85 protein-coding genes (1 of these 85 only partly in view) are annotated in these 115,343 nt (G+C 42.2%); 55 read left to right on the top strand and 30 right to left on the bottom strand.

What is annotated here, in order from left to right; genetic code table 11:
* Positions 1-205 precede the first annotated feature (205 nt).
* Positions 206-1,492, top strand: coding sequence for a radical SAM protein (locus tag JWR61_RS11560; protein ID WP_301927964.1), 1,287 nt, complete (start codon positions 206-208; stop codon positions 1,490-1,492).
* 233 nt (positions 1,493-1,725) lie between these two features.
* Here the strand turns inward: JWR61_RS11560 and JWR61_RS11555 are convergent, their stop codons facing one another.
* Positions 1,726-1,914 carry a hypothetical protein gene (locus JWR61_RS11555; RefSeq protein ID WP_290336400.1) on the bottom strand — a complete coding sequence of 63 codons (189 nt, stop codon included), beginning with the start codon at positions 1,912-1,914 and terminating at the stop codon, positions 1,726-1,728.
* Between the two features lie 158 nt (positions 1,915-2,072).
* On the opposite strand from JWR61_RS11555, the gene JWR61_RS11550 reads away from it, so the two are divergent.
* From JWR61_RS11550 to JWR61_RS11525, 6 genes are all read left to right on the top strand, one after another.
* Positions 2,073-2,519, top strand: coding sequence for a GNAT family N-acetyltransferase (locus JWR61_RS11550; protein ID WP_301927963.1), 447 nt, complete (start codon positions 2,073-2,075; stop codon positions 2,517-2,519).
* Between the two features lie 92 nt (positions 2,520-2,611).
* Positions 2,612-3,625 carry a DUF3500 domain-containing protein gene (locus JWR61_RS11545; RefSeq protein ID WP_301927962.1) on the top strand — a complete coding sequence of 338 codons (1,014 nt, stop codon included), beginning with the start codon at positions 2,612-2,614 and terminating at the stop codon, positions 3,623-3,625.
* 60 nt (positions 3,626-3,685) lie between these two features.
* The gene (locus JWR61_RS11540) at positions 3,686-4,264 is read left to right on the top strand and encodes an O-methyltransferase (RefSeq protein ID WP_301927961.1); all 579 of its coding nucleotides are present in this window, start codon (positions 3,686-3,688) and stop codon (positions 4,262-4,264) included.
* Between the two features lie 3 nt (positions 4,265-4,267).
* Positions 4,268-4,672: a VOC family protein gene (locus JWR61_RS11535; RefSeq protein WP_301927960.1), complete on the top strand. Its 405-nt coding sequence runs from the start codon at positions 4,268-4,270 to the stop codon at positions 4,670-4,672.
* A gap of 63 nt (positions 4,673-4,735) precedes the next feature.
* Complete coding sequence (locus JWR61_RS11530; protein WP_301927959.1) at positions 4,736-5,782, top strand: hypothetical protein; 1,047 nt, start codon at positions 4,736-4,738, stop codon at positions 5,780-5,782.
* Positions 5,783-5,995: 213 nt separating this feature from the next.
* Complete coding sequence (locus JWR61_RS11525) at positions 5,996-6,298, top strand: hypothetical protein (RefSeq protein WP_301927958.1); 303 nt, start codon at positions 5,996-5,998, stop codon at positions 6,296-6,298.
* A 233-nt stretch (positions 6,299-6,531) separates the two neighbouring features.
* Here JWR61_RS11525 and JWR61_RS11520 read toward each other — a convergent pair whose 3' ends face one another.
* Entirely contained in the window at positions 6,532-6,810 is a 279-nt protein-coding gene (locus tag JWR61_RS11520; RefSeq protein WP_301927957.1) for a hypothetical protein, read from the bottom strand.
* On the bottom strand, positions 6,811-7,197 hold the full coding sequence (locus tag JWR61_RS11515; RefSeq protein WP_301927956.1) for a hypothetical protein: 387 nt from the start codon (positions 7,195-7,197) through the stop codon (positions 6,811-6,813).
* A gap of 223 nt (positions 7,198-7,420) precedes the next feature.
* On the opposite strand from JWR61_RS11515, the gene JWR61_RS11510 reads away from it, so the two are divergent.
* Positions 7,421-8,707, top strand: coding sequence for a M20/M25/M40 family metallo-hydrolase (locus tag JWR61_RS11510; RefSeq protein WP_301927955.1), 1,287 nt, complete (start codon positions 7,421-7,423; stop codon positions 8,705-8,707).
* A 136-nt stretch (positions 8,708-8,843) separates the two neighbouring features.
* Here the strand turns inward: JWR61_RS11510 and JWR61_RS11505 are convergent, their stop codons facing one another.
* Genes JWR61_RS11505 through JWR61_RS11490 form a run of 4 tightly spaced genes read right to left on the bottom strand, consistent with a single transcriptional unit; the run spans position 8,844 to position 11,202 of the window.
* Complete coding sequence (locus JWR61_RS11505) at positions 8,844-9,404, bottom strand: YceI family protein (RefSeq protein WP_301927954.1); 561 nt, start codon at positions 9,402-9,404, stop codon at positions 8,844-8,846.
* Between the two features lie 7 nt (positions 9,405-9,411).
* Positions 9,412-10,356, bottom strand: a complete 945-nt coding sequence (locus tag JWR61_RS11500; RefSeq protein ID WP_301927953.1) for a DUF5777 family beta-barrel protein — start codon at positions 10,354-10,356, stop codon at positions 9,412-9,414.
* Positions 10,357-10,391: 35 nt separating this feature from the next.
* A complete protein-coding gene (locus JWR61_RS11495) occupies positions 10,392-10,772 on the bottom strand; it encodes a cytochrome c (protein WP_301927952.1) in 381 nt (126 codons plus the stop codon).
* Between the two features lie 22 nt (positions 10,773-10,794).
* Positions 10,795-11,202: a hypothetical protein gene (locus tag JWR61_RS11490; protein WP_301927951.1), complete on the bottom strand. Its 408-nt coding sequence runs from the start codon at positions 11,200-11,202 to the stop codon at positions 10,795-10,797.
* Between the two features lie 481 nt (positions 11,203-11,683).
* Between JWR61_RS11490 and JWR61_RS11485 the strand changes: the two genes are divergently transcribed.
* The 4 genes from JWR61_RS11485 (at position 11,684) to JWR61_RS11470 (ending at position 14,163) form a co-directional block, all read left to right on the top strand.
* Positions 11,684-12,484, top strand: a complete 801-nt coding sequence (locus JWR61_RS11485) for a HipA family kinase (protein WP_301927950.1) — start codon at positions 11,684-11,686, stop codon at positions 12,482-12,484.
* Entirely contained in the window at positions 12,465-12,845 is a 381-nt protein-coding gene (locus JWR61_RS11480; protein ID WP_301927949.1) for a DUF3037 domain-containing protein, read from the top strand. Before JWR61_RS11485 ends, JWR61_RS11480 begins: the two co-directional genes overlap by 20 nt.
* Positions 12,846-12,904: 59 nt before the next feature.
* Positions 12,905-13,699: an RMD1 family protein gene (locus JWR61_RS11475; RefSeq protein WP_301927948.1), complete on the top strand. Its 795-nt coding sequence runs from the start codon at positions 12,905-12,907 to the stop codon at positions 13,697-13,699.
* A 146-nt stretch (positions 13,700-13,845) separates the two neighbouring features.
* Positions 13,846-14,163, top strand: coding sequence for a hypothetical protein (locus JWR61_RS11470; protein WP_301927947.1), 318 nt, complete (start codon positions 13,846-13,848; stop codon positions 14,161-14,163).
* Between the two features lie 56 nt (positions 14,164-14,219).
* Here JWR61_RS11470 and JWR61_RS11465 read toward each other — a convergent pair whose 3' ends face one another.
* Positions 14,220-15,089: a DUF4382 domain-containing protein gene (locus JWR61_RS11465; protein ID WP_301927946.1), complete on the bottom strand. Its 870-nt coding sequence runs from the start codon at positions 15,087-15,089 to the stop codon at positions 14,220-14,222.
* A gap of 208 nt (positions 15,090-15,297) precedes the next feature.
* On the opposite strand from JWR61_RS11465, the gene JWR61_RS11460 reads away from it, so the two are divergent.
* Positions 15,298-15,879 (top strand): RNA polymerase sigma factor, encoded by a 582-nt coding sequence (locus JWR61_RS11460; RefSeq protein ID WP_290336381.1) that lies wholly within the window; start codon positions 15,298-15,300, stop codon positions 15,877-15,879.
* The gene (locus JWR61_RS11455) at positions 15,876-17,519 is read left to right on the top strand and encodes an outer membrane beta-barrel protein (RefSeq protein WP_301927945.1); all 1,644 of its coding nucleotides are present in this window, start codon (positions 15,876-15,878) and stop codon (positions 17,517-17,519) included. Before JWR61_RS11460 ends, JWR61_RS11455 begins: the two co-directional genes overlap by 4 nt.
* 219 nt (positions 17,520-17,738) lie before the next feature.
* Here JWR61_RS11455 and JWR61_RS11450 read toward each other — a convergent pair whose 3' ends face one another.
* Both JWR61_RS11450 and JWR61_RS11445 read right to left on the bottom strand, forming a co-directional pair.
* Positions 17,739-18,947, bottom strand: coding sequence for a ScyD/ScyE family protein (locus tag JWR61_RS11450; RefSeq protein WP_301927944.1), 1,209 nt, complete (start codon positions 18,945-18,947; stop codon positions 17,739-17,741).
* A gap of 424 nt (positions 18,948-19,371) precedes the next feature.
* Positions 19,372-20,490 carry a family 20 glycosylhydrolase gene (locus JWR61_RS11445; RefSeq protein WP_301927943.1) on the bottom strand — a complete coding sequence of 373 codons (1,119 nt, stop codon included), beginning with the start codon at positions 20,488-20,490 and terminating at the stop codon, positions 19,372-19,374.
* A gap of 254 nt (positions 20,491-20,744) precedes the next feature.
* Between JWR61_RS11445 and JWR61_RS11440 the strand changes: the two genes are divergently transcribed.
* The 4 genes from JWR61_RS11440 to JWR61_RS11425 all read left to right on the top strand — a co-directional run bounded on the left by JWR61_RS11440 (position 20,745) and on the right by JWR61_RS11425 (position 27,951).
* On the top strand, positions 20,745-21,494 hold the full coding sequence (locus JWR61_RS11440) for a hypothetical protein (RefSeq protein WP_301927942.1): 750 nt from the start codon (positions 20,745-20,747) through the stop codon (positions 21,492-21,494).
* 1 nt (position 21,495) lies between these two features.
* The gene (locus tag JWR61_RS11435; RefSeq protein ID WP_301927941.1) at positions 21,496-24,258 is read left to right on the top strand and encodes a TonB-dependent receptor; all 2,763 of its coding nucleotides are present in this window, start codon (positions 21,496-21,498) and stop codon (positions 24,256-24,258) included.
* Between the two features lie 110 nt (positions 24,259-24,368).
* Positions 24,369-25,514: a DUF4249 domain-containing protein gene (locus JWR61_RS11430; protein ID WP_301927940.1), complete on the top strand. Its 1,146-nt coding sequence runs from the start codon at positions 24,369-24,371 to the stop codon at positions 25,512-25,514.
* Positions 25,515-25,581: 67 nt separating this feature from the next.
* Positions 25,582-27,951, top strand: a complete 2,370-nt coding sequence (locus JWR61_RS11425; protein ID WP_301927939.1) for a hypothetical protein — start codon at positions 25,582-25,584, stop codon at positions 27,949-27,951.
* A 122-nt stretch (positions 27,952-28,073) separates the two neighbouring features.
* Here the strand turns inward: JWR61_RS11425 and JWR61_RS11420 are convergent, their stop codons facing one another.
* Complete coding sequence (locus JWR61_RS11420; RefSeq protein ID WP_301927938.1) at positions 28,074-28,898, bottom strand: phosphatidylinositol-specific phospholipase C/glycerophosphodiester phosphodiesterase family protein; 825 nt, start codon at positions 28,896-28,898, stop codon at positions 28,074-28,076.
* Between the two features lie 574 nt (positions 28,899-29,472).
* On the opposite strand from JWR61_RS11420, the gene JWR61_RS11415 reads away from it, so the two are divergent.
* The 5 genes from JWR61_RS11415 (at position 29,473) to JWR61_RS11395 (ending at position 34,223) form a co-directional block, all read left to right on the top strand.
* Positions 29,473-29,916, top strand: a complete 444-nt coding sequence (locus JWR61_RS11415; protein WP_301927937.1) for a thioredoxin family protein — start codon at positions 29,473-29,475, stop codon at positions 29,914-29,916.
* Between the two features lie 4 nt (positions 29,917-29,920).
* The gene (locus tag JWR61_RS11410) at positions 29,921-30,853 is read left to right on the top strand and encodes an FAD:protein FMN transferase (protein WP_301927936.1); all 933 of its coding nucleotides are present in this window, start codon (positions 29,921-29,923) and stop codon (positions 30,851-30,853) included.
* A 9-nt stretch (positions 30,854-30,862) separates the two neighbouring features.
* Positions 30,863-31,087, top strand: coding sequence for a DUF4266 domain-containing protein (locus JWR61_RS11405; RefSeq protein WP_301927935.1), 225 nt, complete (start codon positions 30,863-30,865; stop codon positions 31,085-31,087).
* A gap of 27 nt (positions 31,088-31,114) precedes the next feature.
* The gene (locus tag JWR61_RS11400; protein ID WP_301927934.1) at positions 31,115-32,386 is read left to right on the top strand and encodes a DUF3570 domain-containing protein; all 1,272 of its coding nucleotides are present in this window, start codon (positions 31,115-31,117) and stop codon (positions 32,384-32,386) included.
* Positions 32,387-32,609: 223 nt separating this feature from the next.
* Positions 32,610-34,223: an OmpA family protein gene (locus JWR61_RS11395; protein ID WP_301927933.1), complete on the top strand. Its 1,614-nt coding sequence runs from the start codon at positions 32,610-32,612 to the stop codon at positions 34,221-34,223.
* 99 nt (positions 34,224-34,322) lie between these two features.
* Here JWR61_RS11395 and xerD read toward each other — a convergent pair whose 3' ends face one another.
* Positions 34,323-35,243, bottom strand: coding sequence for a site-specific tyrosine recombinase XerD (gene xerD, locus JWR61_RS11390; protein ID WP_301927932.1), 921 nt, complete (start codon positions 35,241-35,243; stop codon positions 34,323-34,325).
* 75 nt (positions 35,244-35,318) lie between these two features.
* On the opposite strand from xerD, the gene JWR61_RS11385 reads away from it, so the two are divergent.
* A complete protein-coding gene (locus JWR61_RS11385; protein WP_290336365.1) occupies positions 35,319-35,846 on the top strand; it encodes a YkgJ family cysteine cluster protein in 528 nt (175 codons plus the stop codon).
* On the opposite strand, the gene JWR61_RS11380 is transcribed toward JWR61_RS11385, so the two are convergent.
* Positions 35,824-36,180: a YraN family protein gene (locus JWR61_RS11380; RefSeq protein ID WP_301927931.1), complete on the bottom strand. Its 357-nt coding sequence runs from the start codon at positions 36,178-36,180 to the stop codon at positions 35,824-35,826. The two genes, JWR61_RS11385 and JWR61_RS11380, sit on opposite strands and share 23 nt — an antisense overlap.
* A 96-nt stretch (positions 36,181-36,276) precedes the next feature.
* Between JWR61_RS11380 and JWR61_RS11375 the strand changes: the two genes are divergently transcribed.
* Entirely contained in the window at positions 36,277-36,858 is a 582-nt protein-coding gene (locus JWR61_RS11375; protein WP_301927930.1) for a DUF6580 family putative transport protein, read from the top strand.
* 137 nt (positions 36,859-36,995) lie between these two features.
* Here JWR61_RS11375 and JWR61_RS11370 read toward each other — a convergent pair whose 3' ends face one another.
* Complete coding sequence (locus JWR61_RS11370; RefSeq protein WP_301927929.1) at positions 36,996-37,682, bottom strand: NUDIX domain-containing protein; 687 nt, start codon at positions 37,680-37,682, stop codon at positions 36,996-36,998.
* A gap of 493 nt (positions 37,683-38,175) precedes the next feature.
* Between JWR61_RS11370 and JWR61_RS11365 the strand changes: the two genes are divergently transcribed.
* From JWR61_RS11365 to JWR61_RS11325, 9 genes are all read left to right on the top strand, one after another.
* Positions 38,176-40,635: a glycoside hydrolase family 95 protein gene (locus tag JWR61_RS11365; RefSeq protein WP_301927928.1), complete on the top strand. Its 2,460-nt coding sequence runs from the start codon at positions 38,176-38,178 to the stop codon at positions 40,633-40,635.
* A 95-nt stretch (positions 40,636-40,730) separates the two neighbouring features.
* Positions 40,731-41,921, top strand: coding sequence for an esterase family protein (locus JWR61_RS11360; protein ID WP_301927927.1), 1,191 nt, complete (start codon positions 40,731-40,733; stop codon positions 41,919-41,921).
* 40 nt (positions 41,922-41,961) lie between these two features.
* A complete protein-coding gene (locus JWR61_RS11355; RefSeq protein ID WP_301927926.1) occupies positions 41,962-43,137 on the top strand; it encodes an alpha/beta hydrolase-fold protein in 1,176 nt (391 codons plus the stop codon).
* Position 43,138: 1 nt separating this feature from the next.
* Positions 43,139-44,440, top strand: coding sequence for a glycosyl hydrolase family 8 (locus JWR61_RS11350; protein ID WP_301927925.1), 1,302 nt, complete (start codon positions 43,139-43,141; stop codon positions 44,438-44,440).
* Between the two features lie 24 nt (positions 44,441-44,464).
* Positions 44,465-46,396 (top strand): alpha/beta hydrolase-fold protein, encoded by a 1,932-nt coding sequence (locus JWR61_RS11345; RefSeq protein WP_301927924.1) that lies wholly within the window; start codon positions 44,465-44,467, stop codon positions 46,394-46,396.
* Positions 46,397-46,437: 41 nt separating this feature from the next.
* Entirely contained in the window at positions 46,438-48,561 is a 2,124-nt protein-coding gene (locus JWR61_RS11340; RefSeq protein ID WP_301927923.1) for an alpha-L-arabinofuranosidase C-terminal domain-containing protein, read from the top strand.
* 37 nt (positions 48,562-48,598) lie between these two features.
* The gene (locus JWR61_RS11335; RefSeq protein WP_301927922.1) at positions 48,599-49,426 is read left to right on the top strand and encodes a sialate O-acetylesterase; all 828 of its coding nucleotides are present in this window, start codon (positions 48,599-48,601) and stop codon (positions 49,424-49,426) included.
* A 5-nt stretch (positions 49,427-49,431) separates the two neighbouring features.
* Positions 49,432-51,195 (top strand): alpha-L-fucosidase, encoded by a 1,764-nt coding sequence (locus JWR61_RS11330; RefSeq protein ID WP_301927921.1) that lies wholly within the window; start codon positions 49,432-49,434, stop codon positions 51,193-51,195.
* Between the two features lie 178 nt (positions 51,196-51,373).
* Positions 51,374-52,900, top strand: a complete 1,527-nt coding sequence (locus JWR61_RS11325) for an alpha-L-arabinofuranosidase C-terminal domain-containing protein (RefSeq protein ID WP_301927920.1) — start codon at positions 51,374-51,376, stop codon at positions 52,898-52,900.
* Between the two features lie 232 nt (positions 52,901-53,132).
* Here the strand turns inward: JWR61_RS11325 and JWR61_RS11320 are convergent, their stop codons facing one another.
* Both JWR61_RS11320 and JWR61_RS11315 read right to left on the bottom strand, forming a co-directional pair.
* Positions 53,133-54,644, bottom strand: a complete 1,512-nt coding sequence (locus JWR61_RS11320) for a gluconokinase (protein ID WP_290336351.1) — start codon at positions 54,642-54,644, stop codon at positions 53,133-53,135.
* A 9-nt stretch (positions 54,645-54,653) separates the two neighbouring features.
* Positions 54,654-55,541, bottom strand: coding sequence for an AraC family transcriptional regulator (locus JWR61_RS11315; protein WP_301927919.1), 888 nt, complete (start codon positions 55,539-55,541; stop codon positions 54,654-54,656).
* 169 nt (positions 55,542-55,710) lie between these two features.
* On the opposite strand from JWR61_RS11315, the gene JWR61_RS11310 reads away from it, so the two are divergent.
* The 5 genes from JWR61_RS11310 to JWR61_RS11290 all read left to right on the top strand — a co-directional run bounded on the left by JWR61_RS11310 (position 55,711) and on the right by JWR61_RS11290 (position 65,025).
* A complete protein-coding gene (locus JWR61_RS11310; protein ID WP_301927918.1) occupies positions 55,711-58,884 on the top strand; it encodes a SusC/RagA family TonB-linked outer membrane protein in 3,174 nt (1,057 codons plus the stop codon).
* A 12-nt stretch (positions 58,885-58,896) separates the two neighbouring features.
* The gene (locus tag JWR61_RS11305) at positions 58,897-60,438 is read left to right on the top strand and encodes a SusD/RagB family nutrient-binding outer membrane lipoprotein (RefSeq protein ID WP_301927917.1); all 1,542 of its coding nucleotides are present in this window, start codon (positions 58,897-58,899) and stop codon (positions 60,436-60,438) included.
* 249 nt (positions 60,439-60,687) lie between these two features.
* A complete protein-coding gene (locus JWR61_RS11300) occupies positions 60,688-62,406 on the top strand; it encodes an IlvD/Edd family dehydratase (protein ID WP_301927916.1) in 1,719 nt (572 codons plus the stop codon).
* 118 nt (positions 62,407-62,524) lie between these two features.
* On the top strand, positions 62,525-63,691 hold the full coding sequence (locus tag JWR61_RS11295; RefSeq protein WP_301927915.1) for an endo-1,4-beta-xylanase: 1,167 nt from the start codon (positions 62,525-62,527) through the stop codon (positions 63,689-63,691).
* Between the two features lie 26 nt (positions 63,692-63,717).
* On the top strand, positions 63,718-65,025 hold the full coding sequence (locus JWR61_RS11290; RefSeq protein ID WP_301927914.1) for a gluconate:H+ symporter: 1,308 nt from the start codon (positions 63,718-63,720) through the stop codon (positions 65,023-65,025).
* 194 nt (positions 65,026-65,219) lie between these two features.
* Here the strand turns inward: JWR61_RS11290 and JWR61_RS11285 are convergent, their stop codons facing one another.
* A complete protein-coding gene (locus JWR61_RS11285) occupies positions 65,220-66,257 on the bottom strand; it encodes a LacI family DNA-binding transcriptional regulator (RefSeq protein ID WP_301927913.1) in 1,038 nt (345 codons plus the stop codon).
* Between the two features lie 471 nt (positions 66,258-66,728).
* On the opposite strand from JWR61_RS11285, the gene JWR61_RS11280 reads away from it, so the two are divergent.
* The 12 genes from JWR61_RS11280 to JWR61_RS11225 all read left to right on the top strand — a co-directional run bounded on the left by JWR61_RS11280 (position 66,729) and on the right by JWR61_RS11225 (position 89,280).
* Complete coding sequence (locus JWR61_RS11280) at positions 66,729-67,319, top strand: RNA polymerase sigma factor (RefSeq protein ID WP_301927912.1); 591 nt, start codon at positions 66,729-66,731, stop codon at positions 67,317-67,319.
* Positions 67,320-67,391: 72 nt separating this feature from the next.
* Complete coding sequence (locus JWR61_RS11275; protein ID WP_301927911.1) at positions 67,392-68,501, top strand: FecR family protein; 1,110 nt, start codon at positions 67,392-67,394, stop codon at positions 68,499-68,501.
* Positions 68,502-68,667: 166 nt separating this feature from the next.
* Positions 68,668-72,030 (top strand): TonB-dependent receptor, encoded by a 3,363-nt coding sequence (locus JWR61_RS11270; RefSeq protein ID WP_301927910.1) that lies wholly within the window; start codon positions 68,668-68,670, stop codon positions 72,028-72,030.
* 39 nt (positions 72,031-72,069) lie between these two features.
* Positions 72,070-73,596, top strand: a complete 1,527-nt coding sequence (locus JWR61_RS11265) for a RagB/SusD family nutrient uptake outer membrane protein (RefSeq protein ID WP_301927909.1) — start codon at positions 72,070-72,072, stop codon at positions 73,594-73,596.
* Positions 73,597-73,722: 126 nt separating this feature from the next.
* Positions 73,723-77,112 carry a VCBS repeat-containing protein gene (locus JWR61_RS11260; protein ID WP_301927908.1) on the top strand — a complete coding sequence of 1,130 codons (3,390 nt, stop codon included), beginning with the start codon at positions 73,723-73,725 and terminating at the stop codon, positions 77,110-77,112.
* Positions 77,113-77,332: 220 nt separating this feature from the next.
* Positions 77,333-77,929, top strand: a complete 597-nt coding sequence (locus JWR61_RS11255) for an RNA polymerase sigma-70 factor (protein WP_301927907.1) — start codon at positions 77,333-77,335, stop codon at positions 77,927-77,929.
* Between the two features lie 100 nt (positions 77,930-78,029).
* Entirely contained in the window at positions 78,030-79,220 is a 1,191-nt protein-coding gene (locus tag JWR61_RS11250; RefSeq protein ID WP_301927906.1) for a FecR family protein, read from the top strand.
* Positions 79,221-79,467: 247 nt separating this feature from the next.
* Positions 79,468-82,872 (top strand): SusC/RagA family TonB-linked outer membrane protein, encoded by a 3,405-nt coding sequence (locus tag JWR61_RS11245; protein WP_301927905.1) that lies wholly within the window; start codon positions 79,468-79,470, stop codon positions 82,870-82,872.
* A gap of 11 nt (positions 82,873-82,883) precedes the next feature.
* Positions 82,884-84,593: a RagB/SusD family nutrient uptake outer membrane protein gene (locus tag JWR61_RS11240; protein WP_301927904.1), complete on the top strand. Its 1,710-nt coding sequence runs from the start codon at positions 82,884-82,886 to the stop codon at positions 84,591-84,593.
* A 38-nt stretch (positions 84,594-84,631) separates the two neighbouring features.
* Entirely contained in the window at positions 84,632-85,783 is a 1,152-nt protein-coding gene (locus tag JWR61_RS11235; RefSeq protein WP_301927903.1) for a glycan-binding surface protein, read from the top strand.
* A gap of 39 nt (positions 85,784-85,822) precedes the next feature.
* Positions 85,823-87,370, top strand: coding sequence for an IPT/TIG domain-containing protein (locus tag JWR61_RS11230; RefSeq protein WP_301927902.1), 1,548 nt, complete (start codon positions 85,823-85,825; stop codon positions 87,368-87,370).
* Positions 87,371-87,528: 158 nt separating this feature from the next.
* On the top strand, positions 87,529-89,280 hold the full coding sequence (locus JWR61_RS11225; protein ID WP_301927901.1) for an alpha-L-arabinofuranosidase: 1,752 nt from the start codon (positions 87,529-87,531) through the stop codon (positions 89,278-89,280).
* A 231-nt stretch (positions 89,281-89,511) separates the two neighbouring features.
* Here JWR61_RS11225 and JWR61_RS11220 read toward each other — a convergent pair whose 3' ends face one another.
* The 9 genes from JWR61_RS11220 to JWR61_RS11180 all read right to left on the bottom strand — a co-directional run bounded on the left by JWR61_RS11220 (position 89,512) and on the right by JWR61_RS11180 (position 102,653).
* Positions 89,512-91,053, bottom strand: a complete 1,542-nt coding sequence (locus tag JWR61_RS11220) for a hypothetical protein (RefSeq protein ID WP_301927900.1) — start codon at positions 91,051-91,053, stop codon at positions 89,512-89,514.
* A gap of 38 nt (positions 91,054-91,091) precedes the next feature.
* A complete protein-coding gene (locus tag JWR61_RS11215; RefSeq protein ID WP_301927899.1) occupies positions 91,092-93,035 on the bottom strand; it encodes a sialate O-acetylesterase in 1,944 nt (647 codons plus the stop codon).
* Positions 93,036-93,411: 376 nt separating this feature from the next.
* On the bottom strand, positions 93,412-94,497 hold the full coding sequence (locus tag JWR61_RS11210) for an alpha/beta hydrolase (protein ID WP_301927898.1): 1,086 nt from the start codon (positions 94,495-94,497) through the stop codon (positions 93,412-93,414).
* 62 nt (positions 94,498-94,559) lie between these two features.
* Positions 94,560-95,597, bottom strand: coding sequence for a glycoside hydrolase family 43 protein (locus JWR61_RS11205; RefSeq protein WP_301927897.1), 1,038 nt, complete (start codon positions 95,595-95,597; stop codon positions 94,560-94,562).
* Positions 95,598-95,631: 34 nt separating this feature from the next.
* Positions 95,632-97,065 carry an MFS transporter gene (locus JWR61_RS11200; protein WP_301927896.1) on the bottom strand — a complete coding sequence of 478 codons (1,434 nt, stop codon included), beginning with the start codon at positions 97,063-97,065 and terminating at the stop codon, positions 95,632-95,634.
* Positions 97,066-97,085: 20 nt separating this feature from the next.
* A complete protein-coding gene (locus JWR61_RS11195) occupies positions 97,086-98,189 on the bottom strand; it encodes an endo-1,4-beta-xylanase (RefSeq protein WP_301927895.1) in 1,104 nt (367 codons plus the stop codon).
* Positions 98,190-98,277: 88 nt separating this feature from the next.
* Positions 98,278-99,045, bottom strand: coding sequence for an SDR family NAD(P)-dependent oxidoreductase (locus JWR61_RS11190; protein WP_301927894.1), 768 nt, complete (start codon positions 99,043-99,045; stop codon positions 98,278-98,280).
* Between the two features lie 283 nt (positions 99,046-99,328).
* Positions 99,329-101,461 carry an alpha-glucuronidase family glycosyl hydrolase gene (locus tag JWR61_RS11185; protein WP_301927893.1) on the bottom strand — a complete coding sequence of 711 codons (2,133 nt, stop codon included), beginning with the start codon at positions 101,459-101,461 and terminating at the stop codon, positions 99,329-99,331.
* 148 nt (positions 101,462-101,609) lie between these two features.
* On the bottom strand, positions 101,610-102,653 hold the full coding sequence (locus JWR61_RS11180) for a LacI family DNA-binding transcriptional regulator (protein WP_301927892.1): 1,044 nt from the start codon (positions 102,651-102,653) through the stop codon (positions 101,610-101,612).
* Positions 102,654-102,799: 146 nt separating this feature from the next.
* Between JWR61_RS11180 and JWR61_RS11175 the strand changes: the two genes are divergently transcribed.
* Both JWR61_RS11175 and uxuA read left to right on the top strand, forming a co-directional pair.
* Complete coding sequence (locus JWR61_RS11175) at positions 102,800-104,434, top strand: DUF5597 domain-containing protein (protein WP_301927891.1); 1,635 nt, start codon at positions 102,800-102,802, stop codon at positions 104,432-104,434.
* Positions 104,435-104,489: 55 nt separating this feature from the next.
* A complete protein-coding gene (gene uxuA, locus JWR61_RS11170) occupies positions 104,490-105,662 on the top strand; it encodes a mannonate dehydratase (RefSeq protein WP_301927890.1) in 1,173 nt (390 codons plus the stop codon).
* Positions 105,663-105,845: 183 nt separating this feature from the next.
* Here the strand turns inward: uxuA and JWR61_RS11165 are convergent, their stop codons facing one another.
* Positions 105,846-106,001, bottom strand: coding sequence for a lmo0937 family membrane protein (locus JWR61_RS11165; RefSeq protein WP_290336320.1), 156 nt, complete (start codon positions 105,999-106,001; stop codon positions 105,846-105,848).
* A gap of 633 nt (positions 106,002-106,634) precedes the next feature.
* On the opposite strand from JWR61_RS11165, the gene JWR61_RS11160 reads away from it, so the two are divergent.
* On the top strand, positions 106,635-107,642 hold the full coding sequence (locus tag JWR61_RS11160) for a polysaccharide deacetylase family protein (RefSeq protein WP_301927889.1): 1,008 nt from the start codon (positions 106,635-106,637) through the stop codon (positions 107,640-107,642).
* Between the two features lie 56 nt (positions 107,643-107,698).
* Here the strand turns inward: JWR61_RS11160 and JWR61_RS11155 are convergent, their stop codons facing one another.
* The 3 genes from JWR61_RS11155 to JWR61_RS11145 form a co-directional block, all read right to left on the bottom strand.
* Positions 107,699-108,124 (bottom strand): hypothetical protein, encoded by a 426-nt coding sequence (locus JWR61_RS11155; RefSeq protein WP_301927888.1) that lies wholly within the window; start codon positions 108,122-108,124, stop codon positions 107,699-107,701.
* Between the two features lie 519 nt (positions 108,125-108,643).
* Complete coding sequence (locus JWR61_RS11150; protein WP_290336317.1) at positions 108,644-108,877, bottom strand: hypothetical protein; 234 nt, start codon at positions 108,875-108,877, stop codon at positions 108,644-108,646.
* Positions 108,878-109,259: 382 nt separating this feature from the next.
* Positions 109,260-114,188, bottom strand: coding sequence for a PAS domain S-box protein (locus JWR61_RS11145; protein WP_301927887.1), 4,929 nt, complete (start codon positions 114,186-114,188; stop codon positions 109,260-109,262).
* A gap of 634 nt (positions 114,189-114,822) precedes the next feature.
* Between JWR61_RS11145 and JWR61_RS11140 the strand changes: the two genes are divergently transcribed.
* A protein-coding gene (locus tag JWR61_RS11140) for a site-specific integrase (RefSeq protein WP_301927886.1) crosses the window boundary here: on the top strand, positions 114,823-115,343 show its beginning. It continues 811 nt past the right edge of the window; only the first 521 of its 1,332 coding nucleotides appear in the window; it begins with the start codon at positions 114,823-114,825; the stop codon falls past the right edge of the window.

Genomic DNA, 115,343 nt, shown 5'->3' with positions numbered 1-115,343 from the left:
CAGCGGATTAAAATGCTGAAAGGTCGCCATCTCTATTTCTTCAGAACATTTCATTCAGGCATCAACAAGCGCATGGGTAATTTAAAAGTTGAGCAACTGCCATAAATTGACGAATTTTGCCGTCAGTTAAAAAAGGTGGATGATTCAGTCAGCACTTCGTGCAGCAGAAATTATCCATTAAAAAATTATCAGTTATCCATTAATTATGACCCCTTACATTTTATACTCCGATGGAGAAGGCAATATTTTTGAAGACACATCCCTGTACACAACAGGCCGTAGCGGGTGGGATGCATTACCAATAGAAGAAGCAGACTGGATTGAATTGCCTGACGGCGGCAATTTATATGAGTTGCCCGGCAGGAAAGGAATTGGCATCGACGTAAAAACAGGCGAAATGCGGTTGTGCGAAAAAGGGTGGGCTGTTGCCGCATTTATTCCTCCTGCCCATACCGGGTTATACATGGCCGCTTATGAGACAGAAAAAGATGCACCAACACTGCCGCTATTTTGTTACACCGCCGCAGGCTGGTGGGATGACAAATTTTATGTGCCAGCGGTAAGAATTGAAAATGATATTCGGCAGGAATGTGAAGGCTATGATGATAAACAGATTGAAACAGGAACGGAATATTTATTAAAAACCTATCCGCACAACAGGCTGGTAAAACACCTGATGGAAAATTGTTGTCTTACTTACAACTGCCCTGCTGCCAGGAACCTGGCGATGGGCCGTTGGGAATGCCCGGTTCCATCTTCCCCCGCCTGTAATGCCAACTGTATCGGCTGCATCAGTTTTCAGCCCATAGAAGAAACGATTGTAAGTACACAGGACAGGTTGACCTTTCGCCCGACACCTGAAGAAATTGTAGAGTTTACTGTACCGCATTTGGAAACAGCGCCTTTTCCGCTGATCAGTTTTGGACAGGGTTGCGAAGGCGAACCCTTACTGATGTGGGAAACCATCCGCGACAGCATTATCGAGATACGTAAGCACACTCAAAAAGGAAGCATCAATATCAATACCAACGGTAGTAAACCAGACGCAGTGAAAGCGTTGTGTGAAGCGGGTTTAAACAGCATGCGGGTAAGTACCAACTCAGCCCGGGAGAGTGTATATACACCTTACTATCGCCCCAATAATTATGTGTTTGCCGATTTGATTGAAAGCCTGAAAATAGTTCGCAGTTACGGTGGTTGGACTAGTATTAACTACTTTGTTTTTCCAGGTATGACGGATAGCATTGAAGAATATGAAGCGCTCAGAAAACTGATCAGGGAAACAGACTTGTGTATGATACAATGGCGCAATTTTAATATTGATCCAGACTGGTATCTTGGTAAAATCGGCGTTACTGAAACAGGAGAGTGTATGGGGGTAAAACAATTGATGGAGCTCATAAGAGAAGAATTTCCTGACCTTAAGTTCGGTTATTTTAACCCGGCAATAGAAAGAATCAAAGGCAATTTTGAAGTAGATTTTGCGCATTGATTTTGAGACGTAAATAAAAAGCCACCAGCATAACTGGTGGCCCTCCCGCTGCACTGCGGGACAGATTATTTGTTGAGCATCCGGTTAACGCAAGGTTACCGAAGGTGCCCATGATTGATCTGTAGATTGCATGAATACCTCCTTTTTATTTGGTGAATATTAAAGTTAAGCAATTCTCACCTGAAAGCGTCAATCGAAAAACGAGTTAACAACTCTTTTTTTCACCCCAAACGTCAAATTTCCAATCGTTCCAATACCAGCAGGGTTTCCAGGAATTCGTTCCAGGCTGTCTGCCATTTTTCTTTCGCTGTGTTGATTGTATCATGATGCTCAGTGCCTGCAGCGCCTTTTGCCTGCATATATTCCTCCAGCTTCTTAAGTGTTTCTGCATTCAATTCTTCCAGTTTTTTCGTATGTTCCATGTTATTTGTTTTAACCTGTTTTTTATACTATAAAGTTACTTCGTTTAAAAGAGATTGCTTCAGTTATTTAGTGCAATTGACAGCGCAATTTTTGTTGCATAAGGGTGATACTTTAATTTAGTCGCCTTATTAAAGGAAACGTATAAAATAACGACATCATGAAAATTATCATCAGGAAAGCAGCTGAACCGGATTTTGAAGCCATTTTATTACTGATAAAAGAATTTGCCATTTTTCAGAAAACACCTGACAAAGTAAGCATTACTCTGGACGAGATGATTGAAAATGGAAGCCTGTTTCAATGCTTTGTAGCAGAGACTGCTGACAAAAATATTGTTGGTTTTGCGAGCTTTTTTTTCGCTTATTATTCATGGAGCGGCAAGGCGATCTATCTGGACGATTTGTATGTTATCCATTCCTTTAGAAAACACGGTATCGGTAAAATGTTATTGCAGCAAATCATTGAACTGGCAAAAAACAATGCCTGCAAAAAAGTACGCTGGCAGGTCTCTAAATGGAATAGCAATGCCATTGAGTTTTATCAGAAAATGTCAGCTGCGATAGATGAAACAGAAATCAATTGTGATTTGGCTTTAGCTGATTAAATATCCTGAACCCGGCCTGAAGAAGAATTTGCTGTTAACGAAATAAATGAAGTGTATTCAGTTATCTTTGATACAACTAATTTACTTGCTGCATGAAACATTCATTATTACTCCTCACTGTCTTATTTATTTTTATCACAACCACAAGTGCCCAGGATCTTGCCGGTAAAGCCAATGCATTTATCAACATGCTGGAGGCTGCACAACGTACCAAAGCGCTGTATCCTTTTGATACAACCGAACGGTACCGCTTTCATTATGTGCCTCAGGACGACCGGAAAGGCATTTCATTTAATGAATTAACACCTGCGCAAAGAGAAGCGGCCATCGCATTACTAAAAACCTGTCTTACGGATGAAACCGTAAAGAAGGTGAGAGAAATTATGCTGCTGGATAATGTGCTGAAAGAACTGGAAAACCGTAAACCGGAAGATCATTTCCGTGATCCGTTGAAATATTTCGTCACCATTTTTGGTGTTCCTGCAGCCGGCAATATCTGGGGCTGGCGTTTGGAAGGCCATCATGTTTCTTTTCACTTTTCTGCCAGTAACAATAAACTGGTTGCAGCCACACCCACCTTTATGGGTGATAATCCCGCCATCGTGCTAAGCGGCGATCAAAAAGGCAAAGAAGTGTTGAAAGAAGAAACGGATAAAGGATTTGCACTCGTACAAAATCTTTCGCAGGAAGAATTAAAAAAAGCAATTATAGATACCATCGTACCGGCTGATATAGTAACCGCCAACAATCGCCAGGCAATGATCAAAAATCCTGCAGGCATAAGGTATTCAGAATTGTCTGCCGCCAGTAAACAGCGTATGCTGCAGTTACTTAATTTATACGTGCACCGGTACACCACTTTGTTTGCAGATGCTATGCTGAAAGAAATACAAACAGCCGGGCTGGACAATCTTTGGTTTACCTGGGTGGGTTATACAGATCATGCTTTTGGCAAGCCTTGCTACTACCGCATCCAGGGGCCTACCATTATTATTGAATACGATAATACGCAAAACAATGCCAACCACATTCACACTGTAGTGAGAGATTTGAAAACTGATTTTGGCGGCGATCCTTTACTGGAACATTACAGGCAAAGTCATTAACACTTGGCATTGATGCACCGTTTGCATCAATAGCAAAATGTATTTTTACTCAATTAAATTATGACAGAAGAAATAAACCAGGCACTCCCAAAGGCCTATAATGAAATTATGGAAGCGACGGCCGCTTCGGGATTTACAATGGCGTCCGACGTACTTACTTGCTCATTGCTGCGCACGTTAGCGGCTTTAAAACCCGGAGGTAAATTTTTGGAATTGGGTACCGGAACAGGCCTCTCTGCTTCCTGGATTTTGGATGGCATGGATGCGCAATCATCGCTGGTTTCTGTTGACAACGATCCTGCGTTTTTACAAATCGCTGAACAATTTTTACGTGGCGATCAACGATTGCAACTGGTTACGTCTGACGGGGGGGAATGGGTAACAACCAATAGTGGTCAAAAATTTGATTATATTTTTGCAGATACCTGGCATGGCAAATATTTGATGCTGGATGAAGTATTGAATATGCTGAGCCCCGGTGCTTTGTACATAATTGACGACATGCTGCCGCAACCCAACTGGCCGGAAGGACACGCCGAAAAAGCTACCCTGCTTATAAAACAATTAGATGATAGAAAAGACCTTACGCTTACAAAACAAGTTTGGGCAACAGGCATCATTATCGCAGTAAAAAAATAAAGGATGAAAGCAGTTACAACTACGATTGAGCCGTGGCTGTCCGTAATTAACAGCGGAAAAGCCGTGGCTTTTTATAAGCTTGCATTTGAGGCAGCAGAACTTTTTAAAATGGAAGCACCGGATGGTTCGCTGGTAGCGCAGCTTGCCATTGGCGGGGCAAGTTTTTGGGTAAGCGATGAATCGCAGGAGCATGGTAATTTCAGTCCGCAAACACTGGGTGGCAAAGGCACGGTAAGAATCATTTTAACCGTTACCGATCCGGACGCATTGTTTGCGCAAGCACTTGCTGCCGGCGCAACACAGGTTTCTACAATAGCTGAAGAATATGGATGGCGGGTCGGCAGGGTGGTGGATCCGTTCGGGCATCACTGGGAGATTGGCCGCCCGGTGGACAGTACTGATAATTGACCGCGGATAATTAAGTATTTACCTTAAGGACTGATCGTCTTTCATTCAACAAAAGATAACGTGATGAAGCTTTTTATTGTAACCCTGCTAATGATAGTCAGCTACGGCTGTACCAATGTATGTAGTGCTCAGGAAAATAAATGGAGACCCGGATTGCAGCCGCAGCTAAGTAAAGATAATCGTGGCGTAATAAGAATGGTATACGGAGCAGGTGATACAATATTTTGCGCCACTTCCTCCAATAACGGCCAAACTTTTTCTAATCCAAAATTGGTGGCAGTTGTAAAAGACATGCATCTCGGCATGTCGCGAGGCCCGCAGCTGGCCAGTTCCGCCAATTACTCTATGGTGGCTGCCGTTGATAAAAACGGATCCGTACATACTTTTTGCCAGTCTCATTCAACTGGTAAATGGACGCGATGCAAGAATGCAAATGATGTTGCCAACAGTGCACCGGAAGGCCTGATGAATATTGCAGCTGATGAGCATGACAATTTTTACGCAGTGTGGCTGGACATTCGCAATGATAAAACCAACAATATATGCTTCGCAAAAACAACCACCCGGGGAAGAAGCTGGTCTCCCAATAAACTTGTCTACATTTCACCAGACAAACACGTATGCGAATGTTGTAAGCCAACCATCAACGTAAGAAAATCGGATGTGTACATTCAATTCAGAAACTGGCTGAATGGTTCAAGAGATCTTTACCTGCTGTCGTCTATTAATGGCGGTAAGGATTTTAATCAACCTGTAAAATTAGGCGATGGTACCTGGAAATTAAATGCCTGCCCGATGGATGGCGGTGGCCTGGTTGTTAATGATCAGCAGCAGGTGACTTCCGTATGGCGAAGGGAAAATAAAATATACCTTTCAAAGCCCGGTGAGACAGAAACAGAGATTGCATCAGGCCGCAATTGCAGCATCACCAACCCACAACATCCCATCATTACCTGGCAGGAAGGTGATCGGCTGAAAGTGAAGGATCTCAATAAAAATACCACACTAAATGCCGGAAAAGGGGGCTTTATAAAAGCAGTGAAAACCAACGATGATAAAATTTTCTGTGCCTGGGAAGCAGACGGCCAGATAATTTTTGCCCGCCTGTAATATGTATTTCCCATTAATTTTTCAAAATCAATACCTGTTTATCATTCGCAGTCAGTTGCTGCTTCGTTTATTCAAAGGCTGCTTTGTTCCTTTTTTAACGAATAGTATAATTTCTACTTATATCCCAGCATAATTTTACAGCATAATAGACGTTACTCTATTTGTAGACCTAAAAAATTGTGGTTATTTTATCCTGTTAAATCCAATAACAACATGAAACAAAAAATCAGCATCACAGCTAACCTGAACGACCCTGCTAATTTAAAAGATCTTGTCGAAAACCTCGCTTCCTGTCATACTGATAGAGGCTATTGTAAAGTACCGGTTCCTGAAAAATGGAAAGCACTTGAAATGTCAAGCACCCAGGTTTATGTGCTGGGATCTCTGGACGTACATGCCAAAACAAATGACTGCGTAAAAAGAGTGAATATGCCGTTTACCAGCAGCTTTTTATTTACCTGCATCAAGGAAAAATGTGGTTTGTTTAACCTGGAGTGGAGTGTATCCTTGTCCTGATCAGTAATACTCCTCTCTTTTTTTAATGTTTATGTTTGCATGGGCAAGGTTTAAGTTTTTGCTTTATGAAACTCATACATCTCAGCAAGCGGCGGACATGCGGGACTATACCTTAATTTTTTTGTTAACAGGAAACTAAAAATAGGTGTAAGTTTTTATTATGATGCTGCCATCGCTGGCAACAGTTTTTTTGGATGCTATCCTGTCGTATAAATCAAAAGTGTAGGTGTAATCTATCGTGCCGGAGAATGAGCCAACCTCGAACCTGAGTTTTTTAACCAGGTGATTTTTTTTGCTGCATTTGGATCAGGCAACCCGCTAACGCTGGGTGTTGAGTAAGTGATATCCGGGTAATATTCAAAATGCTGTTCATTGCCAAATAAGTCTGAAGAGCTTATTTTATCTCCATCCGGATTATATATATAAATCGTTCTATCCGACGGCACCGGTATAGTTCCTGCCTGGTAGTCATACTCTTTTAATTCCACCAACTGATTAGCTGCATTGTACACCTATTTTTCCGAGCTGAAATCCCTTGAGTTGTTGTATTGAAAAGTACTGTCAATAAAGCCGGCTATGTTTGTATAGGCATCTGAATGAATAGAAAGTACATTACCATTGTATATATCTACTGAATACTTGCCCGCAGATGGATAAGAAAATAGAAATTTATCTCCCGCAGATGTTGCTGAGGTAACACTGATAATCCTGTCACTGTCGTCGTATCCTAAATTATAAGTACTAATCAAATTTCCCAAGCTGGAAGAAACAATATTTTCTGTATAAGTCTTTACTTTAAGCCCGCCTGTTGATTGAGACTTTGTACTATTTTCTTTTTTACAACTACCCAGCAATCCAACACCGGTAACCATCAGCAAAATGAATAAATTCTTTTTCATAAGCAATTTATAACTCCTCTTAAGAATGAGTCAGTTGGGAAAAACGGGTTTTAACAGGTAACAGTTTACAAGGCACAACTTGCCACCAAAAACGGCTAATAAGCAAATATATTTTATTTCAGTATTTGCTTTTGTGATACAAAAGGTTATGAAGGCTGTATGGAGTAAATATTTTACAGCTAACAACATGAATTATTTATCTTCCTGTTTATAAAAAATACAGATGAGAAAAATATTTTGTTGCCCTGCATTTTTGCTGACGGTATTTACAGCTTCAGCTCAGTCCCTTACCAAAATAGAAAAGCAGGTTGTTACCAATATAGAAACATCCATGCCTGCTACATTGCAGCTGTTAAAAGAATCTGTCGATATCAACAGCGGCACTTTTAATATTGCCGGCGTAAAAAAAACAGGCGAACTGTACGCTAAAGAATTAACTGCCCTTGGCTTTACCGTTTCCTGGATTTCGTTGCCTGATTCTTTGAAAAGGGCAGGGCACCTGGTAGCCCGCCACAAAGGGAAAAAAGGAAAAAAACTTTTCCTGATTGGTCACCTGGATACTGTGTTTGAACCTGATATGCCGGCTAACCCGTTTACGATGCTGAATGACAGTACTGCAACAGGGCAAGGCGTGAATGATATGAAAGGAGGCGATGTGATGGTGATAGCGGCTTTAAAAGCTTTACAGAAGCAGGGCTTACTGAACGATGCGAACATCACCATTTATTTTACCGGCGATGAAGAGAACGCCGGAAGCCCGGTTTCTGTTAGCAGGGCTGATTTTATTGAAAGTGCAAAGCAGCATGAGATAGCATTGGCTTTTGAAGGTGCGGTTGGCCTGGATAAAGTAGCCACCGCCCGTCGCGGAGCCAGTGAATGGAAGCTGGAAGTAGAAGCAAAGCAGGCACATTCATCCAATATATTTGGCGGCGCCGGTTATGGCAGTGTGTACGAAGCTGCAAGAATCGTAGATCAGTTCAGGGAGCAGTTGAGCAAGGAGCAGTACCTAACCTTTAACCCTGCGCTGTTTATCGGAGGCTCCGATGTAGCGTATAATGATGCAAGCCAAAAAGGAACTGTATCAGCCAAGACCAATATCATTGCACCGCACACAGTTGTTCTCGGGGATTTACGTTTTCTTTCCGAAACGCAAAAAGAAAATGCCCGGGTTGTCATGCGCAAAATTGTCAATGAGCATTTGCCCGGCACTAATGCAACTATTAGTTTCAAGGATGGTATACCAGCTATGCCACCAACCTCCGGCAACGAAGCCCTTGTAAAAGTGGTGAATGATATCAGCCTTAATTTAAATTTTGGTGAAGTGAAAGCAGGTGATCCCGGGGCGAGGGGAGCTGGTGACATTTCTTATGTTGCCAATTACCTGGATTGTCTTGATGGTCTGGGTGCGTCGGGTAAAGGAGCCCATGCACCGGGAGAAATTATCAATCTCAATGAATACCCCAAACTCATCAAAAGAACAGCCCTATTGATTTACAGGCTGACAAGGTAGGTAAGTATGCAGTGGTGATGTGTGCTGCATCATCCCAATGGCCGACGGAGAATAAACCGCAACGTACTTTCTTTCAGTAAGTTGCGGTATCAGTAAAACATATTGCGGCTGGTTGCGATTGAAAAGTATTGTTTAATTACCTGTTATAAGGTTCATACTGGCAGCCAACTGTAATGGTGACTGTTTCTGAAACCTGGTTTGCAACCAGTGCCGGAATTTTGATATTGTAATCAGCCAGCTTTACCATAAACTTCGAATCGGCGCTGATTTTTTTTCCCACTACGCGAATTGTGGCCGGGACTTCTACCTTATTACTTACACCATGCATGGTAAGTGTTCCGGCAATAGTAACCGGGTAGGCGCCATCCTGGTTAAAATTCACCTTGGAAGGATCTGTAATAACACCCTTGAAAGTGGCTTTTGCGAATTTTGAACTTTCCATATAATCTTCATTAAAGTGGTCCTGCATCAGCGCCTTCTTAAATTTAAAGCCTGTTACAAGTACCTGGAAAGCCAATTCATTTTTTAATGGATCAAGCATACTAAAAACTTCATTGTTATTGGCATCAATGTTTTCCGCTGTTGTTGCAGAAAATATGGCAATGGTACCGTTACGTGTAATATATTTTTCCTGTGCGTTGCTATGCAAAGCTGATACCAGAAACAAGGTTGCCACTATTACTTTTAATTGATTCATACAATAGTTATTTATTTTTTTTAAGTGAGAAAATACGTGAAAGGTTAAAGCCCCACCTGAAGCGCCATTGCGCCCAGCTGGTAGTGGTATATGGAATAAATTGATTTTCGAGTATGGCTGTACTGTTCGTAAAGGTGAAATCAAATACATGTCCGCCTGTTTCAAACTCCAGACCCGCCCCAAACGGATTGTAAAACGTAAGTCCGTTTGCCTTTAAAGCAGCTGTGCTTGCTTTATTTCTGAATACTTTAAAGTAATCTGCTACCAGCGCCACCCTTTTCGAAATCTTTAACCTGCCCCCGATGCCTGCAGCATAAATATCATTCTGATCGTTGTGGATAACGTAATTCGTGTGCACATAGGTTGGCATTACCATTAGCGAAAAACGATCGGAGAATTTTCTTGCCAGCAGCAGTTGCGAGGTGTAGGATAGGCGGTCGCTGAAATTGTTAAAGTGATCAGGTGTATTGGCTTTGGCATTGGAGGCCATTGAGCTGGCCACGAGGTTACCAAAGGCTGTTACTGTAACGGGCATACTACCGTCTTCGGTTTGCCGCAGCAGTTTATATTTCAGGGACGTTTCGTACAACTGCCTTACAGCAGCGGCGCCTTTTGCCCTGCCAATACCCACGGTAAGCCGGTCCGTTATACCATAGTCAAAACCTATTTTTACGTCGGTGGAATTTTCCAGTCCGTAAAAACTTTTTTCCCCGCCATATTCTCCCCCGATATCGCCAAACCTGTGTGCTACCCTAAAGTCAAGTTCATGCTTGCCCAGCGTTTCAATGGTGCGGCTGTTTACCAGTTGTGTGCCTTTAAAAGTGGCATAGGTATATTGTTTTTTTGTAGCGGTTGATGTGGCCATTTCCTTGTCAAGCATATTGGAAAGACTGTCCTGTGCAATTACCCGTCCGGCACAGAAAAATAATACTGTTAAAAGTAGTGTTCGCATTAGTGTTATTTAAATAAATGATGGTGTTTTACAATTTACTCCGGGGAACCTCTTTTAATCCATGCTTTTAACAGCTGTTTATCAGCATCCGAAAATGGTTTTCTTGGCGCCGGTGGCATGGAATTTTCAACAATGGTCTCCATAATCCTTGTTCCGTATTCCACCGCATTTTCATAGGTGTTTGTATTGTACCAGAACTGCACGGCGGAGCCACCTTTACCATGGCAGGTGCTGCAATTGTTCTTGATAACATTATGCACATAATTGGTATAGGTAACCGAGGTATCCGTAACACCATCCGGAACAAAATTCGCAGGGCTAACCGTTACATCTCCTTTCTTGGAACAGCCAGCCAGCAGCAGCAAAAAGCAAATCACATAGTAGTGGCTATAGCGCATGCAGATTACACTTTTCATAATAAAAAATATTTTTTTTGATTTAATTCAGGAGCAGACTTTTAATTAAAATCACGTCATTGAGATAGCCGGTACAAATGCCTTTAATGGTAACTTTATCGCCGGGTTTTAAGTTGAGTGCAGGCTGATCCAACGTACACGCAATGCCGAACATAGGATCGCCCGAATCTAATATAACCTGTTGTTGTGCCTGTTGCGTTTGCTTTACTTCAAGTACTTTTCCACTTACTTCCAGTGCCTTGTTCAGGTAGGTTTTATTGGCCGCTGGTTCATTGGAACTGTATTCTTTAAACAAGTTTTCGGCGGTAACTGCCTGGGCTGAAAGGCTGGCAACATCCTGCTGTGGTTTGTTATATTGATACCAGCCAATTGCTGCGCTGATAATAATAATAGCGGGCACGGCGAAAAGAAAAATTTTCTTTACGTTCATAAAAAAATATTTTTTACTAATTAAAAATTGCAGCGTTGTAATGGGAAATACCGGACAGGAGTTCAATTTAAAGTGCCGGCGTACGGCGCATAAAAAGGCATTCCATAGGTCCTGTTTTGTACAAAATATTCTAAATGGATTTTTTCTTCAGAATGTTTTCACCTTGCCAAAAGTCATGCCAACAGTGACATTATCGGGGGGATAATTGTCCTCAACTCTCTGCGAGACTTGTTAAAGTTATTTAAACAAGTGAAAATTTTAATTTGTGAATTTTTGTATTTTTTTAATTTTTATAATGTTTTACTGATGCTGTAATTTTCTTTTCAAATCAAAATATGTATTATAATCAAAAGAGCACACTACATATACAGTTGTTCACCAAATAAAAGAATGTATAGTAAATATCATTTTTAATAAAATTGAACTACATTTCATGCCTGTAGATAATTGTAGCTTATCAGGCGGTTTTTAATTTAATAAGATGGATCAGGATAAACCAGTGCTTCCGTTAAGATCGGTTGATATTACCAGGTATATAACTCCGCTTCGCGAAGGCGGTTCGCTTCCTGCTATTGTGGAAGCCAGTGATGAGTTTTTGTATGTACTTAAATTCAGGGGCGCCGGTCAGGGAGTAAAAGCATTGATCGCAGAATTAATTGGTGGCGAAGTAGCCAGGGAGCTGGGTTTCAGGGTGCCGGAAATTGTTTTTGCAAATATTGACATCGCCTTCGGCAGAACGGAGCCCGATGAGGAAATTCAGGATTTATTAAAAGCCAGTACTGGTCTTAACCTGGCATTGCATTACTTATCAGGTTCGGTTACTTTCGACCCGGCCGTGACAACAATCGATCCGTTGCTTGCATCACAGATTGTATGGCTGGATTGCCTGCTTACAAATATGGACCGTACCGTACGTAATACAAATATGTTATGGTGGCATAAGGAGTTGTGGCTGATAGACCATGGAGCTTGTTTGTATTTTCATCACAATTTGCAAAACTGGCAGGAGCAGGCTATACGGCCTTTTACTTTGGTGAAAGATCATGTATTGCTGCCGCAGGCTACGCAATTGAATGAGGTGGATCAAACTTTTCGTTCAATACTTACAAACGACCGCATACAGGCTATTGTAAACTCAATCCCGGACGATTGGCTGGTTCCCGATACTTCCTTTTCTTCACCTGAAGAACATCGCCTTGTTTACAGTCAGTTTTTAACTATCCGCATTGCCAATTCTGCCGTTTTTATAAAAGAAGCACAACATGCCAGATCATTTATTTGAATACGCGGTAATCCGCATTGTGCCCCGGGTTGAGCGGGAGGAATTCCTGAATGTTGGGGTGATACTGTATTGTGCAAAGGAACATTTTTTACAAGCAAAAGTTTGTCTGATTGAAGAACGCCTGGCTGCTTTTTGTATGGAAACTGATAAAGCAGAATTGAAACAACACCTGGATGCAATACAACGTATATGCGTTGGCGATAGTGGTGCAGGCCCGATAGCAAAACTGGATATTGCCGCACGCTTCCGGTGGCTCACTGCTACAAGGAGTACCGTAGTGCAAACATCCAAAGTGCATCCGGGGTTTTGTAAAAATCCTGGACAGACTCTGGCAAAATTGTACACCCGCCTTGTACTGTAAAAAATACACCCGCTTTCAAATGCAACGCCATAAGTAACAAAATCTGCAGCAGCTGAAATATGGAACAAGCAATCAAAAAGACAATTACCGGATATCACCTGGGCGACAGGCTTGATTTGAAGGAGTTGAAAAATAACCTGGCTTTTAATTGCATCTACGCAGACCCTACGGAATTAATGTATGATGCGGAGAACTCATCCTATATTGGTATTTTCGACTATGGAAGCATTGTTTTTTTTGGAGTGGATTACAGTACGCAAACCAATATCATCAATGCAGTTCGTACCATTCTAAACATCGGGAGTGCCGAACTGAAAAGGGAAAACTTTGATGTGGAGATTAATCCTGATGCATCTTACAAAGTTATTTTCGACCGGCTCATTATTAAAACGCTCACCATCGATATTGCCAAAATCATCATGCTTAATATAGCGCAATCTGTGGCGCTCGATTATTACATTGAGCAATCGAATATCTTATTACAGCAGACTTTTCAATTTACGATGGAGCTGGAAGAGAAAGGTAGATTTTCTATCAAGGGAAACGCATTGCTGAAATACATCGGCCGGCTGCTGAATCTTAAAAATAAAATTACTCAAAATATCTACATATTTGACAGTCCTAACTTAACCTGGAATGACGAATACCTGAACCAGATCAATAGCGATCTGAGCCGGGAACTGGACATCAAACTGAGGCACAGTAGTCTGCAGGATAGCCTGAATACGGTGAAGGATAATCTCGATATACTGAAAGACATTAACCAGCACTCTTACAGCAGCAAGCTGGAGCTGATTGTAATTGTGCTGATTGCAATTGAAATTATTAACCTTATCATTTCAAAAATTCTCTGATTAACTGCTCGGTAATGTGGATAAAATGCCTTCTCAGGATAAAAATTACCGACATCGTCCGCTGAAACATAAGCCAGTAGCGGCAATAGCAATTTTAACATTTTTTGGTAAAATTGTTGAAGGGGAGAGTAAAAAAACAAATGAATTTGAAACATGCTGTTCTTATCTTTTTTCTAGTTGCAGGATCACTGATCAGTTGCAGTAAAAAGGTCCATCCGGTAGCAACCGAATCTGAAACCGTAAAAAAAGATTCCATTGCAGAGAAAAAAGTAGTTGTAAAAAAGAAAGCCAGGGAACCTTTGCCAAAAGTAATTTCAGTAAATGATTTAAGTGCTAAAAAGACAATTGATGGCCGGTATTATTACGATTTGCAGGGGCATCGTTACTGGCGAAATAATAAGGATGGAAAATACTATTTGTTTAATAAAGCGATGTATGCCGATGATGCTTATAAACCTAATTAGAAACAAAAAGAAAAACAGGCTGTAGCCTGTGTTTCTTTTTGTTGTACACTCACTTTTTATTTAGTCAAAGTAATTGCAGGTAATGCGGTTTCTTCACCATTTTTTAGCTGGATATTATTGATGGTGGTATCATGATAGCCATTAAAGCCTTTATATAAAACAGTATAACTGCCTTCTTTTATTCCCCTTATTTTAAAATCGCCATCTGCACGCGGAATGCCATTGGCACTATCTGTAGCATTATACACAGTTACAAGCGGGGCAGCTTCAGCCGGTAATACCGAGCCCTTTAATCGTGCGAAATTGTGATCATTAAAGGGCCTTAAAACAGGTCTGAGATAATATTGACCGTTAATGAATACGATAGATCTGCTGATATCAAAGTCAATCCAAAGTGCGGTTTGACCAGTAGCCACTTCATGATGGTGTTTATTGTTGATTTTGACGTATAAATAGTTATTGATACCTGGCAGCAGATTCAACGGATAGTTAACACCGCCAACAGTAAGGGCATTACCGGCACCAAGTGTAATCCGGATTTTCCTGATGGCCCCATTGATATTTGCACTACCCAGCAAAGTGTCGATGCCGTTTCTCAATTTTGACACATCATACATGCCGGGGACAATATTTAAAGTATCCCATTTTCCAAAATCATCTTTGCCCTTGTGGTCGTCATCTTTGTCATTATCATTGTCGCCAAAAAGGTCGTCATTTTTGTGAGCTTCGCTGGTATCTGTTTTTACTTCCACGTATTTGATGTCGATCAAAACGGAATCATACAAAGCCGGATCATCGGTCAAATACACCGATAATTTCTGACTGGAAGTGGAGGCCGGGCCGGGGGCCGAATCTTTTTTACAGGCAGAGAATACCAGGGCCGAAGCAAATGCGAGGCAAAGCCCGCCAAATAATTTCTTGTACATTTTCATACTGTGGTTTTTTAAGTGATTAAAATTTTCAAAGGGCTGGCAACAACCGTGCTTTATTTGATTACCAGTTTAGTATAAACTATTCTTTAACAAATAGCATAGTATTTTTATTACAGAAAACACGTTACCAGTCTAAGTAACTGCTGCAATAATTTAATTTATTTTTGCAGCACCCAACTATTACAGGCGTAGCTGCATCTGTATGTCAAACAATCAATCATTAGTGCCGCAAACCGAACAGCTGATACAAGGTTGTATTAAAGGAAATCGTTATGACCAGAACAGGTTGTACCAGCTGTATGCGCCCGCAATGTTTTCAGTCTGCCTCAGATACTCAAAAAACAAAGAAGAAGCCGAAGAGATTTTGCAGGAAGGTTTTATGAAGGTTTTCACCCATTTACACCAGTTTAATTTTGAAGGCTCATTTGAAGGGTGGATAAGAAAGATAATGGTGAATTGTGCCCTTCAGAAATACCGCAGTAATGCACGTTTGCATGCAGTGGTAGATATTGAAACCAATCAGCATGAGATTGCGGAAACTGAAAATATCATGGCGCAGATTGGCACCAAAGAATTATTGAACATGGTACAGCAGTTGCCACCGGGGTACCGGCTTGTTTTTAATATGTATGTTTTTGAGGGGATGAAGCACCGTGAGATTGCAGAGCAACTGGGTATATCTGAAGGTACTTCGAAATCGAATTTGTATGATGCGAGAGTTATTTTACAGAAATCAGTCGCCGGCAGTTTACAGGTTGCAAAAAAAAACATTAATTGTTTATGAAAAAAGATTTACACAACATTGACAAGTTATTCAAAGCTGCCCTGGATGACCAAACAGAAAACCCGCCCGAAAGTGTTTGGGACGCTATAGATAAACGTCTTGATAAAAATAAGGTTGTAGATATCAACAAAAAATACATTCAGCTTAAAAGAATTGCCGTTGCTCTGTTGGTTCTTTTATTAGGTTTTGGTGCCTATACTTTAAACCATTGGACTAAAATTAACAATCCATCACAGGCAGATAGTACAAAACACAATAAAACAAACAATGATAGTAAAATAAATTCCGTACCAACATCAGTTGATGCAAAAAATAAAAACACAGCTGAAATAGAAACCGCTACTGTTGTTAAACCTGCTGAAAAAGGACTACATGCACCGGTAGACAGTAATAAAACGCTCAATAATAACATAGTAAAGTCTGCTGATGACAATGAAAAGCAGGTTACACAGGATTTGGCAAGCTCACAAAAGAAAGACATCAATGAAGCAAAAAGTAAACCACGGTTAAATGAAGACAATCAATCAATAAATAAAAAAGAAGTTAAAGCACTGGACAATACAGTAACAGCGGAGCAAATGCAGCTCAACAAACGAAAGGCAAAAGCAACGATAACAAATGGAGGTATTGATGAAGTTGCTGATGAAAGAACTGTTGTTGCAACTATCCCAACAGCATCAATAACAAATAAAAAAACTGCTCAGGATTTCGCAATCAAAAATGAAAATTTTACCAGTCAGCAATTGACACATTTATCTCCCATTGCCCCACAACTGATTTCAGCTCCCAAATTAAATGCAGCAGATAATCGCATTGGTTCAGACATAAGATTGTTGCCTGATGGATTGGGCCTGACCCAACGGCCTGTAAAAAGGCATGCAATAAAGAGCGGGGGAGCTTTGTCTGCAACATTATTTTTCGCCCCCAATATTTCATCCAATCTTTTAAAAGAAGAGCCGCATGAAAGAATGCCCGGCGGCATGCCCCCGCCCAGGGATCATGATGACAGGGACAAGATCAGGGATGGAGAACAACGACAGTCATCGTACAGCCTGGGGATTTTACTTGATTACAATTTAAGTAAGCATTGGAGTGTACAGACAGGTACGGAACTTACTTCTAAAACCATCACAATAAGTCCTAAAACTATTTACGCCGATAAAGATGACCGGGGAGAGATAAAATACCGGTTTAACTGTTCATCAGGCTATACTTATCTGTCTTCCAAAACCGTTGCAAACCCTGTAGTAGGCGACAGTCTGCAGGCTTTTGGCGCAACCAATACATTAAAATATATGTCAGTTCCGCTCGCCTTAAAATACCATTATTACTCTAATAAAATAGATTTGTTTGCTTTGGCAGGGACCACTTTTAATGTATTAACCAAAGGTAAAATTGCCACCGAAATTGGCAACGCAACCACTAAAGAGGTAACTACCAGCACTGCAATAAATGGTTTAAAATCCAACTATTTCAGCGGCAATATCGGGCTCGGGTTATCATATACTATTACGCGAAGTATTGCGTTAAGTTTTATGCCATCCTATAATTTTGCGCTGAATTCCAGCACGAGGGATGCGACTGTAAAAACTTATCCTAATAACATCAGCCTGGCTGCGGGTATCAGGTATAAATTATAAAGGATAAAAATAAAGCCAAAATAAAAAAACTATGAAATCATTCAAATCAACTACCAGTTTCTCCCTTGCAATACTTGTGTGTTTGTTTACCAATAAATATATAATTATGGGCAATGTGCTATAAACAATTATACCCTGCATAACAGGGTATAATTGTTTGACGCGTTACTATCTATCTCCTGAAAACAATATCAATGAGTTGTTTTGGCTGATGTGATGTCAGTCATCATCTCCATGTTTTTTAACACTCACCTGCAATATTTGTCCGCCACCAATCGCTGCCGGCCCGAAGCCGACATTTGACACATATAATTTTCCATCCGGGCCAAAAGTCATGGCGGTTGGCAAATTAAGGCCGGTAGCAATTTCCTCACGGTTGCCGGAGTGATCTACCCTGATAATTTTTCCTGTATTGGGAGTTGGTCCCATACCGCTGACAGTCGTATTTTCCAGCACATACAGGTTGCCATTTTTATCAATCGCTACACCCAGCACGGTAGTAAATCCGGTTGCAAATACAGATACATTTCCGGCGGGAGTAATTTTATAAATGCTGGAACTTCCAGGTACAACAGGAAACGGATGAAGGTTGCCGGAATAAAAATTACCATGATACCAGGTAAGCGCTGTGGGCACAATGTGGCCCTGGCTTGCAGAAATGTCTGCTACGCGACTTATTGCACCAGCGGTGGTTACTTTTATAAAGTCGCCATGGTTGGGTTCCATAATATACAAATTGTTGTTTACATCAATCATGCTGTATGGCGTACCGTCTGGTTCAAAATCATCCTCTTCCGGATTTTGAACAGGATGGGCTTTTAACCAGTCGCTTAAATTAGCCACCGTTGTCCACTGGCCATTCCATCCTACTTTTATAACCTGGTTTGGAATGGAGGGAACACCATGCGAACAACCGGCACCTGCCAGCACTGCATACAATGTGTTGCCAATAAAGGTCACATCGCCTACGCCTTCCACATCACCGCCAATTATTTCATTGGCATGGCTGGAGGGTAACTGATCGGTAACTGTTGTTCGTTCGCCTTTCCAGTTGATTTTTGAAATGCGGCCGCCTGTTGTACCGCCCAGGTAAGGGCCAACGGGAAATGGCACCTGGTCGCACTGGCCAATGGAAGAATAAGTCCCTGCGCCAGTGCCGCCTTCAGCAACATAGAGCCGGCCATTGGGGCTAAATTTTAACCCCCTGGGATTGTTTAAACCGGTGGCAAAAATGCGTACTGTTTCGTGGTTTTTCTTTTCCGTTGCTGTTGCGTTGTCAATCCACAAAGCAGTTTCATCTTTTTCCTGTAGCTGGTATGCGTTATCAGCGTTTGCAGTAACTACATCCGTAGTTGTTTTTTTGCAGGATGTAAGGAACAGAGCGATAGCAATGACTGCCGCCATTTGTCCCAAAAAAAATCTTTTCATAATTCGCCTTTTAAATTGTTGAAAATTTTGTTATATGCCACTATGCGGCATGTTGATTACATAATCAATGGTAACGCTAATTTTCTGCGGTATCCAGCGGTTAGCCGGTAGTAAAAACAGGAAGGAGAATCAGCAAGCTGATCTTCAAAAAATATGGACGAACAGGACGTTACGAGTATCTGCAACTGACAAACGGGTTTATAGAAAAATATTTTGTGGTGCCGGATGGGCTTCGGCAGTGGTTAAGTGAGTGTTGAGGAGAAAAATAATAATGGAAAGCTAAATTATAGTTTCAAAAACACAGATGCAAGAAACGTGCTCTTTTTTATTTTTAGAAAGTCATTGTATAAATGAACAACTGCCGCCAGCGTGTACCCACTTTAATAAATTTCAGAAAGCTTATATGTCATCTGGTACAAATTAATCATGGTGTTTCACTGATAACTTTTATCTCGTTCAGCATAGTTTTAAAGCAGTTGGCTTGCGTTGTATCAGTTTGTATACCGGATAATTTTACCGATTCATAATCATCAATAAACGAATTGGAATTTGACCAGATAGTCTGCATTACGCCCTGGTATAATTTTTTTACTGCAGGTTTTGCCGTACGCCTGTAACGTACCATGTCCCGTACCTGGGTGGCAGCAACAGCAGGGTTGCGCCAGGTGGAGGTAACCACAGCTAACTTATTATTGGCGAAATAAACAGCCGTCTGTTCCGCTTTGTCGTAATGCCAGTCGCAAATAACTATGTCTTTGCTGATGAGGCGTACAGCGCTTTGTGTATTGTTAAAGCTTCCTTCCCACTCGCCAATACCCGTGCTTTTTCCATCAATGAGCCGGTCGCCCCAAATCCATAGTTTTCTTTTTTTCTCAGCCAGGTGATTGCGGATGGTATTCACCTCCCCGGCAAATAAAACAGCTTTGTCTTTTCCGGCGCAGCGGGGACAGCGGTAATCACCCAGGTAAAAAACTTCATCCATCCCCGCATGAAATGCTGTCGCTTCAAATACTGTACAGATTTCGTCTACAAGATCAAATACAATTTTATGAACTGATGGATGCAAAGGGCAATAGCTTTTACAGTACAGGCTATCAGGGTTAGGCCAGCCGTATACCACCGGCATTTGCACAGTGGGTGTTTCATCGAATTCAGGATACACTCTCAGTAGTTTATTTACGGCTCCTGCCCATGATTGATGCCCCAGCAAATTGATCTGGGGAATTAAATGGATGTGGTTGTTTTTACAAGCCGTTACCAGCTGTCTTACATCTTCTTCAGACAATGCACTTGAATCCTGCAGTTCGGGATGGCTTTTGAACTGGTAATTAAAATCAACCCTTAAAACAAGTGTATTTATTTTATTAACAGCAAGGTCTTCGTTGATGAATTGTACAAACCTTTCAACATTGACAGGCTTGGGTGCTGAAATGCAAAAGGCCCTTACCGGTAGAAGGTCATCGATATTTTTTTGTGCCTGCAGTGCAATTGAACACATCAGAAAGATAAAACCGAAAAAAATGTCTTTTATGCGATTTGACATGGTATAGGTACTATGATTTTATTAGATGCTGATGAATTTTCCGGCAACAAAATTATTTGTGCAGCCGTTCGGAAAGTTATTGAATTATAGTTATAGCTGCAGACAATGAAAATAAAAATATTGAAAGATAAAGTCGGTAAACCGGATGATGACTGGTGCAAATTTATTTGCTTGCCGGACGCATTTACAATTTAAACCCTTAATTTTAAAGACATTTCTAACGATACCTAACTTCCATTACCAAGCCTGACTGTATGACTTCAAAAAAATTGTTGATTGCATTGCTTTCGGGCATTTGTTTTTTCTTTTCCTCCCTACAAAAAATTACTGCACAACATTCGGATTCCGTTAATACATTTTACACAGCTGCGCTGCATAACGCCAGGGAAGTTTATCACCAGGCTTTTGGAGATCAGCGGGCCTTAACTAACGGTAGCCTCTATACAGAATATCCATATAAATTCAATGAAGGTGATCCGTATTTCGGCACACCTGCTCCTGCCTCCGGATCAGTATTTTATGATGGTGTACAATTCGACAATGTATTGATGCGGTATAATGAAATCACCGATGAACTGGTGATAAACTATTATGCAGACAAAATACAGTTGTTAAAACCGAAAATTGATTGGTTTCACTTTTACGGTTCTGATTTTATAAAAATAACAAAAGACAGTCTCAGTATGAATCTTGTCAGCAGCGGTTTCTACAATCGTTTATACAATGGAAAAATTGGTTTATTTAAAAAGGAAATCAAAACCATCCAGCAAAACTCCTCTGCAATAACTGAGTTGCTCACTTATATTGAAGAATCAGATTATTACTATCTGAAAAGGGCAGACCGTTATTTTATAATAAAAAGTAAAAGTGATTTATATAAATTGTTGAGTGACCGGAAAAAAGAAGTGAAAAGTTTTATAAAACAGCACGGTCTGAACTTTAAAAAAGATAAGCAAAATACGCTTACCCAATCAATAGCCTTTTACGATAGCTTAATAAAATAAGATGAAAAAAAAGGGATCAATTATTTTAACACTACTGTTCGTTTTTTTTAGCTGCGTGCAAACCCTCGCTCAAAAAAAAACATATCCTGATGTAACGGTAAACCTGGATAGCGCATCATTGGAGCAATTCGTGCTTGCAATTGAAACTCAAACGCCATTGCATTTTTATTATGATACAACCCAGGCAGACAGCATTACAATCACATTGCACGTTCAACAGCAGCCATTGTTCAAAGTGCTGGACCAGGCTTTGTCTAATACAGGTCTTCGCTATACAATTACTGAAGAAGGGTATGCTTTTCTGTTAAAAGATAAAAATATCGAAACTGCATTTGCACCTTTCAATACAGATGAAAAAAATGGCAGAGGAGTGGACTTGAATGGTTTGCAAAAAAGGGATAAGGATAACATTAAAACAACGCTGGAAAATAAAGTGTACGATATAGGTGACAAGCTTGCACCTACAGCTGCACCTAATGCAATCATTGCTGGTACTATAACCGATGCAAAAACAGGCGAACCGGTGGTGGGAGCATATTTACAGGCAGATCAAACCGGTCCGTCACTTGTAACGGATCAGTACGGTTACTTTTCGTTTTCATTACCCAGGGGCAGGCATGTTATCAATATACAAAGTCTTGGGATGAAGGATACCAGGCGCCAGGTACATTTATACAACGATGGCAAACTGAATATTGACATGCAGAGTACCATCTTAACCATTAAAAATGTTGTTATCTCTTCTCAAAAATTAAACAATGTAAGAAGCGTTCAGATGGGCTTACAGAAAATTGATATAAAAACTATCAAGCAGGTTCCTGTAATTTTTGGAGAAGCGGATATACTAAGGGTGGTAACAACATTACCCGGCGTTAAAACTGTGGGGGAAGCCAGTACAGGTTTAAATGTAAGAGGAGGTTCAACAGACCAGAATCTTATATTATTCAATGATGCTACCATTTACAATCCGTCCCATTTTTTTGGTATGTTTTCGGCCTTCAATCCTGAAGTGGTAAAGGATGTGGAGCTGTACAAAAGCAGTATTCCCGCCAGGTACGGAGGAAGGTTATCCTCTGTATTAAATATAAACGGAAGGGAAGGGAATAAAAAACAATTAACCGGAAGCGCAGGTATTGGCTTGCTCACCAGCCGGTTTAATTTAGAAGGCCCGTTGATAAAAGATAAGACCTCGTTTATCCTCGGAGCCAGGTCCACCTACGCCAACTGGTTATTAAACCTGTTACCCGATCAGTATAAAAACAGTAAAGCGGGTTTTTATGATTTGAATCTTTCGATAACGCATGAACTTGATAAAAAAAATACACTTTATTTTACCGGCTACTACAGCAAAGACCGTTTTAACTTAAACAGCGATACAACTTACGGCTATAAAAACCAAAATTTTTCCGTGAAGTGGAAACACGTGTTTAACAACAAATTGAATAGTGTTGTAACCGGCGGAACTGATGAATATACCTATAATATCGGCAGCAGTATATTGCCCTTAAGCGCTTATAAAATGGGCTTTGATATTCATCAAACGTACTTTAAAACACATTTTAACTATTACCTTGATAACCGCCATACCATTGACTTTGGATTCAATTCAATTTATTACAAATTGAACCCGGGATACTTTAACCCCGATGGAAAAAATTCTCTTGTATCACCTGACCAGGTAGAAAGGGAAAAAGCATTGGAGAGTGCAATTTATCTGAATGATAAATACAATATCACCAGTGCATTTACACTTGAAGGCGGAATAAGATTTTCTTTTTACCAGTTTTTAGGACCTAAAACAGTTAACACTTATGCTGAAGGGCTGCCAGTAACAACAGACAACCAAACAGGCAGTAAGTTTTATGATAAAGGCAAGATCATTAAAACTTATGCAGCCCCTGAATACCGTTTGTCTGCACGATATGCTTTTACACCTAGCTTTTCTTTAAAGGCTGCATTCAATACCCAGCGGCAATATATTCATATGCTGTCAAACACGGCATCGATGGCGCCAACCGATATCTGGAAATTGAGTGACGTCTCTATCAGGCCGCAGCAGGGAGGCCAGCTTTCTTTTGGCCTGTATAAAAACTCAAAAGCCAATACCATCGAAACTTCGCTGGAAGTTTACTATAAAAAAATAAGCAACTACCTGGATTATAAAAGCGGGGGTAACCTGGTGATGAATCATCACCTGGAAACAGATGTAATTGGTACAAAGGGAAAGGCCTACGGCGTGGAATTTTTGGTTAAAAAATTAACCGGTAAAATAAACGGCTGGTTCAGTTACACCTGGTCGAGGGTATTATTAAAACAAGATGACCTTGCGGCCGGTGAATTAATTAATAAGGGCAACTTTTACCCGGCCAATTATGATAAGCCGCATGATGTTACTTTAATTGGCAATTACCGTGTCAATCATCGTTTCAGCCTTTCGCTGAATGCAACTTATAGTACCGGAAGGCCTATTACATTGCCAGTAGGTGTGTTTTATTTTGCAGGCTCCAACCGCACTTTGTATGCCGACCGCAACGAGTTCAGGATACCTGATTACTTCCGTGCAGATTTTTCAATGAACATTGATGGCAACCATAAAGTTCACCAGGTAACGCACAATTCCTGGACGTTGGGTGTGTATAATTTAACCGGCAGAAAAAATCCATATTCTGTGTATTATGTATCTGAAAATGGGGCAGTCAATGGTTATAAACTTTCCATTTTTGGAAGCGCCATACCATTTATAAATTTTAATATCAGGTTTTAGTTGAAGGGATGCGCCTGCGCAGGCCTGTTAATTTTTGAAAATGAAAGTCTATAGTAATACTATAAAATTTACCGGGCTGTCAAATAATTTGTTGGAATAAACTTTTTTAAATGAATAAAATACTGCTGTTACTAATCGTTGTATTTGTTGCGGGATGTAAGGAAAAATTTGATTCACCGGCACCAAAGGTTGCTACGGGCTACCTTGTAATTGAAGGTGTTGTTGATGGAGACGGAGGACAAACTAATATTCGTTTATCCCGTACAGCTGGTTTGAAAGATACCAGCAAACTTATGGAGCAAGGAGCAGTTGTTTTGCTGGAAGATAGCGCAGGCAACAGTTATCCCCTGTATGAAAACGGTATTGGTATGTATTCCGGCAACCTCAATTTGAACACTTCAACAGGCTACCGGCTGAAAATTAATACTCAAAACAGCGAAACTTATCAGTCAGATTTTGTGAGACCAAGGTACAACCCGCTAATAGATAATATTCAGTGGGAAAGAGACGAGAATGGTGTAAAACTGTTTGTTGACACGCATGATGATAATAATAACACCCGCTACTATCAGTGGGAATTTAAAGAAACCTGGGAATTTCACTCTGCTTTTTCAGCCTCTTTAAAATGGGACCCGCCTTCCGGCCCAAATGGTAGTACGCTTGTTACGGTAGCTTACCGGGATGCCAGTGACCCCGAGATCAGTATTTGCTGGCAATCTGAGGCGTCCAGCAATATACTGCTGGGGTCTTCAGCAAAGCTGACGCAAGATGTAATTCATTTACCTTTTACGGAGGTTGTCACCGGTTCGCAGAAAATGAGCGTGCTGTACTCGGTGTTGGTAAGGCAATATGCCTGGAGCAGGGAGGGGTATCAATTCCTGGAGCGAATGAAAAAAAATACTGAATCCGTGGGTTCTGTTTTCGATGCGCAGCCTTCTGAATTAAATGGAAATATTCATTGTATAAGCAATCCATCATTACCTGCCATAGGCTTTTTCAACATTAGCAGGCCGACGGAAAAAAGAATATTTATCAAAAATGCAGAATTGCCCAACTGGAATTACAATGCAGGATGTGTTGCTGTTGAAGTAGTAAATAATCCTGATTCGATTCAAATGAACGCCAGGGGTACCTTACCCATGTATCCGACACTAATGACTCCGTTTGGCGAAATAGCGAAATTTAAAGTAGCTGCTCCGCATTGCGTTGACTGCACTTTAACCGGCACCAACATAAAACCTGATTACTGGCCTTAAACCACCGACTGTTATGATGTTACCTATTTTTTCTTCACGGGTTTTAAAATCGGGAAATTGCTATTTTATGCGACAATTATTTCTATTTATTTGCGGTGCCCTGCTATCTGCGGCAGCAAGCTCCCAGGCTCCGCCAACTCAATGGATTGAAAGCCGGTTTAATTTGTGGCAGCAAAATAATTTCCAGGAAAAAATATATGTGCATACTGACAAAGCTGCTTACCTGGCGGGTGAAATCTGCTGGTTTAAAATGTACAATGTGGATGGCTATAACCACCAGCCGGCCGGATTAAGCAAGGTGGCATACGTTGAAATGCTGGATAAAAATAACCGGCCTGTTCTCCAGGCAAAAATAGCGCTTGAAAAAGGATTTGGCGATGGCTCGCTTTATCTTCCTGCTACTATGCTGACAGGTAATTATAAAATAAGAGCTTATACCAACTGGATGAAAAATTACGGGGCTGATTGTTTCTTTGAAAAAACAGTTTCTATCATCAACCCTCAGAAGAGTGCAGAAGAAAGTAAATATTCTGGTAGGGAATTGTATGACGTTGGCTTTTTTCCGGAAGGCGGATATCTTGTTAACGGACTGGAAAGTAAGGTTGGATTTAAAGTAAACAATCGCTTTGGTAAAGGCGTACCTTTTGAAGGCTTGCTGCTTACCAACCAGGGGGATACCATTGCTCATTTTAAACCAGCCAGATTTGGTATGGGCAGTTTTATTTTTACTCCCTGGACAGGTACGCAATACAAGGCCCTGATTAAATTGCCTGATGGTCAGCAACAAATTGTTATGTTGCCTGTGGCCCAAGAAACAGGCTATAACATGCGGCTGGAAAGGGCTGCGCACGGGGAGATACAAATTAAGGTGCAAACAACTGAACCAGCCAATGGTTACCCGGTTTTTCTTTTTGTTCATACCCGCTATGCTGTAAAAAAAATGCTGAGCAGCATTCTTGAAAAAGGTGAAACCGATTTTTCTATTCCCGACTCAGTGCTGGGTGATGGCATATCTCAGCTGACTGTTTTCAATAGTGCACAGCAGCCGGTTTGTGAGCGGCTGTATTTTAAAAAACCACTTCAAAAAATACAGATTACGGCATCAACCGACCAGGCATCCGCCGGCATACGAAAAAGAATAAGGGTTGGCGTTAGCTCTGCCAAAGAAAGCGGCGAGGCTGTCTCGGCCAACATGTCAATGGCTGTATATAAAATAGATTCGCTGATAACTACCGACGAGTGCAGCATATCCAATTACCTGTTGCTCAGCGCCGATGTTGCAGGTACGATAGAGTCGCCCGGGTATTATTTTTCTGACAATGAAGATATTGTGGCAGCAGATAATTTAATGCTAACCCAGGGCTGGAGAAAATTTAAATGGAATCAACTGGCAGAGAATAAAAAACAGTTATTTCAATTTTTACCGGAAGTGTATGGACACATTGTTACCGGCAAAATTGTACCCTCACGTGCCGGCTTGCCGGTAAAAGAAATTGCAGCCTATTTAACGGTGCCTGGTTTGATAACACAATTTCAAACGGCGATAACGGATTCAATTGGCAACATCAAATTCGACATGAAAAATTTGTATAGTGATGGCGACATTATTGTTCAGACCAATAATGAAAAAGACAGTGGCTACCGCTTTGAAATAGATACGCCATTTATAAATACGTATTCCGGAAAAAAACTTGCTGACTTGTCACATATGGACCGCAACGACGCTGTTTTAAAAAGATATATTTCGACACAGGTTCAAAATGCGTATGTGTATAATCAGTTAAATCGTTCTTCAGCAAAACTGCCGGATACAACTGCTTTTTACTCCAGGCCGAACGCATCTTACCTGTTGGATAATTATGTGCGTTTTACCACACTGGAAGAGGTTTTCAGGGAATATGTTTTAGAAGTGAATGTTAGAAAACCTGGCGGTAAATTTAGTCTGCCGGTTATGAATACAGGAGGCCAGGCATATTTTTTAACCCAGCCACTTGTGCTGCTGGATGGGTTACCGGTGTTCAATATTGATAAAATAATGAGTTATGATCCCCTTAAAATAAGGAAGCTGGATGTGTTGACCAGTAAATATTTCTTGAGAGATAATTCTTTTACCGGCATCATCAATCTTACCACTTACAAGGGTGATCTGGATGGATTCGAAATTGATCCAAGGGCTACCATCATCAATTATGAAGGACTGCAACTGCAACGCGAATTTTATTCTCCGGTCTATGCAACTTCTGCGCAGCAGCAAAGCCGGATGCCGGATTTCAGAAGCCTGTTGCTTTGGAGCCCGGAACTAAAGACAGACTCGAAAGGAAAATTGCAAACAACTTTTTACACTTCCGATGTGAAGGGAAAATACGCCATCGTGATAGAAGGGTTAAGCAACGATGGAAGGCCGGGAGAGCAAATTATTTATTTTGACGTAAACTAGTAGGAGGGTTTAGGTTACAACAAATCCAACACAAAATGAAAGGTCCATTTTTAATAGCCGTATAACAAAATAATTAGCTGGCTTTGGAATATACTATTGTTATAAAAAAAGGAAATTATTAGCTATGATTTTTTTGCTACCGCCGACATTTCACCGGTTAAAAAAGCACGCAGTGCATTTATCCGGTCGGTATTAATAAGGTCCACATTGCATTTCAGCAATTCGCTCCACACTTTTACTTTATCAGGCGAACCCCATAAACGAACCTTTCTGCCATTTTTATGCGCCTGCAAAACAAAGTATTCCAGACGCTGTATATCGTTTTCGGAAATCTTGCCTTTGCCTTTCCATTTTACAAGGCTTGAGTATTTGCAACTGGCGACTGTATACATATTGTTTGTAGAATCTTGTCCGGCACGTGTAAGATCTTCATCTAAAAAAGCCAGTCGTTCTTCTTCGCCCGAAAGCAAATTATATGGTTTATGCCCTGTCAATACAACAGATACATTCCGCATGATAAGTTCGCCGTTTTTGTAACCAGATAAAATGGACCTGTATTTTTGCAACAGTTGGGCAAGTACTTTATAAGTCTTATCGGCGTCCGTTTTGATGTCAATCATTAACGTAAGCGGACAATTGACAGGGTTCGCATTTTGGGCATTTGTATTTACATAGTTTAACAGCGGTTTAAAGTACAATTCTTCCAGCGTTCTTTTATTTTTAAAATAGGGCAGAATATGGGTCACTATTAATTTGCCATTCTTTAAATACACATCCGCTTCCACATAGGTGAAACCATTGTCCAGCGCATCCAGCAGCGGCCTTCTATGCCAATAGTCATTGTGCGCATAAGCGTTGGGAAGAATCATATTTTGAGAACGGACATCGGCTGCTGATAATAAAAAAAAGAGGATAACCAGCAATGGGCAAAACTTTCGGTTGATCATGTAAGGGACATATTTTTTAGCAAACATAAATTTATCACAGAATACCTGCACCAGTTAATTGACTGATAACAATCAAATAACTTAAACCGGGCATTTAAATAATGGCGGATATACCTGCCGTTAATTAATTGTTGATACGAAAAAAATTTAAAGAAACTTTTACACAAGTACAATCGTTACTGCACGTGGGCTGCGAGTAAAATGATAACGGCCTGTGAAGCGTTTTTATTGCAGCCAACTTGTTCACATTTATTTAACAACTTCTTTTAGCCGGGCAGCATTGCCGCTTTGTTGTAGCTGTTTTTATTGCAAAAGATGAAGACTAAAATTTTATCCGGTTAGTGTGTCCGCAAAATATAGTGATTTGACTACCATGTAAACCGCCAGGCATAAAAATAAATGCACCTTTACCCAACCATCTCCTTAGCCTTGTCATCATACCTAATAAAATTGGATTAACCTGTTCTTAACAGGTATTAAAATTAAATTTACTTTTTAAAATGACTTTTCTCTGGAAAGCGAGTAAAAAATTTGAGCGCTTGTTTTTCGACACTTTTAGTACAAATAATTATTTATGAAAAAAGCAATCTTGTTGCTGGCAGTAGCAATTACCTCCATGTCATTCATCAATTGGCATTACAATTTGGATGAAGCAAAGACAACTGCAAAAAAAGAACACAAACATATTCTACTTAATTTCTCGGGATCAGACTGGTGCGGTCCCTGTATAAGACTGCACAAAGAAATTTTAGGGAGTGATGCCTTTCAGAAATTCGCAACAGGCAATCTCGTATTAGTGAATGCAGATTTCCCCAGGATGAAAAAAAATCAATTATCGAAAGAGCAGCAAAAAATAAATGATGCATTGGCCGATCAATATAATTCCAAAGGAAATTTTCCGCTCACCTTATTGTTAAATGAAAACGGAAAAATTGTAAAACAATGGGAAGGCTTGCCCAGTTCTACACCGGAAGAATTTACAGAAGAAGTGCAGTTTGCAATAGACCAGGACAAATAATTTCATGCATCCAAAACAGGTTTTTAAAGTTCGTGCCAAATTAATGGGCAACCAGTTTGAGCTAAGCGTGGTAGCGGTTAACGAAGACTGGGCCATTCAAAGAATTGATGCCGGCATTGCTGAAATAAAGAGGATAGAGAAATTATTAACCACTTTTGATGAGGGCAGTGAAACCAATTTGATTAACCGTAACGCAGGCCTGGAACCGGTTAAGGTTAGCGAAGAAACTTTTCAGTTAATTGAAAGATCGTTGAAAATATCCGGCCTGACACAGGGTGCATTTGACATTACCTATGGATCTATAGATAAGAGTTTGTGGAATTTCGATACCACAATGAACGCCTTGCCTGATAAAGAAACAGCAAGGCAAATGGTAAAGCTGATCAACTACAGAAATATCATGTTAGATAAAGAAGCAGGAACAGTTTTTTTAAAAGAGAAGGGAACAAGAATTGGTTTTGGAGGTATAGGAAAAGGGTATGCGGCGGAAATGGCAAAAAAGGTGATGGTGGAACAAGGTGTGGAAAGCGGTATTGTAAATGCTTCGGGAGACCTTACCGCATGGGGATTACAGCCGGATGGGGAAGAATGGACGATTGGTATTGCAGATCCCAATAATTCAGGCCAGGTATTTTCATTTATAAAAATAACGGGTCTTGCAGTAGCTACTTCCGGCAATTATGAAAAGTACATTGTGGTGGATGGTAAAAAATATTCACACACCATCAATCCAAGAACCGGTCTGCCTGTTACGGGAATAAAAAGTGTAACGATTATTACAAAAAACGCAGAGATAGCAGATGCCATGGCGACACCCGTGACCATTATGGGCATTAAAGCAGGCCTGGGAATGATCAACCAGATAAAAGATATAGAAGCAATTATTGTAGACGATCACGATAAAGTATATACTTCAGCAAACATTCATATTCATTAACAAATCACCATGAAAAAAAAGTCCATAACCTGTATTGTGCTGGCAGTCTTATTTATAGCAGGAGCAACTTCCTGTACGACTGTAAAGGAATACCAGAAAAATAAATTAAATGACGCCGAAATGGGATTGTCCGCCAGGAAGATTGAAAAAACAGAACAGAACTTTCAATCCTACCGCGAAGCAGCATCCGGAGCCAATGGTGGTAAAACCGGCGGCGGATGCGGATGCAATTAATTTAATCAAAGAACCAACAGACAATTCATGAAAAAAGTATGCTTAACTGTAATAGGTCTCTACCTGCTATTACTAAATGCGTTTAGCCAGGCGGTAACAAAAGATACGGCTGCTCACGCGGCTAAAGAAGAAACAGTGGAATATGTAGATAAACCGCTTCACCTGGAAGAAACAAACATAGTTTCCAGTTATTATAATCAGAATGGAAATCACAGTGCGGTAACTGGCGGCATCGGTACGGAAAAGGTAACCGATCTTTCCAACGGTCTTGAGTTAAAGTTTACAGGCGCTGATGTGAAAGGACATAAATATACACTTACAACCGGTTTGGGATTTGATCATCATAGTTCTGCCTCATCTGCTTACGTAAATAAAACCGGTGCATCAAAAACCGGCGGATCAAGAGTGTATCCTTCAATTGATTTTTCAGTAGAAAATAAAAAGGGTAGCACATTTGGTTTTGGCGCTTATTACTCTGCTGAATATAATTATCATTCTTTTGCACTGGATGCAAGTTACTCCCGCAAAATTGGCAAAGGAGGCGAACTGAGCGGAAAGGCAAGTGCTTATTTTGACAAGGTTAAACTGATCTATCCTTCTGAATTAATTCCTGCAACTACAACTGTGGTAACAACTGTTACATCGGCGAGCGGTGGCGGTGGCGGCTCTTATGACGAAGAAGGTGGCAGGGCAGCGATTCCTTCATCACCAAGGTATACCTACACGGGGTCGCTGGCCTATACACAGGTGATCAATAAAAATATGCAGGCGGCATTGCTGATGGATGTAGTAGGACAGAACGGTTATTTGTCGCTGCCATTCCACAGGGTATATCTGTCTGACGGAACAGTGCATGTTGAAAATTTACCTGTTCAACGGTACAAGTTGCCTATTGGTTTCAGGTTAAATTATTTTGCCGGTGATAAAGTAATCATCAGATCTTACTATCGTTATTTTACAGACGACTGGGGCATTAAAGCACATACCGCAAGCCTTGAAATACCGGTTAAAATATCGCCTTTCTTTTCTGTGTCGCCGTTTTACAGGTATTATACGCAAACCGCTTCAACATACTTTGCTCCCTATCAAAAGCATGCAACAAGTGATACTTACTACACCAGTAACTATGCTTATTCTGCCTTTAACAGTGCCTATTACGGTGTAGGATTACACATTGCGCCACCGGGTGGTTTATGGAAATCGGCATTGAGTTCACTGGAAATAAGATACGGACACTATACTCAAACAACGGATTTAAATTCAAATATTATTTCATTTAATTTTCAATTTAAACACTGATTCTGAACGTTTAACCAAGCACATTTTTAAAAGATAAAACAGCAAAGAGCCATCGCAACAGGTGGCTCTTTGTTGTTTATACATGTATTACACATAAGACATAATTGATTAATTTTTTGTATGAAACTTTGAATTTTTACACAGTGCCAGTAAAGGCTTTGTAAAAATCCGGGCTGTTCAAAATATAAACCCGGATTTTTCGTTCTCAAACAAATCCGGTACCGTGAAAAAATTGATACTCTCATTAATGGTGATGTATTGTATGCTCTCTGTTGCAGCTCAGCCTGCGGTATACAGTGATTCACTGGGCGTGCTGAAAGAGCAGAAAGACCTTGTGATAACCCCCGAAACAGTCATTAAAATTGAAAACCTTGGTACCAATATCAATACCGACTTACCAGAGTTAAGGCCCACGATTTCTGCTGATGGTAACCTGCTTTTTTTTATCTGCCAGAATCATCCGCAAAATACCAAGTTCAATGAAGTCCGCAATTCCCAGGATATATGGTTTTCTGAAAAGGATAGCATGGGCAAATGGAGCCCGGCAGTACACCTGGGTTATCCGCTGAACAGCTATTATTACAATGCGGTTTTTTGGATTTCTCCCGACAACAACCAGATTTTGATACGCAACGCTTTTATCAACGGCGACTATTTTGGCAATGGCGTAAGCATGTGTTATTTAACAAAAGAGGGATACTGGAGCAAGCCGGAAATGCTGCGTATCAGGAACTATGCAAAATACGACCGCGGCCGGCAAAACGGTGCGGTAATGGGTAACAACGGTCGCACCTTGCTGTTTTACATGACGGAAGAAAGTGGCGGATTAAATAATGAGATCTATGTAAGTTTTTTACTAAAAGACAGCACCTGGTCGGAACCCAAAAACCTGGGCAGGAAGATCAACATGAAAAAGTTTAATCAAACCACTCCCTACCTGGCACCGGATGGCGTAACGTTATATTTCAGCAGCAACCGTCCGGGCGGATTGGGGTATATGGATATCTGGATGAGTAAACGGCTGGATGACAGCTGGCAAAAATGGAGCGAACCTGTAAACCTTGGCAGCCCGATTAATACCGATGATATGGATACCTTTTTTACCATGGATGCCGGTGGAGAATATGCCTACATGAGTACCGATTTGCACAGCTATGGTGAAAGCGATATTGTGCGAATTAAATTATTGGAAAGAGAAAAGCCGGACCCGGTTATTTTGGTCAGCGGCAATGTATACAACAAAAAAACAGGCAAACCGTTGAGTGCTTCGCTGGTATATGAAACATTGCCAGATGGTACTGTAGCAGGCAATGGTATCAGCAATGCGGCCGATGGCGCTTTCAAGATGGTATTGCCTTACGATAAAAATTATTTAATCAGGGCACAGGCTGATCACTTTTTTGCTATCTCAGAAAATTTTAACCTGGATTCGCTCGTAAAACAAGGCTACAAAGAAATTCATAAAGATTTGTACCTGGTACCAATTGAAGTGGGTGCTGTTGTAAGACTGAACAACGTTTATTTTGATTTTGATAAATGGTTTTTACGGCCTGAATCTTTTGTTGAACTGGACAGGGTAGTAAAAATGATGGAAGACAACCCGGCTCTTGAAATAGAAATGAGCGCACATACGGACAGTCGTGGCAGTGATGAATATAATTTTAAACTGAGTGATAACAGGGCGAAATCTGCAATGGATTATATTTTATCCAAAGGCATTTCTCCAACAAGGATTGTGTCGCATGGTTACGGTGAATCGAAACCAGTGGTACCAAATGATACAGACGAAAACAGGCAGCTGAACAGGAGAGTAGAGTTTACGATTTTGAAGAATTAAGCTGAAGGCAGAAAGCCGAAGGCGTAAAACAAAAAGCAAAAAGCAGACACCTGGAATCAGTGAACTTGAACTTATAACCTACAACTTAAAACTTATAACTTATTTAAACGCCGGATGAAACTGTTGCAATGTGGTCCGTAAAAATTCCCTGTCGAGATGCGTATAAATTTCTGTGGTGGTGATGCTTTCATGACCCAGCATTTCCTGTACGGCGCGAAGGTCGGCACCGCCTTCTACAAGATGCGTGGCAAATGAATGGCGGAAGGTATGTGGTGAAATTGTTTTTGTAATACCCGCCAGTTTGGTCAGTTCTTTTATAATCAAAAAAATCATTACCCTGCTGAGCTTCGAGCCTCGTCGGTTTAAAAATAAAATGTCATCATTACCCGGTTTAACAGCAATATGCACCCTGATATCATTGCGGTAAATATTGATGTATTTTATGGCATCACTTCCTATTGGTACCAATCGTTCTTTGTCTCCTTTTCCAATCACCCGTATAAAACCCACATCCAGGTAAAGGCAGCTGATGCGTAAGTTAACCAGTTCACTAACACGCAATCCGCAGCTGTAAAGGGTTTCAAGTATTGCCTTGTTACGGCCACCTTCGGGTTTGCTCAAATCCAGCTGACCAATAATGTTTTCAATCTCTTCAAAACTCAATATATCCGGCAGGGTTCTTTTTAGCTTAGGTGACTCCAGTAAATAGGATGGATCAACGGTAATGATCTGTTCCATCAGGCAATATTTAAAAAAACTTTTCAGTCCGGAAACGATCCTGGCTTGCGAACCCGCCGTCATACCCAGTTCACTGATCCAGCGGACGAATTGTTCAAGGTCTTTCAATGTGACCTGATCGGGAGACAGCAAATGCCCGGTAACAGATAACCAGGTAGTGAGTTTTTCAATATCGTGCAGGTAGGCCTCCACCGAGTGATCGCTCAGCGATTTTTCTAATTGCAGGTACGCTTTAAAGCCTCTTTTATACGGCTGCCACATCGTGGTTTTGTTGTCAGACAATGTTGATTTTTTGGAAGGTGGATTTTTAAATTGTTTCCCTAATTTCGTTTTTACTACAGCAATATTAAATCAATAATGACAGTAAATCTTCGCAGCTTCCGCAAAAAGGTATTGGCCTATAAAAAATCAATGCGTTCGTTTTTAACCAGGCTTGAAAACAAGCCGCCCAAAAGTTTGCATGCAATGGCAGATTACGCGGATAAGGAAGTATGGCAGCAGATAGACTGCCTGAGTTGCGGCAACTGCTGTAAAAAAATGACACCTACTTTTACGCCTTCAGATGTTAAAAGAATATCGGCCCACCTGGAAATGACACCTGCCGCCTTTAAAGAAAAATGGCTGTTGTTTGATAAGAAAGACAAGGACTGGCAGAATAAGAAGCAACCCTGCCAGTTTTTTAATATGAGCGATTATAAATGTTCCATCTACCCGGTGCGCCCCGCCGATTGTGCAGGCTTTCCACATCTTACCAAAAAAAGAGTGACCAGTTATTTACATGTGCACCGGCAAAATATACAGTATTGTCCGGCTACTTTTAAATGGGTAGAAACGATGCAGGCGCTTGCGAAGAACGGCTTTCCTACAGGTAAACATCCTCAATAAAAAAATACTCTGCTGGCTCATTGTTTAATATCAGGATGGATAGGATGTCGAATTGAATGCGTTTCCATTGAGGCTGCAGGTAAAGGTATTGTTCCGCCGCGTTGATCAGGTTTTCTATTTTCTTTCTGCCTACTCTTTCTTCGGGCAACCCGAATTTTTTTGTGCGTCGCGTTTTAATTTCAATAAAATGAAGGGTATCCGTTTTGGAAGCTATTATATCAACCTCCCAGTGGCTATGACGCCAGTTTTTTTCCAGTACAAGGTAACCTGCGTTCTGTAAATAAGCGGCGCCCAGCGTTTCGCCCGCAAGCCCGGTATGGTTATGCTTTGCCATATTCAAATATAATTTATCTGTCGCAGGCAAAAGGTTTTTTCAAAATATTGCCTTGCTGATATTATTACTTATTTTTGTGGCTGTTAAAAAATGTACATGAAAAAAGACCCGTCAATTGTAATCAGTTTTGTGTTGCTGGTATTAATGGCTTCCTTATACAGGATTTTGCCTGGAAGACCACTTGGTTTTGCACCGCAAATAGCCATGGCATTGTTTGCTGGCAGTATTGTGAAGGATAAAAAGTATTCATTTCTGTTGCCACTTTTTTCCATGCTGGTGTCAGATATTCTGTATGAAGTGTTGTTTAAATTCCGCATTTCGGCTACGCCTGGTTTTTACAGCGGGCAGGCAGTCAATTATATTTTGTTTATTGGATTAACTGTTATTGGATTTGCCATTCAGCAAACAAAACCGGTTCAAATTTTAACTGGTGCTTTTGCTGGTACTACCATGTATTTCATCTTAAGCAACTTTGCAGTTTGGATCGGTGGCGGTCTTGATATTGCCAATCAGCCTTATCCCAAAACAATGGCAGGGTTGCTGCATTGTTATGCAGAAGCAACTCCGTTTTACCGCGGCAGTTTGTATGCTACAATAATATTTAGCGCCCTGCTGTTTGGCGGTTATTTTTTGATTAACAAATATGTTGTACAAAAGCCGGTACCGGTCAGTTCGTAAACTGTTGTTGTAAAATCATTGCATGCTGCCATCACATGAAGTGATGGCAGCATTTTTTTGCGGGGATCAGCTTAATGAAAATGGCGGAACCGTTTAAACTTCGCAATTGTATGGATTAAACTCAAATACAAGGCAGGTTAAATTTCAAATGAAAAGCCCTTTTCAATCAGCCGGTCATATACCTTCTTATCAAACCTGAATAATTTTGCAGCTCTGTGCGAAACATCCTTTTGTTTTTCACTTGAAGAAACCAGCAGGTTCATCTTAATCATTTTTCTTCTGAAATTGGGCTTATCCAGTTTTTTTTCCAGTATGGCTTCATATAATTCCTGCAATTGCAGCAGCGTGAATTTTTTGGGCAGCAGGTTAAATCCTATTGGTTCATGTTGCACTTTGTGTTGCAGATGAGAAAAGCACTTTGTAAAAATTGTATTGTGATCAAAACTCATTTTTGGCACTTTGTTTACATTAAACCAAACTACATCCGATACAGTTGGGCCCGCATGCAATTCAAATTTTTCAATGTTTACCAAAGCATAATAGCAAACTGTAATCACGCGTTTAACCGGAAAACGATTGACTTCGCCAAAAACATGGAATTGTTCCAGGTAGATATTTTGAACAGCTGTTTGTGAAGTTAATATTCTGTAAGCTGCCTTATCAAGGCTTTCGTTGTATTTTATCCACCCGCCAGGCAAGGCCCATTGACCTTTAGTGATGCCCTCTCCATGCTTTACCAATAGGACTGAAAGTGATGAGTCTTTAAATCCGAAGACAACGCAATCGATAGACAGTGCATCAATAATTTCATCAGATAATTTCAACTTGTCAATTTTAATTGGTAAAAAAAGCTCTTGCAAAGTACAATTTTTATAAACCTCTTCCTCCCTGCGAAGAGGATTTGTATGCAACACGCAAACCACACCCACCCGTTATTTGACAGGATTGCTCTGCATTTCAACAACCGGTGTGGAAAAAATAAATTTTAGCAGATTAAAAATTTAAAATAACTTGTAGTCTAAATTACTATAAGTAAATAAAACTGTAGTAACCTTTTGCCATAAAAATTAAAAAGACGATTGCCAATAATAACATGGCGGCTGTGTTGATACCGTTAATTCAAGCACTGATACATGATAAACAATTGCCCCGCCGGCACATGATTTTCATATTTTTTGTTGTACGTGTTTCCTAAGCAGCACCAGTAAAATTTATAATCAGGTGACTTAGGCATCCTGTCAAAAAGAGGAAAAAAATTTGACTTTTAAAATAAATGTCAAACATACTTTTAATAACACTGTTTCAAATAGTATATGAATGAATAAAAGTCTGTTTCTGTTAATACTCTGTGCCGGCAGTTTTTGTTCTGCCCAGCAAAAGCCTGCATTGAAATTGTGGTATAATACTCCTTCGGGTAAAACCTGGGAAAACGCTCTACCCATCGGCAATGGCAGGTTGGGCGCTATGGTTTATGGAAATGTGGATACTGAAACAGTGCAGTTAAACGAACACACCTTGTGGAGTGGAAGCCCGAACCGGAATGACAATCCGTTAGCGCTGGATTCGTTAGCCGAAATCCGGCAACTGATATTTGCAGGTAAGCAAAAAGATGCGGAACAATTGGCTAACCGGGTTATCATCAGTAAAAAATCCCAGGGGCAAATGTATTTACCTGCTGGTGAATTACACCTGGTATTTGATGGGGTTGACAATTATACAAATTATACCAGGGAACTGGATATTGAGAAAGCTGTTGCTACCACCACGTATAAGGCCGGAGGGGTTACCTATATAAGGAAAGCAGTTGCGTCTTTTGCTGACCAGGTAATTGCAATAGAATTAACGGCAGATAAGCCTCACAGTATTTCATTTACTTCTTTTTATTCTACACCGCTGCCAAATACTATTACTAAAACCGCCGGTCAATCACTGTTAACTTTTTCAGGTACCGGTATCGATCATGAAGGGGTGAAGGGTAGTATACATTATAAAGGCCTGGTACAGTTTAAAACGAAAGGAGGAAGCATCACTGCTACGGATACTGCTGTGATTATAAAAAATGCGGATGCTGTAACAGTGTATATTTCAATTGCGACCAATTTTGTCGATTATCATACGCTGAATGGTGACGAAGACACCAGGGCCCGGAGATATCTTGTAAAAGCAGTTACCAAATCATTCGCTCAAATTTTACAACAACACATTGCTGCCTACCAAAACTATTTTAACCGGGTAAAACTGAATTTAGGAAACACGGAGGCCGCAAAGCTTCCAACAAATGAGCGGTTAAAAAATTTCAATACAACCAATGATCCAGAGTTGGTAACACTCTACTATCAATATGGCCGGTACCTGTTGATTTCTTCTTCGCAACCCGGCGGCCAGCCTGCCAACCTGCAGGGCATTTGGAATAATAAAGTTTATCCGCCGTGGGATAGCAAATACACCATCAACATCAATGCAGAAATGAATTACTGGCCTGCAGAAAAAACAAATCTTTCAGCATTGCACGGGCCATTTATGCAGATGGTAAAGGAAATGGCTGTTACAGGAAAACAAACTGCCCGGGATATGTACGGGACAAGAGGCTGGATGGCGCACCACAACACAGACATATGGCGGGCCACAGGAGCTGTGGATGGCGCTTTTTGGGGTGCATGGATCAATGGCGGCGGATGGGGTGTTATGCATTTATGGGATCATTATCTGTACACCGGTGATAAAAAATTTTTAGTTGATGTTTATCCCGTAATGAAAGAGGCTGCACTTTTTTACGCTGATTTTTTAATAGAACATCCCCGGTATCACTGGCTGGTAATTTGCCCCGACATGTCGCCGGAAAATGCGCCGGCCGCCCACCAGGGTTCATCGCTGGACGCCGGCGTTACCATGACCAATCAACTCATTTTTGATGTTTTTAGTAACACCATTAAAGCCGCCGGTATCTTAAAGAAAGACAAAGCTTTGATGGATACGCTCGCCCAAAAAAGAAGTCGTTTATCGCCGATGCACATAGGTCAGTTTGGGCAGCTGCAGGAATGGTTAGACGATATTGATGATCCAAAAGATCATCACCGGCATATTTCACACTTATACGGCTTGTTTCCATCTAACCAAATTTCACCTTACCGCACACCATCACTATACAGCGCCGCAAAAAATACCTTGCTGCAGCGTGGAGATGTCTCTACCGGCTGGAGCATGGGTTGGAAAGTAAACTGGTGGGCAAAAATGCTCGACGGCAATCATGCCTATAAACTGATACAAAGCCAACTTACACCAGTGGGTACCAATGAAGGTGGTGGTGGCACTTACAATAATTTATTTGATGCTCATCCGCCTTTTCAAATTGATGGGAATTTTGGATGCACGTCGGGGATCACAGAAATGCTGATGCAAAGTGATGATGGACTGTTAAGTCTTCTGCCCGCATTACCGGATGTTTGGCTGGCAGGTGGAAGTATTAGTGGCTTGAAGGCAAGAGGAGGATTTGAATTGGTTGACATGAAATGGAAAGATGGCAAATTAGTAAAAGCAATCATCAAATCAACGCTGGGAGGTAATCTTCGTTTGCGCTTGCCAAACACAATGACAGCGCATGGAGTAGTATTGAAGAAAGCCATTGGTGAAAATCCAAATACTTTCTACCAAACAGAAAAAATACCTGATCCGGTGGTCGCGGGAAAAGCAATTATTACGCCGCCAGCTTTAGCCATAACTTTTGAGTATGATTTACCAACCACCGCCGGACAGGTGTACACCTTGCTGGCAAAATAAAATTTGAAACAGATTCTCAGTGTTTAAAAACGCTGAAAATATAAATAATAGCTTCTTAAAAAACATACCTGATTACATAAAAACGAATGCCAAATATGAAAAGAATTATCTCCACCGGTTTTTTACCGCACGCAATCAGCAGGCTTGCATCTGCTACAGTTAGGGAAGTAGCTAAAGCGAATCGCAAAACATTGGTCATAGTTGTTGCAACTGCATTGCTTGGGGGAAGTTGTGCAGCCCAGTCAACAGTAACAGAAGATTTTAAGCCTTCCACCCTCAACCAGCCGGGACAGGAATATCCGCAGGTAAATTCACAAGGGTATGCAAGATTCAAAATAATAGCACCCTCCGCAGACAGCCTGAAAGTAAGTCTTGGGCTCGGTGGAAGAGGGGGTACAAAACTTATGAGAGCGGCAGATAGTTCCTGGATGGGTACAACTGAGGGACCAATGGATGAAGGCTTTCATTACTACAACGTGAACATTGATGGAGGAAAGTTTAATGATCCCGGCGCATTGAATTTTTATGGTTCCGTTCGTTGGGAAAGCGGCATAGAAATTCCGGCACATGACCAGGATTTTTATGCATTGAAAGATGTTCCGCATGGTAATGTTCAGCAGGTATTGTTTCCTTCTGCAAGTACCAAAACATCACGGCGTGCATTTGTATACACGCCACCAGGTTATGAGAAAGACAAAGGAAAAAAATACCCTGTTTTATACCTGCAGCATGGCTGGGGAGAAGACGAAACGGCATGGAGCAACCAGGGGCATGCGAATTTAATTATGGATAACCTTATCGCCGAAGGCAAAATAAAACCTTTCATTATTGTAATGACTTATGGCATGACCAATGAAGTGAAATGGGGGCATATGAAAGAGTTCAGTATTGTACCGTTTCAAACAGTATTGCTGGATGAACTCGTTCCTTACGTGGATGCAAACTTCCGCACAATGGCTAACCGGGAAAACCGTGCAATGGCAGGCTTGTCAATGGGTGGCATGGAAACCCATACCATTACTTTAAATAAGCCGGATGTGTTTGCTTATTACGGGCTGCTTAGCGGCGGCACTTACACGCCCGAAGAAATAAAGGATAAATCAAAAGTAAAATTGATTTTTCTTAGTTGCGGAAGCAAGGAGAGACCTGATGCCGTAAAAAGCTCAGTACAATCTTTGAAAGAAGCAGGCATCAACGCCGTGTCTTATATCTCAGAAAATACTGCTCATGAATTTCTTACCTGGAGAAGAAGCCTGCATGAACTTGCGCCACTTCTGTTTAAGTAAAAAAACTCCTGTTAATTTTAATTGGTTGTAAAACTGTTAGATGAAGTACAAACACACACTCACAATGCTTGCGGTGACTTTTTTTAGTCACTACTGTATAGCGCAAGCCGGCAATGGCATGGATGCCGATGACTTTAAACCTGCCTCTACCAACCAGCCGGGCAAAAAATATCCACAAGTGACTGCCGGCGGAAAGGTGAGGGCAAGCATTGCAGCACCACAGGCACTCAAGGTTCAGCTTGATATTGGTGGCAAAAAGTATGACATGGTAAAAGATGAAAACGGTGTGTGGACGGGTGAATCCATGCCGCAGGATGAAGGCTTTCATTATTATCAATTGAATATTGATGGCGCTTCTGTGCCCGATCCCGGAAGTCTTTATTTTTATGGTGCCGGCCGCTGGGGAAGTGGTATTGAAATTCCAGCCACTGACCAGGATTTTTTTGCACTGAAAGATGTACGCCATGGGCTGTTGAGTGAAAACATTTATTTCTCCAAAATTACCAATGCCTGGCGGCGGTGCTTTGTGTATACGCCTGCCGGATATACCGAAAACAGCAAAACTCGCTACCCGGTTTTATACCTGCAGCATGGCAGCTTTGAAGATGAAACAGGATGGGCAACCCAGGGAAAAGCCAACTTAATTCTTGATAACCTCGTCGCTGATAAAAAAGCTGTTCCGATGATAATTGTAATGGATAACGGTTATGCATATACGCCACAGGATACAGCAGCTGCAAACAAAAGAATGCCTTCTTTCGGAACATTTGAAAAAGTGATGGTGAATGAAATTATCCCGATGATAGATACCAAATTTAGAACGATTACCAACCGTGAACACAGGGCAATCGCAGGCCTTTCGATGGGGGCTAATCAAACTGTACGCATCCTTATGAATAACCTGGACAAGTTTTCTTTCTTCGGCGGATTCAGTGGTACTGCAAATTACCCTTCAGCCGAAGCCATTGATCCTGCCACATTCATGGATGGAAAATTTAGAGACGGGACAGCATTCAACAAACAGGTGAAGATATTTTTTCTTGGGCTTGGCACTAAAGAACCCAATCCATTTCCGGGATCCGTTGGTGCATTCAGGGCTATGTTAGATAAGCAGGGTATTAAGCATGTATATTATGAATCTCCACAAACAGCGCACGAATGGCTTACCTGGAGAAGGGACTTACAGCAGTTTGCATCATTAATTTTTAAAGACTAGAATGAAAAATATTTTTTTTAAGTATACTTCTGTGTATCGGGGTTATTTGTTTTTGCTGATACTTACAACCGTGCATTTGATGAACCCCGCTGATGCTGTTGCTCAGAAAAAAGGCGGTGCGAAAAACAATGCTGCCTTTACAACTGGCAAATACGATAATATTTTTATTGATGCAGGGTATAGCAAAGCGGATATCGATCAAAAAGTGGACAAAGCTTATTATGATGTTTTTGAAGGACCCAACCGGGTATATTTTGAAGTGGGAGATTCCATGGCCTATGTATCTGATGTAAAAAATCATGATGCAAGAACAGAAGGTCTGTCCTATGGAATGATGATAGCGGTTCAGTTGAATAAGAAAGATGTTTTTGACAGAATATGGAGATGGAGTAAAGAATATTTGCAGCATCCTGATGGCCCGTCAAAGGGTTACTTTGCCTGGAGTATTAACCCGGAAACGATGAAGAAAAATTCCGACGGCACGGCATCGGATGGAGAATTGTATTTTGTGACTGATCTGTTGTTTGCATCTAACCGTTGGGGTAATAATACGGGCATTAATTACTATGCAGAAGCAAGAAAAATATTGGATGCCATGTGGAAGAAAGATGGCACAGGCGGCATACACAATATCATCAATACAGCACACAAGCAAATAAGTTTTACCCCCGAAAAAGACAATTACAATTGGACTGATCCTTCTTATCATTTGCCGGCTTTTTACGAAATATGGGCCTTATATGCAAAAGATGGGCACGAACAATTTTATAAAGATTGTGCCGATACCTCCCGTGCCTTTCTGCATCGTACATGCGACGCAGTGACGGGGCTTAGTCCTGATTATGCAGAGTTTTCCGGTGCGATACACGTAGCTCCGTGGATGCCTGCAGGATTCCGCTATGATTCATGGCGTGTGCCAATGAATATTGCAATGGATTATACATGGTTTGCTAAAGACAAAGCCTGGCAGCAAGACTATGCAAAGAAGATTCAGCAATTTTTGCGGTCAAAAGGCATCAGCAAATTTGAAGACCAGTTTAATACAGATGGCACCACACCGGCTGAAATATTGCAGGCAGGTGGCTTTAAAAAACTAAGACATTCTATCGGCCTGGTAGGAACGGCAGCTACCACAGCAATGATCACAAAAGATAAAGCCGGTTTAGATTTTGTACATGAATTATGGAACTCAAAACTGGAACCTTATGAAGATGGATATTTTGATCCTTATTATGATGGATTGCTATATCTTTTCAGCCTGATGCACCTGAGTGGAAAATACCAGTTAATAACACCGCAATAATAATTTGAAAAGTAAATACGCAATATGAAAAAAATGTTGGCAGCCGCAACAGTGTTATGCTTGTTGTTTCAATATGTAAATGCACAGGAGCCTGTAAAGGCGGCACAGTTTGGATTTGATACAGCCCGTACAAACATACCGCACGGTAAAATTGATACGATAACTTATCCGTCCAAAACAGTTGGTACAAAAAGAAGAGCGATCATTTATACTCCACCCGGCTTTGCTAAAAATAAAAAATATCCCGTTTTATATTTATTGCACGGCATTGGCGGCGATGAAAAAGAATGGCTGAATGGTGGCACACCGCAGGTGATTTTAGATAACCTGTATGCCGATGGAAAAATTGAACCGATGATTGTAGTGATGCCAAACGGGAGGGCTATGAAAGATGACCGTGCTGGCGGAAATGTTTTTGAGGCACCGAGAGTACAGGCTTTTGCAACCTTTGAAAAAGATTTACTGAATGATGTGATACCATTCATTGAAAAAAAATATCCTGTGCTTAAAGACAGGGAACACAGAGCAATTGCGGGCTTATCAATGGGGGGCGGACAATCACTCAATTTTGGGCTTGGTAACCTTGATCAATTTGCATGGATCGGCGGCTTCTCCTCAGCTCCCAATACAAAGCCACCAAAAGAACTGCTGCCTGACCCCGAAGCTGCCAAACAGAAAATTAAACTGCTTTTTATTTCTTGCGGTGCAAGCGATGGCTTGATCTCATTCAGTAAAAGAACACACGATTACCTCCGGCAGTATGGCGTTCCGCATATCTATTTTATCGAACCCGGCGTACATGATTTTAAAGTTTGGAAGAATGGTTTGTTCATGTTTTCACAATTGATCTTCAAACCGGTTGATCCTGCTACGTTTTCAAAATATCCTGTGGCTGGTGCACCTGCGGCAACCAATATCCGCAATGCAAAATATCCCCAGGTAACTTCAGACAGCAGGGTACTATTCAGCATTAAAGCACCAGATGCAAAAAAGGTACAAATTGATTTGGCGAAAAAATACGACCTGGTAAAAGATACAGCCGGTGTATGGACAGTTACAACAGATTCTGTGAGCGAAGGCTTTCATTATTATTCATTGCTGATAGATGGCGTTGCGGTGGCTGATCCTGCCAGTGAAACTTTTTATGGCATGGGCAGAATGGCAAGCGGTATTGAAATTCCATTTGCCGGTGGCGATTATTATTCAACTAAAAATGTACCGCACGGTGATGTCAGGATCAAAAAATATTTTTCAAAAAACACTTTTTCATGGAGGCAGTTTTATATCTACACACCACCGGGTTACGATTCAGCCACTGCTGATAAATATCCTGTGCTCTATCTTCTGCATGGAGGCGGCGAAGATGAACGAGGCTGGGCAACGCAGGGAAAAACGGATTTGATTTTAGACAATTTGATTGCTGATAAAAAAGCAGTGCCCATGTTGATAGTGATGATGGATGGAAATTTTTATGGTAATGGTGGCGGCATTGCAGGCTTTGGCGAACCCGCTTTAAAATCATTTGAAAATGAACTGAAAGAAAATCTGGTGCCTTTTGTTGACAAAAATTTCAGAACAAAAACAGATGCCGGCAACAGAGCGCTTGCAGGTCTTTCCATGGGCGGCTTGCAAACATTGTACGCAGGTTTAAAAAATACAGATCAGTTTGCCTACCTCGGTGTCTTTAGTTCCGGCTGGTGGGCTAATCAACCTTCGCTTGCAGAGCCACAGTATACTTTTATGAAAGAGCATGCATCTTCTATCAACAGTAATTTAAAAAACTTCTGGATTGCCATGGGCGGCCCCGAAGACATCGCTTACAAGAATTGCAAAATCATGCTGGGCAGGTTTGATGAGATGGGTGTTAAATATAAATACAGCGAATACCCGGGCGGGCATACCTGGCCGGTGTGGAGAAACAACCTGTACAATTTTGCACAGGTATTATTCAGGTAAAAAACGTTGCCAATTATTTTATTTTAAGAAAAAGACTTTTCATGAAAAAATCAATGCTCAAAACAGGTGTGATATGTGTTTTTTGTGCTATCAATTTTCATTCAGCTATTGCACAAACCCCCACTTTAAACTTAGATTTTACAAAGCCCGGTGCTAATGTAAGTCCCATGTTGTATGGGCTGATGACAGAAGAAATCAATCATGCGTATGATGGTGGCTTATATGCCGAGTTAATCCGCAACAGGATATTTAGAGACAACAAAACTACGCCGGAAGCCTGGAGCCTCGTTCGAAATGATTCTGCTTCTGTGGCGGCAATAAAGCTGATGGCAACCAACGAAGAGCATATTCCTTATGACGAACGTCGCCATGCCATCAACGGGGCACTTTCCACCTGCTTAAGGCTTACGGTTGAAAAAGCAGCAGGTCGCATTGGCATTGCAAACGAAGGTTATTGGGGTATACCAGTAAAGCCATCCACCACTTACAATGCTTCATTTTACATAAAGGGTACAGGTCGCACAGAACCTTTTCGCTGGCCCTGGGAGCCGAAACCCTCTACACCACCACTGCCGGATATTGCAGACAATGCCGCCGGGCCCATCACGGTTTCCATTGAAAGCAATGATGGAAAAACGGTGTATGCGTCGGGAACCATTAATCTTGAAAAAACAAGTCTGTGGAAAAAATATGAAATAAAACTCACTACAAAAGCAGATGTAAAGCCTACTGCCGATGCAAGGTTTGTAATTACAACAGATCGGGTGGGGGAGTATTATTTTAATTTGGTTTCATTGTTTCCACCAACCTATAATAATAAGCCCAATGGCTTTAGACCAGAGTTGATAAAAATGATGGCTGATATGAAACCAAAATTCCTGCGTTTCCCGGGTGGAAATTATTTGGAAGGCCCAATGATTACGGATGCCTTTCCCTGGAAAACCACATTGGGTCCGTTGGAGCAAAGGCCCGGCCATAAAGGCTCCTGGGGTTACCGTGCTTCTGATGGTTTAGGACTATTGGAATTTTTACAATGGTGTGAAGATATTGGCGCAGAGCCACTCTTAGCTGTGTATGCAGGTTACTCGTTACAAGGCGATCATGTAGATGCCGGGCCATTGTTACAACCTTATGTGGATGATGCGCTGGATGAAATTGAATACGTGACAGGTGATGTAAATACTTACTGGGGTGCCAAACGTGCTGCTGACGGGCACCCGGCACCTTTTAAATTAAAGTATATTGAAGTAGGCAATGAGGACTGGTTTGACAGAACCAATAGTTATGATGGAAGGTTCAAACAATTCAGAGCGGCGATTGAAAAAAAATACCCATCACTGCATGTGATCTCCACCATCGCTGAAACGCAATATCCCGACCTGAAAATAACCGGGGATAAAATCCCTGAAGTCGTCGATGAACATTACTACCGCAACTCCTGGGAAATGTGGGAGAACGCTTCGCAATATGACAAGTACGACCGCAATGGGCCAAAAATATTTGTTGGTGAATGGGCAACAAGAGAAGGTGCACCAACAACGAATTTAAATGCTGCATTAGGCGATGCAGCCTGGATGACCGGCATGGAACGCAATGCCGATTTGATCATCATGTCTTGCTATGCACCATTGTTTGTAAATGTAAATAAAGCTACCACCACAGCGCCCAAGGCATGGCAATGGGATTCTGATTTAATTGGATACGATGCATTAAACAGTTATGGTTCTCCATCTTACTATGTTCAAAAATTATTCGGAAACTTATTGGGAGATAAGGTTGTACCCATTACCGCCACTAATATTCCAACGCAACCAAAACCACTGACCAAACAAGACAGCACGGAAGGAAAAAAAGTTGCTATCCAGGTACCGACTGTTTTTTACAGCGCAACAGCGGATGAAGAAACAGGCGACCTCTTTATTAAAATCGTCAACACAACCGGCAAAAAACAACCGGTTAATTTTAACCTGAATGGCGTTACTAAAGTGTTGCCGGATGCAACAATGTATATAATTAAAGGTGCCAGGCCGCAAGACACAAATACCATTACGGAACCTGAAAAAATTGTGCCGGTAAGTTCAAAAATAAAAGGGGTGTCATCTAAGTTTAAAAGAATACTGGAGCCATATTCGGTAAGTGTGTTACAATTGCAGGTAGCTAAATAAGCAAATTATTTTTTAATCAAGACCGGATAAAACAAACATGAAAAATAAAATTATTCTATCAGCCATTTTTATCTTGTCGGCCTTTGCTTCCTTTTCTCAGGATAAAAATTTTTACATCTTCCTCGCCTTTGGCCAATCTAATATGGAAGGCAATGCACCCGTAAGGCCGGAAGATACAGTTGGTGTAGACAGCCGCTTTAAAGTAATGGAAGCAGTAGACTGTCCTGATCTTAACCGGGCAAAGGGGAAATGGTATACCGCCATTCCGCCGCTATGCCGCTGCCACACCGGTTTAACGCTTACCGATTTTTTTGGGAGAACAATGGTGGCCAATTTACCAAAGGATGTAAGGGTCGGTATCATTAACGTATCTGTTGGCGGTTGCAAAATTGAATTGTTTGATAAAGATAACTATCAGTCTTATGTTGCTACGGCTCCGTCATGGATGCTGGGCATGATAAAAGAATATGACGGCAATCCTTATGCAAGGCTGGTGGAAATGGCGAAGCTGGCGCAGAAAGATGGTGTAATCAAAGGTATTTTGTTGCACCAGGGAGAATCCAACCCCAATGATTCTTTATGGACAAAAAAAGTAAAAGTAGTGTATGAGAATCTAATGAAAGATTTACATCTCAAAGCAAAGCAGGTGCCACTGCTTGCAGGCGAAACGGTGAATGCTGACCAGGGTGGCATTTGTGCAGGAATGAATAAGATTATTGCAACGTTGCCTCAAACAATTAAGAACTCATATGTCATTTCATCTGCAGGATGTGCTGATGCAGCGGATAATTTACATTTCAATGCAGAAGGTTATAAAGAGTTGGGTAAAAGGTTTGCAGAAAAAATGTTATCATTAATGAAATAATCATCATGAAAAATAAATGTAACTATCAAGCCTGTAGTAAATCTATATTTTTCTTTCTCGTTTTTTTTGCAGCGCAGTTATTCCTGCATGCGCAGGATAAAAATCCTATGCCTGCTATTCCGGAGGCAAAGCCAATTAATAGCGTGCAAATGGGCGACTCAAAATCGTTTCCTGAGATGAAATTGGATATTCCGATTGCACCCGGCCCTTACGAACCAACATGGGAATCTATTGAAAAAAATTATCCAGGTTCTCCCAAGTGGCTACGGGACGCCAAGTTTGGTATATGGGTTCATTTTGGTCCGCAGTCTGCCGGGCAAAGCGGCGACTGGTATGCACGCAAGCTGTATGTGCAGGGCTCTCTGGCAAATAAAAATCACCTCAAAAAATTTGGACATCCTTCTGAAGTGGGTTACAAAGAAGTATTGCGTGACTGGAATCCTAAAAAATTGGATCCTGCCAAACTCACTAAAATATACCGGGATGCAGGTGCAAAATACCTGATGATACAAGGTGTGCATCATGATAATTATGACATGTGGAATTCAAAATATCAACCATGGAACTCCGTTAACATCGGTCCTAAAAGAGATTTGATTGGTGAATGGGCCAAAGCCTGCCGTGCAGACGGTATGCGGTTTGGCGTAACCTTTCATCATGAGTACACCTGGTGGTGGTGGCAAACCGCTTTTGGCAGCGACACTTCAGGAGACAGGAAAGGGATACCTTACGATGGCAATCTTACATTGGCGGACGGCAAAGGAAAATGGTGGGAAGGGTATGATCCCCGGATGCTGTATGGTATTGATTTACGTGAATATGATGGGGTAGATAAAAATGCGCATTCCCCATGGTCACCTCCACCTGCAGGTATATTTTCCAATCACCTGGAGTATGCCAAATGGTATGCAAAAAACTGGGCTTTGCGAATGATGGATGTTGTTGAGCATTACGATCCTGATTTTATTTATACAGACGGTACCGTGCAGGGGCCATTCACCGGGGATGGCACGGGTACGGGGCTGAAAGCAGATGCCATGCAGCACGTAATAGCCGACTTCTACAACCGTACGCTGAAACGTCGTGGAGTAGTTAACACTTTCAGCATTGTAAAATTCCGCAACAAAACAAATGGCACAGTAAATACGGAAGAGTTTGGCGTGCCTGAGAAAATAAATACAGATCAAACATGGATTGCTGAGGCTCCCGTTGGGGATTGGTTTTATGCTCCCGGCTTTACTTATAATTCAGGTATGATGATCCGGTATGTTATTGAAGCAATAGCAAGGGATGGCAATGCGGCACTTTGTATTTCCATTTTACCTGATGGCTCATTAGATGCAGGCAGTTTAAAAATGCTGAAAGAAGTAGGCGTATGGATGCGAAGGAATGGTGAATCTGTTTACGGCAGCCGTGCATGGACTATCCCGGGTGAAGGAGCAATAGTTGACGGCAAACTAAAAATGTTGCCTGGTGGCGGATTGACTAAAAGACAGGCTGAGTTTAAGTTTGATGAACACGACTTCCGTTTTACAATCGGTAAAAACAATGCGCTGTATGCATTTTGTATGACCGTTCCGGCACCAGGCACTCAATTGAAAATAAAATCGCTTGGTACAGCAGCGGGTTTCCCGGGTAAAACTGTAAAAAATGTTACACTGCTGGGTTACAAAGGCAAACTGCAATGGAAGCAGGAAAGTGATGGACTTTACATTACATGTCCGGCAACTATGCCATTTGAAACTTCTATTGTTTTTAAAGTAGATTAAATAGGACGGTACCTGTATGCAGTAAGCAATATAATTTGATTTGAAAAATAGGTGGGTGGCGGGACATGCCGTTAACCGTTTGATTTGGCCACTTCAATAAAAGCGTTCCGCCAATTACAATTGATAAGAAGAGGTAACCATTCTTAAGAAAAAATATCTCAGCGTAAATATTACCAACATGAAAAAGATTCTTGCCGTAGTTCTTCTGACAATACCCACATTACTCCATGCACAAAATGCAAAAATTAAAATTGATCCTGAAAGAAGCATGGGAGAGATTGATCCTAAAATTTACGGCGTATTTATGGAGCCTATCCAGATAAGCGGCAGAAGAGGTTTGCCTGATTCTCCCCAGATCAATACGCTTTATGGAACCATTTACGATCCTGCTTCGCCTTTAGCGGATGAAAACGGTTTTAAGAAAAATTATATTGAAGCGATGAAGGAATTAAAGGTTACCAATATGCGTTGGCCCGGCGGTAATTTTTTAATGGGGTATAACTGGCAGGATGGGATTGGTGCCAAAGAAAAACGCCCTGCACGAATTAATATGGCCTGGGGCGGTATTGATAATAACCATGTAGGAACAGATGAATGGTTTGCATTGAACAAATCGATTGGTAGTGAAAATGTGGTGGCCGTTAATCTTGGCCTGGGTACCATCCAGGATGCAGCCTACTGGCTGGAATACTGCAATTATCCCAAAGGAACCTACTACTCCGACCTGCGTGCAAAGAACGGTCATCCTGCACCGTATAAAGTAAAGATTTGGGACCTGGGAAATGAAGTGGATGGAAAGCCATGGGAACTGGGACATAAGAATGCAGAAGATTATATTGAAGTGGCAAGGGAAGCTGCAAAGGCAATGCGGGCTGTTGACAGTAGCATTGAGCTGGTAGGTTGCGGATCTTCCTGGTATAGTAAAAATGCGTGGGACGATTGGAACCGTAAAGTATTATATGGTATTGGCGATAAAATAAAATACCTCTCTATACATAGTTACTGGGAAAATTCCAATGACTATTATACGCACATGGGCGACGGCGCTAAGATTTTTGACGACAGGATAAAAATTACTTCCGGTGAAATTGAAGCGGTATCCAACACGCAGGGATTTAAAAATCCCATTTATATTTCTGTTGATGAATGGGGAGCTTTTGGAAGAAACTTCATGAGCGTTTTACCCGTGGCGCAATCCTTCAATTCATTTATACGTCATGCGGATGTGGTGAAAATGTCCAACTTCACTTTGCTCACCTCCCTGTTGTCAAGTGATCCTAAAAAGGGAACGTTTAAATCTCCGTTGTTCTACATTTTCAAAGCTTACTCCAACAACTGCCTGGGTACTGCCGTAGATACCTACGTGGAGTGCGATACTTTTAATACAGAAAAATACAAGGGGATGGCATACCTGGATGTGTCCACTACTTTTTCAAAAGAGGCCAATGCCGTTTTTATTAATGTGGTTAACCGGCACAGGGATAAAGCCATTACAACAGATATAGTGAATACTTCGGGGGAGTTTACAGGCAAAGCAGAGGCCAGTATTATAACCGGCAAAGACATGCAGGAAGCATTTGCTTTTGACAAACAGCAGGAATATGAACCGAAGAAAAACAGTATAGAAACAAAGAACAATAAATTAACCTGTAATTTTCCGCCTCACTCTTTTACTCAAATAAAAGTGATGCTGAAAAGAAAGTAATCCTGCATAAAGAAAATGCTGCATAACCGGTAGTGTGCTTTTAAGCCCACCCGCTAGGCTGATTAGAAAGGATCAGGCCAATTGAAGCCGGGGTGTATGCGCTCGCATTTGTTATTATTTCAATTTTCCGGCTGTAAAAAATTAACCAGGTATACAAACCAGTCAGCCAGCAATGGAAGATGAAAATGTTTGTGCATTTATCAGCCGGCTGCAAAATCAACACGGCTTACTCTTATTGCAGCGCCGCGATTTTTTCAAATTCATCACCCAGCTTGTTGGTGAGACTTTCAAAAATTTCAAAATACTTCATGTAAATTTTATGGTTATTTTCTGCAGGTGAATAGCGTTCACCCACTTCTATCTGGCTGGCAGCTTCATCGAGCGATTTAAAGATGCCCATGTCGGTTGCAGCCAGCAAAAATGCACCGATGCTTACGCTGTTGGCATTCTTGGTAACATCTACGGGTTTATTAAACATGTCGCTGATTATTTGGGCACAAAAAGGTATGGTTGCAAAACTGCCGTTCACAGAAAGGCTGCTGATATTTCTGTGCTCATTCAGCATTTTTCCGATACTGTAAATTTCGTACAATATGCCTTCAATGGTAGCTCTTATAAAATGCTGGCGTTCGTGTTTGATATTGATACCAAAGTACATGGCTCTTGCATCAGGGTTCCATATCGGGGCTCTTTCACCCAGCAGGTAAGGTAAAAATAATATGCCTTCGGAGCCGGTTGCAACTTTTGTTGCTTCCTGCAACAGGTTGTTCATGCAGCTTTCGATATCGTATGCGGTAGTAAAATCGCCGAACTGTTTGGCAAACCATTCAAAGATGCCACCACCGCTATTGCTGGGGCCGCCGCTTACAAAACAATCTTCTGTAATTAAATAATTAAACACCCGTTTTTTTTCATCATGCAGCATTTTGTTGCCTACCACTCTTACGGCACTGCTGTCTTCAATTGTAATGGTAGCTTTATTACTGTTCCAGATGCCGGCCCCCAGCGTTGCCATACATCCATCGCTGGAGCCAACCAGTATTTTTATCTCCTCTTTTAACCCTAATGAATTTTGATAGGCTTTTTTTAATGTGCCGGCACTTGCAAATACCGGTACCAGCTGGGGTAATTTATCCGGGGTGATACCAGCAAAATCGAGCGCCTGTTTTTCCCAGGCAATTTTATGTATGTTCAGCATACCGGTGGCGCAGGCCAGGCTGTAGTCAATCAGGTACTCGCCCGTTAGCTGATAAATTACATAGGATTTGATGGATAAAAATTTACCTGCCTGTTTAAAGGTTGCTGCATCATTCTTTTTCATCCACGCAATCTTCAGCATCGGGGACATGGGGTGCAGGGGAGTGCCTGTGCTATCATAAATTGCATCTGCCAATGCAGAGCCACGTATTTCCTTCGCCTCATTTTTTGCCCTGTTATCTGCCCAGGTAAAAGCATTGCTAAGCGGTACACCATGCTTATCAACTGCCAGCATACTGTGCATAGATGAGCTGAAACAGATAGACGCCACTTTATATTTTTTGGGATGTATTTTTTCATTCAGCAAATTTTTCAGCACATACAGCATGGTAATAAATATCTGTTCCGGATCCTGTTCACTGTAATCGGGCTGCGAATGAAAAGTGGGATAAAATCCTTTCATACTGCCGATGACTATTCCATTTAAATCAAACGCGAAAATCCGTACGGCGTTGGTGCCCAATTCGATCGTGATGATACACTTCATAAAAACAATTTATTCGTGATAAGAGTTATTTTTTCTAAACTCACCGGGCGTATAGCCGGTTAGTTTTTTAAAGGTGGTTGAAAAATGTTGCGATGAATAGAAGCCCGTATCCAGCGCTATATCAGTAATGCTTACGTCCTTCTTTTTTAACAATTTAATGGCCTCAGAAATGCGGATATTGATGAGGTAATTAATGGGCGTGAAACCAGTGAAGTTTTTAACCCTTTCGTTAAAAAGCGTGGTACCCATGCCTGCAATGGCTGCCATCTCTTCCACCGACCATTGATGAGAAAGGTCTTTACGAAGTGAAGCTTCAAGGTTCATAAACACTTTCGGAAAATCTCTTGGTGGATTATTTTGTTTAGTGAGTTGCCTTGTGATGGTGATCAGCAGTTCATCAATCATTTGGTTAATACGGGTAACAAAGCCAAGTTCATGATGGTGAATTTCGTAAGCAATGCTATGTAGTATTCTACCCGCATCATTTAATTTAGACAATACCGGGTTACTGTTCAGCGTGAGCAACTTCCCTACTGCCATACTTTCATGATCACTAAGGCCGCTCCATTTACCGGGTACCAGTTCACCGCTTTCCAATTTTTGAAATTTTACCTGCATCCAGGTAATGCACCCCAGGTCAAGAATCCCTTTTTCATTACCAAATTTCTGTCCGGGTAAAATCAACACAACATCACCGGGAAACAGCACATGTGGCTGCTCAGTTATTTTCCATTCAAACCGGCCTTCGTTAATAAAATAAATGCATACCCCTTCTACAACCTGCTCGGGAAAAGACTGCAGCTGTATAGAAGCATTTTTCTTTGCACCCAATTCCAGTATATGCGGAAACAGGCTAAGATTTGAAGCAGCACCCTGCTGGTAAAGAAATTGAAGCATCGTTTTTTAATGAATAAGCAGATACTAAAGAAAGGTAAAAATTATTATCCGGTTGTACAAAATACTCCGGCGTTTGTTATTGGAAGTTTTAGCAACAGCAGCTTTATATCTTGCATTGATTTTATTTCAGAATTATTCCATCACAACGATTGCTAAAAACATTTTGCTTATGAAAAAAACAAAGCGCTCCTTTGCCGGAGCTATGTTTGGTAAACTTACGTGTTTACTTTTTATTCTGCTTCCTTCTTATTCATTAATGGCGCAAACAATTTCGGGTACAGTTACAGATGAACAGGGTGCAAAACTGGCAAATGTCTCTGTAACTGTAAAAGGCACTTCGGCAGGTGTATCTTCCGATGCGCAGGGGAAGTTTGTTGTTGCAGCCAAAACAGGCACCACACTTGTATTTACTTATGTTGGCTATCAGCCTGCAGAAGTAAAAGTAACCAACGCAACCCGGGAATTGACTGTTGCAATGAAAACAACTGTTGATGGCCAGGCCCTGAATGAAGTGGTAGTTACCGCCCTTGGTATAAGGAAAGAAGCAAGAAAACTGGGATATGCCGCCACTTCGGTTAGTCCTGACCAGCTTACAGTAAACCGGACTGCCAACCCGTTAAATGCCTTGCAGGGAAAGGTGGCCGGGTTAAATATTTCCAGCCTGGGTACGGGTCCTGGCGGTACTTCAAAAATCCGCATTCGCGGCCAGTCTTCTATCAATGGGACCAACAGTCCGTTGATTGTTATCAATGGCGTGCCTGTTGACAATACCAATTTTAATGACGCTGCATCTGCCGGTGTAAAAGGTGGGGGTGTTACAGCCGATGGCGGTGATGGTTTATCCAGCATTAACCCCGATGATATTGAAAGCATGACGGTGCTGAAAGGTGGTCCTGCTGCGGCTTTGTATGGTTCACGTGCAAAGGATGGTGTAATCATGATCACTACAAAAACCAAAGCAAAAAATAAGGGCATCGGCGTTTCCTATAACGTTAATTATACCAATGATACGCCGCTTGATTTTACAGATTACCAAAAAGTATATGGCCAGGGAGAGAACGGTGTGAGGCCAACGTCTCCCAATCCAACTTCGGGTCAATGGTCTTTCGGAGAAAAAATAACGCCGGGCATGACCTACACTTTATTTAATACACCCGATGTGCCGTATGTGGCGCAGGGAAGCCGTATCAAAGAGTTTTACAGGACCGGGCAAAACCTGTCCAACACGGTGAATTTTTCTACTGCGACAGATAAAGGTGGTTTGTATCTTTCTTTGTCAAACTCCAATAACAAAGGCATTGTTCCGAATAATAAGTTTGACCGTAAGGGTATTAACCTTGGCTTTACCCAAAACTTTACTGACCGGTTCAATGTGTCGGGTAATATCAATTACACAAACGAAGTCAACACCAACCCGCCAAGTATTGCCAACCAGGATAATACCATACCAACTGCGTTAATGGCTATGGCCAACACAATGCCACTCAGCGTACTGAATGCCAACAAATACAATCCTGCTACAGGTAACGAGTATACGTATTCAAGATTTGCCAACCGTACCAATCCCTACTGGACATTGGCCGAGCAGTTTCATAATATAAAACGGGACAGGATTTTTGGCAACGTTTCAGCTACCTACAAAATATTGCCCTGGCTTTCTGTTATGGGGCGCTTTGGCCAGGATTACTGGAGCCGTGATGAAGACGTAAATAATTTCCCAACCGGCCAGGCATCACGCGGTCCGGCACCGGCAGGTTTTGTAAATGGTGTTTATACACAGGAGTCATATCGCTTCAGGGAAGCCAATCTTGACTTTCTGGTAACAGCCAATAAAACCTTTGGTGATTTTGGTGCAACCCTAACCGGAGGCGGCAATCAAATGCGCAAAACAAGAAACATCAATAATGTTCAGGTGACCGATTTTGTAGTACGTGGTTTGTATACTGTGCAGAATGGTCGTGCAAAAGATCCGGTGTATTCATTGACTGAATCTGGTGTAAACTCATTGTATGGTTCGGCGGATTTATCGTGGAAACGAGTGTTATACCTTACAGCCACTGCAAGAAATGATTGGTTCTCTACTTTATCCGCGGCTAACAGAAGCATTGTTTATCCATCTGTTTCCGGTGCCTACGTGTTTTCGGAATCGCTTAAAAGCATTCCATGGTTAAGTTTTGGAAAAGTAAGATTGGGTTATTCTGAAGTGGGTAGTGATGGTGATGTGGCGCCTTATGCGGATCAATTATTTTATACGGTAAATGCCAATTTGATTAATAATCCTGCCGGCACGCCCGTATCACTTGGTACCAGTGGCAATGTATTACCGAATCCCAATTTAAGGCCAAGCCGTACTGCTGAAACAGAAGCAGGTATTGAGTTGAAACTGTTTAACAGCCGGGTGGCGGTTGATTTTTCTGTGTACAGAAAAATCACCAAGGACCAGATTGTACCTGCACAAATTTCAGACGCGTCAGGTTTTATCAATACCAGGATCAACAGTGGCAAAAGCCGTAACGAGGGTTTTGAAACATTGCTGACACTCGGCGTTATCAGGCAGAAAAATTTTAGCTGGGACTTTACGGCCAATACCGCATACAACAAAACAAAAGTGCTTAGTATTTTAACCGACAAGCCGGGGGAAAGAATTACAACCGGCACGCACGTATTTAATGGTGAAACAAGATTGGTAGTAGGAGAAGAAATGGGCCAGATCGCAGGATTTGGGTATGCTACGGATGCCACAAAAGGCAACCAGCGCATCTTCCAGTCTAACGGCTTGCCTTTGCGCACCTCCGCTTTTGTTTTGTTTGGAAGCGCCTTGCCAAAATGGACCGGCGGCTTTCTGAATACTTTTAACTACAAAGGGGTTTCACTCGCTGTATTTATTGATTACAAGCTTGGAGGAAAAATGTTGAGTGGAACCAACTTCAATGCCATCCGGCATGGATTGCACATGCGCACATTGGAAGGCAGGGAAGGTGGCGTGGTTGGCGTAGGGGTAACCCAAACAGGCGAGCAAAACACAAAAGCCGCGCCTGTACAAACTTACTGGGAACACTTAAGAAGCCAGCAGATTATTGAATCAGTTATTTACAATGCAGGTTACTGGAAACTGAGACAGCTCAGCCTGGGTTATGATCTTACAAAATTAATTCCGGCAAAATGGCCCATCAAAGGATTAAAACTAGACCTGGTTGCCAACAATGTATTGATCATAAAAAAATGGGTTGACAATATTGACCCCGAAAGTTTTGGTTTTGCATCTGATAATAATGTAGGACTTGAATCGCCGGGATTACCAACCACCAGGAGCGTTGGCATCAACTTAAATATTAAATTCTAATTCAGAAAAATTATGAAGCATATCATTCAATTTTCAATAGCGACGATTTTCCTGCTCATCTTTTCTTCCTGCGATAAAAACCTGGAAGACCTCAATAAGAACAAGGTAAATCCTATAACGCTGGAGCCTTCGCTGCTTTTAAACCAGGCTATAGTAAGCTCGTCATTTCCTTTTAAAACATTGGTGTTTGATATTGGTATTGTACAGCAAATGGTCAGCCCCAACGGCGGCGTATTGGCGGGCGCCAATTTTAACCAGGATAGCAGGGATGTAACCACGCAACCTGTATGGGCTGTTTATTATCAAAATGTAATTAAGTATACCCATGATGTAATTGTAAAAACCAAAGATCTTCCCGCAAGAGCTAACCTCTACAACATGGCCCGTATATACCAGGCATTTTCATTTATGATTTTGACGGACGAGTATGGTGATATTCCCTATTCACAGGGCGGTGCCGGCTATACCGACCAGATTTTCTTTCCTGCGTATGACAAACAACAGGACATTTACAACGATATCATAAAAGAACTGACAGAAGCCGGTGCAGCCCTGAGCACCACCGGCACCATTGAAACTGCAGACTTGTTGTATGCAGGAAATATCAACCAATGGAAAAAATTTGCCAATTCGCTTTTGTTAAGAGCAGGTATGCGGTTGGTTAAAGTGGATGCTGCCAAAGCGCAGGCTGTAGTAGCGGCCGCCATCGCTGCAGGTGTAATTACCAGCAATGCAGACAATGCCGCCATAAGGCATGATGCCAATTATACGCATCCCATCGGTGGCGGTTTAAATGGCTCGGAAGCGGCTAATTTTTACCTGGCTAAACCATTTGTAGATCAGCTGAAAAATACAAACGACCCAAGATTACCGGCAATTGCTGTACGATATGTTGGTGCGAAATCAGGTAACGACCAAACAGCCGCGGCTGGAGTTACAACGGCGGATGTACAAGTAGGAATACCAATGGGCAAAGACAATGGAACGGCTCCTGCGCAAGCCACTGCCGACGGGCTCGCCAGTTTTTACGATTACAGCCAGGCTGACAGAAGGAGGATTTTAAAAGTAACTACTCCTGCATTTTTAGTAACTGCCTCGCAGGATTTATTACTGATGGCGGAAGCCAATTTCCGGGGATGGATAACAACCGGAACTGCAGACCAATATTTTTCAGATGGAATTCGTGCACACATGGACCAGATGGCATTATATGATGCCACCACCGCTGTTTCAGCTGCTGCAAGGGATACTTTTGTAACCAACCATCCGCTGGTTGCCGGCACCGAGTTGCAACAAATCAATACACAATATTGGATATCCTCTTTCTTAAACGGGCCCGAGGCCTTTGCCAATTTTAGAAGAACCGGATATCCCGCTTTAACGCCTAACCCTTACGGTCAGCCCAGTAATCCGGATGTACCGAACGGAACATTTATCAGGCGGCTTACCTATCCTACGTCAGAGATTTCGGTTAATACGCAACAGGTAAATGCGGCCATCAGCAACCAGGGTCCTGATGTGTTGAGTACCCGGGTGTGGTGGGACAAGCAATAATCTTTTTTCTCATATGCAGTTAGTTTTGACGACAAGATCAGACCTCTTGTTTTTACAAGAGGTTTTTTTAGTCCCGTAATTAAGCAGGTGATGTATACCTGGGTTCAGACGCTGCAGCCTGACCTGCTGCAACACATTTACAGATGGCAAATGCAACTGATTAAAGAATCATCATTTGAACTAACCAACAAACAGAGGCTTTTTAAACAGTCCGTATGAAACAGTTTTAAAACAAGTAAACAACAGGAAATGAGCATGAAATTAAGAAGCCACGATTGGTTTGGCCGCAAAGACAAGGACGGCATTCTTTATCGCAGCTGGATGAAGAATGAGGGTATGCCTACAGACATGTTTGATGGCCGCCCGGTAATAGGAATATGCAATACGTTCAGCGAACTAACGCCCTGCAATGCCCATTTCCGTGAGCATGCAGAATCTGTAAAACGCGGTGTGCTGGAAGCCGGCGGCTTTCCTGTAGAATTTCCCATTATGAGTTTGGGTGAAACATTGCTAAAACCAACAGCAATGCTGTTCCGAAATCTTGCCAGTATGGATGCGGAAGAAAGCATCCGGGGTAATCCAATGGATGGCGTGGTACTGCTGACGGGTTGCGATAAAACAACACCTTCTACTGTAATGGGTGCTGCGAGTGTTGGCCTGCCTACCATTGTTGTACCCGGCGGCCCCATGCTAAACGGGCGTTACAAGGGACAAACAATCGGCAGCGGAACGCATGTTTGGAAGTTTGATGAAGACATGAAGACGGGAAAGATGACGCAGGAAGATTGTGAGCATGCCGAAAGCTGCATGAGCAGGAGTATCGGCCACTGCATGACGATGGGTACAGCCTCTACAATGGCATGCATGGTAGAATCGCTGGGTCTTACATTGAGTGGTGCTGCTGCAATTCCGGCTGCTGATTCAAGAAAAAAAGTAATGGCGCAGTTGAGCGGAAGACGAATTGTTGAAATGGTAAAAGAGAACCTGACCATTGATAAAATTCTAACCAGGGAAGCCTTTGAAAATGCCATTAAAGTGAATGCGGCTGTTGGAGGTTCGTCCAATTTTATTATACACCTGATGGCCATTGCCGGAAGAATCGGGGTTGAACTTACGCTGGAAGATTTTGATACCCTGGGCAGTAAAATCCCCCTGTTGCTAAACCTGATGCCATCGGGCAAATACCTGATGGAAGATTTTTATTACGCTGGCGGCCTCCCGGTAATACTCAACGAATTAAAAGAACTGCTGCATAAAAATGTAGTTACTGTTACCGGAAAAAATCATCACGAAAATATTGTGGGCAGTACAGATTGCTACGACCACGACGTAATCAGCACCTATAAAAAGCCATTACTTCCTGAGGGTGGCTGTGTTGTTGTAAAAGGTAACCTGGCATTAAACGGTGCTGTCATAAAACCGTCTGCTGCTACGCCGGCCCTGATGAAACATACAGGCCGTGCAGTAGTGTTTGAAAGTATAGAAGAATACCATCGGTTAATTGATGATCCAAATCTGGATATCGATGAAAACTGCGTGATGGTATTGAAATATGTTGGCCCGGTCGGTTACCCGGGCATGGCAGAAGTGGGCAATATGGCTTTGCCTAAAAAAATATTGCAAAAGGGGATTAAAGATATGGTGCGCATCTCTGACGGCCGAATGAGTGGCACCGCTTACGGAACTGCTGTTTTGCATGTGTCTCCTGAATCTGCCATTGGCGGTAATTTGGCTTTGGTACAAAACGGCGATTTGATTGAGCTGGATGTATCACAACGCAAACTGCACCTGCACGTGTCTGATGAGGAGCTGGCAAAAAGAAAGTCGCAATGGGTGGCACCCAAAGCAGCCACGCAAAGGGGATACGTTAGTTTGTATATCAAAAGTGTGATGGGCGCTGATAAGGGTGCCGATCTTGATTTTTTAAGAGGAAGTTCGGGTTCTGCTGTTACCAGAGATTCGCATTAACCGGATCCAGTTAATCAGCATTGGTATTGATAAAATCGGCAGGTTGGGAAATGTTGTACAATAATAAGCAGTTTCTTTGCAATGCATAGACTACAGTTCATACATACAAAGCTATATTTTGAAAAAAAATACATTTCTTTTACTCATAGGCACTTTCTTTTTAAACGGTTGCAGTAATACGAAAAAAGTAACTGCATTTACGATAGCTACCCGGAGTTTGAAAGATGTTTATAAAGAGGCATTTCTGATGGGGGTCGCAGTGAATGGCCCGATTGTTTCCGGAGCAGATAAAGTCTCACAGGATATTGTTGTAAAACATTTTAACAGCATCACGCTGGAGAACGCCATGAAGGCGGCGTTAATAAATCCGCAGCCCAACGTGTTTAATTTTGCCCCCGCTGATTCATTTGTAGCATTTGGTGAACAGCACAACATGTTCATCATTGGCCACACATTGGTATGGCACAACCAGGTACCAGCCTGGTTTTTTACCAACGCTGGTGGCAAACCAAATTCCAGAGAAGAACAGCTTGAACGGCTTCGCAACCATATCAAAATAGTTGCCGGCAGGTATGCAGGCAGGGTGCATGCCTGGGATGTAGTAAACGAAGTAATTGATAACGATGGAAGCTACCGCTCAACGGCGTGGGTAAATGCTATTGGTAATGGCGATACCCTGGTAAAGTATGCCTTTAAATTTGCTGCTGAGTTTGCACCCGGTACCGAATTATACTACAATGATTTTAATGCATGGCGCCCATCCAAACGGGACGGTATTGTACGCATGGTAAAGATGCTGCAAAAAGAAGGCATCCGGATAGACGGTGTCGGGATGCAGGGCCACTGGGGTTTGAACTATCCTAAGACTTCTTACATAGAAGCCGCTATTGATGCATATGCAGCATGTGGCATCAAGGTGATGATTACAGAGCTGGATGTTGATGTATTGCCTTTAACAAAAGAAGGGCAAATCATTGGACAGGGGATGGCAGACAAACAATTTCAGCTGGAAGAGTTCAAGACATTTCTTGACCCGTATACCAACGGATTACCGGATAGTATGCAAAGCATTTTGGCGAAGCGCTATGCAGAACTCTTTGGTATTTTTTATAAAAGGAGAGATAAGATTGCGAGAGTTACATTGTGGGGTGTCCACGATGGAATGAACTGGAAGAATGATTATCCTATACCCAACCGTACCAATTATCCTTCTTTGTGGGATCGCAACAGGCAACCAAAACCTGCATTCACTGCAGTTCTTGGTGTGCCAGGCAAACTGAAATAATACCCACCTTCTTCAAACAAAATATCATGCAATTACTTGTCATCTTTAGCGCCATCTGTTTCCAGATATTTCTAACCTATAAAAAAGTAAGTCCGTTTTTATCCCTGCTGATTGTAGCCATTCTATCAGGACTCTTGCTGGGTATGGAACCGATGCAGGTGATCAAATCGCTTGAAAAAGGCGTTGGCAATACATTGGGCGGTTTGGCGCTGATCATTTGCCTGGGTGCTATATTGGGTAAAATTCTTGAAGCCGGTGGTGCTGTAGAAAAAATTGCTACTACACTCATCAACAGTTTCGGTCAACATAATATCCAGTGGGCTATACTGCTTACCGGTTTCCTCATTGGTATACCGCTGTATTATAATGCAGGGTTTGTAATATTGGTGCCACTCGTATTTTCAGTTGCGCAGAAAGCAAAACTTTCTTTATTGTATGTGGCCATTCCGATGGCGGCTTCTTTATCAACCACGCATTGCTTTCTTCCGCCTCACCCAAGTCCGGTTTTTTTAGTGAATGCGTTTAAAGCAGACATGGGGAAAACACTCATCTACGGGTTCATCATTACTATACCCATTGTGATCATTGCCGGGCCTTTACTGGGACGTTTATTAAAAGGGATAGAAGTAACAATAAATTCTTTATTCCTGTCGGGTGACAGGGCACAGCGAAAATTACCTGCCGCTTTTCCAAGTTTTATCATCGGATTGTTACCTGTTATATTGATCACGCTTGCGGTAATAGCCAACCAGTTTTTACCTGACCAGCTGCCTAAAAAAATACTGGTATTTATGGGTGATCCTACCATTGCATTGTTGTTGTCGGTATTGCTCGCCATCTGGCAGTTTGGTTTACGTGGGGGTAATACAATGCAAACAACCATGCAATGGCTCAGCGAAGCAATTTCGGGAATTGCACTGATTGTACTCATTATTACAGCAGGTGGCGTTTTTAAACAGGTGTTGCAGGATAGTGGCACCGATCAATACATCGCATCGTTCAGCAGCAAATGGCTGATGCCACCGTTAATTTTCGGATGGGCTGTTACAGCTTTTTTACGGGTGGTAATAGGGTCTGCAACAGTGGCCGGTATTACTGCGGCCGGCGTGGTAACACCACTGGTAGCATCGGGTGTGGTATCTCCTGAGCTAATGGTGCTGGCGGTGGGTGCAGGCAGCGTATTTGGGTCGCACATCAACGACTCAGGTTTTTGGATGTTCAAAGAGTTTTTTAGCCTTTCCTTAAAGCAAACATTTTTATCATGGACAGTAATGGAAACAGGTATTTCCATCCTGGGGTTGATAGGCGTGTTGATATTGAATCTGTTTATTTAGTTAGCTGCAACATTATTTTTTTGAAGATTGAATTGAGCTGGTTTGAAGAAGCCGGTAGTGTAAGAAAGCTTTTGAAAGATGTGCGATATTGCCCCAGTTTCTATACAATGCCCGCAGGTTGCAAATATTTTTGTAATGAGCCATCAATCCTATAGAAGACGAAAGTCTCGCTATCACTTAAAAAACATGCGCTGCTACAAAGGCAGATGTACTTTTTTTCGCAAGGAAGATCCCCTGATAATTAAATCTGACTTTACTATAATTCTTCTTGTAGTAGCTATATTGCCTTCTCCCTTTAAATGACTAACGAGGTTCCTGGCAGTAATTTCTCCCATGTCTTTGCCGGGGTAATTAACCGTGCTTAACTGTGGCTCGATAAGCTTACTGATGGCGTCATTATTGAAACCCACAATGGCAATATCCTCCGGAATTTTCACACCGTTTCTTTTCAATTCCTGCATACAAACTGCCGCTTTAAAATCGTTTGTCACAAAAAGCCCGTCAGGCCTGGGTTTCATCTTTAAAATTTCATGTGCTGCTGCAACCGCACTTTCTTCGCTCAGATCTTTTATAAGCACCAACTTTTTATTATAGGCAATGCCGGCATCAAATAGCGCATCTACATAACCGCGGTGGCGCTGTGCATAAACGTTTCGTTTTAAGTTGGAAGTAAGCAACACAATGCGTTTACAACCTTGCTCAACCAGGTGTTGTGTTACCGTATACCCGCATTTATAATTGTCTATTATAACATGGGTGCTGTCACTATTTTCATCAGCCCGGTCAAAAAATATTACAGGAATATTCTTTTCAAAGAAAAGTTTAAAATGGTCCAGGTTTTCTGTGGTAAAAGATAAAGAAGCAATCAATCCATCAACCCGTTTATGAAACAGGTTGGTAACATTGGATACTTCTTTTTCATAACTCTCACCGGAGTGGGCAATGATAATATCATAGCCCGCTTCTGCTGTTATTTTTTCAATGCCAGATAATACGGAAGTAATAAAGTTGCTGTTAAGCTCATGCAGCAGTACGCCAATTGTATGCGACTTTTGTTTACGCAGACTGCTGGCAAAATTGTTATGGCGGTAGCCTAACTCTTCTGCCTTTTCCAAAATTCTTTTAACCGTACCCTTGTTAATTACTTTACTGCTTTTTAATCCGCGGCTGATAGTGGCAGGGGACAGCTTGAGCTCTCTGGCAATGTCGTAAATCGTTATTTCTTTTGTCATCTTGCAGCGGAATAAAAAAAATGCTTGTCTGCTAAAGTAATATAATTTTTAAAAAACTTATGCAATCGGTTACATTTTATAAAAAAAAATCTATTTTGCACAAAGTTAGTCACATTCCCTGGCAATACAAACGGCTTATCAGGCAATGTTCAAGCGGGAAAATGATTAATTGTATAGTTTGATGTATAAATATATCAGTAACTGAAAACAATTTTCAGGAAGCAGTTTGGGTTTCTTTTTTGCCAGTATTAATGCAACCGGTTACATAGCAGATCCGGTGACTGTTGATAAAGGATTCAGAGGAGCAGCGCATGTATAGCATTGCAAAAATGCATCCATAAAAAGACTGGTAGCCAAAGCGTTGATTTTGACAAAATCCATGTTTGGGTTGGTAAGGTAAAGATCACCCGTCAGTTTTTGTTGCGGCAGTTTAGAAAGGTCAGGCCTGATTAATTATATTAACGATTGCGTATGAATAAAGATGAAGAATTATGGCTGGGCCTCAGGCATGGCGATAAGGAAATGCTGGTAGCATTATACCAGCAGTATTATCATTGCCTGTTATTTCTTGGCCTGAAGCAAAATAGTAATGCTTCATTGGTGAAAGATGCCATTCACGAACTTTTTTTATACCTGTGGGAAAAAAGAGATACGCTGCAGCCTGCAAGAAATATAAAAAATTACCTTGTTACTTCTCTTTTACGAAAGCTTGCAGCTGACTGCAAAAATTGTCAAAAGCAAGGCGCATTGCACATTGCGTGGGTAGAGACTATGAACGAAACCTGCCTTAACCCCGAGGAAAAACTTGTAGCAAAAGAACAACACATCCAGTTAGGTACATTACTAAGCTCCCAGATAAATGAACTACCCGGCCGCCAGAAAGAACTGATTGTACTGAAGTTTTATGAAGGACTGGCTTATGAAGACATTGTGCAAAGAACTGGTTTGTCACATCGTACGGTGTATAATAAAATTCATGAAGGACTGAAACGGCTTAAGTCCAACCTTACCAAGGGCAGGTCTGCCCGTGCTGCAGTTTTAGACTCCCAACCTGTTTCGTAAAATATTTTTCAAAAAACGGGTAAAAAAAGGTTTTTCCACTCTCTATTTATTAATGAATATTAATTGCAACGCATGATTGATGTTAAACATGATATTGAAGATCTGTTGTTGATGGACTCTTTTATAAACTATTGTAAGCATTCTGACCAGGACGATGTAAAGTATTGGGAGAATTATATACAAATTAGTCCCGCGCATGCTGCACTTGTAGCGCATGCCAGAGAAAGATATATCGAGCTGTTCAATGCATTGGCCGATGCCGACCTTGAGGAACAGGTGACCAGGTTAAAAAACAGTATAGACAGCACATCCGCAGCCCCTGTAATCAGGATGGAAAGCGTGGCTGACAAAAAAAGGCGAAACATTTTCAGATTGGCGATTAAAGTTGCGGCCGTTGTTTTCATCATTACCGGGTTGTTTATTGCCAGGGGCTATTTTAATAAAAATACTGCCGGTGATATCCAGACTTATGCAGCAGCTTACGGCGAAAGAAAAACGATTCAATTGCCGGACGGATCCAGTGTAGCTATCAATTCAGGAAGTACTGTAAGGATCAATCAGCATTTTGGCCTTGAATCACGTGATGTATACCTGCAGGGCGAAGCTTTTTTTGAGGTGAAGCACAATGCAAAAATTCCCTTCATTGTGCATACAGCTGCGATGGAAGTAAAGGCACTGGGCACCGCATTTAATGTAAAGGCATATCAAAATGAATTATTTACCGAAACTGCTTTGATAAGAGGACTGGTGGAGGTTACGCTGATTGAAGAAAATAATTTAAAGCTGGTGCTGCATCCAAACGAAAAAATTAAGTGGAAAACAATTCACATCGATAGCACGAAAGCATCTGAATCCACAGTTCTGTCAACCAGTAATATAATGGAAGCAGACAGCCTGCGGAAAAAAATTGTAGCAACAAATGACGGCATCATAAAAGAAATTGCCTGGAAGGCAGACAAGCTGATATTTTTTGATGAAGAGTTTGATGAGATAGCGCGGCTATTGGAAAGATGGTACAATGTAAAGATCAATTTTGAAGACGATGCCCTGCGTAACTATCACTTTTCAGGCGTATTTGAAAAAGAAGATTTAATCACGGTGCTTAACTTTTTAAAAGAATCAAGGCACTTTAACTATACTATTAAAGACGACACTATCGTAACAATAAACCTGTCTAAATAAAAAATACGGGAAAAGTGCGGCAACACTTTCCCGTACCAAAATTTTGAACCACTTAAAACTTAAGTGATTCTATTTTTTAATTAAAAACCAAAATAAAGGTATGAAAAAAAAACATCCTTGCAGGCGGGGGTATGCAAATCCGCCTCTAACGAAGCTGCTGAAAATTATGAAATTAACTTTAATCCTGCTTTTTGCCAGTACCGTGCTGGCTCATGCCGGCGGGTTTTCCCAGGACGTCAAAGTGACGCTTTCACTAAAAGAAGTTTCTGTTACTTCTTTTTTTAAAGCGATTGAAAGTGAAACCAAACTGAGGTTTACGTTTAGTAATGATATAATTCCGCAAGGAAAAATTGTTACGGTCAGTGCAAAAGAAACACCGGTATCCGAAGTGATGGATGCTGTAATGCTGCCGATCAACCTCAAATACCGGTATGATAAAAGCACTGGTATCATTATTATTTCCCGGAAAGACAATTTTTTAAATGACACCCAGGAAAAAAACATCCGCAATATTACCGGAACAGTAACGGGCGAAAACGGCGAACCCCTTGCCGGAGTTTCTGTTACAATGAAGGGTTCAAACAAAGCCACCATTACCGCCGATAACGGGTCGTTTGCGATTGATGTGGCTGACGACGTAAAATTTTTACAGTTTTCATTTATAGGAAGAGTATCGCAGGAAGTCAACATTGAAGGTAAAACCTCGGTAGCGGTAGTAATGCCTTTATCAAATAAATCACTTAATGAAGTTGTAGTGGTGGGGTACGGTACACAAAAAAGAACGCTCATTACCGGCGCTGTTTCCAGTGTAAACAGTAAAACATTGAATGAGCTGCCCGCGGTGTCTATTTCGCAGGCATTGCAGGGCCGTGTTGCGGGTTTGCAGGTAACCAATAACGGCAGTCCGGGTTCAGACCCGATTGTTCGTATCCGCGGTATCAGCTCTATCAGTTTTGCATCTGATCCTTTATATATTGTAGATGGTTTTCCTACAGGTAATCTTTCGGCTATTGATGTAAAAGACATCGAGTCTGTGGACGTTTTAAAGGATGCTTCCGCTGCTGCCATTTATGGCTCAAGAGCTACCAATGGTGTAATTATGATTACTACCAAAAAAGGAAAAAGAGATGGTAAACTAAGTATCAGCCTGGATTCATATGTTGGTACACAGGAAGTCACCGAACGTCTGTCATTGCTGAACACAGAACAGTTTAAACAGTACGCACTTGCTTACAGGGGCAGCCAGGTTCCACGCCTTACTGCCCCGATGATTGATGAACCTGTATATGCCGGTGCAACCCAAACTTATGGACAAACCAATACCAACTGGCAGGATGCTTACTTTAAAAGAGGCGTAATGACGCAGCACAATATTGGGTTAAGTGGTGGCAACAATATATCACGTTTTTATGCTTCAGCGGGGTATACCGATCAGCAGGGTACGGCGCCAAGTGTTGCGTATCGCCGTTATAATTTCCGCATCAATTCAGATCACGTCATTAGTAAAGTATTCACCTTTGGCGAAAACTTATATGCAGCCTCCGGCAACCAGGCGTATGATAACAATGAAACAGGTTCCAGAACAAACCTGGTAAATGTGATCAGAATGATGCCTCATATGCCAGTGTATGATCCAACTTCAATTGGTGGGTACAGGGGCGTAGATGCTACCAAGGATGGTGGTGATCCAACGAATCCAGTAGAAGATGCGGCACTAAAAAATCCGGGCAGCAGAACAACCGCCAAAGTATTTGGAACGGCTTTTTTGGAAATGAATTTTACAAACTGGCTAAAATTTAAATCTACTTTTGGTATTGATTATGCTAACGGGTTAGATTATCGTTTTGCTCCTATATTTAACGACAACGGCGCCATTGCGGGTTCGAGTGCAACACAAGCTACCATTACCAATAACCGCAATATTTCTACGGTGTTGTTGTATACTCAGCAATTGTCGTTTGATAAAACTTTCGGCAATCATCACATCAATGCAATTGCGGTGTATGAGCAACAGAATCAAACTACAAAACAGGAAAATGCAAGTGGCAACCAGGCATCCAATGATTTGAAAACATTGAACAATGCTACCAACGTTTCTGTACAAACCCTGGTTGGTGAAAACGCCCTGTTATCTTATCTCGGCCGTATTAACTACGATTACAACAGCAGGTATTTGTTGAGTGTTGCCGTTCGGCGGGACGGGCTTTCTGTTTGGGCTCCAGGAAAAAAATGGGCAACTTTTCCATCAGCATCTGTTGGCTGGAGAATTGACCAGGAAAATTTTATGAGAAACCAAACAAGCATTTCTGAATTAAAACTTAGAGCGGGCTATGGCGTTACCGGTTTAAACGGGACAGTACTGGGTAACACACCATGGCAGGTAAGTGTGGCAGCCAACAGTGCCCAGTATCCTTTTGGAGGTTCAATTACCGGAGGTCCATCTTCTTCCATTCAACGTTTGGGAAACAAAGACCTTGAATGGGAAAAAACCAAGCAGATAAATATCGGCCTTGATATGGGATTTCTTAAAAACAAGATTACATTATCTGCAGAGTATTATCAGCGTAAAACAGACAACTTAATACTAAATGTACCACTGCCTTCTTCATTTGGTTATTTAACCGGTACAGTTCCTCAAAACGTGGGTTCAATGAAAAATAATGGTGTTGAATTCCAGTTGGGCTACAATGACCGCGAAGGAGATTTTAAATGGTTTGCAAGTACCAACATGAGTTTTGTTACCAACCAGGTTACAAGGTTAGCCGAAGGTGTTTCTAATATCGAAGCTGGCGGCGATGCTGACTTCGGGAGTTACAATATTACCAATACAACAGTTGGCCAGCCTATCCAGGCATTTTATGGTTGGGTGGCAGAAGGCATTTTTCAAAATGCCGGAGATGTTACCAAGCATGCCAAGCAAACAACTGCAACAGCGCCCGGTGATATCATGTTTAAAGATATAAATGGCGATGGCGTAATTGATAACAAGGACCGCACGTTTTTGGGCAGCTTTATTCCTAAGATGACGTATGCACTTAATCTTGGCGCAAACTATAAGAATTTTGATGCCTCTGTTTTCTTCCAGGGCGTACAGGGTAATAAAGTGTTCAATGCTACCAGGGTTATTACTGAAGGCATGGTTCGTTTCTTTAATGCAGGTACACAGGTTTTAAATGCGTGGACACCTACTAACACTAACACCACTATTCCCCGTGCAATATCATCAGATCCTAATCAAAATGCCCGTCCGTCTACCAGGTTTTTAGAAGATGGTTCTTTTACCCGGTTAAAGAATGTAATGTTAGGCTACAGCTTTCAATCGAAATCACTGCAGTCGCTCACAAAAGGAACGCTCAAAAGTTTGCGTATCTATGTATCCGCTCAAAATCTGCTGACGTTTACCAAGTACACCGGGTATGATCCGGAAGTGGGAAACAGAACACCCAATTCATCTTTAACCAACGGTATCGACTTTGCGGTATATCCTCAGCCAAAGTCATTCCAGGCGGGCATACAGGCCAATTTTTAATAGAATCATTTACGTCATTTTTTAAATAATCAGATTATCATGAAACAAAATATTAACAAGGCAGTTATTGCAGCCGCACTGGTAGTTACCGGCATGCTGGGCTGTAACAAAAAGCTGAATGTTTTTGATGAAAATAACCCGACAACAGAAAGTTATTTTAAAACCGCTTCCGAACTGCAAAACGGCGTAAACGCCATCTACTCAACCTTGCGCTCCGGCGAACTGGTAGGACGTGAATGGTTTTTTACACACGATATGCGGGGCGGCGAAACGGCTTCCGGTGGCCCCCAACTGGAAGCACCAAGAGCAGAACTGCTTAGCCAACCATCGCCTGCACCATCCAACGCGGTGATGTCGAATGTATGGAGCGGTTGCTACCAGATGATCAACCGTGCCAACCTGGTGCTTGACAAGGCCCCGGACGTAACAGATAACACGGCGCTTAGAGACAGGCTGGTAGGCGAAGCAAAATTTTTAAGAGGCTGGGCCTATTTTGAACTGGTGGCACAGTGGGGAGATGTTCCACTTTACACGCAAACAGTGGCCTCTTCTATCGACTTCAAAGGCAAATCGCCTGCTGCAGATATTTATGCCTTTATCATCAGCGATTTAACTGCAGCTGCAGAAGCATTGCCCGAAAGCTACGGCGCTTCGGATAACGGCCGTGCTACCAAAGGCGCTGCTAATTCCTTATTGGGAAAAGTGCTGATGCAGAAAGGTGATTATGACGCTGCCAAAACAGCCCTGCTGAAAGTGTACGGTAAATATTCACTTACTCCAAATTACCAATGGAATTTTGATGGCGACATTAAAGACGATAATAATGCTGCAGTTGCATCCGGACATGAGTTCAATTCCGAATCTATTTTTGAAGTTGTTTTTGTTGATAAGGGCGATAACAATTTTAACTGGGGATATAATGGCGAAGGATCTACCAGTCCGCTAAGCACTGTACGCAACCAGGAGTATGGCATTACCTGGGGAAATGTGATTCCATCCAATCAGTTCCTGAATGAATTTGAAGCTGGTGACCCAAGGTATAAATTCACTATTTTCGAAGAGGGTGATACCATTCTTAAATCCAGCGGCATCACCCCCATAAAGCTAACCGCGGATATAATGAATATTGCCACCAGCGTAAGGAACGGCGTTACTAAAAAGAGATTCTTCCGTAAATACAATATTTACGATTATGTAAATTCAGGCTTTCACCCTGGTGGAATAAACCAGCGTGTAATCCGCTATGCTGATATATTATTGCTGCTGGCTGAGTGTGAAGCGGAAGTAGGAACGCCTGCACAAGCTGCCAACTACATTAATGAAGTGCGCAGCAGGCCGGGTGTAAACATGCCGCCTGTTACACCCGCTTCAAAAAACGATGCACTAAAGGCAGTGATGCATGAAAGAGAAGTGGAATTGGGCGCCGAAGAACTGGCAAGTTTTGACATTCTTCGCTGGAGAAAAAAAGGATATTTTCCTTCTATTATTCCGGAAAGAGTTCCCAACCAGGTCGACCTGTTTCCGATTCCGGCAATTGAAACTTCTACCAATCCTTTAATTAAATAAAGCTTGTTCAATCCTAAAAATAGAGGCTATAAAATGGCCTCTATTTTTTTGCAGATATAGTGAGGAAGGAGGGATTGATAACCGTAGACCAGGTCATTTAAATCAATAGTGTAATTGAAAAAATGCATGAAAGCGCTTGTTACTTATCATAGCTGGATTCTTTTTTTTGCAGGTATTGTACTCATAAGCTCCTGTAAGCATCCACAAAAAAATATGTTGTTTACGCAGTTGGATGCAACAACCTCGGGCATTACATTCAGCAACGACATTTACGACAACGATTCCTCTCATTCCTTTATCAACGAGTTTGGTTATATGGGTGGAGGAGCAGGCATCGGCGATTTTAATAATGATGGCTTAAAAGATATTTTTTTTACCGGCAACCAGGTAAGCAGCCGGCTGTATATAAATAAAGGAAATAATCAGTTTGAAGACATCACAACTAAAGCAGGCATTGGTACGGATGTGTGGTGTACAGGTGTTAGTATTGCAGATATTAATAATGATGGGTTTGATGATATTTATGTGTGCGTTTTTGGAAAAGACCTGTTGCATCGTTCAAAAAATTTATTGTTCATCAATCAGCACAATCTCACGTTTAAAGAAGAAGCCGCAGCCTACGGATTGGCAGATACCGGCTATTCAACGCAGGCAGTTTTTTTCGATTATGATAAAGATGGCGACCTCGATATGTATTGCACCAATTATTTATTAAGCGCCGGTAATTCTAATACCATTTATCCCCGCGACAGAAGCGGCCGCTCGCTGGCCAATGACAAACTTTATCGCAATGATGGCGATAGCGCTCACCTGGGTCACCCGGTTTTTTCGGATGTGTCAATGGCGGCAGGCATTAAGGAAGATGGCTATGGCCTTGGCGTATCGGTAAGTGATTTTAACCAGGATGGTTGGCCGGATATTTATGTAGCCAACGATTTTGTTTCCAATGATGAGTTATGGTTAAATAACCGAAACGGCACATTTACCAATTGTATTGACAAATCAATCCGTCACCAGAGTTATTCAAGCATGGGCGCCGACGCGGCGGATATTAACAATGATGCATTGCCGGACATTGTTACCCTGGATATGTTACCGGAGTACAACGAAAGAAAGAAGACCTCGTTTTCTTTTATGAATTATGAACGGTATGAAGCCGAACGGTCCATGGGCTATGAACCGGAATTTTCGAGAAACATGTTGCAGTTGAATATTGGCAGCCGCAAATATGGTGATACCATTCTTCCTTTTTTTAGCGAGCTGGGAAGGTTTAGTGGCATACCCGCAACCGACTGGAGCTGGAGTGTTTTGCTGGCCGATTTTGATAACGATGGTTGGAAAGATATACATATCACCAATGGCATCGGCCGTGATTTTATCAATGCTGATTTTCTTGAATTTAGTAGTAATGTTTTTAATAATGGCCAAAGTAAAGAGCAGCAGCAACAGGCAATCAGGCAGAAACTGGCGTCTTTGAAAAACGTGAATCTTCCCAACTATTTATACCATAATAATCATGACCTGACTTTTTCAGATTCGTCTGAAAGTGCGGGTATCAATGAACCATCCATGTCCAACGGTGCGGCTTATGCAGATCTTGATAATGATGGTGATTTCGATTTGGTAGTGAACAATATCAACAAAGCTGCCTTTGTGTTTATCAACAACACCAATCAAAAAAATAAGCCAGTCGCAACACATTATTTGAGCCTGCAGCTTAATGGTGATAGCCTTAACAGGAAAGGGTTTGGTGCAAAAATTTGGTTGTACAATAAAGATAAAATTCAGTTCCAGGAACAGAACCCTATACGTGGCTATTTTTCGTCTGTAGATCAGCAATTGCTTTTTGGTTTGGGAAAAAATGACCATGCAGATTCGCTGGTAATCGAATGGCCTGACGGAAAAAGGCAGAACTTAAAAAATGTAAAGGGAGATACCAGCCTGGTGCTTTCCTGGAAAAATGCAGGCGTTATTAATATAAATGGAGCAGCAGTTCCATCATTTCTGTTTGCTGATATTACAGGTAATTACGGCTTGTTATACAGGCACCAGGACAACCCTTTTAACGACTACACTCTGCAACGTTTACTGCCTCAAAAGTATTCGCAACTGGGTCCGTTTATTACTACCGGCGATATCAATCATGATGGAGCAACCGATTTTTTCATTGGCGGTGCATTTAATTTTTCCGGCAAAATTTTTACGCAAAAAAACGGACAAACATTCGCTTCAAAAAATCTTACAGACAGTATTAAGTTTGAAGAAGACATGGCCTGTATTTTGTTTGATGCGGATAAAGATGGTGATAGTGACCTGCTTATTACAGGTGGAGATATGCAGTACGATGAAAACTCCATTTATTATAAACCCCGGCTGTACCTCAACGATGGCAAGGGCAATTTTACGCTGCAGCCCAATGCTATTCCTGATGGTGTAAGAACGATTGCCGGCTGTGTAAGTGCCGGTGATTATGATGGCGATGGCTATCCTGATTTATTTATTGGCGGCCGGGTTTCTAAAAAATATCCATTGCCACCCCGCAGTTTTTTACTGAAAAATAATAAAGGTGTTTTTACAGATGTAACGGCTCAGGTCTGTCCGGCATTACAAAAGCCAGGCATGGTCACCGCAGCTGTATGGACGGATTTTAATAATGATCATCAACCCGATCTCGTCATTGCCGGTGAGTGGATGCCGGTTCAGTTTTTTAAAAATGATCATGGTAAATTAGTTGATGTATCCGCATCAACAGGCCTTACGCAGATGAATGGCATGTGGCGGAGCTTGATAGCAACTGATATCGATAGTGATGGGGATATGGACCTTGTGGCGGGAAACCTCGGTTTAAATTGTGAGTACCGTGCAAGTCCTTCGCAGCCGATGCAGTTATATGCCGCAGACCTGGATGGTAATGGAAGTGTCGACCCGGTTTTCTTCTATTATATAAAAGAAGCAGATGGCAAAATGCAGTCTTTTCCGGCCATCAGCAGGGCCCGGTTATCCGACCAGGTGCCAGCCATTAAAAAACAGTTTCTGTTGAATGAAGACTATGCGCACGCAACCTATGATGATATCTTTAAAAGAAAAGCTAGCACCGACGTACTGCAGTTGCATTGTGATGAAACCAGGACATGTTATTTTGAAAACACCGGTAACGGAAAATTTATAAAATACGTGCTACCAATTGAAGCACAGTTTTCACCCATAAATGCCATTATTTGCGATGACCTGGATAACGACGGCTACAAAGACCTGTTGCTGGCTGGAAACGAATACCAGGCTGAAGTAATGACCGGAAGATACGATGCATCTTACGGTTGCTTTTTGCGTGGCAGCAGCAATAAAACATTTGTTTCCATTCCGCAGTATACAAGTGGATTGTTGCTGCAGGGTGATGTAAAAGATATGGCACTTATCAGACTGGCCAGTGGAGATAAATTATTAGTTGCCGCGGTGAACAATGATGTGATGCATGTTTTTAAAATCACTGCACGGAAAAAGAAAATAACTGATTGATGAACCACTCACTTTTTCAAACTGTCAGCATGATGCAGCATTAATGATCACATATGAATGCACCGGTAAGTAATATTAAATGCGATAACTTTTATAAAACTCATTATAAGTGCAAAAAATACCTGTATCGGATAAAAAATCATGAGGAAATGGTCTTTGATAATCATGCAAACCACTTAGTTTTGTACCAGCCATTGCTTAAGACTAAAACGATCACTGCTTGTTCCATTCTTCCAACGATAAAGAAAAAATACTGTTAGACAAAGTAGCAGCCGGCGATGAGCATGCTTTTGCAGAACTGTTCGAAAATTATCACCAGCTGCTCGGAAGCTTTGTTATGCGATTAATAAAATCGGAGTCACTTACCCAGGAAATTGTACAGGATGTGTTTGTTAAAATCTGGATCAACCGCGGCGTGCTGGCGGAAATCACCTGCTTTAAAGCATACCTGATTGTTGTGGCCAGGAACCATGCCCTCAACAGTTTAAAACAAATTGCCCGTGACAGGAGCCGGCAAACAGCCTGGGTAAACAATGTGCTGAGGCTTGCAGCCAACGACCAGAACGAGACAGACACCACCATCAACACCAGCGAATTAATTGACCAGGCAATTGCCTTACTTCCCCCACAACAAAAAAAAGTATACCTGCTAAGCAGAAGGGAAGGTCTGCACCAGGAAGAGATAGCGGCTGCATTAAACATCTCTCTCGAAACAGTGAAGAAACATATGGTGCTGGCGCTGCGGTTTTTAAAAAATCATCTCCGTACGCACATTGGTATTTTTCTTTTTTTGCTGGGGCGGTTATTTAATTATTAATTTTTTCTTTCCTCATTACCTCCTTTTTTCAATTCGGTTGTCTTACTAATGGCGGAAGCTTTAAAAGGTGTATTCTTTTATTCTTTCGCATCATTTTATTATGAGCCAATCAAGACTTGCCTATCTATTTAAGGTTTACTTTAACGAAACCGCTACTGCACAGGAACGGGATGAATTAACGGAACTGTTGATGCAACGTGAAAACGATGCCGAAGTACAATCATTAATTACCGAAACCTGGCAAAATTTTAAAGTGCCAGGAAATCAATTTACAAAAGAACAAAGCGAAGACATGTTCGCCAAAATCCTGGCAAAAGGAAAAGCAGTTGCTCCCATTGTTACTCATAACAAAAAATTTTTTTTTATCCCAGGCCGTGTCGCCGCAGCTGCCATTGTTTTAATTGCAGTGTTTGGTACCTGGTTCTGGTTAAAATCAAAACCCGTTCAGCAACCCATTGCGCAAGTGCAAAAAAAAGCTACGCCTAAAGCGGTTATTGCACCGGGTGGAGATAAAGCTGTGCTTACATTAGCCGATGGATCAGTGATCATTTTAGATACCACCCGACAGGGAGAGCTTATAAAACAAGGCAATACAAAAGTAGTGCGATTAAATACGGCGACGTTAGCTTACAATGCCGGCACTGCCTCAAACCCTGATGTGGTGTACAATACACTGGCGACGCCGGTTGGCGGACAATACCAGGTAATATTGCCTGATGGCAGTAAAGTGTGGCTGAATGCTTCTTCGTCCATCCATTTCCCAACTATTTTTAAGGGAAAAGAAAGGCAGGTTTCCGTTACCGGCGAAGCTTATTTTGAAGTGGCTAAAAACGCCGCGATGCCTTTTAAAATAACCGTAAAGAATATGGAAGTAGAAGTGCTGGGAACACACTTTGATATCATGGCATACGACGATGAAAGTTCAGTAAACACCACGTTGCTGGAAGGGTCTGTAAAGGTATCGGAAGGCGGTGCAGTAAAAATGCTGGTACCTGGTCAGCAATCCCTGGTTGACAAAACCGGGGCCATCAAAATTGAAGCGGCAGATGTGGAAGAGGTGATGGCCTGGAAGAATGGCTGGTTCCAGTTTAACTCCGCAGATATACAAACGGTGATGCGGCAGATTTCAAGATGGTATAATGTGGAAGTGGCCTATGAAGGAAAAATTCCTGCCGGTCATTTTACGGGTGCAGTAAGCCGTAATAACGACATCAGCCAGGTGCTTAAGATAATGCAGGATGGAGGCGTACGATTTAAAATTGAGGGAAGGAAATTAATTGTATTGGCTTAGTGTATTACATCCTTATTTTTTAAGGAAATAAATAAGTTTTTTAGTTCAGATTTTTAATACCCGGGATTACTCAAGATAAAAACCAGGAACGTTTGCGGCGTCCCTGGCGGTAGTTGAGTTTATCCATCATTACAAACAGGAAGGATTGCTAAATGTTTAAACCAAACTTAACAAAAGTATGAAAAATTCGTGTTCGGTGCCATGTGTCCAACGGGCCATGGCAGTCACCCACAAAACATTGCTAGTTATGAAACTGACAGCTGTTTTATTATTCGCCGCTTTACTGCAGGTGAGTGCCAAAGGAAAAGCGCAGAGTATTTCCATCTCCCAGCGAAATACATCACTCGAAAAAGTGTTTAAAGAAATTCACCGGAAAACAGGCTTCCAGTTTTTTTACCAGGATGAGTTGTTGCGGCAAGGCAAAAAGTTTGACATCGAAGTAAAAGATGCTTCGATAGAACAGGTGCTGGAAGTCTGCTTTAAAGACCAGCCTTTAAACTTTACCATCGTTGAAAAAGCGATCACCATCCGGCGTAAAGAAGAAGTAAATCTTGTTGCCGATGCACCACCTCTGGCAACACTGCAGGTTACAATAAAAGGAACGGTGAAAGATGAAAAAGGCAGTCCGCTTGCGGGAGTAACGGTTGCCATACAAGGTGAAAAAAGCGGTGTCAGTACCAATGAACAAGGCGAGTTCTCCATAACAGTGCCGGACAACGCGGTGCTGAGTTTTAGTTATGTGGGGTACAAAACGATCAATGTTCCTGTTAAAGGTAAATCATCCATCAACCTTACCATGACCATTGAAGTATCTTCCATGAACGATATGGTGGTGATTGGGTATGGTAAATCCAAAAGAATCAATCTTACCAGTGCGCAGACTACGGTGTCTTCAAAAGTGATGGAGAAAACCATTAACACTACCATTGAACAAGCAATACAGGGAAGGGCTGCCGGGGTGTATGTTACGCAGAATTCCGGTCAGCCGGGTGGTGGTATTTCGGTGGCTATCCGTGGTATCAGTTCCATTAACGGCAATACCGAACCGTTGTATGTAATAGATGGTGTACAGATCCAGGGTGGGGGTACTACCAATTCATCTAATCCCTTATCCGGACTTAACCCTTCCGACATAGAAGATATACAAGTGTTGCAGGGGCCTTCGGCAACTGCTATTTACGGTTCAAGAGCCACCAATGGCGTTCTGTTAATCACTACAAAACGCGGCAAAGCGGGCGAAGCTAAACTGACTTACGGTTACCAGTATAATTTGCAGACACCACCCAAACATTTACAGGTAATGGATCTGCGCCAGTATGCGCAAATGGTAAAAGATTATCACGCACTGGCAGGAGGTACAACGCCGGGTGAATTTTTAGATCCTTCTCTTTTAGGAAAAGGAACAGACTGGCAAGGTGAACTATTTAACAATGCCGGTATGCAAAAGCACCAGCTCAGCCTGAGCGGCGGCGGTAATACTACTACCTATTACATGTCGGGGGAATATTTAAAGCAGGATGGTATTGCGCTTGGCTCTGGCTTTGACAGGTATGGCTTTCGGGTGAACATGGATAACAAGCCAAGAGAATGGATTACCATCGGTGCCAACATCAGCTTTAGCCAGATCAATGAAAAGCTGACCACCAGTTCTGAAAGTGTTATTTCTGATGCCATACAGTTAACACCGCAGGTGCCGGTTAAAAACCTGAACGGTGAATGGGGTGGCGGTGATAACGTTAACGGTGCCAACCAGTTTGCTCCCGTTAACCCAATAGCCATTGCCAGTTTAAGAACGAATACAAACAGGAGAAGGCAGTTTTTAGGTGGATTGAATCTCGGGATTAACATAACGAAAGACCTTACGTTCAGAACATCTTTTAATACAGACATCAATTATTCCAATTCGGTGTATTTTAATCCTACCTATCATATCGGTTGGGCTATCAATACTTCGGCTACCTTAAGCAATAACATCGGCATGAGTACTTACTGGAACTGGAACCAGTTGCTGGAGTACAATAAACAACTGGGCAAGCACAACGTTAGCGCCATGGTGAGCCACGAGTCACAAGAGTCCAAATGGCAAAACATTGGCGCCAGCAGGTCGGGTTATCTTACCAACAATGTATTTGACCTTGCAGCAGGTGCCGCACCTGGTACCAATAGCGGCGGCTCTGGTCCATGGGGCATGGAATCTTATCTGGGAAGAATTAACTACAATTACGACAACCGCTACATTGTAACAGGAACGGTTAGAAGAGATGGTTCATCCAACTTTGGTCCGGATGACCGGTGGGGAACTTTTCCTTCTGTGTCCGGCGCATGGCGGGTTTCGCAGGAAAAGTTTTTTGACGTGCCAGCTATCAGTGAGTTGAAGTTAAGAGTAGAAACCGGTCTTACAGGTAACCAGGGAAGTGGTGGCATTTACTCACCGCTGGTTACAGGCCCAACCGATTTAGGTATTGGCTTTTTACCGGGCAGGTATGGTAACCCCGCATTGAAATGGGAAGAAACCAACACCAAAAATATTGGTATCAATATAGGCCTGTTAAAAAACAGGATTTCAGTTGAAGCGGACTACTACATCAAAAATACCAATAATCTCTTAATGGATAATCCGCTTCCCTGGTACATGGGCACCAATGGAACGGGTTCTGTGGGCAATCCAACAGTAAACATAGGTTCCCTGCAAACAAAGGGCTGGGGCCTTACCATCAATTCCATCAACGTAAGCAACAAGGATTTTAAATGGGAGTCCAACATCAATGTATCTGCTTTTAAAACAACCATTAAAAAGTTTTATTCTGATGCAGCTTTTGTTGACCGTACCAGCTGGTGGCTGGATAACTGGACACAACGGTCGGCCGTTGGCGAAGCGCCCTGGTTGTTCCGCGGTTATATTGCAGAAGGTTTATTTCAAACCATTGATGAAATCAATTCAAGTGCTGTACGGGTAGATAATAACGGAAACAGGCTGCCAACGGATGCTGTAGCGGGCGTTTGGATCGGCGACGTAAAATACCGGGATATGAACGGCGATGGTAAAATAGATTTCCATGATGAAACAAATATTGGTAACCCGTGGCCAAAATTATTTGGCGGATTTACCAATACATTTTCCTACAAAGGATTTGATTTAAGTATACTTATTACCGGCACTTTTGGTAATGATATTTATAATCACCTGGCCAAGGTAAATTCAAAAACATCTACCATTTATACCAGCCGCAACTTGCTGATTAGTGCCATGGACTATGCAAGATTGACCACGGATAAAAATGGCAACCCGGTGATTGAAAATACCGGAACTAATGTACCACGGTTAACCAGTTCGCAAATTGCCAATGATAATAATTATGGTACCACCAGCAGCAAATGGGTAGAAGATGGTTCTTTTGTAAGGCTGAAAAATGTGTCCTTATCTTATAACCTGCCTGGGAAATTGCTTGCAAAACAGAAGCTGGTAAAAGGTATCAGGGCCACCATCGGTGCACAAAATGTTGCCACCATCACAGGCTACTCCGGTTTCGATCCTGAAGTAGGGTCTTATGTCGGCGCCAATACCTACGCCGGTAACCAGGCCATCGGGCTCGACTTTGGACGCTATCCGTTAACCCCTATTTATACATTCAGCCTGGGTGTAAACTTTTAAAACTTATTACAATGAAGAAAATTAATATAAACAGACAATATTTTTTAATTGGCTCATTGCTGTCTGTGATCCTTTTTGCCGGGTGCAAAAAAAGCTTCCTGGAAAAACCGCCGACAGACTCGGTAGTGGATGCCAGTTTTTACCAGACAGATGAACAGGTACTGGCAGCAACCAATCTTTTATACAGTAAAGTGTGGTTCGATTACAATGATAAGGCATCTTATAACCTTGGCGACTTTAGAGCGGGCACTGCATTTTCGGCATACAACGACAGGGGCAATGTGTTGTTCAATACAACAGATATCACTCCCGAAAATGATGCGGCATGGCGTGCTTTTTTTATTGTTGTTGGTCAGTCGAATTTGGCCATTGCCAACATCAATAAATACGCCAGTCCGGCCGTTTCACCAACGGTTAAAAAGATTGCTATCGCGGAAGCAAGATTTATGCGGGCAGTAGCCTACCGTTATCTCACCATGAACTGGGGCGATGTGCCGGTGATTGAGAATAACCTGACTCTGCTGAATGATACTACCATCAATAAAAATACGTCTGCAAGTATCTGGCGTTTTATAACCAGGGAAATGCGTGCGGTTGCCGAAGACTTACCTGAAACACCCACACAGACAGGCCGGATCAGTAAATGGTCTGCGGAAGGTATGCTGGCCAGGTTTTATTTAACAAGAGCGGGCGTAGAATCAGTTGGAGGTGTAAGAAATCAATCGTTCCTGGATAGTGCAAAATATTATGCGCAACGCGTAATCAACAACAGCCATTTAAACCTGTTGAGTAACTATGCAGATCTTTTTAAATATCCGTACGACAACAATGCAGAATCTTTATTTGAGTTGCAATGGGTAGCCCTTTCCGGCGATGCAGGTTATGGCGTAGGCAACAGTGCACCTTCTTACCTCAATTACAGCTCTGATATCAGTGTAGAAGGATGGGGTGGCGACAAGGGGGCAACCTGGTGGATGCTGAGCCAGTACGATGGATTTATGGACTCTGGCGATACAGTGATAAAAGGACGTACGCTGGATCAACGCTTAAAAGCAACCTATATGTTGCCCGGTGCCAGTTACCCTGAAATCACCCAATTGCTGAATGGTGTAAATCAGAAATTGATTTTTCCTTACGTGAAAGGTGATGTCAATTTCTCCAGTATAAAAAAATATGTGGTGGGTAAATCAGAAGATCTTGGCTTTATCGTACAGGCCCAACGTTATCCTAACAACACCTATATGATGCGCCTGGCAGAGATGTATTTAATTTATGCAGAAGCAGTGTTGGGTAACAACGCTTCAACGGTGGATGCCACGGCCCTGGAATATTTTAACAAAGTGCATACCCGTGCTGGTCTGGCTCCAATTACGGCAACAGACCCCGTAAGCGGTGCAGCCACACCGTTAACATTGGATATTATTTTATCTGAACGGTTTAAGGAGTTTGCCATGGAATCGATGGCGTGGTATGACCTGGTTAGCCTGCATTATTACAATCCCGGTAAGGCATACAGCATCTTAAATTCTCAGGACAGAGGCCTGTATAATATTACCCCCGATGTTTTTCCGAACCCTACCAACTGGACAATCAGGAAGACATCCTGGGCTACCACCGAAAGAAAGATCGATGCCAACTCTGGTAATTTTTTATTGCCTATTCCGGCAACAGAAAAAAGCCAGGCGCCTAATCTTTCCAAGCCTGCGGTAGACTATCCATAAGCCAACACTATTTCATCAAATTATTATTCGTCAGTCAAATGAAAAATATAAAAAACATTCAACAGCTGCTGATCCTGGTGATCGCCATGACGGTTGCTTTTATCTCCTGTAAAAAAGATGAGCAAGTCAACAATGGTGTTCCAAGAATTCAGTATGTAAGGGTCACCGCACCGGAGTCATCGGATTCTTTATTGGTTTCAGCAGGGCAGGGAAACCTGGTAGCCATCATCGGGCAAAATCTGCAGAACACCGTAGAAGTTTGGTTCAATGATCAGAAGTCTTCACTCACGTCTACTTACATTACGAGCACCTCGATACTAGTGAGTGTCCCCAGCCCGATCCCAACGGTGATCACCAACAAATTGAAACTGGTTTTCGCCAATAGGGATACGTTGTTATATGATTTTAAAGTAGACATCAGTGAGCCACTCGTTTCAGGAATGGAAAATGAGTACACCTTAACCGGTGATGTAGCAACCATCCGGGGCGATTTCTTTTATGAACCGCTGACCGTAACGTTTACAGGTGGTGTAACAGGCGAGCTTGTTTCTGTTGAAGATAAGATTATTAAAGTGAGGGTGCCTGCCGGTGCAACGCCAGGCCAGGTAACGGTTAAGACAAATTTCGGTGAAACCAAATCTGATTTCTGGTTCAGGGATAACCGCAATATTTTTATCAGCAGCGATCCTTTTACCGGCTGGTGGAATGCTTCCTTTGTGGTGAGCAATCCGGGTGCAGGCGATCCCCCGGCTATCAACGGAAATTATATCCGTGTTAAAAAAGCCATCGGTGCATGGTCATGGATGGAAATTGCCGGCGGTCCGCCAGATGCCATGGGTGACATCAGCAAAAATGTGCCTGACGAAGCCATTCTGAAACCAGCCGACTATAACCTGAAGTTTGAATTAAATACAGTTAAGCCCTATAACGGCAATGTGCTGAAAATAAATGTGGGCCTGAGCAATGACTTTAATGCAAATGAATACCGGTGGATGCCACCCTACGATACCAAGGGCCAGTGGCAGACAGTAACCATTCCTTTTGAGGAGATTGCAAAAGCTTATGGAGCTCCGCTTGCAGTAAGTGCAAAGGGATATTATAGCCGTGTATGGTTTCATGGTCCGGGTGACCTGGACTGTGATATGTCGTTTGATAATTTCAGGATCGTTCCGAAAATTATCAAAAAGTAAGCAACACATTTTAATTGGCCAGTCAAAACAAATTATACAATGACCAGAACAATATTGAATAAAACAATGCTTTGCCTGCTATGCCTTTTAATGGCCATAGCAATGATTAGCTCCTGCAAAAAAGATACAGCAACCAATTCGGGTAAAGTAGAGCTGCTGAGCTTTGGCCCCACCGGCGCAAAGCATGGCGACAACATTATTTTTATCGGTAATAATTTAGACAAGGTTACCCAAATTGATCTTACAGGTGCCACCATTCCGGCGAGCGCCTTTACAGAACACACTGCAGAAAGAATCGTGTTTGTTATACCGGATGCGGCCGTGCAGGGCTATGCAACACTCAAAACACCCGACGGTGATGTGGTGTCAAAAACAAAAGTAAATTTTGACGTACCTGTTACCATCACGTCTATTACTTCAGAAGCAAGACCCGGAGAAAATATCACCATCAAAGGAAATTTTCTTAACTGGATAAAGGCCGTTACTTTTTCGAAGGACATCGCTGAAACCACTTTTGTTAGCCAGTCGTTGAATGAGCTCGTAATCAAAGTACCTGACAATGCACAAACAGGCACTTTATTTATCACCACCAGCGGAACAGATCCGCTGACCTTTGAAACAGATAGCGTGGTACAGGTTACACTTCCTTCCATCACAACATTAGCACCCAACCCCGTAAAGCACCAGGCAAATCTGACCATTACAGGTACAAATCTTGATCTGGCTGCTGCGGTAATTTTTAATGGTGTTGCAACACCGGTGACCGTTTTCGAAAGCCAGAGCGCTACGCAAATTGTTGTAAAAGTACCTGCAGGAGCGAGCACAGGAAAGCTAACGCTGGCGGCGCATTCGCAGGTTACGGTCACATCTGCAGATGACCTGGCGGTATTGTTGCCGGCGATAACAACGATAGCACCTAACCCCATTGCACAGGAAGGGGAACTAACCATCACCGGCACCAACCTTGACCTTGCAACCGGTGTAGCCTTCACCGGAATAACAGCGCCCGTAACAAGTTTTGTGAGCCAGTCTGCTACAAAGATTGTTGTAAAAACACCTGTTGGCGCATTGAAAGGAAAGATAACATTGAATGTATTGAACTCCACCCTTACCGTAGAATCTGCACAGGTACTGGATTTCATCGGAGGGTTGCCTCCGCTGGCTGATTTTGCCTATGCTATTTATACCGACGCTTTGCAAAACGGTTTTCAAAACTGGTCGTGGGCGGGTAATGATTTTAGCAGCACCGCTATCGTTAGGCAGGGTGATAAATCCATCAAAGCAACCTATGGTTCCGGAGGTTACGAGGGCATCACTTTTCACAATGATGCCGGCGCAGCAACAGGCACTTATTCCAAACTTGAATTCTCCCTGTTTGGTACGCCGGGCACAGAAAGCAAGACCATGAACGTTGTGATCAACGGAGGTTATGGCACGGCTTATCCTGTTACCATTGTTGGTGGCGAGTGGACGACCTATAGCATCAATTTATCGGCTTTGGGAAGCCCCAATCCGTTAAAAGAAATAGTCCTTCAATCTGCTGGCTTCTCCGGCATTGTTTACATTGATCATGTTGGATTAAGATAGTTTTGGTTGATAAAATAAAACATCTGCGGCTCAGGTCTGATGATTGAGCTGGCGGATGTTTTTAAAATACAATCAACTTTTTTGACAATGACTACGCTGTTGAAATTTCAGCAGCTGGCTGCGGCATTTTTGCCAGTCAACAATCTAAACTTTTAAAAATGTTATCGAATTATATAAACTGTATGAAGGCATTGGGGTGCATGTTACTGCTCATTATTTTTGCCTGTAAAAAGTCACCTTCCAAACCAACGCCGCCGGTTACGCCTGGTGGCACAACCGATACCACCATCACGGCAGGTAAAGATCCGGCAACTGCCACTACCATCGGCTTTTTTTTAGATGACTGGCAGGCTAGAAGCTTTACTGCGCCTGCTTATACGGAAACCGCTGTTCCCGGAGCTGCAACCAATACCGTAACGGTGGATGCAACGGCTATCCTTACAAAAATTCCATTGGCAGAATTTGGTCACAATGCTGTTTGGTGGATGGGACCAGTAGCCGGCGATGCAAGAATTATTGAGCCCATCACTAATCTTCACCCACATATCATCCGCTTTCCCGGCGGCAGTTCCAGCGACGCTTATTTTTGGAATGCGGCGCAAGATATGCCGCCCGCAGATGCTCCCATGAAACTCGTGAATGATGCAGGTGTAAAAACAGATCCCGGTTACAGCTATGGTAAGACAAACTATAACTGGATATGTAACCTGGATAATTACTACACCATGTTGCAGCAAACCAACAACAAGGGCATCATAACCATCAACTATGGCTATGCCCGTTACGGCACCAGTGCTGATCCGGTAGCTTCTGCTGCACACCTGGCAGCAGACTGGGTACGGTACGACAATGGCCGCACACAGCTATGGGAAATTGGCAATGAAAATTTCGGCAACTGGGAGTGGGGATACCGCATTGATGTTGCCGCCAATAAAGACGGACAACCGGAATTTTTAACCGGTGCATTGTATGCACAACATTTTAAAGTGTTTGTCGACTCCATGCAAAAAGCTGCTACGGAAATAGGAAAGACCATTTATATTGGCGCTGTAACTGCAGAAGCACCTTCACCGGAATCATGGCAGACCAATACCCGTAAAACCTGGAACGCAGGCATGATGCCGGGCGTGAATGGCAAGGCAGATTTTTATGTGGTACACAATTATTTTACCCCTTACCAAACCAATGACAATGCGAATGTGATATTGTCTTCTGCGCTGTCGGTACCATCAATCATGATGCAGTATGTAACACAAACATTGCAATCGTATGGTGCGTCAATAAAGCCCATTGCCATGGATGAATGGAACATAACCTCCAATACGCAAAAGCAACAGGTATCAAACACCAGCGGTGTTTTTGCTGTTTTGGTAATGGGAGAAGCCTTGAAAAACAAATACGGCATGTCGGCGCGTTGGGACATGATCAACGGATGGAACAATGGCGATGACCACGGCCTGTTCAGCAGCGGAGATGAACCGGGTGGAATCGCCAAATGGAGCCCCCGCCCCAGTTTTTATTATTTGTATTACCTGCAAAAAATGCTGGGCGACCGGCTGGTAAATGCATCCGTAGTGGGCAGCAATGTGGTGAAAGCCTATGCTTCCACCTACACCTCCGGGCAGGTAAATGTAACGCTGGTAAATACGTCTTCCACGGCCCAAACGGCGGAAATAAAAATGAAAAATTTCTACAGTGGCAACCGGTTTTACTGGTATAGCCTCGAGGGTAGTAATGATAATGGAGAATTTTCCAGGAAGGTATTGGTAAACGGTAACGGTCCTGCCGGGGATGCCGGCGGGCCGGCTACCTATGCCACTATAAAAGCCTGGTCTGCGGTAACAACCGGAGGAATAAAAGTGACTATACCGGCATTGGGCGCAGTAATGCTGGTGGTAGATAAAAAATAAATTGATGATCTGGCTGCCATAAGTAGACGAAAATAATTGTTGATGCCCGCTGGCTTCTCAGCGGGCATTTTTATGGTCTTTACTGAAAAACCATTGGCAGTCATGCCAATGAAAATTTTTATGTTTTGCCTGTACTATTTAAAAATAGCGCAGCGTTTAGCTGGCCTGGTCTACATCCTTTACTGGGTTAACGGAGAATGTTACCATAACACTCCATTCAATAAAAGATCATTATTTTGCAACTCTTACATACTTCAATTCCCTGTTGGCCCATGGAATAAAAGACGAAAAGTTGGGCGCATCAGTATGGCCGCCATCATGCTGCCTCCAGGCTAGTTGGCCATCCAGCAAACCAGTCAGTACCGGCGGCATTTTTTCTGTGTTGTAATCATTGCTCACGCCCAGGTCTTTTGCACCAAGCAATTTAAAAACAGTACCCGCTGCAATGGTGGCTTTGTAACTGCCTATTTGATCGAGCCATTTGGCATCGCCTTTTTCCGGAATACCATAGCTGATAAAGGTTGGTCTTGGTGCACACAATGCAATCAGCTCATGTGAATCTACCGGAAGGTCGCAACCTGTCTTGCTGCCGAAGGAAGATGCTGCTGTTGCATATTTTAAATAATTACCTGCCATCCAATGATATTCTCCGCTGCCGGCAAGACTTTCAACGGCTTCGCCAAATGTACGGCGGTGTAAAGTAGAACCACCTTTTCCGGAAGAGCCTATCAGCGCCACGGCAAAACGCTGATCAAAAGCCATGGTGACCAGTGCTGCCTTACCATATCGGGATACCCCTTCTATGCCTACTTTTTTTGTATTGATCAGGCTGTCTGTTTCAAAATAATCCAATGCCCTGGATGCACCCCAGCCCCAGGCTCTTAAAGCGCCCCAATCATCCGGTTTACGGGGTTGTCCTTTATTTACCAAACCAATAATACCTCTTGTAAGTCCGGCGCCATTGTCCGCCTGAATACTGTTGGGTTCCAACACGCAATAGCCCCAGCCCGCTGCAATCAACTGTTCTGTTGGTGACGGATCGGTGGGGGGTGGTGCAAAAAAATTAGGACCTGCCAGCCGGGTAACTGGTGAGTAAGCAGGGTAGCGATCAAACACCGCTTTTAATTCCGGGTTCTGTTTTATCATCAGTTCCTTAAATGTGCTGTTCAATTTTTCCATATCTGCCGGAGAGGGTTGCGCAGGAGAAGGCAATGCAGGAAAGCCAAACATAATCAATACCGGAACCGGACCTTTTACATTCATCGGCAGCACCAGCACCATGTTGATGTTTACATCGATGAGCGGATAATCACTGTTGTCGACATGCCCCACCATTTGTTTGGCGATGACAGGTGTGCGGCCAACAAATTCGTAGTCAGTAATTTTTGCTGTCCAGGTTACCTTAGGTGTTTTGGCTGGTATCTTTCCATACATTTCTGTTTCAAAATCTGCTGCAATCTCGGGGCGTCTTTCCTTCCACCATTGATCTGCCGTGGTTACCTTTTTACCTTTTTTTGTTGTTAAGGCATCAGGCAGCAACGGACAGGGATTGGCGATATACTCATCTTCGTTGGCATGATTGGCGTCTGCAGGATTGCCACTCGGGCCGGGCCGCAAAGCAGTAATTCCCAGTTGCTTCATCATAAGCGCATGATCCTGCTGGGCGGTAAAGGTGTTCAGTCGTGGATATTTGCTGCTATCGACAGGTGTTGTTTGTGCCGTTGCTGTAGCCGTCATGCAAGTGGACAAAAAGAGTATCAAATATTTTTTCATATAGAAGCCATTTATTACAATTAGGAAAGAATGAGTTGTTATTGATCTGTTCTGAACGGTGATGCAGGCAAGCCGTCCTTATTATACAGGTTTGGATTGACCGGGTTATCTGCCCATGCATATCGTACATACAAGGGAGCTGTGACAGTGTCATTCCAGACAATTACCTGGTTGCCTTTAATGATGGCATTCGCCCAAACAAATTTTTTATCGGCACCAGCAATCGCAAATTCACTCAGTGGTTCACCATCCTTACTGACAAGGCCTGCACCGGTATTGGTAAACGAAAGGGTGATCTTGTTTCCATCAATAGAAGCAGATTGAAAAAGCGGCCCCGAATAAACTATATTTTCTCCGTAAGCAACTTTTTCAGCAACAAGTGCCAGCCGTTCGCCCACATCTTTTTTATTGTCGGGATGTATATCATTCCATTCGCCCAAATCAATGGCAACTGCCATCCCGGTATGGGGCACAGACAAAGATTTGAATTGTGCTTCTCTCAATTCCGCCCACTGACTTTCAGAAGGAAGATAATTAGCATCCATAAAATTGGGGAGCTGCACCCACAGAAAAGGCAGATTGCCCTGTTGCCATTTACTGCGCCAGTCGTTGATTTGCGCAGGCTGTAGTTGCGCATAGCCGGTTGCGTTGCCGATGTTGCTTTCGCCCTGGTACCACAATATCCCTTTAATGGTATAATTGGTAACGGGTGCCACCATTGCGTTGTATAAAGCCGCAGGCTGATTTTGTGGATTGATAGTTGTACCAAAAATGCTACCTGTCTTTGGAATGGATACTTCGCCCACTTTATATTGCCAGTAACCTTTCAGGTCGATGGTATCGTTTCCGGCAAACAAACAATAGGGTTTGCCACTGACAAAACCGCCCTTGCCAGCATTGTTTGTCACTTTCACGACCACAATATTTTTTCCTTCTTTCAATACACCTGCCGGCACAGGATATCTTCTTTGAGGATACAGGTAAGTGGTAGCCCCCACTTGTTTTCCATTGATGTATAAAACGTCAGCATCTACAATTCTGCCCAAAAAAACTTTGGCTGGTTTGCCCACCATCGATGCAGGCAGGTCAATTTCTTTTCGGTACCAGACAACACCATCCAGGTTGCTGATGCCCTGGTCTTCCCAATAGCCGGGTACCGCAATGGTTTGCCATCCTTTGGGTATATAGTTGATTTCGTACCAGGGTAGTGGTCCGGTTAAACCTTTATCCTGCACTGTTGCATTTTGTCTGCCTGCATTCATTGCCAAAGCAATCCTTGCCTGGCTGTTGATGTAGTTGGTATCCTTGTTTTTTTGGATGGTGCTAACGAGGTCGGGAAAATCTTTCAACCCTTCTTCACTGGTCCACGCTTCAATGGGTGTACCACCAACGCTTGCATTAATGATACCGATGGGCACATGATATTTTTGATACAATTGCTTTGCGAAAAAATACGCGACTGCTGAAAAAGGTCTGACTGCTTCACCAATAGCGGCATTCCAAAAACCGCTTGGCAGATTTTCTTTCGGCCCTTGCAGGCTGGTGAGTGTGGGAATAAGAAATTGTCTTATCTCCGGAAAATTGGCATGGACGATTTCGTCGGCATACCGCACATCATGAATGTTTAACTGGTGAACCATGTTTGACTGGCCACTGCAAAACCAAACATCGCCGATCAAAATATTGGTAAGGGTGATTTTATTTTTTCCTGAGATGGTCATTGTATATGGGCCACCAGCCTCCATAGCAGGCAATGCAATTTTCCATTTGCCATCTTTACCTGTTGTTGTTTTAAAGTTTTTTTTATTAAAATCAATGGTTACTTTTTCTCCTTTTGATGCCCATCCCCAGACATTGATTGTTGCATCCCGTTGCAATACCATACTGTCCCGTACAATTTGCGGTAACACAATCTGGCTGAAAGATTTCTCCGCAATGATTAACTGAGCAAGTAATAACCAAATGATGAGTACTCGTTTCATACGACTGTATGTTGTTTAATAATCAGGTAAGCCGCAAAGCTATATCCAGTCTCCGTTAGTGTCTACTTACTTTTTTTTCTTGATAAAAAAAAGTAACAAAAAAAATCAAGGCTGCATAAAAAAAACTAAAAATTTGAATGCTTGCCTAAAATGAAATTAGCTCGAGCGGCAAAATATGTCTGGGCTTTAGTGCGACTTACGGACTAATAGCAAATCCAGACATTTGTAACATCAATTTCATTTATTTCATTTATGTTATTTTTTATTTGTTTCAATGAACCTCCTTCGTCGGTTTCTTAACGGCAATCATTCAAATTTTCTTAACGCTTTTTTTATGAGGCCGTTAAACAGTATGCGGTCAAAATTTGTCATCCTGTTATTTAATTTTATTAAAAGTTTGTGTACCGCCATACCGAACTAAATCAAATGACTCAATCTTATCATTAGCGAATTTAAAATACATATTAAAAAATTCATGGGTAGCATAAAAATGAGTTTTGGTATTGGCATACAATAGCAATTTAATTTTCGGGCCGGCAAGTAAGTACAATTGGTTGCCTTCATGTTTCAATTCAACTTTTTCTCCTTTGGAAGATTGATACGTACCTGCAAATTTATTCAACTCTTCAGCGCTGAATTGCAGCCTTGCTCTTTCAAAAATGTATTGCAAACCTCTTGAATAAGTTTCGCTTTTGGTGCCCGAGTGGCCTGTGTTTTCCAGCACCTTCGAACGAAGCTGCACATTGGAGTAGTTGTGCTTCGACAGATCGCCTGCAAATTTTTCAAACACAGGTCTTCCCATTTCCACATCACCTACCGTCATATATATGCGAACTGGTTTGGCTAATTTCTTTTCGGCAAAATTTTTTTCAAAGCGGTACAGCACTTCATTGTCCCAGGCAACGGCAGGGCTCGCTGCGGCATAGCCGGTAAACATATCTGTATGGATGAATAAAGTGTACATCGTAAACAATCCGCCCAGCGAACAGCCCATCAAAATCCGGTTATCTGCATCTGCCTTATAATTGGTTTCAACAAAAGGAAACAATTCCTTTTTCATAAAATCAAGAAAATGGTCCGCACCACCACTTTGTGGTAACCTTGCTTCGCCGGTTGGCGTATAATCTCTTGCACGCAGACTGTCAGGATTTGGATGAGCACCACCCCAGGTAACACCAACAACAATCAACTCCGGAATAAAGCCATCGAAATATTGCTGACCGTAAATAGATTTCACCACCGGGAAATCCCATTGCGAATCCATCAGGTACACCACCGGGTATTTTTTTGTACTCGTATCATAACCGGCCGGCAGCAAAATGTGCAATTCATATTCCTGGCCATTTACAATAGTGGAAGTAATTTTTCTTACTTCAGAGCCAGGGATTGTTACCGGTGGAAATTGCTGTGCAGATGTGATAAACACATTTAACAACAACAGGGCGAGGAATATTTTTTTCATTGTCTGTATTTAATCAGTGCATTTTTTTGTTTAGAAAAAACAGTTGTTCACTTACGCCAGGACTAAGCGTTGTAAGGGCGAATGGTCTGTATCCGGCCATTGTCATCATAAGTTAGTTCGGTAACTTTTACGCAACGCAAATGCGTAACACCGTTGCTCAAACTACTATCGTGATAAAACAAATACCACTTGCCGTTAAACTCGCAAATAGAATGATGTGAGGTCCACCCAACCACCGGTTCTAAAATTCTTCCTGCGTAGGTAAACGGCCCGTAAGGACTGTCGCCAATGGCATAACATAAAAAATGCGTGTCGCCGGTAGAGTAAGAAAAATAATATTTGCCATTGTATTTATGCATCCAGGAGGCTTCAAAAAAACGGCGGTCATTATCACCGTTTAATAAAGGGTTACCGTTTTCGTCCACTATCAAAACATCTTTCGGTTCTTCTGCAAATTCCAATAGATCACCGGTTAGCTTTGCTACTTTGGCACACAACGCAGGCTCATCATCTGCAGGTAAAAAAGCAACCGGACTATCGGGTTGTTCGCCGTTAAACTGGCCGGTTCGCCAGCGTTGCAGTTGTCCACCCCAGATGCCACCAAAGTATAAGTAGTAGCTACCATTCTCATCTTTAAACACCGCAGGGTCTATGGAAAAACTTCCCTTGATGGCTTCTGGTTCCGGCGTAAAAGGGCCGGCAGGGGAGCTGCTGGTTGCAACACCGATCCTAAAAATACCATCATGCCCCTTGGCAGGAAAATACAAATAATACCTGCCGTCTTTTTCTGCCGCATCCGGCGCCCACATTTGTTTTGCTGCCCAGGGCACATCTTTCACATGCAGGGCCAGGCCATTATCAACCGCTTCGCTTTGCGGGTTATCCATTGAAAGAACATGGTAATCTTCCATGGCAAAATGACTGCCCAGGTCATCAAAGGCATCACCGGCATCGATGTCGTGTGAAGGATAGATATAAATTTTTCCGTTGAATACATGCGCCGAAGGATCAGCTGTAAAAATATGTGTCACCAGCGGCTGCGAAATAGCACGTTTGTTTAAATCGTCAAAATCGATTTGGTTGATATTATCTTCTGGCATTTTTGAGAGGTTATGAGTTATGAATGATGAGTTATTAGTTTCGCCGTGTTTTTAAATCGGCTTCTATTTGTACTTCCATCTTTTTATTTATCTCGTAAAAGAATAATAAGGCAACCGCTAATAGAAATGGTATGGCAGGAAAAATACTAATGAGCATTTTAGTACCGTTGATGGCAGTTGCTGTTTGTCCGTTTGTACTGTTAGCCACATAATCATATTTACCCAATATCCACGACACCAATGAACTGCCGATACTTAAGCCGGCTTTTAATCCTACCATCATGGCAGAAAAAATAATGGCGGTTGCCCTGCGGTTATTTTTCCATTCACTAAAGTCGGCTACGTCAGCAATCATGGTCCATAATATGGGCGTGCTGATGCCGTAAAAAAAGCCGTGCAATATTTGTGCTCCAAAAATTATCCCAATTGACTTCGGTTGAAAAAAGTAAAATAAAATAATGAAGAGGGTTGAAATAAACAACGAAGCCATGAAGGTGTTTCGCTTACCATACTTATTGGCAAATTGCTGCGACAGCATAATACCCAACAAGCCTACTAAAATACCGCCACCATTAAATACGCCCAACCCCAGGGAGGTATCATTTTCAAAAGTGGGCAGGAATTTTTTAAAGGGTTCTAAAAATGAAGTCAGTTCTGCTTTATCAACATAGTTCTCAAAATAATAAACATAGGAACCACCTTTCATTGCCAGCGTTACAAACACCAATGTGGTAACCGTTAGCATGATGATCCAGGGTTTGTTTTTAAACAGGTCAGACAGGTCTTCTTTTAAACTTGACTTCTGTTCAGGCTTGGGAACAATCCTTTCTTTAGTGGCTAAGAAGCAAATGATCAGCATGATAGTTCCTATGATGGCCAGCACTGTCATTACTTTAGCGATGCCAGTTTTCATTGATTCTGCATCTGTTCCTCCGCCCGCTTTAATAATAAAATTATACATGAATACCTGTACAAAAAATTGCGCAAACATCACCGCAACAAAACGATAAGAAGACATACTGTTACGCTCTTTCATATCCCCGGTAATTACACCGCTCAATGCTGAGTAGGGTAAGTTGTTTGCAGCATATAACATCAGCAACAAGGCATACGTAACTACCGCATAAATAACTTTGCTTTGGTATTGCTCAAAGTGAGGTGTCCGGAAGGCTAACAATGCCACTACCCCCAGTGGTACGGAAGTCCACAATATCCAGGGCCTGAATTTTCCCCATCTTGAAACAGTTCTGTCGGCGATAGCACCCATCATAGGATTAAAAGCAAAAGCTGCAATCAGGCCTACAATAAGTGTCAATGCAGAAGCATGTGCTGGTTTTAAACCGTAGATATTTAAGTAGTAATAAGATATCCAGGTAACCAATGTTTGAAAAACCAGATTAGCTGCCAGGTCGCCCAGGCTGTAACCTACTTTTTCTACAACAGATAATTTTTGTTCGCTTGCAATCATGATAGTGGTTTAGTGGGTGATTATTTTTTTAGCGCAATCACTGCATCAAATGCAGGTTTGGGTTGATAGTTTCGGTCGAAGAGCAAGGGGTAATTTGTTCTGCCTTTTATCGGCCAGCCATTCAGCCAGCTTTGTCCGTCATTTACTCCCCAGAAGGTAACACGGCTGACATTGGTCTTGTATTTTAAAAAAAGTTTGAACAAGTCTTCATAGCCTTTGGTCAGTTTTGCCTGCACAGAATCGGGCAAACCATTGGCGTATGGATTCATCTTTGCTGAATAGGTCGCTTTCATATTTACATCAGCCGCATCGCCGTCCCAGGGATTGGGTAATACGCCAAGATCCAGTTCTGTAAACATTACTTTTATCCCAAGCTTTGAATACTCAACAATGCTTTCTTCAATATCTTTCAACGGAATGTTAGATGCCCGCCAATGGCCCTGTATGCCCACCCCATCAATGCGAACACCTGCTGCCTGTATCTTTTTTATCAGGGCAATACAACCCGCTCTTTTTGCCGGCTGTTCGTTGTTATAATCGTTGTAATACAATTCAGCATCGGGTGACGCAGCCTGGGCCAGGCGGAAGGCTTCTGTTACAAAATCAGGTCCGAGCTTATCAGAAAAAATTGACTTTCGCAAAGTGCCATCTTCGTTCAATGCTTCATTCACTACATCCCATGAAAATACTTTGCCGTTGTAACGTGCGGCAACTGTGTTAATATGATTGGTGAAATATTGTTTCACAGAATCCGCATTCTGCATGCCGTGCATAAAAGCCGGCAACTGGCTATGCCATACCAGGGTATGTCCGTTTATTTTGATGTTGTATTTTTTGCCGTACGCCACCAATTTATCAGCAAGGTCGAAATTATATTTATCCCAACCCGGATGAATGATTTCGGCTTTCATAATATTCTCCGGCGTTGCGGCACTGAATTGCTTTGGTATAAATACTTTAGCAACCGGATCTTTTTCTTCGATCTGTGTTGCGTTTAAAGCGGTGCCGATCAAAAAATCATTTTTATAACTGTCTTTGAGCGAAGCCATTTTTTGACCGTAGCTATGACTGAAAAGTGCAAAGCTTGTGATAGTCAAGAGGCTGGTGATTTTGTATGTGCGCATAACAATTGTTTAAAATATTGATCAATAATTATTTCTGTTTGTTTGAAGCAGGCTGTGATTTGCTTGCTTCACCGCGACAAATCACGGATTAAAAACCAATGCTATTCCCACCATCTACCGGCAATACCACACCAGTGATATATTTAGCAGCATCGCTCGCTAAAAAATAAGCCGCTTCGCCAATATCTTCCGGGTGCCCCATGTATCCCATCGGTGTACGGCCAAATACTTTTGCCTTGCGTTCGGGGTCGCTGTTCAATGCCTTATCCGTCATGGCCGAATAGATGAAACCCGGAGCAATGGCATTTACCCGGATTCCCTTTGGTGATAGCTCAACAGCCATGGCCCTCGTCATGCCATCGATGGCCGTTTTGCTGGCACTGTAAGCGATTACTTTAGGCAGGCCATATTGTGCAGCCATTGAACTGATATGAATGATGTTGCCGGTAGCCTTTGCCAGCATGTGTTTTACCACTTCCCGACTTAAGGCAAATACCGCCGTTACATTGGTGGTGAGAATGGCCTGAAATTCTTCATCACTTACTTCCGTAAATTCTTTTTTCATATTGATACCGGCATTGTTCACCAATATATCAACCTTGCCAAACTGCGTGATCACCTCCTCCACAAAAGCCGGTATGGACGACAGATCGCTTACATCACAAGGCATAGCATGGCACAAATCGCCCAGCTTTTCTTTTGCATTGTTCAGTTTTTCTTTGTCCCTTCCGGCAATGATGGTCGTTATGCCCTGTTGAATAAATTTTGTAGCAATGGCGAAGCCCAGTCCAGAGCCGCCGCCGGTGACGATGGCTATTTTGCCCCCATCCCCTAAAGGGGAGCTATTCTCGTTCATATTTGTATGCTCGTTTTTATTTTGAATTATTAATTGGGTGCAAACTAAATCGTTATCGCTAGCTCTACCTCACCCCAACCCCTCTCCTTCAGGAGAGGGGCTTTAGCCCACAGTCCGTAAGAGTTGTAATGGTAGGGAAGTCTCTATCCTCCATCTTCAAAGCACCAACAAAAAAAGCAAACCCGTCGTCAACTCCCCTTTAGGGGACGGGGGCAATCCCCTCCATCCTGAAAGCCCCGACAAAAAAAGCAAACCCTCACCCTCCTCCTTTAGGGGACGGGGGTTAATTCCCCGGCGCATTCGGAAAACTCAATCCTTCATAATATTTTAAATCATGATCCGGCTTTTCATAGTTTGCCGGCACCGGCATTTTTGAAAAGGTTTCAAAATACAACAGGCAGGCATTGCGCCACCATATTGCTTCCTGCTCCTGTATGTTCAGCAGCATACTAATTTGCCTGTACCGCTGATCATCTACTTTTGTTTTTTGTTTGCGCCACAATTGTTGCATCCATCGCACGCTGTCCACGCCGCTGTTGTATTGATAGCAGAGCTCCTCCCATAAGTTGCGACCGCTTTTCATGGTATGTGTCCACGCAACATGGTGAAACCAGAGCAAATATTTTTCATCAATCGTATTCACATCGGCCCATGTTTTGGCCGCTTCGGGTTTGTATTGCGCCAATGCCTTGCTGCCGGTTGCGGTACGGTCAAAACCAATGCCTGCGGAGTCTGCACGGTGATAATACGTTGGGTTCCATTCTGGTCTTGATAGATTGCTGATCCATGGACCGGGGCCGTAATGATGACCGGTAGCCATGATATGATGAAGGCCCAGCGGATTCATATACTGCACCAATATTTCTCTTGAAGCAAGCATCATCTTTTTTGCATCACTTACAAAAGCCGCATCGTTGCTGAAAGTCATGCGCAACCATTCTTCCGCGATTTGCTCAGCTGAAAGATTGTAATCCCAGCTCAGTCTGCCCAATGCATACCAGTTGGCCTGTGCAAAAGGATGGCCCGTCCAGTCGATGTCGGTGCCGATATTAGATACACCTGCCATGCCGCTGATGGTATGATTGTCAAGGGAGCCATCAATCACTTTGGCAACCGTACTTCCCTTACCCTTGCTGTAGGTATCACTGTTTAAAACTTCTTTAAAAAGCGGGGCAAGATAAACGAGGTGTGTGCCCTGCCCCAGATATTCCTGTGTCAGCTGAAATTCCATCATCAGCGGGGTATTGGGCATAGCGCCGAACAGGGGGTGAAAAGGTTCCCTTGGCATAAAATCGATTGCGCCGTTTTTTACCTGTACCAGTACATTGCTGCTGAACTTGCCGTCCAACGGCACAAACTCATTCCAGGCTTGCTTGTGCCGGTCATCGGGCACCTCATGACTGTACACAAATGCCCGCCACATGATGATCCCCTTGTGTGGTGCAATGGCATCTGCGAGCATATTGGCGCCGTCTGCATGTGTGCGCTGATAATCCTGCGGACCAGGCTGGCCCTCACTGTTGGCCTTAACCGTGAAGCCGCCAAAGTCAGGAATCAGTGCATAAATTTCATTAATCTTATTTGTCCACCATTGCCGCACTTCTGCATTTAAAGGGTCAGCCGTTTTTAATCCACCAATTTCTATCGGTGCACTAAACCTTGCGGTGAGGTATACTTTTATTCCGTAGGGACGAAAAACATCGGCCAGTGCTTTTACTTTTTCAAGATAAGCCCTTGTTAAAAAAGTAGCGTTGGCGTTTACATTCGTCAATACGGTACCGTTGATACCGATGGAGGCATTTGCCCTTGCGTAGTCAATGTAACGCTGATCGATATAACCCGGCAATACATGCCAGTTCCAGATGGAAAATCCGGCGTAGCCTCTTTCCACCGTGCGGTTTAAATTATCCCAGTGGTTGAGGAGGCGAAGCTTTATCCGCGGGGCGGAAACAATATGCAGTTGCGTAACGGACTGCTGTGTCTGCATCAGCCGCAGCAAATGAAAAACACCATATAACAAACCAATATCCGTATTGGCTGTGATGACGGTTTGCGTGTTGTTATTGGTGTAAATAATAAATCCTTCATCGCCAATCGAAGAGATGTTGTCTTGGGAGGAAATGGGTTTTGTATCCGGGTTAATCCTTGTGCCAATCAATAGCCTGCTTGTTGAATTAGCTGTAGTAAAAGTGACGGGCTGCTGTAGCATTCCTTCTGATGCTTTCATCAATTCTTCTTTCAGCACCCGGATAGTTTCAGAATTGCCTTTTATAGAAACTTGTTTTAACAGCGACTGGTAAGCCGTGAGCAGCAATTTATTTTCAACAGGCTTGTACCGCATCCATAAATCATAACCATTTTCTGCCTGTGCAGCAGGTATGATAAATACAAATACTATCGCAAGCAATCTTTTCATAACCAATTTCTTTCTTTTATATAAAAAATCGGGAGCATCGTTTTTAAATTGCGGATAACATGGCCGTATCAAAACAGCTTTTTTACCTCTTTCTTTGCAATCGGTTGCACAAACCTCGTGAAAAATAAATGAATAACAAATTTAAAAATTACTTAGCCGCTTTGCTTTTTTGTGAGGATGCCCGGATTACCAGGTCAGACCGCAACACAACCGTGCTGGTGTTCTTCACATTGTTTTGCCCGGAAAGGTGACTGATAAGATTGGTTACCGCAATTTCGCCCATGGTATAGCCGGGATAATTAACCGTCGTAAGGTTGGGCTCCACAATGCTGCTGATTGGGTCATTGTTAAAACCGGCAAATGCTATCTCTCCGGGTATTTGTATACCGGCTGCCTTTAAATGGATCATACAATGCACAGCTGCCGTGTCGTTGGCAGCGAAGATGGCATCGGGTCGTTCTTTTGCTTTCATTTTCAAAATCAACTCAGCAGCATTTACTCCGTCCTGTTCCGCAAGGTTGCTGATATAGATGAGCTTTTCATTAAATGGTATTTTGCGATCTTTCAATGCCTGCTGATAACCCCTCAACCTGTCCGCATATACGTTCCTGAGCATGTTGCCGCCCAACAGCATGATTCGCCTGCAACCCCCGTCTATTAAATGTTTGGTGACTTCATAAGCCGCCTTATAATTATCAATAACAACGCAGGTACTGTCCTTATGCGGAAACACCCGGTCAAAGAAAACTACCGGGATACCCTTGCGGAAAAAGGGTGCCAGGTGATCAATATTTTCAGTTTCAGAAGCAAGCGAAACCAGCAAACCGTCTACCCGTTTATTAAACATGGTATGGGCATTGGCTGCTTCCTTTGCTGCTTTTTCCTGGGACTGACTGATGATGAGGTTGTACCCTTCTTTATTGGCGGCGTCTTCCATTCCAGACATGACGGAAGCCATAAAATAACTGTTCAATCTTGGTACCAGAACGCCGAGTGTGTTTGTCTTTTTGCTTCGCAGGCTGCTGGCAAAATTATTGGAACGGTAGCCCAGTGCCTTTGCGGTATCAGCAATTTTTTTGCGGGTTAGTTTATTGATGGCGGGGTTATCCTGCAAACCACGGCTAACGGTGGTAGCAGAAATATTCAGCTTCCGGGCAATATCGTAGATGGTAATTTCCTTTTCCTGCTTCATACAATGCAGCTTGTTTAGTAAAGAAAACCAATAATTGTCAGAAAAAAATTGCAATCAGTTGCAGCTATCAGGCAAAACGGGTTACATTCGTTATAAGCGGCTTATGCCAGGGCCGCTGATTGCTGAACAGAAAAACAATAAAGGCTATGAAGCAAAGAATAGTATGTTTATTACCCGCCTTATTGCTGGTGCTGTCAACCATATCCGCTCAGCACAATCCCGGTGTGCAGATAAAAAAATCAGGCGAATACCCACAGTTGCTGGTGAACGGAAAACCATTCTTAATACTGGGCGGAGAGTTGGGCAATTCAAGTGCCTCCAGCATGGAATATCTTAAACCAAGATGGAGCCATTTGAAAGAAATGCACCTGAACACCGTGCTGGTACCCGTGTATTGGGAATTGATGGAACCGGAAGAAAATCGTTTCGATTTTTCACTGGTGGATAGTATGATTGGGGAGGCAAGAAACCATGACATGAAAATAGTGTTGCTATGGTTCGGCAGCTGGAAAAATAGCATGAGTTGTTATGCGCCGCTGTGGATGAAAGCCAATCCCAAGCGTTTTCCGAGAACACCTGATAGCAGCGGCAGAAGCCAGGAAATATTTTCTGTGTTTGGAAAAGAAACACTGGCAGCAGATAAAAAAGCGTTTGCTGCTTTATTGCGGCACATCAAAGCAACAGATGAAATAAAACAAACGGTGGTAATGGTGCAGGTTGAAAATGAAATCGGCATGTTACCGACGGCAAGAGAAATGTCAGCGTCTGCAGATAAAATTTTTAATGCGAATGTACCCGCCGGATTGCTGGACTATTTTAAAGAAAATAAAAACCGGCTGGTGCCGGAGTTCAGACAAAAATGGGAAGCTGCAGGAGCTAAACTGAGCGGTAAGTGGAACGACATTTTTGGTGAAGGTGTTGCAACAGATGAAATTTTCCAGGCATGGCATTACGCCAGGTACGCCAATGAGGTAACGTTGGCTGGTAAAGCCGTATATGACCTGCCGATGTATGTCAATGCAGCTTTGCCAAGGCCCGGCAAATTACCGGGGCAATATCCCAGCGCTGGCCCACTGCCACATTTGATGGACGTGTGGCAGGCAGGAGCGCCAGCAATCGACCTGTTGTCGCCGGACTTTTATAATCCCGATACCAAATACTGGTGTGACCTGTACGCAAGAAACGGCAATATTTTATTTGTGCCCGAAATGCAATTTGATAAGGCGGCCGCAGCCAAAGCATTTTTTATCATCGGGCATTATAAAGCCCTGGGCTTTTCTCCTTTTTCTATTGAATCAGATAATAGCGGATCATTGCCATTGGCAAAAACCTACGACCTGCTTCAGCAGTTAACGCCTATGATTACAAACAAACAATGGCTGAATATGGAAGGCGTGCTGCTGGATAAACCGAATAAAAAGACGGTACTAAAAATGGGACAATATCAATTGGTTGTTACGCATGATGCAACCTTATCCTGGTCGCCCGAGGCAAAGGATTCTGTATGGAGTACAACAGGTGGCATCATCTTACAAACCGCACCCGATGAATTTATTGTAGCGGGAACAGGGCTAGTAGTCACGTTCGAAAATACAGATAAAGATTTTGTAACCAATATTGCTAAGGCCGATGAAGTGAGTTACATCAACGGAACCGAAACAAAAGGCCGCAGAATGAATGGAGACCAGGATCACCAGGGAAGGCATATCCGTTTTGCGGTGGGGGACTGGGGTATTCAAAAAGTAACACTGTATAATTCGCCGGCAAAGATTGATAATTGATTTTCGCAAATAGTGTTGGGTTGGATTTCTTATCACCAATTAAAAAAAGCAACAGATGCCTGTTCACTTAATGCATCAAACCATGCGCTGGTTTGGCCCCAACGATCCTGTGAGCCTGGCTGATATTGCGCAGGCCGGCTGCGCAGGTGTGGTAACAGCCTTGCACCAAATACCGGTAGGTGATGTATGGCCGCTTGATGCCATTGTGCAAAGAAAAAAGATGATTGAAGCAGCAGGCATGAGCTGGACAGTGATTGAAAGTCTGCCGGTGAGTGATGATATTAAAAGGCAAAGCGGCGATTATTTGCAGCACATTGAAAATTATAAAACGAGTCTGCGCAATGTGGCTGCTTGTGGTTTAAAAGTGGTGACCTATAATTTTATGCCAGTGCTGGATTGGTTGCGTACCGATGTTGCCTATGCGTTACCCAACGGGGGCACCGCATTATTTTTTGAACGCCTGGCATTTGTTGCGTTTGATCTTTTTTTATTGCGGCGCCCCGGTGCTGAAAAAGATTATTCTTCAGAAGAAATAAAAAAAGCCACCGAAAAATTTTCGGTGATGTCGCCGGAGGAAAAACAAAAATTATTTCGCAATGCGATGCTGGGCTTGCCGGGAAGCGATGATGCTTTTACACCGGAACAGGTTTTATCGGCATTAAAAACCTACGATGGAATTGACACCGCTCAACTAAAAAATAATTTATTTTATTTTTTACAACAGGTAATACCAACGGCAGAGGAGTGCGGTGTTCAAATGGCTATCCACCCGGATGATCCGCCTTATGCTGTGTTGGGTTTACCCCGCATAATGAGTACGGAACAGGATGCTGCCGATCTGATTGCTACCATTCCATCCAAAACGAATGGATTTTGTTTTTGCACCGGTTCGTTTGGCGCAAGACCGGACAATGCCCTGGTAAAGATGATCCGCCGTTTTGGCGACCATATTCACTTTGTTCATTTGCGCAATACCAAAAGCGATGGCCAGGGAAATTTCTATGAAGCCAGTCACCTGGAAGGTGATGCAGACATGTATGCCATTGTAAAAGAAGTATTGTTGTTGATGCAGCGTAGAGGCATTGCGTTACCCATGCGGCCAGATCATGGTCACCAGTTACTGGACGATTTAAAAAAGAAAACCTATCCGGGTTATTCGGCCATAGGCCGCCTAAAGGCGTTGGCAGAATTGCGTGGAGTTGAATATGCAATAAGCAGAAACTTATGACCAGCCAGGCGCAGGGCTGGTCATAAGTCAATGTGTTTTGTTACAATTAATAGCGTATCCATTTAACATCTGCTCCCGCAGAAGCAATTCATCTTGCATTCAGTTAACAGTTGTTACCTGCAAAAGTAAAAACTTCCCTGCACCTCCCGGCCATATTGACGAACGGGCTGCTACAATGTACTGCTAAATATTGCCCCGGTTCAAAGCTTTAATAACAATCATGATGATCGCAATTACCAATAACAAATGAATTATTCCCCCGGTATAAAAACCTCCTAAAAAAGAAATTGCCCAGATGATAATGATGATGACAGCGATTAAATACAAAAGATTACCCATAAAAAATGAATTTAAGAATTAAGAATATTGTTGTTGTTTAAAAATCCTGCCAAATTTTAACAAGTTATTTTAGGCTTATTCCAGTTGGCAATTTGCTCAATGAGGGGATTATTGTCTACAAAGCAATTAAGTTGAGGATAAACATTATCCAAGTCGCCATAATACAATGGCCAGTGCGGGTTTTGAATTACCGGTGTGATGGTTGATGAACGCAGCCTTCATTAAATTAGTTCATCATATTAACCTGCATTTCCTCAACAATGCCCTGCCCCAACTAAAAACTTAATATTTGTAACGCCTGCATTGATTTACATCACCGAAATCATGGTAACAAACAAATATTGGAAGTGCCCGCCCGCAGGCCCTACCAAAAGCAGGATGCATTGACACACTCTGCCAGGCTGTAAAATAATAATAAGCCACTTTTTAAACAGTAAGTTAGTTAACGATGGTTTTTTTCTGCATATCAAAAGCCGCTATATTTGTTTGCAGTTTATACAAACGGATGCTAAACATACTTTGCCATTGACCATGACACGCGGGTCCGCGGAATGAACAAATTTTTTGTTACCTGCATCCTGCGATTATAAACAACTTGCGTCTAATTATCAGTTATACCAATTAATTTAAAATATGAAAGCAATACTTCTCCTGGTTGCCTGCGTGTTTTTTACTCATCTGACACGGGCACAACATACAACGCTTACATTTGCTGAACGGTTAGGATATCCCAAAGGTGCCAGGGTAGTTATTGTGCATGTTGACGACGTAGGCATGTCCTTTGATTCCAATGAAGGGGCTATCAATGCTATGTCAAAGGGGATTGCTACCAGTTGCAGCGTAATGATGCCATGCCCCTGGGTGCCCGCCTATGTACATTATTTAAAAGATCATCCACAAACCGATGCCGGCCTTCATCTTACCCTAACCTCCGAATGGGACAATTACCGCTGGCCGCCCCTGAGCGGCAAACCAGCTGTGCCCGGACTGGTAGATAAAGAAGGAGCCATGTGGCCGGAAGTAGAAGATGTTGTAGCCCATGCTTCAGCAGATGAAGTGGAAACAGAGCTGCGTGCCCAAATTGAAAGAGCCCGTCAAATGGGGTTTGAACCTACTCATATGGATAGCCATATGGGCACTTTGTTTGCAACACCCGCTTTTTTGCAACGATACGTAAAACTGGCTATTGAATATCATATACCCGTGATGTTTCCCGGGGGACACAATACACTCATTGCAAAGGAAGGAGATTATTCCGCGGCGCAACTGCAGACCCTGCAACCGCTGGCCGAACAATTATGGAACGCGGGCCTGCCTGTGCTGGATGATATTGTGAGCAAAACGGGCTGGAACCTGCCGGAAGGCACACCTGAAACAGATACCAGCCTGCAACAATTTAAAACCCGGAAGTACATTGAAACTTTTGCCGCTATTCAACCAGGGATAACTTACCTGATTATGCATTGTACGCAACCTTCAGATATTTTTAAACATATTTCTGCAACCGGACCGGAACGAAAAGGCGACATGCTGGCGATGATGAACCCTGCATTAAAAAAATATGTAGAGCAGCAGCACATTATTTTGGTTACCTGGCGTGAACTGATGGAGAGAAGAAGAAAATACCAGCCGGGAAACTAAATATTTTACCGTCAAGGCCAAACGTTGGGACAAAGTGATTGGCAAGTTTGCCACAATTAATACCGGCTCCATGTATCGCCGGTGCTTTTATAGCTAATGGTTCGCCTGGCTTTTTTAACAGTCATATAATAATCTGTGCCATTGGACGACGAAATTTCAAACAGGTCAGTTACACTGCCACCATCTGTTTTCTTTTCTGTATCCATTATCAGCGGCAGCGGCAATTGGTCCGCTGTCAGGTTTCTGGAAACAGCCAGGAAATTCCCATCGGTGCCATAGAAGGCTTCCAGCCTGATGCCGTTGCTTGTAAAAGTTGCTTTGTAAAATTTGTCGGTCGTTTTCCATTCCACATCATTTGCTGTTTTAAAATCCTTGTGCAGTTCAGTTACAATTGTGGCAGGCACATCAGTGGGAGTAGTTGCAAAAACGGCAGACATAGTCAGCGTAAAGGCTGAGGCGAATGCCAAAATTTTCTTTTTCATGTTTGTTTTATTTGTTTTGAATTAATTACAAACACAAAGCTAGAGCGGCTTGGGTCACCTTTTTTTAAAAAGCTATCAAGTGGTAAATTGTTGCGATCAACGCCCACATTTAACAGTAGTTAACACCTGCATCATTATAGCGACCAGCAATAATAAAAAGTGAATAGGAAAGGATAAGAAAAAATGCATGATGGCAGGACGGGAGCCAGGCTGATATAAATAATCCGGCCGAAGCTGACTATGTGCAGCTGCAGTTCTCTCAATTGCCGCATGGGCAGATTGTACAGGCCATCATAGAAAAGGGCCGTTGCGGAGAAGCCGGGATGAATGTTTGAATGTTGTATAGGCAATAAAAAGTATAAATCATGCGTCTGATTGTCTTACATCCGTCACAATAGTGATGGCTATTTTATACTTCATAGGGTAAATTTTGTTTTGGGAGGGGAACCAGTTGCACGGCAAAATAATGCAGGTGCAGGTATTAATTTACCCGGATGACCTTAAAAAAAATTGGCTGATTTAAAGATGGAATGGCTTGCCAGTTTCAAGCTCATATTCCATTTTGGTGATTTCAGTTATCTCGTCAATGGTTATTGCTGCTGTGGCTGGTTTATTGATAAAAAGCCTGATTGTTCTTTGTGTATCGCAGCCGTGAGCGGGGGGGTGATTGGTGAAATAAAAACCTGTTCCGGAATCTGTCAGAATTTCCTTATCCCATTCTGACCATTTAAACCTAAAAAATAAAAAATGCATGCCTTTAATTTAATTAAAAATAGCAAAGGCTTTTCAATCCAACCTGTTGGTCATCCCTGATTGTTACCGGTCAACAAAAATTTATGCGGTCTCTCGTTTTACATTTACGCATTTCAGCAACAGGTATCAGCAGTATGTCATTGAATAAAATATTGCAGGTATTTAAGGTAGCGTACCAAAGCCTGCCTGTATTGATTGCTGAAAGCCGAAACACTGCTGATCTTTTGATACAGAATTTATCTTTTATAAATTTAGCTTAAGTAACAAGGGGCTAAGTTGCCGGAGCTTTTTATTGAAACCGCTTGCCGGGCATTTTATAGTAAGGCCGTTTTTGGGTTTTAATTTTATTGAAATTTTTGGTGCCGGCTTCTTTAAGTAGTTGTCATTCGATGACTTTGGCGGTGGTGTCAGATGCAGCAATTTTTGGCAGTGTGAAATTGAAAGTACTGCCTTCCTGTTCGCGGGAATTTACCCAAATAGTGCCGCCGAGATTTTCAATAATTTTCTTTGTAATTGCAAGGCCGATGCCTGTGCCTGCGTACTCCGTTGTTTTGTGAAGTCGCTGGAAGAGGATAAATATTTTATCGAGGTAGGCATTGTCAATACCTATCCCATTATCGGCTACTGAAAATTGCCAATGTGCGGGCAACTCGGTACATGTGATATCAATCCTCGCCGGCAGGTCAGCTTTACTGTACTTTAACGCGTTGCCTATTAAATTCTGAAAAACCTGGCGAAGGGGAACCTGCGCACCATACACTGTTGGCAGTGAGCCTACATTTATAACACCCTTTTTATCTTCTATATCTTTCCTGAAAAGCAGCTTAGTTTCTCCGATCAACTTATTCATGTCCAGTGTTTCCATATTGTCTTCCACTTTTCCCACCCTTGAAAATTCAAGTAAATCGAGTATAATTTCCCTCATCCGTTTAGCTCCGTCCACAGCAAAACTGATATACTTTTTTCCATCGTCATTCAGTACATCTTTGTATTTCTTTTCCAGGAGCATTAAAAAGCTGGTTACCATCCGCAACGGTTCCTGTAAATCGTGCGAGGCTACAAAGGCAAATTGTTCCAGCTCAGCATTCGATATGGATAACTCTTTGGCATGCTTTGCCAAATTTTCATTCAATGTGTTGAGCCGCATTGCGGACAGCTTATCTTCCGTTACATCCCTGGCGATAGCAATCCAATGCGTAACACATCCTTTTTCGTTTGACACGGGACTTACAGACATATGGATCCAAAATGCTTCGCCGTTCTTTTTGTAATTGACAGTAGTAATGGTGCAATGCTGTTCCGCCCTGATGGCAGATTCCAGGCGTTTCATTTCGTTGCGGCAGGATTGTGGACCATGAAACATTTTAGGCGTTTTGCCTGTTAATTCACCTGCAGTGTAACCAGTCATCCTTGTGAGGGCATCATTAATGTAAACAATTGGCATTTCTGCTTCATCCCCACGGGCGGCTTCAATAATCATTACAGCGTCACTGGCATTTATGATAACTGATTCCAGTAATTTAAGGTGCTGCTCTTTTTGCTTTTGTTGGGTAATATCCTGCATAGCGCCTACCATCCTGATTGCTTTACCTTGTTCATTTCTGATTACAAATCCTTTATCAGTAACGAAGGCATATTCGTTATTGGCTTTTAGAAAACGGTATTCAGCAAACCAGTTTTCCTGTACGCCTTCAATTGCTGCATTGATACTCTTCATTATTTTATCTATATCATCCGGATGAATATTGTAGTTCCAAAAATTACTATGAACATTCAGCTGGCTGTAGCGATAACCAAAAATGGAGTCAATACCGTCTCCCCAATAAATCATATCAGTAACCAAATCCCAATCCCAGATGGCATCCGAGGTAGCTTTTGCAACAAACTTGTACCGCTGGTTACTTTCCGCAAGTGATACTGCCAGTAATTTTTGCGCTGTAATGTCCTGTACAGTTCCTGTTAGAAAAGCAGGTTCGCCCCGCTCATTTTTTTCTAATTGTCCTTTTTCATGAACCCATTTAATTGAGCCGTCTGTCATCACGATGCGGTGTTCTACGTCAAGATCTTTTTGACCGTTGAGAACAGCACGCCGTGCCTTAAAAAAAGCTTCCACGTCATCCGGATGGATGGAGGACAGAAAGAATTCAAAATCCGGTTGGCTCGATTTATACTCCCAAATGCTAAATACTTCGGCGGACCAGTATAAGCTGTTATTGGTTAAATCAGTTTGCCAATATCCAAGTTTAGCAATCCGCAGCGCATTGTCTAATTTCAGTTCCCTGTCCAACAGCAAATCCAGGGTAATTTCTCTTTGTGTAACATCATTACACAACACCGTCATACACTTCCTGCCATGATACATAATTTTGTTACCAGACACTTCCACCTGGATCATTGATTTATTCTTCTTTTGATGCGTACATAAACCAAAGTAAAAAATGCCCTCTCTTGCAACCTGTTGTTTTGCTTTTAAGGTGGCCTTTTCACTGTCTGGCATTAAGTCCATAAGGGTTAACTCCAAAAATTCACTCAGGCTATATCCGTAATGCGAAATAGCTGCCAGGTTTACGTCCTTAATTTGAAAAGTTTCCAGGTCGTAAATCCATTTTGGCATCGGGCTGTATTGAAAAAGGATTCTGTAATGCTCTTCGGAAATCCTTAATTCTTCCTGATTTTTCCTGCTTTCTGTAATGTCCTGCGCTGTTCCAAACAAACGGATGATATTGCCTTTTGAATCTTTTTCACTATATCCGTGTTCCTGAATAATTTTTTTATTACCGGCTGGCGTGGTGATATGATACTCTATCACATAAGGCTTACCGGTTTTTTGTGAATGGCTTTTGGTTTGCATTACCGATTGCTTGTCTGCTTTATCTATCAACTTTATAAATGAACCATGTGTTTGTAAAAATGCATTTTTATCTGTACCAAAAATATGGTGCAACTCATCCGACCAGGTAAATGTATCTGCTTTAAAGTCAAAACTCCAGCTTCCGAGTTTAGCCAGCCGCTGTGCCTCTGCTAACAAGGTTTGGCTTTGTTTTATTTGCTCTTCTGTCTTTTTTCGATCTGTTATATTTCTTGCATAGCAGGCAATGCCCATCACTTCACCATTTGTGTAAATAGGGTTAAAACTAATATCAAACCAGGCCTCTTTTCTTTTAGCCATTGGCGGGCTGTAAACTTCCTTTTTATAGGATGCTCCCGACAGGGTTTTGCCAAGTATTTTTTGCCATGATTTCAGCATCGCTTCAGGAAAACTATTTTTGTCAATCATAGAATCGCCAGGCTGAAGCGTAACGCCTGTCTGTTCCCGGAAACTTTTGATAAATGCTTCATTGGCAGCAATCAAATTTGAATTTACGCCAACACTCCATATTAAATCATCCGTACTGTTTATAAGGGCCTCATTATTTCTTTTTTCAAATTCTTTTTGTTCTTCGGCTTTTATTTTCTCCGTCACATCTCTTGCCACTGCATATCTTTTTTGATTCTTTTCATCCCATTTTGCCTTCCACTCAATGGTAACCAGCGAGCCGTCCTTTTTTACGTAACGGTTTGTAAAGCTATTGGTGCCGTTACCATTCCTGATGCTGTCAATTTGGTGTTTGGTTTTATCACGGTCTTCAGCAAACACAAAATCAAAAACAGGTTTGCCAATCATCTCACCGGGAGTGTATCCAAATACTTTTTCCGATGCAGCACTTACATCTGCAAATAATCCATCGGGATTTACTGTACAAATTACATCCAGCGTGGATTGCATAATTTCATCCAGCCTGGTTTTGGCATCCTCCAGTGCCAGCCTGTTCAAAGTATCTTCTGTAATATTTTTAGAGTAGCAGGCTACGCCAAAAGGTTTTTCACCGTCATTGTACATGGGGCAGAAGGATATCAGTCCATATTCTGTTCTTTGATTAGCCGGGTTATACACTTCTTCCCTGATAGAATATTTTTCTCCATTCAGTGCTCTTTCATAATATGCTTTCCACCGGTCATTTAACGTTTTACCAAATTCTTTCTTGAATACATTATCTCCTTCTTCCGGAACTTTTGCATTCACCGCCTCCATCATTTTTCCATATGCATGGTTAACGGCAATTAACTTATAGTCACTGCTGATACTCCACATCAGGTCTTCGGTATTATTGATGAGGGCTTCTTTTTTTTGCCTTTCAGATTCTTTATCCAGTTCCGCTTTTTTGCGGTCGTTTATCAATCTTAAAAATGACAATATTCGGTCAGTGCCGGCAATGTTGGCCTTTTTTACACTTATTTCTACCCAGGTTAAGTTGCCATCGTCCCGCCTGATTAACCATTCAAACAACTGCGGATTACCGGCAGCTGCTTTTGCAAATTTTTCCTTTGCCACACCGGCTGTATAGCCCGGCATGCCCGCCATCAAATCAGCGGGATCAGTTTGTAAAATATTTTCTTTGGCTGCACCCAGCATTTCGCATGCAGCCTGGTTTACATCAATCAGCAGGTCGTCTTCAATGCCGTGTATTAAAATACCTTCACTGGAGTTTTCAAATATCTCCCGGTAACTGTTTTCTGCGTAATTCAATAAACTGTTTTGATTAACGGAGTTTTGCTGGCATTGCTTGTGTGCGGAAGTATCGACTATGGTTACAAAGGCACCAATAATCCTGTTATTGTCATCTATCGAAGGTGCATACCTGCAGGCAAATGACGCAATGATTCCATTTTTATCCCGGAAGGAAAACCCGGCTCTTTCCGTGTGACCACTTAAGACCCGGTCATATATTTGGGTTGCAATTTGTTTTCTTTCCGGTTGAACATAATCAAGAATATGCCTTCCCTTTTCAATCTGCAGCTGCAGGCGGGTGTTATATAATTGTGCACACTGCCTGTTAAAATTAACTATGTGCAGGTCGTTATCGAGTAGCAGAAATGATTCATTTGTATGATTGAGCAGTAAGTTGATTTCCTGTTCCGCCTGCTTTCTTGCTGTTATATCCTGGAGGATATTGCAGAAGCATTGTTCGTCTGATTCATTAAAGAAAATAGTATAAGAAATTTCAAGGACTATTCGTTGCCCGTTTTTTTTTATGCCTGCAGTTTCTTCTTTTTGCTGGCCGTTTGCATTTCCTCTTATTAAGAAGGTATCAATTTCAGTGTGATCTATAATGCAGTCCAGTTGTTTGTCATTAAGTTCCTGGGTGGTATAACCAAACAACTGGCAGGCAGCTTTATTTACTTTTAAAATCTTGCCATCTGCTTTTGTAAGAATAATCGGGACAATAGCCTGTTCAATAATAGATTGATAGCCCGGCAGGTTTTTAAGCATAGAAATTAGAATATTGGATAATGAACCGTCTGAATTCCGGACAAAACAACTGAATCTCTTTTATTTACCTGCAAACTGGCGCTTCGCTGATGTCTCCGCATAAAGGCGTTGAACTGAAGACTGCTGCCAGCTTTTACAGTTAATAAAACAAACGAATATAATTGGATGCGGTATTGTTCACTGTAATTAAATTCCTTTTTTTCTGTAGTCGGGTTTCTACTTCGGCTTTCTAAAAAGATTGCTGGAACAGCTAACTGTATGGTTTACTATTTATCCATAACGCTTCGTTCCCTCTTCCTTATTATGTATAAGTATTAATTGAAAAGTTGTAGCATTGTTTTGACAGAAAAGTAAAACAGCCTAGAAAGTGGATACTATCAAGGCTGTTGCTTTTTATCAGTGACCCCTCAGGGACTCGAACCCTGGACCTACTGATTAAGAGGGGGAAAAATAACTTAATCTATCTTTTCTCAATTTAACTGATTTTAATCTAAAGTGCTTTAATTCAACTTGTTGCACGATTATTGCTTGTTTCCTATAGGGGCACTTTAGTCGCCTTTAACTGTGTTTTGTTTGCAAATTGTTTGCAAATTTTGACGTCAAGGACAATGCGAAGAAAGAAAAAATTTCAGTTATGTCTGCAACAATAAACATCATTCTTGATACCAGAAGGATTAAGAAAACAAACAAGTATCCTATAAAGTTAAGAGTAACTTATGAGCGAATTCCTGAGTACTACCAGACCATTTTTGATCTTACAAAGGATGACTATGAAAAGTTATCGGCCTCCAGGATTAGTAGTGATCTGCAAGTTATCCGGGATAAACTTAAGGACATCGAAAGAACTGCAGAAAATGCGGCTAAAAAATTAGATCCTTTTAATTTTTATGATTTCGACAAGCATTTCATACGTTCTAACAATCTCTTTCGCCAAAGAAAACAAAAGGATAAAACATCTCTTGATTCCAGCGATAAATTTGACTACTCCAGTTTTAATAAGAGATTCTGTATCCTGTCCGAGGAGTTTAAGTCAGGAACCATTTCAGCTTTTTATTTGGGTTATATCAAAAATTTGATACAACAGGGCCGCATAAGTACTGCGGTTAATTACCATGACAGTTATGTGTCACTCAAAAAATTTAGAGGACACGTAAG

It is taken from the genome of Ferruginibacter sp., assembly GCF_028288465.1.
GTDB lineage: Bacteria > Bacteroidota > Bacteroidia > Chitinophagales > Chitinophagaceae > Ferruginibacter.
Note: the sequence above shows the minus strand (reverse complement) of the source record. Positions and strands in the feature narration are given on the sequence as shown.

What these genes read in the sequence shown, in the direction of transcription:
- JWR61_RS11210 (WP_301927898.1), bottom strand. Translation starts at nt 94,497, where the DNA reads ATGAAAAAAATATTCCTCGCCCTGTTGTTGTTAAATGTGTTTATCACA.
- JWR61_RS11160 (WP_301927889.1), top strand. Translation starts at nt 106,635, where the DNA reads ATGAAAGCAATACTTCTCCTGGTTGCCTGCGTGTTTTTTACTCATCTG.
- uxuA (WP_301927890.1), top strand. Translation starts at nt 104,490, where the DNA reads ATGCCTGTTCACTTAATGCATCAAACCATGCGCTGGTTTGGCCCCAAC.
- JWR61_RS11175 (WP_301927891.1), top strand. Translation starts at nt 102,800, where the DNA reads ATGAAGCAAAGAATAGTATGTTTATTACCCGCCTTATTGCTGGTGCTG.
- JWR61_RS11215 (WP_301927899.1), bottom strand. Translation starts at nt 93,035, where the DNA reads ATGAAACGAGTACTCATCATTTGGTTATTACTTGCTCAGTTAATCATT.
- JWR61_RS11365 (WP_301927928.1), top strand. Translation starts at nt 38,176, where the DNA reads ATGAATAAAAGTCTGTTTCTGTTAATACTCTGTGCCGGCAGTTTTTGT.
- JWR61_RS11260 (WP_301927908.1), top strand. Translation starts at nt 73,723, where the DNA reads ATGAAAGCGCTTGTTACTTATCATAGCTGGATTCTTTTTTTTGCAGGT.
- JWR61_RS11530 (WP_301927959.1), top strand. Translation starts at nt 4,736, where the DNA reads ATGAAGCTTTTTATTGTAACCCTGCTAATGATAGTCAGCTACGGCTGT.
- JWR61_RS11200 (WP_301927896.1), bottom strand. Translation starts at nt 97,065, where the DNA reads ATGATTGCAAGCGAACAAAAATTATCTGTTGTAGAAAAAGTAGGTTAC.
- JWR61_RS11525 (WP_301927958.1), top strand. Translation starts at nt 5,996, where the DNA reads ATGAAACAAAAAATCAGCATCACAGCTAACCTGAACGACCCTGCTAAT.
- JWR61_RS11540 (WP_301927961.1), top strand. Translation starts at nt 3,686, where the DNA reads ATGACAGAAGAAATAAACCAGGCACTCCCAAAGGCCTATAATGAAATT.
- JWR61_RS11185 (WP_301927893.1), bottom strand. Translation starts at nt 101,461, where the DNA reads ATGAAAAGATTGCTTGCGATAGTATTTGTATTTATCATACCTGCTGCA.
- JWR61_RS11485 (WP_301927950.1), top strand. Translation starts at nt 11,684, where the DNA reads ATGGATCAGGATAAACCAGTGCTTCCGTTAAGATCGGTTGATATTACC.
- JWR61_RS11315 (WP_301927919.1), bottom strand. Translation starts at nt 55,541, where the DNA reads ATGCTTCAATTTCTTTACCAGCAGGGTGCTGCTTCAAATCTTAGCCTG.
- JWR61_RS11410 (WP_301927936.1), top strand. Translation starts at nt 29,921, where the DNA reads ATGCATCCAAAACAGGTTTTTAAAGTTCGTGCCAAATTAATGGGCAAC.
- JWR61_RS11550 (WP_301927963.1), top strand. Translation starts at nt 2,073, where the DNA reads ATGAAAATTATCATCAGGAAAGCAGCTGAACCGGATTTTGAAGCCATT.
- JWR61_RS11385 (WP_290336365.1), top strand. Translation starts at nt 35,319, where the DNA reads ATGACAGTAAATCTTCGCAGCTTCCGCAAAAAGGTATTGGCCTATAAA.
- JWR61_RS11425 (WP_301927939.1), top strand. Translation starts at nt 25,582, where the DNA reads ATGCGACAATTATTTCTATTTATTTGCGGTGCCCTGCTATCTGCGGCA.
- JWR61_RS11560 (WP_301927964.1), top strand. Translation starts at nt 206, where the DNA reads ATGACCCCTTACATTTTATACTCCGATGGAGAAGGCAATATTTTTGAA.
- JWR61_RS11490 (WP_301927951.1), bottom strand. Translation starts at nt 11,202, where the DNA reads ATGAACGTAAAGAAAATTTTTCTTTTCGCCGTGCCCGCTATTATTATT.
- JWR61_RS11270 (WP_301927910.1), top strand. Translation starts at nt 68,668, where the DNA reads ATGAAATTAACTTTAATCCTGCTTTTTGCCAGTACCGTGCTGGCTCAT.
- JWR61_RS11405 (WP_301927935.1), top strand. Translation starts at nt 30,863, where the DNA reads ATGAAAAAAAAGTCCATAACCTGTATTGTGCTGGCAGTCTTATTTATA.
- JWR61_RS11440 (WP_301927942.1), top strand. Translation starts at nt 20,745, where the DNA reads ATGACTTCAAAAAAATTGTTGATTGCATTGCTTTCGGGCATTTGTTTT.
- JWR61_RS11445 (WP_301927943.1), bottom strand. Translation starts at nt 20,490, where the DNA reads ATGTCAAATCGCATAAAAGACATTTTTTTCGGTTTTATCTTTCTGATG.
- JWR61_RS11400 (WP_301927934.1), top strand. Translation starts at nt 31,115, where the DNA reads ATGAAAAAAGTATGCTTAACTGTAATAGGTCTCTACCTGCTATTACTA.
- JWR61_RS11555 (WP_290336400.1), bottom strand. Translation starts at nt 1,914, where the DNA reads ATGGAACATACGAAAAAACTGGAAGAATTGAATGCAGAAACACTTAAG.
- JWR61_RS11480 (WP_301927949.1), top strand. Translation starts at nt 12,465, where the DNA reads ATGCCAGATCATTTATTTGAATACGCGGTAATCCGCATTGTGCCCCGG.
- JWR61_RS11320 (WP_290336351.1), bottom strand. Translation starts at nt 54,644, where the DNA reads ATGAAGTGTATCATCACGATCGAATTGGGCACCAACGCCGTACGGATT.
- JWR61_RS11190 (WP_301927894.1), bottom strand. Translation starts at nt 99,045, where the DNA reads ATGAACGAGAATAGCTCCCCTTTAGGGGATGGGGGCAAAATAGCCATC.
- JWR61_RS11420 (WP_301927938.1), bottom strand. Translation starts at nt 28,898, where the DNA reads ATGATCAACCGAAAGTTTTGCCCATTGCTGGTTATCCTCTTTTTTTTA.
- JWR61_RS11145 (WP_301927887.1), bottom strand. Translation starts at nt 114,188, where the DNA reads ATGCTTAAAAACCTGCCGGGCTATCAATCTATTATTGAACAGGCTATT.
- JWR61_RS11250 (WP_301927906.1), top strand. Translation starts at nt 78,030, where the DNA reads ATGAGCCAATCAAGACTTGCCTATCTATTTAAGGTTTACTTTAACGAA.
- JWR61_RS11475 (WP_301927948.1), top strand. Translation starts at nt 12,905, where the DNA reads ATGGAACAAGCAATCAAAAAGACAATTACCGGATATCACCTGGGCGAC.
- JWR61_RS11415 (WP_301927937.1), top strand. Translation starts at nt 29,473, where the DNA reads ATGAAAAAAGCAATCTTGTTGCTGGCAGTAGCAATTACCTCCATGTCA.
- JWR61_RS11335 (WP_301927922.1), top strand. Translation starts at nt 48,599, where the DNA reads ATGAAAAATAAAATTATTCTATCAGCCATTTTTATCTTGTCGGCCTTT.
- JWR61_RS11515 (WP_301927956.1), bottom strand. Translation starts at nt 7,197, where the DNA reads ATGAAAAAGAATTTATTCATTTTGCTGATGGTTACCGGTGTTGGATTG.
- JWR61_RS11155 (WP_301927888.1), bottom strand. Translation starts at nt 108,124, where the DNA reads ATGAAAAAGAAAATTTTGGCATTCGCCTCAGCCTTTACGCTGACTATG.
- JWR61_RS11245 (WP_301927905.1), top strand. Translation starts at nt 79,468, where the DNA reads ATGAAACTGACAGCTGTTTTATTATTCGCCGCTTTACTGCAGGTGAGT.
- JWR61_RS11180 (WP_301927892.1), bottom strand. Translation starts at nt 102,653, where the DNA reads ATGAAGCAGGAAAAGGAAATTACCATCTACGATATTGCCCGGAAGCTG.
- JWR61_RS11325 (WP_301927920.1), top strand. Translation starts at nt 51,374, where the DNA reads ATGAAAAAGATTCTTGCCGTAGTTCTTCTGACAATACCCACATTACTC.
- JWR61_RS11380 (WP_301927931.1), bottom strand. Translation starts at nt 36,180, where the DNA reads ATGGCAAAGCATAACCATACCGGGCTTGCGGGCGAAACGCTGGGCGCC.
- JWR61_RS11275 (WP_301927911.1), top strand. Translation starts at nt 67,392, where the DNA reads ATGATTGATGTTAAACATGATATTGAAGATCTGTTGTTGATGGACTCT.
- JWR61_RS11375 (WP_301927930.1), top strand. Translation starts at nt 36,277, where the DNA reads ATGAAAAAAGACCCGTCAATTGTAATCAGTTTTGTGTTGCTGGTATTA.
- JWR61_RS11310 (WP_301927918.1), top strand. Translation starts at nt 55,711, where the DNA reads ATGAAAAAAACAAAGCGCTCCTTTGCCGGAGCTATGTTTGGTAAACTT.
- JWR61_RS11220 (WP_301927900.1), bottom strand. Translation starts at nt 91,053, where the DNA reads ATGAAAAAATATTTGATACTCTTTTTGTCCACTTGCATGACGGCTACA.
- JWR61_RS11340 (WP_301927923.1), top strand. Translation starts at nt 46,438, where the DNA reads ATGAAAAAATCAATGCTCAAAACAGGTGTGATATGTGTTTTTTGTGCT.
- JWR61_RS11150 (WP_290336317.1), bottom strand. Translation starts at nt 108,877, where the DNA reads ATGCATTTTTTATTTTTTAGGTTTAAATGGTCAGAATGGGATAAGGAA.
- JWR61_RS11225 (WP_301927901.1), top strand. Translation starts at nt 87,529, where the DNA reads ATGTTATCGAATTATATAAACTGTATGAAGGCATTGGGGTGCATGTTA.
- JWR61_RS11505 (WP_301927954.1), bottom strand. Translation starts at nt 9,404, where the DNA reads ATGAATCAATTAAAAGTAATAGTGGCAACCTTGTTTCTGGTATCAGCT.
- JWR61_RS11450 (WP_301927944.1), bottom strand. Translation starts at nt 18,947, where the DNA reads ATGAAAAGATTTTTTTTGGGACAAATGGCGGCAGTCATTGCTATCGCT.
- JWR61_RS11285 (WP_301927913.1), bottom strand. Translation starts at nt 66,257, where the DNA reads ATGACAAAAGAAATAACGATTTACGACATTGCCAGAGAGCTCAAGCTG.
- JWR61_RS11510 (WP_301927955.1), top strand. Translation starts at nt 7,421, where the DNA reads ATGAGAAAAATATTTTGTTGCCCTGCATTTTTGCTGACGGTATTTACA.
- JWR61_RS11235 (WP_301927903.1), top strand. Translation starts at nt 84,632, where the DNA reads ATGAAAAATATAAAAAACATTCAACAGCTGCTGATCCTGGTGATCGCC.
- JWR61_RS11460 (WP_290336381.1), top strand. Translation starts at nt 15,298, where the DNA reads ATGTCAAACAATCAATCATTAGTGCCGCAAACCGAACAGCTGATACAA.
- JWR61_RS11280 (WP_301927912.1), top strand. Translation starts at nt 66,729, where the DNA reads ATGAATAAAGATGAAGAATTATGGCTGGGCCTCAGGCATGGCGATAAG.
- JWR61_RS11535 (WP_301927960.1), top strand. Translation starts at nt 4,268, where the DNA reads ATGAAAGCAGTTACAACTACGATTGAGCCGTGGCTGTCCGTAATTAAC.
- JWR61_RS11360 (WP_301927927.1), top strand. Translation starts at nt 40,731, where the DNA reads ATGAAAAGAATTATCTCCACCGGTTTTTTACCGCACGCAATCAGCAGG.
- JWR61_RS11495 (WP_301927952.1), bottom strand. Translation starts at nt 10,772, where the DNA reads ATGAAAAGTGTAATCTGCATGCGCTATAGCCACTACTATGTGATTTGC.
- JWR61_RS11350 (WP_301927925.1), top strand. Translation starts at nt 43,139, where the DNA reads ATGAAAAATATTTTTTTTAAGTATACTTCTGTGTATCGGGGTTATTTG.
- JWR61_RS11265 (WP_301927909.1), top strand. Translation starts at nt 72,070, where the DNA reads ATGAAACAAAATATTAACAAGGCAGTTATTGCAGCCGCACTGGTAGTT.
- JWR61_RS11240 (WP_301927904.1), top strand. Translation starts at nt 82,884, where the DNA reads ATGAAGAAAATTAATATAAACAGACAATATTTTTTAATTGGCTCATTG.
- JWR61_RS11355 (WP_301927926.1), top strand. Translation starts at nt 41,962, where the DNA reads ATGAAGTACAAACACACACTCACAATGCTTGCGGTGACTTTTTTTAGT.
- JWR61_RS11165 (WP_290336320.1), bottom strand. Translation starts at nt 106,001, where the DNA reads ATGGGTAATCTTTTGTATTTAATCGCTGTCATCATCATTATCATCTGG.
- JWR61_RS11345 (WP_301927924.1), top strand. Translation starts at nt 44,465, where the DNA reads ATGAAAAAAATGTTGGCAGCCGCAACAGTGTTATGCTTGTTGTTTCAA.
- JWR61_RS11545 (WP_301927962.1), top strand. Translation starts at nt 2,612, where the DNA reads ATGAAACATTCATTATTACTCCTCACTGTCTTATTTATTTTTATCACA.
- JWR61_RS11230 (WP_301927902.1), top strand. Translation starts at nt 85,823, where the DNA reads ATGACCAGAACAATATTGAATAAAACAATGCTTTGCCTGCTATGCCTT.
- JWR61_RS11330 (WP_301927921.1), top strand. Translation starts at nt 49,432, where the DNA reads ATGAAAAATAAATGTAACTATCAAGCCTGTAGTAAATCTATATTTTTC.
- JWR61_RS11430 (WP_301927940.1), top strand. Translation starts at nt 24,369, where the DNA reads ATGAATAAAATACTGCTGTTACTAATCGTTGTATTTGTTGCGGGATGT.
- JWR61_RS11465 (WP_301927946.1), bottom strand. Translation starts at nt 15,089, where the DNA reads ATGTACAAGAAATTATTTGGCGGGCTTTGCCTCGCATTTGCTTCGGCC.
- JWR61_RS11300 (WP_301927916.1), top strand. Translation starts at nt 60,688, where the DNA reads ATGAGCATGAAATTAAGAAGCCACGATTGGTTTGGCCGCAAAGACAAG.
- JWR61_RS11195 (WP_301927895.1), bottom strand. Translation starts at nt 98,189, where the DNA reads ATGCGCACATACAAAATCACCAGCCTCTTGACTATCACAAGCTTTGCA.
- JWR61_RS11205 (WP_301927897.1), bottom strand. Translation starts at nt 95,597, where the DNA reads ATGCCAGAAGATAATATCAACCAAATCGATTTTGACGATTTAAACAAA.
- JWR61_RS11305 (WP_301927917.1), top strand. Translation starts at nt 58,897, where the DNA reads ATGAAGCATATCATTCAATTTTCAATAGCGACGATTTTCCTGCTCATC.
- JWR61_RS11290 (WP_301927914.1), top strand. Translation starts at nt 63,718, where the DNA reads ATGCAATTACTTGTCATCTTTAGCGCCATCTGTTTCCAGATATTTCTA.
- JWR61_RS11455 (WP_301927945.1), top strand. Translation starts at nt 15,876, where the DNA reads ATGAAAAAAGATTTACACAACATTGACAAGTTATTCAAAGCTGCCCTG.
- JWR61_RS11435 (WP_301927941.1), top strand. Translation starts at nt 21,496, where the DNA reads ATGAAAAAAAAGGGATCAATTATTTTAACACTACTGTTCGTTTTTTTT.
- JWR61_RS11500 (WP_301927953.1), bottom strand. Translation starts at nt 10,356, where the DNA reads ATGCGAACACTACTTTTAACAGTATTATTTTTCTGTGCCGGACGGGTA.